The organism is Cyanobacterium sp. HL-69, from assembly GCA_002813895.1.
GTDB lineage: Bacteria > Cyanobacteriota > Cyanobacteriia > Cyanobacteriales > Cyanobacteriaceae > Cyanobacterium.
In genome coordinates, this window is the sequence record CP024912.1 from 2825900 (window position 1) to 2941242 (window position 115343).

Consider the following 115343-nt stretch of genomic DNA (forward strand, 5'->3'; position numbering starts at 1 on the left):
CATGGAATCTTTGCAGAAAAATGCCACTCGCATCCAGATGCGTCCTTTTGCTGATTTGGTGAGGGGTTTTCCTCGCTTTATCCGAGATTTAGGAATACAGTTTGGCAAAAAGGTAAATCTAAAAATTGAGGGGGAAACTACTTTACTCGATCGCACTTTTATTGAGGCTCTCAATGCTCCCCTTACTCACCTGTTACGCAATGCTTTTGACCATGGTATCGAAGATTCTCAAGCTCGTGTTTTAGCAGGAAAACCAGCCCAAGGAACTATCACCCTGAGCGCCTTTAACCGTGGTACAAAAATTATGGTTACTATCCAAGATGATGGGGCTGGAATTCCTTTAGAAAAAATTAGTCAACGACTCCTGAAAATGGGTATTAGTGGGGCAGAAATTGCCAAAATGAAGCCTTCTCAAATTATGGACTATATTTTTGAGCCTGGTTTTAGTACCGCTTCCGAGGTGACGGAGTTGTCGGGAAGGGGTGTGGGCATGGATATAGTGCGATCGAATATTCATGAGTTGCAGGGGGAAATCCATGCCTACAGTACCCCAGGAGAGGGTACCACTTTTACCCTTTCTCTTCCCTTTAATTTATCCATTCTTCAGGTGATGTTGGTGGAAACTCAACAGATGGTGTTTGCGGTGCCTGTCAACAGTGTGAGGGAAATTATTAAATGTCCTGAATCCGTTGAGCAAAAGCGGGTTTCATGGCAAAATCAAATTATTCCTGTGGTTCGTATGGAAGACTTTTTGATTTTTAATCGTCCTTCTAAACCGTTTGAAATGGCGGGTTATCCTGTTATTGAGAAACCTACATTGTTGATTGTGGGGGAAGGAAATAATTGTGGAGCTATTTATCTAGAGCGTTATTGGGGTGAGCAGGAGGTGACTATTCGCCCCATTGAAACCCATCTGCCTTTGCCTCATGGCTTCATTAGCTCTCTGGTTTTAGGGGATGGACGGGTATTGCCTTTAATTGATCCTGCGGTGATGCTTCAAGAAGGCATTGAGCAACAAAATGATTTTGAACCACGCACTCAAATGTTTGGTAATGATTATTATAAAGGCTTTAGGGGCGATCGCCATAATACCCTTCTCATTGTGGATGACTCTATCAATGTCCGTCGCTACCTTGCCTCTACCCTAGAAAAAGCAGGGTATCAAGTAGAACAAGCCAAGGATGGACAAGAAGCGGTAGATAAACTATTGGCAGGAATTTCCGTTCAAGGGGTTATCTGTGACATCGAAATGCCCCGCCTTGATGGATACGGAGTGTTAGAAGAAATTAAAGGCAAATCTCAATTTAACTCTTTGCCTATAATTATGCTTACCTCCCGAAGCAATGAAAAACATAAAAAATTAGCTTTTAATTTGGGGGCTAATGGTTACTTTTCAAAACCCTATAATGAGGAGGAATTACTGAAAACCATCGAGAAATTAGTAAAAGTAAATTATCTCTAGGTTTATGATTAAAAAATATTAAAGAGAATAAAAAGTACATAACAAATGGCTTTTATAAACTTATTAATAAAACTACATATTATTTTAAACATACACAAACAAATTACATCGTATAATAGCTAAATAACTTTTGAAAAATAGTCTAAAATGACTATAACTAAAAACAGCACTTACATAATTTTATTCCTAAGATATTTAAACCTATAAAGATAATCTCTGTCTAATACTTGATAAGAGAGTTTAACCCTTTTATTTAATTTGAGATGTGTATAAAATTATCGCTATTTATTGATTAAGTAGTCGTCTCTCATCCATTGAGTAGATTGAATTTAGTCTAATCCTAATATATTAATTCCATGATATTTCTATGAGGTGAAATATAAAATGAATAGTCAAGCCAAGCAAACAACTTCAAAATTTAATCCCATTAATATTCTTCAATATTTTTATAAAAATCAATTAACAGTTCATTTACAGCTAGTATCAAACTTTGTAACATGGAATCTTTATTACATTGATGGTGCATTACAATATGCTAATCATTCCTTGCAATCATTAGACACATTAGAATATTATTTAAGCCGTTTAGCTCCTCATCTAGTGGGCAAAATTATTCCTTCTCTCAAATCAAAAAGAAATATAAATAAATTAGAGAATATAGAGTTAGTCTATTTCTTATGTCAAAAAGAAGTAATTGACAACCAAGAAAAAAATCTTCTTATCAATGAGTTAACTCAAGATACCCTAGAATCATTCCTCTGGCTACAAGAAGGGGAGTATCGTTGGGAAAAATTGGAAAAAGCAGAAATATTGAAGATAAAAAACATGGTTGGGGATAATGTTGTGCAAATTCCCTCCATGGTTAAGTCTTTGCGTCTTCGTCATCAACTATGGCAAAAAGTTTCCAAACTGGTAAAATCTCCCTATCAAAGACCTTTGTTTGTTAATATTGTTAACGCTCAAAAAACAGTACCCCAAGGGAAGTTGTCTCCGAGGGTGTTGGCACAACTAGCCAAATTGGTCAATACTGATACTACTATCCGAGATATGGCTACTTTTTTGAAACAGGATGAGTTAAAAATCATCAGTTTACTCGCTCCGTATATTCAGCGGGGTGTAATTCGTTTACAAACTGCAAAATATCCTTACAATAATTTGCCCAGTTTACCTTCTATGGAGGAGGAAGTTATGCAAAGTGCTACACCATCTGTGCAACCACAAAGGGCAAATGTGATTGCTAAGTCTGTGAAAGCTGATAGTAATGGTGGATTGTCTTCTGCCGTTGATTCTTTCTCTGAGCAAAACAAGTATAAAATTATTTGTATTGATGATAGTGAAACAATGTTGGCAACTATCAAGGATTATTTGCAGGGAGATTATTTTGAGGTGGTGACGGTGGAAAATCCCATAGAATCTCTTTCTTATCTATTTGAAAGTAAACCTGATTTGATTTTGATGGATTTGTCGATGCCGAAGATCAACGGTAATCGTCTTTCTCAGATTCTTAAGAGTAGTTCTATGTTTAAAAATGTTCCTATTATCATTGTTAGTGGGAATCATAAAATGTTGGATGCTGAAAAAATGGAGAGTATTGGTGCTAAGGATTTCTTACCTAAACCTTTTTCTCAAATGCAGTTATTAAATATTGTTAATAAGCATTTACAACCTAACTATTCTGCGTTAAGCAAATAAATTTTCACATATTTTCATCTTCAATTCTTTAAATATAAATTAGTAAACAATCATGAATGTAACTTATGATATTCCCCTCGTTATTCTTTCCGCTATTATTGCGGTGGGGGCTGGTTATTTCACCATCGAAATGTCTCAGGAAGTAACTTTAAACAAGGGTTTAGAGCGTTGGAGTTGGTTGCTCATTAGTGCTGTAACTATGGGTATGGGTATTTGGGGTATGCACTTTATTGCCATGACGGCTTTTTCTATCGAGCCCAAGATTAGTTATGATTTTTTGATTGTGTTAGTTTCTTTGTTTGCGGCTGTGGTGGGTTGTATTCAGGGTTTATACATTATCACTCAGCCTTTGGTGACAAATAAAACCATTGTGGCGGGGGCTATCACCATGGGGGCGGCCATTGCAGGAATGCACTACATTGGTATGGCTGCCATGAGGGTGGCTGCGGATGTGAGTTATGATCCTACTTTGTTTATTTTATCGGTTGTAATTGCGATCGCAGCTTCTTTTGCGGCCATTAAAATTGTTATTGGATTAAGGACAGGGAAAAAAGATGCTTTGTATAACTTCAAAAAAACCAGTGCGTCTCTAATTATGGGTGTTGCGGTGTTATCGATGCACTATACAGGCATGGCAGCGGCTAAATTCACCACCAATTATAGTTTACTGACCCAACAAGCCACAAACATTCTGGATAGCCAGATGATTGGTTTTTCCGTTGCCCTTGCGGTGTTAGGGATGTTTGCGATCGTTTACACTGTATTAGCTAACTCCCATTGGAATCGTTCTGTTTAAAATACCTTGGGGCGGTACTACCAAAAATATTTGCTAAATATTATAGTATAATATATTCTCTGGACAATTATCGCTAAATGTAAAAAAAATAACAAGCCTCGGATAATTGCGGATTACATATTGATTGATTATATAGAAAAGGTTTAGCTCATTACAATAGCATGACAAAGCAACAAACAAGACAGTTTGACTACGTTAAAATCGGCATCGCCTCCCCCGAAAGAATTAGAGAATGGGGCGAGCGCACCTTACCCAATGGTATTGTAGTCGGTGAAGTAACAACCCCAGAAACCATCAACTATCGTACCCTCAAGCCCGAAATGGACGGCTTATTTTGTGAGAAAATTTTTGGTCCTTCCAAGGATTGGGAATGTCATTGTGGAAAATATAAGAGAGTACGCCATCGTGGCATTGTGTGCGAACGTTGTGGGGTTGAAGTTACAGAGTCTAGGGTGCGCCGTCATCGTATGGGCTACCTCAAACTAGCCGCCCCTGTTACCCACGTATGGTACTTAAAAGGAATTCCTAGTTATCTAAGTATTCTCCTTGATATGCCCCTTCGGGACGTAGAACAAGTAGTATATTTCAACTCCTACGTGGTGCTAAACCCCGGTAATGCCAGTAACTTGAGTAACCGTCAATTGCTCAGTGAAGATCAATGGATGGAAATTGAGGAGCAAATTTATGCCGAGGATTCAGAATTAGAAGATATTGAAGTAGGTATTGGCGCCGAGGCGGTAGAGCGTTTATTACAAGAAATTCAACTAGAAGAAGAAGCAGATAAATTAAGGGAAGATATAAGCAACAGTAAAGGACAAAAAAGAGCGAAATTAATCAAAAGATTACGCTTAATTGATAACTTTATTGCCACAGGTTCAAAACCTGAATGGATGGTTTTAAGTGTAATTCCTGTCATTCCCCCTGATTTGCGCCCCATGGTGCAATTAGATGGTGGTCGTTTTGCTACCTCTGACCTTAACGATTTATACCGTCGTGTAATTAACCGTAATAATCGTTTAAAACGTCTTCAAGAAATTCTTGCCCCTGAAATTATTATCCGTAACGAAAAACGGATGTTACAAGAAGCGGTGGATGCTCTTATTGATAACGGACGTAGAGGGCGTACTGTGGTAGGTGGTAATAATCGTCCCCTCAAATCCCTTTCTGATATTATCGAAGGGAAGCAAGGTCGTTTCCGTCAAAACCTCTTGGGTAAACGGGTGGACTACTCTGGACGTTCGGTAATTGTAGTCGGTCCTAGTTTACAGATTTATCAGTGCGGTTTGCCTAGGGAAATGGCGATCGAACTTTTCCAACCCTTTGTCATTAACCGTCTCATCCGTATCGGTATTGTTAGCAATATCAAGGCGGCTAAGAAAATGATTATCAAAGGTGATCCTAGTATCTGGAAAGTATTAGAGGAAGTTATCACAGGACACCCTGTACTACTAAACCGTGCGCCGACTCTTCACCGTTTGGGTATCCAAGCCTTTGAGCCTGTGTTGGTAGAGGGTAGAGCTATTCAACTCCATCCTCTTGTGTGTCCTCCTTTCAACGCTGACTTTGACGGGGACCAAATGGCGGTACACGTACCCCTGTCCATTGAAGCCCAAGCGGAGGCTCGTTTGTTGATGATGGCTTGTCACAACATTCTTTCTCCTGCTACGGGTAAACCTATTATCGCTCCTTCTCAGGATATGGTATTGGGTTGTTATTACCTAACAGCAGAAAATCCTGCTGCCACTAAGGGCGCTGATAGTTATTATGCTAACCTTGAGGATGCTTTTAAAGCCTATGAGCAAGGTTTAATTGATTTACACGCCTATGTATGGGTGCGTTTTGATGGGGAGGTTGATGGTAGTCGCCCTGATGATACCCCAGAAAAAATTGAAGAACTTACCGATGGTAGTGTTTGGAAGTATTATGGCGATCGCAAAGTGCGCGAAACCGCTGAGGGTGAAAAAATTGCCCAATATGTCCACACCACTCCCGGACGCATTATTTATAACAAAACCATCATTGACGCTTTAGATTTTGAAGCTGTTTAATTAAACTATGGGGAGGCACATTGTCTCCCTTTTTTTATGGCAAAAAAAATTATCATTCTCGGTAATTCTAGTTCAGGAAAATCCTCTCTGGCTCAGAAAATTGCTGAAGTGTATCAAATTCCCTATCTCGATTTAGATACCATCGCTTGGGAGTCTGGATTAACACCCCAAAGACGAAGTTTTGATGATGTCTATGCAGATATTTTTGAGTTCATGGAAAGTAATGCCCATTGGATTATTGAAGGGTGTTATGGGGATTTAATTGCCTCGATGAGTGAATATGCTAATCAATTAATATTTCTCAATCCAGACATAGAAGTATGTTTAGATAATTGCCGTAAACGTCCTTGGGAAAGCCACAAGTATGACAGTTTAGAGGCACAAAATGCTAATTTAGAGATGTTGGTTTCATGGATAAAAAAATATCCTCATGGAGATGATGAGTTTTCTTTGGTTGCCCATGGTCACATTTTTAAGACTTTTGAAGGCAATAAAGTAGAGTATAACCACAACTGGGAAGAAAAAGACGTTTTTTCTTGGCTCAATCCATTAGACTGAAATATAATTAACTATCCATTGTTCACCTATGTTAATTCCCCTTAGAAAAGAAGCTCTTGATGATATGATACCTGCGATCGCCACAGGAACGCAATACGCTTATTACTGGGCAAATCTTTCCACATTACTAAAAAATTTATTTATATCTTTAATAGGAGTATTAATTTTTTTGCTTTTAGGGGCAGTTTTTGGTGAAGGTTTTGAGGGAATATCTTTGATTTTGATTGTGACCGTTGGGCTATACTGGCTATGGGGTCCAGTATATTGGGCTAGTGTGCGTAATGGTAAATATAGACGTTATCAGTACGTTGGCTTTTGGCGTGGTAGGGTATTGGATGTATATGTTAGCGAAGAAGTGGTCAACGAATCCTCAGCTCTCGACAAGCTAGGTAAAGTGATAATTGTTGAGAATTTGCAGAAAAAGATTAACGTAGAAATAGGAGATAAAAGTGGTTTTAGAACTACTATCTCTAGTCCCTTACAAAGAATTCACAAGGTAATTAATCGTGGTCAAGCGGTAGAAGGATTACTATTATCTAATGACCCTGATTTTATGCGTATTAGCAAAGTTACTGATATTTATATTCCCCGTCATAAACTTTGGGTGGGAGAATACCCCTATTTGAGAAGAGATATTTTCTTAGATGTTAGAAAGCAATTAGCTAAAATCTACGGTTAATCATCATTTAAAACTTACGATGATAATCAAGATATGATTTTTGTTGAGTATCAATTACTAAAGCATTGTAAGTAATATCCAGTATTTGATACTGCAAATTTTTATTTTCATATCTTAATTCACCACTGCTCTAATTTCTACTAACAGGGCTATTTTCTACTGGGGAGAAAGCCAAATTTCGGAGGACGCTTACCGCTCTATAATATTGAGGATCAGACGACGTACCAATAAGAGAAGGATCATCCCTTAACTGTGACTGTTGCCGACGGCTAATGTTTTGGATCACATTGGGAGCAATGCCATTTTTACTAATATTTAGTCCGCTAGGGGGATAATAACGAGAAATAGTTACCGCCAATCCAGAGCCGTCAGAAAGAGAATGTACTGACTGTACCGTACCCTTACCGAAGGTATTTGTGCCCACTACCGTAGCCCTTTGATTTTCCTTTAATGCCCCAGCCAAAATCTCACTAGCACTGGCAGAATTACCATCTACCAATACCACAAGGGGAAGATCTGTGAGGGCGGAGTTGTTAGCGTGGAAGCGACGATGCCCCCCCCGACGATCCACTACATCGACAATTTCTCCTTCTGCCATCCACATTCTAGCAATATCTACACTGGCAAATAGGAGTCCTCCGGGGTTGCCTCTCAAGTCCAATACAAAGGCGGAAACATCTTGATCTTGTAAACTGGTAATGGCTTCTTGCATTTGCTCAGTGGCATTAGAGCTAAATTCTTCTAGCCTTATGTAACCTACATTTAATTCCCCTTCTTGTCGGAGGCTGTAATCGAGGGCAGGTATTTGAATTTCTGCACGGGTAATTACCACCTCAAAACTGGATTCTCCTTGACGGGCAATTTGTAAGCGTACATCACTACCATTATCCCCCTGCATGGCTTCTGAGGCCTGTTGTAAGTCCATTAAAGCCGTTGGTTTTCCGTCAATACGTACAATGCGATCGCCCCTTTTCAATCCCATTTCTTCTGCTGGAGAATTGCGAATTGCCTCAACTACATATAAATCTTGAGTTCTTTGATCTACAGCCATACGAATCCCCACCCCAGAAACCCGTCCAGAAGTCTGATTGGTAAGGGCTTCAAACTGATCAGGCACCAAAAAACGAGTATAAGGATCACCCAAATCTTTTAAAGCCCCCTCAATGGCCTGATATGCCTGTCTGGGGTTACTATAATCTCTGCTGAGTAGCTCACTTCTTTTTCTTTGCCAGTCAACCTTATTAAAATCTCCATCCACAAACTCTCGATTGACAATTTGCCATACCTCATCCACAATTGCCTTCGGGCTTTCAACCATTTCAGCCTGAGTAGGAATAGGATAAAACAAAGGTATTAGGGTTCCCGTAGCGAGGGCAAGAAAAACTTTTCTGAGATTATCGGGTGTTAAGGTATTTGACTTTTTCATAAATGTGTGGGGATGAATATTTTTAAACTCTCATCTTTTTTCTCAGTGTATCAAATTTATTTTACGATGTGCTGTTCACCGCCAACCTTCTTAACATCCCAGCACTTTTTTCAATCAATTTAAAATCGAGATTTATGATTAATTGTTGATAATAACCATTACCGTGACCTTTTATTTCAAATACTGATTAGGGCGTTACTCATACATATGATTTCCTCTTTGAGCAGAAAATTAGGCAATGATGATAATATTTTTACATCTCAATGTTGAGCGTAACTAAATTATATTTCATACTACAACCCCTGCAATGCCCTAATTTTAAACCTCCCTTACCTTTAGACCAAAAAAATAACTTTGTGACAACCTATTAAAGATTGCTATATCATCAATATAGTTAAAACCTTTTTGCTATCCAGCTCGTACTTATTTTAACTTGAAATTTTATTCCAGAATTTTATGACATATTTAGAAACCACAGCCAAATTTTATTCAGAAGTCGCCCAAACCCCCGAAGTAGGTTTATGTTGCGTTCAAAGTAGCTCTTTACAATTACCAGGACTAAAAATCCCCCAAAAAATGCAAGAGATGAACTACGGCTGTGGTACAACGGTTCACCCCAACGAACTAGGAAAAAATCCTCGGGTTTTATATGTCGGAGTCGGAGGGGGATTAGAAGCCCTACAATTTGCTTATTTTAGCCGTCAGCAAGGGGGAGTTATCGCCGTTGAACCCGTGGAAGCCATGAGAAACGTGGCAAGAGACAATTTAATACAAGCCACAACCCTTAACGATTGGTTTAAAGAAGAATTTGTCGAAATCAGAGATGGTGATGCCTTTAACTTACCCGTAGCAGATGAATCCGTTGATTTAGTTGCTCAAAATTGCCTATTTAATATTTTTGAACCCGAAGACCTAAACAAAGCCCTTAAGGAAGTTTATCGGGTATTAAAGCCTGGGGGAAAACTCCTAATGAGTGATCCCATTACCACCGAGTCTATCCCCTTACAGTTGAGACAGGATGAGCATTTACGAGCCATGTGTTTATCTGGGGCGCTAACTTATGATGAATATACCCAACAATTAATTGATGCTGGTTTTGGGCAGGTAGAAATTCGTACTCGTCGCCCCTATCGTTTATTGGATACCCATAGTTACAAATTGGAAAAACCTTTATTATTAGAAAGTTTAAATACCGTTTCTTTTAAAGTGCCAATTCCTGAAGATGGGGCTTGTATTTTTACTGGAAAAACAGCAATTTATCATGGTAGTTTAGATTATTTTGATGATAATGCTGGACATATACTAACAAAAGGAGTTCCTGCTTCTATTTGCGATAAAACGGCCAATAATTTAAGTAAATTTTCTGATGTTTTTATAACTGATTCTACTTGGCATTATGACGGCGGAGGCTGTTGCTAAAAATATTGATTTTTTTGATAATTGCTTCTTTAAGGAGCTTAAGTATCGTAACCATAAATAAGTAAACCGGTCAAGGTCATAAAAATATTATCATCCCTAGCTAGTGTCTTAATAGAAAATTAAATTCCTTTGAAGTTTTTATCAATAATTTGAGACTACTATACAATCACATTTGCCTAAAAATTAACAGAGTTTATTAAAGATAACATGAGTTTTAATACGATAACTAAGATTACCCCTTTTGCTGAAAAAATAAAACAACCTTTACTAAAGGATAAAATCACAGTTTTACAAATAAATTTAGGTAAAAAATGTAACCTCGCTTGTAGTCATTGTCATGTAGAAGCTAGTCCTAAACGTACGGAAGAATTAACTCCAGAAATTTGTGAGCAATTACAACAGTTAATTTCTAAATTTCCTCAGATAAAAACCATTGACTTGACTGGGGGAGCCCCTGAATTAAATTATGGTTTTAAGCCTTTAGTAGAAACCGCCAGAAAATATAATAAGGAGATTATTGTTAGGTCAAATTTAACTATTTATTTTGAGCAAGGTTTTGAGGATATTCCCCAATGTTGTGCCGATAATAAGGTTAGGATTGTGGCTTCTTTACCTTGTTATCTCGAAGATAATGTGGATAAGGTTAGGGGGAAAGGGGTTTATGATCAATCCATCAGGGCGATTGGGTGGCTTAATGATTTGGGGTATGGAACAGATGAAGATTTAATTTTGGATTTGGTTTATAATCCTCCTTTACCTACTACTAAAAACTTTTCTTTAACGGCGGAACAATCTAAGTTAGAAACTGCTTATAAAATGTTCTTACAAGAACATTTTGAGATTAAATTTAATAGCTTATTAACTATTACTAATTTACCTATTGGTAGGACTAAATTTTTCTTGAAGAAACAAGGCTTAATTGATGATTATTTATATTTTTTAGAGTCCAACTTTAATCCCATTACAGTTAATAGTTTAATGTGTCGTAATGAATTATCTATTGACTATTTGGGTAATGTTTATGATTGTGACTTTAATCAGATGGAAAATTTACCTGCAAAGATACCTAATGGAGATAATTTGACTGTGACGAAGTTGTTGGCGATGGATAGTTTGGATGTAATAGAAAAGGTACAAACAGCATCTTATTGTTATGGTTGCACGGCGGGGAGTGGTTCTAGTTGTGGTGGTGCTTTGAGTTAACTTATTCTTTATTATTTTTGATAATTTTATTTTAATATATAGAACCCATTTGGTATCTAGTAGAATATTGAGAGGAACAAATTGATAAATGGAATAATGGCTTACTCTAGCAGTCTAAGTGATCAAGAATGGGAAATAATTAAACCTCTATTACCAAAGAAAAAAAAGAACTTGTCCACCAAAGTGGTCTAAAAGACAAATTTGGGATGGTATCTTTTATCAACTCAAAAATCGCTGTAATGGGTCTGATTTACCAAAGGATTTACCTCCTGATTCTACCGTTTATTGGCATTATAAAAACTGGAAAAAAGAAGGTGTCTTTGAAACAGTGATGTGTGAACTTCACAAGCAATTAAGAGAAAAAGTAAAAAAAATCCACTTGGACTCGATTAATTATCATCGATTCTCAAGCAGTGAAAAATACTTGTAATGGGGGGGTAGAGAGTAGAGGATTCTGTGGTTATAAACTCACCAATGGTATAAAAAGACATTTAGCAGTAGACAGTCTTGGCTTTCCCTTTTTCACTTATTGTACAAAGGCAAGTATTTTCGATGATCGAGGATTAATCATGATGTTGAGTGAGAACATAGATTATTTTCGTGCCAAACCCATGAATGTTCATAAAATTACAATCCTCGTGGATTCAGGTTATCATCCTGATTTTATCATGAGGGAATTAGAAAAAGTTTATCCACAAATGGGAAAGAAAATTCGTATGGAAAAATCAGGCAAAATCTCTTCTGAACAAAAAAAATCAGAAGGAAAAAAAGGATTTGTGGTAGTCAAAGCAAGATGGATCATTGAAAGATCTAATGGTTGGATGGAAAGATGTAAAAATTTGGTCAAAAACTTTGAAAGAACCTTATTCAACTCCACCCAAAAAGTTAACTTATGTTTTATTCTATTACTTTTAAAAAGACTCACTGCTTCCTGAGATACCAAATGAGTTCTATAACGGGAAAAAATCGGCACTATACACATCGCCTCCGCTTCAAATTCTTGATACAATTCTCGATGATAGCGGGAAAAATTTGCTTGAGAAATATTATTGATATCCCTCTTTTGTCACTTTCCGAGATAATGAATCTTAAAAGGATAAATTTATCCGCTCAAAAAATAATTCATACAATTATTACTATACTCGAGCAAATTATTAAAACCTATCCAAATGACATCATTTTTCATCATTCTTAACCATGGCAATACTGCTCTAAATATTAATATTGGTTGAACCATGATTCTGTAATTTACTAATGTATTTTTCCAACTATTAAAATTACGCCAGTCTTGATTATTTATTCTTTTTTCTTCCTTGTTCCCCTCTCTGTTTTTCTGATTTATTAATTGTTTAACTGGCTTAGTTTTTACGCTAATCATCCAATAAACACTATTAATTATTTCCCACCATTTTAAAATGTCTTTTCCTTTCGTTAAACGATAATCTGTCCAACCTAGTTCTTGTTTACACTGGCGAAATCCATACTCCACCCATGTACGCTCACCATATAAATTTCCTATAGTTTTTTTTTGTTCATTTCTACTTCCTTTAATATTTGTCATCACAAAACTTGTACTATTTTTTGGCATCGTTTCTGGGTCTGTCGTCAGTTCCCAATAAGTTATTTCTTTTCTTTGACCATGATATTGTCGAGATATATAATCCGTAGTATTTCCTTATCTTGGTGCGCGTTCCCTTGCGTCTTTTGCCGACGCGGGGTCGCACCGCTTTTTACGGTCTCCTGTTTCATCAATAATAATTGTAATAGGAATATTAATAAAAACATTTAAGATTGAGTGCAAACGAGTTTTTTCTAATTCCCATAAATTCCAATCAGCACAAGTGAGAAAATGATGTAAACTTTGAGAAGAAACATTAACGATGCGAGAAATTTCAGGAAGAGATTTTCTTTTAATATCAGAAATTAATCCTAAGTGTAAATATTTAAAATATTCGTAGTTACGCACATCAAAAAACAAGGTAGAGTAGGCAGAACAATAATCATCAATGACCGGCACCGTGTCCATGGGATTTCTAGGTAAATGTTTTCTAATTTGCTGAGCTACATCCATTGCTGTGAGTACCTTTAATTTTTATTATTATTCTACATTTTTATTCCTCTTTTCGGAAAGTGACAAAAAAGGGATAGTTGTTGTTTCTCCCTGACGATAACGCCCTCCATGGTTTTCTTGTAACTAGCTGTCATCCCATGTACGAAGACTATTTTGCTCTACTAAGGATATTAGATTATCTTTTTTACTTTCTGCAATAAATTCCCCTCCCCAATCTTCTTTAAAACCATAGACAGAAACTCGATCGCACTTTAAAATGTTTCTAACTTCATCACAGGTAGTATTACAAATTACCTCAAAATTAAGACTATCTCGCATCTTAGTCATAATGGAATTTACCGCTTTTTGAAACAAGGCATTTTCCCGCAGAGCAATTTCCCGTTGTTTATCAATGGTAATATCCGAAATCACCCCATTCCACACCACATAATCGGATTTTACTACGGAAGGAATACAATGTATTTTGAGATATTTTTGTTTACCCTTGGGGGTAATAATCGAAAAACTATAGTTTAAATCTCGTACATATTGACGGGATAAGTAAATAATTTGCCATAAATCATTCCGTTGTTGAGAGTCTATTAGATTAAATAAATTTTGGGCATTATCCGTAATTGTTTCTGGGCTTAATCCTAATATTTCTTGACTAACATCACTAACAAAGGAAAAGTAATAATTATCGTCTTTATCCATGACAAATTGGAAAATTATATCAGGAGTTTATGCCGTTATTTCCCTTAAAGCCTGATTTTTAATGACTTCGGTAAATCGAGGATTTTTTTGTGTTCAATTTTCTTATCTGTATTCATTTTTTATGATTTACATATAATCTTTTATTTGTATTTCTCCTGTTTTATCCATGGTTAAGGAGTAATTATTATCAAATAAAATTAAGTTTTTAAAAAAGTTGTAACGAAAAATATTCTATCTTACAATGATTAGTAATCTATTTTTGTTGATATATTTTTTGTGGTTTTGTATTTGTCTTAAAATCAATTTTTTTGTTACTTTTGTCAGAGAATTAAACTTTTTTATTATTTATTATGACAATTATAATACCTCTGATTCTTAAAAAATATTTTGTCAAAAAACATTAATTATCATGAAGTTTTATTTATTTTTCTCAGATATAATCTCCATGATATTTCTTTGCACAAATTTCACGGAAGTCTCTCTCGGTGGTAAGATATAGGGTGTACTCTCATGCTGATTTAATGGCGATCGCAAATTCAGTTCCCCCAGAAGTCTTAGAACAAGTTGCAGAATATTTTAATATATTAAGTAATCCCATGCGTTTGCAGATACTAAACCTACTGGGAGAGGAAGAAAAATGTGTTCAAGAATTGGTGGAAATCACTAAAACCAGTCAAGCTAACGTTTCAAAACATTTAAAAATTATGCTTCAAGGGGGTATTATCAATCGTCGCCCCGAAGGCACATCAGCTTATTATTACATCGAAGATTCCCTTATTTTTGAACTGTCCCATCTTGTTTGTAACCACCTTGCCGAGAAAATGGAAAAACAAGCCCTCAAATTCCGTAATATTACCCTAGCTCAACAGAAAAAAAATTAAGAAATTGCCGATTTTCAAGCTTTTTTTGTGGACGGCAGCGGGATTATATGTTATTATTTAGACAATGGGAGCCTTTGAGAAAATAAATATAAACGATTGGATTTCTATTATATAAAACACATTTCTATCATAGCCCAATAAAATATAAAAGTCAATAAAAAAGGCGATTTTTTTAACAAATTGTAATAAAAAAGCAATAATCATTAATCCGAAAAAACTTCGCCATGGGGCATAATAGCATCTGTGAGGATTGCACTATCTAAAATCGCCCCTGTCAAATCAGCACCTCGAAGATTTGCACCCACCAAAATAGCCCCTGTCAAATCGGCATAACTCAAGTCTGCTCCTTGTAAACTGGCATTACTCAAATCTGTAACTAAATTGCTGTGGTTATAATTTCTTTTGCCTAGGTGCGCTCGACATAACTTTGCCCCGTTCAAATTAGCACCATATAAAAGGGCTTGGGATAAAAGACTATAACTTAAATCTGCATTACTCAAATTTGCATTACTTAAATTAGTTCGATAATCAGAAGAAATGCGAAAATCCGCATATATAGCCATAACATTACTCAAATTTGCCCGTTGAAAATCAACGCCGCTAACGATGGCTTTTAAAAAATTTGCCCCTTCTAGGTTACTTTCCATAAAATGGGCATTACTCAAATCAGCATCCCGAAAACGGGCTTCTTTTAAATTACCCTGATTAAAATTTGTCCCCCACAAAATAGCTTCACTCAAATTTGCATGGCTAAAGTTACTCTGGCTAAAGTCTGTTTGCCCTAGTCTTGATTGTCGTAAATCACCATGGGAAAAATTACTTCCTGAAAGGTTAGCCTTAATAATTTCTGCATCGATGAGATTGATGTGGGAAAAATCTCTTTCTCCTTGACTATATTTATTAAAAATTTTTTCTATGGATAAATTCATTAGTTAGTAATGATTACAGTAAAATAGAGGGGGTTTAAAGGTACTGAGGGGATGGCTTAACAATATCAGTATAACTTGAAAAGGTTGTGAAGAAATTTTGAGAGTATTTAGTTTTGAGGTAGTTTAACAGGCAAACGGGAAGATGAGACAGGTTGAGTTAAGACTGGCGAAAATTCCTTATATTGGTTTTATGGCGGTGCATTATTGGTTTGTGATAGTTCATAATACAACTAAGTGCGATCGTTGGGAAGTATGGCAAAATAGGAATAGAGGTGGTGAAAACTGGGGACATTTACATCAAAATTTGATGGGGGCATATAATGGAGTGGGTAATGGTGAGAGTTGTCGAGAATATACGTGGCATGGAAAAACCGCTGAAAAATTAATTAGGGTAATTGAAGAGAGTAAAGATAATTACCCCTATTGTTATGTTTACCGCTATTTTCCAGGCCCTAATAGTAACACTTATGTGGCATGGGTGTTGGATAAAGCTGAGGTTGATTATTCTTTGGGTAGAAAAGGCATCGGCAAAAGATATTGTGAATTACGATGATAGGTAGTTATTTAACCAAACTATTTTTAGATTGCTAGGTAGGGTTGCTTAATGATGCTAAGAAACACTATCAAACATTGTTACTATTGTCCATTCCTAATTCCCCACCTAAACTACAAGTCATTTTTAAATTGAGCAATATCCACAGGTTAATTATTACAACGTTTAGGTTTCTTATGATCAAAAATGATTCATTATATAAGTAGTGATGTTGGAGATGTCGTCGGGATGAATAATTCAGAAAACTTGGGTAAAGAAAAAAGTCTTATCTTAATTGTGGATGATTTGAAAGCAAATTTAAAGTTATTGACTTATATTTTAGAAGCAAAGGGTTATCAAACCAGTTTTGCCATCAGTGGTAGGGATGCCTTGGAAAGATTAACAGTTTTGACTCCTGATTTAATTCTGTTAGATTTAATGATGCCTGATTTGAATGGTTTGGAGGTTTGCCAGAGGGTGAAATCTAATCCTGATTATCGGGATATTCCCATTATATTTTTAACCGCTAGTCAAGAGGAACATCATTTGATTGAGGCTTTTGAGTTGGGGGCAGATGACTATGTGACAAAGCCTTTTCGGAAGCCTGAGTTGTTGCGTCGGGTGAATACCCAGATTACCATTAGAAAACAACAGCAGAAAATTTTGACTCTTCAAAAGCAGTTGGAGGATATGAAGTCGGCGGTTTGTGCCTAATATCAATGGAGTTGTTATTTAGTTTTTGTTCTTGTCTATAATTAAGTGAATTTGATTGGATAAAGAAAAGAATATTTATGGGTTATTTTGATGCTTTGGTTGAGCGTTTTTCCGAGGATAAGGAGTTAGAAAAGGCTTTTGGGAAACATATCCACTGGGGTTATTGGGAAAATCCTTCCTCGGCGGATGGTAGTTTGGAAGATTTTGCGGTGGCTGCAAATAATTTATCTCGGTTGGTGATTGACACTGCGGGGATTAAAGATGGATATAAAATTTTGGATGCTGGATGCGGTTTTGGAGGCACTATCAGTCTTTTGAATGATAGTTTTGATAATTTGCAGTTGCGAGGGGTAAATATTGATGGGGTGCAGGTGAAAAGGGCTTCGGAGATGATTCAGCCGAGGGGAAATAATGACATTGAGTTTATAGAAGCTAATGCTTGTAATTTACCTAATTTTAACTCTTTGTTTGACGTTGCGATCGCCCTTGAGTGTATTTTTGCCTTTCCGAGTCGAGAAAAATTCTTTGGGGGGGTAAAAAGAAACATCAAAAAGGATGGTCAATTAATTGTGGTGGACTTCATTATTAACCCCACTATTATTCAAACTTGGACTTGGTTTGAAAAAAATATCCTAAGTCGTTTAATTACTGATACCTATGGCTCAAAGGCAACCAATGAAGTCGCTTTTATTGATGTAAAAACCTATAGAAAAATTGCCAAAAAAACAGGATTTACCCTAGATAAAGTAATTAATATTAACAAAAACGTACAACCAACTTATCCAGCAATTAACAAAATTATCATTGATAATTTTAATGATCTGTTAACCGCAAAAGGATTAGAAGTTTTTAGTTTATTTAATCTAATTAGCTATCAAATATTAGTTTTTAAACCCACTGAATAGTTAAAAAAAAGGCTTTATAATCATAGTAAAAATATGATAAGTTGTGAACAACTGGTTATTAGTTATCCATGGTCAATTGTTGACACCTAACACCTAAGACCTAACACCTAATTAGTTTCTGGTGAGCCACTTTTGACCATTCAAACGCTGTAAAGTGTATAAAACCAAAAGGTCTAAATTTACTCGGCGCTCGTCAATCATGAATGATTCAAGGGTACTAGGCTGTTTACTATCAATGGTACAAGTAAATGCTTTTTGTCCCTTTATATCCTCATCAATAAAGTAAATAGCAAAGGTGCGATTAGACCATTTTCCTTGTAACTGCCAACAATCAGGATTACTTTCTAAACCCAAAACAGGAATTTTTTCCTTTTTGAGGGCTAACTCAATCTCATCAATACCCTTACTAGCAAAAGCATCCTTGAGAGAGGGAGTGAAATGTTGTTCCATAAACTCAGTAAAAGGTTTATCTTCAATGGCGGGGGGTTTTTCCTTTTTTTTAGCAGGGGGTTTTTTCTCAGCGGTATTTGCTTTTTCTGGAGTAGAATTTGCCTTATTTTCTTCTGTCATGGATTTATGTTAAATAGCTACAGTTAATAATAAGTATAGTATAGGGCGATCGGCACAAAAAATTGGGGTAACACCCCACAGATAATTTTCCCATCGCCAAAATACTAATTAACCGTCACAATCCAAGTACCCACATATAAGCGAATAGGCACTTGCCCCGCTGATAGAGTTTGTCCATGAAAATAAAAAGTACCACCAAAACGGGGATTATAAACATTGGACATGACAATTTCCAGATCTCTAGTTTCCAAAAAAGGCTCTTCTAAGACAATTTCGATAAAACTACTTTCTTTATCCCAAATAACCTCTTGTAAAGGAAGGGCTTGATTATTCAAACGAACTTCAATAGCATCCGTATCAAACTTACCAGTAAAGGATTCGGGGTAGGTGACATATAATCTGGAAACTCCATCGGTTAATCTATCCCCTGGCATTGTCAGACGATACCTTTCCCAATTTCCTGCTCTATTACCAAAATCAAAATTACGTCTTAAGAGATTTTCTCTCTCGATGCCGCTAAACAATACTAAACCCTGTCCTTGAGCCATTACTAGATAAGGTATTCCTAGCAAAAAGGAGGTAGATATTGCTAGGGTGGCCATCAAACGCTTAGTAGTTAATTTAAAAAGTTTCATATATGGTGTAATTATTTAATCTCATTAATTAATAAAAATCATCTTTACTGTAACAAACTATGTCCTATGACGACAGTATGAGGATAAATAGTTCCATTTTTAATGATAAACTTGACCGTCGGGCATAATAGCCCCTTCAAAGTTAACATTAAGGATGTTGGCACTACTCAAATCAGCCCCAATCAAATTGGCATTAGTCATATCGGACGAGCTTAAATTGGTACGGGCAAAAAATACTTCCATTAGGGAGGCGTTGCGTAAAATTGCTCCATAAAGGTTAGAGCGACTAAAATCAGCCCGATTCATCCTTGCAAAAGTCATGTTTGCCTGAACTAAATTAGTACGAATAAATTTGGCTTCTGGCATGGAGGCACTATCCATGTTAACCATGGTTAATTCGGCATCTGTCATATTTGCCCTTTCCATTTTGGCATTGGATAAATTGGCGCCGATAAATTTCGCTCCAATACATTGAGCATCGGTTAAAAAAGCTCCGTTAAGGTTAGCTTCTGTGAGGGTTGCCCCTGTTAAATCTGCGCCCCGTAGGTTGGCATCTCGTAAATTAGCACCGATTAAACTTGCTCCTTTGAGGTTCGCCCCTTTTAAGTCTGAGCCTCTTAAGTCTGCTTTATCTAGATTTGCACCGATAAGATTTACCCCATTACTTCTTTTTTCTTGTCGCAGATTAGCTCCTCGCAAACAAGCCCCTTTGAGGTTGGCGTTATTTAAGTCGGCGTTTCTGAAGTCTGCTTCGATGAGGTTGGCATCGAGGAGGTTGGCAAGGGTTAGTTGACTATCTCTAAAGTCTGCTTTTTGGAGGATGGCGCCATGGAATTCGGCACGGTGAAGGTTTGCTCCTACAAAGTTGGCTTGGTTGAGGTTTGCCCCACTAAAGTTAGTTTCCACTAGGTTGGCATTATGGAAGTTAGCACGGCTGAGATAGCTGAAGGTGAAGTTTGATTTTTGTAGATTGGCGTTTTCGAGGGTGATGCCAATTAAGTCGGCACCTGTTAGATCGATTCCGGCTAAAAGGCAGTTGGAAAAGTTTATTTCCCCTGATGAAAAGCGGTCAATAAATTCGTTTATTTCCATATAAATATTTGAGGGTTTGATTATTGATTTTATCTGATTTGAGGTGGGGTTATTCTTTGATGATGGGTAGTTGGGTAAGGGGTACGGTGAGGGTTACGGTGGAGCCTAGGTCTTCTCCCATGCTATAGAATGATATTTTCCCTCCCATGGTTTCGATGAGTTTTTTGGAGATGGCTAGTCCTAATCCTGTACCTCCGTAGGCTTTTGTCCTGGATCCATCTACTTGGTAAAATTTATCAAATAGGTCGTCTTGCTTTTCGAGGGATACGCCTATGCCTGTATCTTCTACGGTAATTTTAACGAATCCGGGTAGTTTTTGCTCTCGAAATTGGATGGGTTTGGAAATGATTTCGGCGTTGATGGATATGTCTCCTTGGTGGGTAAATTTGAGAGAGTTTCCCACTAGGTTAAACAAAATTTGTAGTAGTCTTTGGTCATCGGAGTAGATGAGGATGGGATCGTAAGTTGGGGGAAGGTTTATGTTGAAGTTGAGGTTTTTTTTGAGGGCTTGGGGTTGAGCAAATTTGGCTACTTCTTGACATATTCTATTTAGAGAGATGGGTTCAAATTTGAATTCAATTTTATTGGCTTCTATTTTGGCAATGTCGAGGATGTCGTTGATGAGGTTGAGCAGGTGAAGGGCTGAGTTGTAGGCTTGGGTAATAAATTCTTTTTCTTCTTCTTTGTCGTCGGCCATGTCGTCGAGGACTAATTGTAAAAATCCTAACATACCATTGAGGGGGGTTCTTAGTTCGTGGCTGGTACTGGCTAAAAATTCACTTTTTAGTCTTGATGCTTCTTTGGCTTCTTTACTGGCTTGTTCTAATTTTTTGTATATGGTGGCATGGGCGATCGCTGTTCCCACTTGTTCTGCTAATTCTTGAATTAATTCTAATTCTCCTTTGTTCCAATGCCTAGGGCGATCGCACTGATGTAATACTAAAATACTATTTAATTCTTTTTGATAAAAGGTACCAACCAGAAGGGTTGATTGACACTGGAAATAATCATAATTGAGGTCATGATAAACACAGGGTTTTTGAGAAGTTAGAGCATCCTGTAAACAACCGTATTGATCAATGGCAAAGGTATAACCGAGCAGAGGAGTAAAGGGAGAAACACAATATTCTGCCTTTGCCACCACACTATCTTTTTGGGTAGAGGGCAAAAGTAACAAACAACGAGAAACTTGGAGAGATTCCCCTATGCTATCAACGGTTTGATTCCATATAGTATCTAAATCAAGGGTACTACGAATATTTCGGGCAATATGGGTCAAAACTCGCTGGAAAGGGTCTGGATTTGGAGGTAAAGAGGAAGGAGAGGTGAGAGGTAGTTGTTCGGACTGTAGATGATGCCCCATCACTAATACCTGCTCTACTTCTTGGTCTGGTTTAATAACAGGACTGATGATTAAATCAAAAGGAAATATATTGCCTTTATAACTCAACACATACTGACAATGTTCGGGGATACGTCTTGTCATTACCCTTCTTATCCTTTCTAAGTAGGGTTCAAGAGGCACAGGAGATAAAAAATCGAGAGAAGAATTATTTTCTAGCTTTTCATAACTGAGCAATGGCTGTCTATCTGGTTGCCAAAGAAAAGAAATATAGTTGCCTTCTCTATCTTGAGTAAATACTAATTCAGCCCCCAATGTCGATAAGTCTTGACAATTATATTCAATTTTCTCCACTCTCATCGTCGGTGATGTCATCAATTTTACATAAAAAATGATTGATTCTCTCTTTAGTAAATAATCGGAGCAAAACTCAGTAACTTATGATTGTTCATAGTTTAGCTTTATTGATTTAGTAGTTAATTCAATCAATGTATATATACTTACATCAGAGAGATTCATTTCATCATATCAGAGAAATCATTTAGATGATTATATTTATTCTTTTGATGCAATTAAGACAACTTAATCATTCCATTCTCCCCTAGGTGGGACGGGTGGATTACGTCTCAGACTACGGGTTAGATCATCATCTTGTCTTCTTTCTCCTTTTAACCACTCTTTGAGAGCAGTTTCTACTATTTTGCTAGGATTATTACTTAAGTGTTTAATTTTTTCTACTAATTCTGAGTCAATATGAAGGGAAAGTTCTATTTTTTCAGAACTACGGGAGCTAGATAATATTTCGTTATTCATGGGTAGTAATATTTTATTAAAAAAGTTTACATATTTATTATATTGTGAACCAATTTTTTCTTTTTGTTTAAATTGGTTAAAAGGTGTTGTCGGATACTTCAGCTTCTAGGGCTAATTTTCCTAGGGTAACTAGCTTGTTTTGTAGATTATTTTACCCTTACTCATCAATCAAGTATAGCATATCCTCTCCATGGACAATGTACGGTTGCAGTCAAAGCAAAGGGTAAGAGAAAACTTTATCATCCACTCCCTATCATTGCATACCTAACCCTTATGAAGATTGGTTTTATTGAAGAGAAGAAAAAAGATAATGACTATAATAGAATTTAGTTTAATGAAATATTTTTTTAATGATGGTTGCGAGTACAAATAATTCTAATATTCCCGTCACAGTGTTAACGGGTTATCTGGGGGCTGGAAAAACTACTTTACTCAATCGTATGCTCACCCATGAGCATGGGAAAAAGGTGGCAGTAATTGTCAATGAATATGGAGAGGTGGGCATCGATAATCAGTTGGTGATTGATGCGGATGAGGAAATTTTTGAGATGAATAATGGTTGCATTTGTTGCACGGTGCGCGGAGATTTAATTCGTATCATCGGTAATTTGATGAAGCGTCGTCACAAGTTTGATCATATTGTCATTGAAACTACGGGTTTGGCGGATCCTGCTCCTGTGATACAAACGTTCTTTGTGGATGAGGATATGCAGGATAAGTTGTTACTGGATGCGGTGGTGACGGTAATTGATGCTAAACATATCCAACAACATTGGGATGCCCATGAGGCGGAGGAGCAAATTGCTTTTGCTGATATAATTTTGCTTAATAAAACTGATCTAGTTTCCCCCGAAGAGTTGGAGCAGTTGGAGGCTAAAATTAAGGGCATGAATAGGATTGCTAAAATTTATCATACCCAAAATAGTGCGATCGCCATGGATAATATTTTAGGGGTGAAGGCTTTTGATTTAAAAAACGCTCTGGAAATTGATCCCGAATTTTTGGGAGAGGAAGCCCACGAACATGATGATTCGGTTTATTCTATTGCCATTGTGGAAGATAAGCCCATTGACACCAACAAGTTGCAAGAGTGGATAGGGGAAGTTTTACGCACCCAAGGGATTGATATATTTCGCATGAAGGGTATTATAAATGGTCAGGGTATGGATGAGCGTTTAGTGTTTCAGGGGGTACATATGATTTTTGATGGTACGATTGATCGCCCTTGGAAGCCAGAGGAAAAACGCCGTAGTCAGTTGGTATTTATTGGGCGTAATCTTGATGAGGAAAAATTAAGAAAGGGTTTTCAAGGCTGTATTGCTTAGGATAGGGAATTATTTTGAATAATAAACAATTAATAATTTATGAATCTTATTGCCACCAAAGATATTAGTTTTGAAAGTGCGATCGCCCTTACCCAAGAATTTATCAATCAACTGCCTACCTTAGATGAAGATAAACAAGAGGAAATAGTTGCCTCCTTAGTGCAATCTGCCAATGGTAGTAGGGGCTTTTTTGTTACTTATCTTACCCACGAAAGTGCGATCGTAGATAACCCCTCCATCGGTATTATTAAAGGTCTAAAATCCGCCCCCGAAACGGTTAGTGAATTATTAGTAAAAAACATTGCTATGTCAACAGCCATGAAGATTACCCATCTGCGTAATAATGATTTAGAAATGGCAGAAAGTTCTCAAAAAGTGACCCAAAGAACAAAAAAAATAGTAGAACTCTGTCAACTTGAACAAGTAAAAAATAAAATTTCCCAAATGCAAAAAACCATCATCGACAACAAAGGAGAATACCGAGAATTTCTTTTACGTTGGGGTTATGATGATGAACAAAAACAAGCTATCCTAGAATCTGTGCAAGGATAAAACCGAACAAAAGGTAATCTCTAACTTTTAAGAGTAACTATCTATTGACGACTTCTAGTAAACTACTGGAAAATATTAGTAAAACAATTTATTTAAACGAAACGAAATTTATGACAACTTATTATTACATTGCGGCTAGTGAAAAATTTTTAACCAGTGACAACGAAAACCTCCATGAAGTTTTAGACGAAAGACACAGATTTTATAAAGAACAAAATAGAGAGATTGACTTCTGGTTTATCAAACAACCTGCTTTCTTAGAAGCCCCTGAATTAGCACAGGTGAAAGCTAAATGTCCTCAACCCTCCGCTGCCGTGGTTTCTTTGGACAAAGAATGGATTACTTTTCTTAAATTACGTTTAGAGTATGTCCTTTCTGGAGAATTTGAAGCGCCTTCCGATTCTATTCCTCAGCCTACCGCTTCTTTGGTAGCTAGTAATTAGTAGAAAGAAGATATAGCAATTCTCATGGTTACGGAGTACAAGTTAATCCCCCTAAATCCCCCGCAAATTCGGGGGACTTGAGAGTAATAAATGTATTTCATAATTATAAAAAACGCTATATTAACTTTTTCTCAACTTTAATTGTCAATTTTTTCGCCCTCTCCTACAGGAGAGGGTTTTTTTTGCTATTCTTAGTCTAAATAGCCCATTAAAAGAAATACATCATCAATTTCGTTGGAGGCCACAGGACGATTACCCATAACGTTATATTGTTCGCTAATTTGTAAAGTCCCTGCGGTAATTGGTCTTGAACCTGATAATACTAGAGTATTTCTAACATTAAGATGGGATTTGGTAATAGGACGTGTAGAGCCGACAGATTGATAAGTGCTTACCACTTCTAGGCTACTGGGTTTTATCGGTCTATTGTAATGGAATAGAGCTGTTGCTTTATTGGCTACTTCTAGGGCCGAAGTTTCTTGATTTTCTTCTTGGTTATGGTCTTGGTTTTCCCAATTATCGCTCATGGCTTATGCTCCTTTTTTAAATTTTTTTTCTACTATGCCTGAGTTGTAGGCTTTAATCTAATGAATTTAGGTCTGAAAATTGGATTTTCAACGAGTACGTTTATTATACTCCGATGGGGATCATTGACAATTGAGGTTAATTTTGCCTAATTTTAGTTTTTGGGAATTTTTTTCATTTTTCTATAATAAATCTTTCATAATCTTTTCATTATTTGCTATAATGGCACAAAAGATAAATTAAAGTAATGTAGATAATGAGTAACCTAAATCCTGTTTCGGTGGAAAATCTCACCATTAGTTATCGTCAAGTGGAAGCTCTACGAAATATCAATTTGACGATCGCTCCAGGCCGGGTGACAGGAATAATAGGGCCTAACGGAGCAGGAAAAAGCACCTTAATAAAGGGGATGTTGGGGTTAATTTCGGCCCAATTTGGTTGGGTGTCATGGGGGGATAAATCCTTGGCACAACAACGGGATAGGGTCGCCTATGTGCCTCAGAGAAGCCAAATTGATTGGACGTATCCTGCCACGGTGTGGGATGTGGTGATGATGGGCAGGGTAAAGAAAACGGGGTGGTTTCGTCCTTTTTCTCGTATTAGTCGGGTTAAGGCTCAAAGTTGTCTTGAGAGAGTGGGCATGGGGAATTTGTGCGATCGCCCCATCGGGCAGTTATCAGGGGGGCAACAACAAAGGGTATTTTTAGCCCGTTCTTTGGCGCAGGAAGCTGATATATTTTTCTTTGATGAGCCTTTTGTAGGAGTTGATCAAAAAACTGAGGCAATTATTTTTGATATTTTCCGTGAGTTGGCTGATGAAAATAAAATCGTGATGGTGGTTAACCATGATTTGGGGGAATCTATTAATAATTTCGACGATTTAGTTTTACTGAATAAAAGTTTAATCGCTTTTGGGGCAAGAGAGCAGGTATTACGAGAAGAAAATCTTTCTTTTGCTTACGGTGGTGGAGTTTCTTTTTATGGACATAAGGCAGCTTAAATAATTGATAATTGGGTGTTGCTTATTTTGGGGATAAAACATCATTAAACTACAGCAAATATATAATCCTAGAACTATTATTATCATTACTATTGCCCATTGCCTATTCCCCATTGCCCATTGCCCATTGCCTATTCCCCATTGCCCATTGCCCATTGCCCATTGCCCATTGCCCATTCCCTAGCTAGTTTAAAATGGATTTTTTAATTGAGCCTTTACAATACGGTTTTATGCAACGCTCGTTAATCGTGGCGGTGGTGGTTGGTATCATTTGTGCCGTGGTGGGTACTTATTTGATGGTGCAACGGTTAGCCCTGTTAGGGGATGCCATTAGTCACTCTGTTTTACCAGGGTTGGCGATCGCCTTTATTTTTGATTGGAATATTTTTACAGGGGCTTTTATCGCAGGATTATTAAGCACAATATTAATAAATGTGATCAGAAATAACTCTCAAATCAAGGAAGATGCAGCCATGGGTATTGTTTTTTCCGCCTTTTTTGCCTTGGGAATTACCCTCATTACCATTGTGCAGAAGGATAATAAAATTGACCTCAATCATTTTCTTTTTGGCAATATTTTAAGTGTTAGTTTCGTGGAAGTTAGGGATACCATTGCGATCGCCCTTTTTATCCTCTTTATAGTAATTATGTTCTATAAAGAACTATTGTTTTATACCTTCGACAAACTGGGAGCAGAATCAGTAGGTTTACCGGTGTATTGGCTTGATTTTAGCCTCATGATACTTATAGGCTTAACCATCGTCGCCAGTTTAAAAGCTGTGGGAGTTATCCTCGTTTTATCTTTGCTTATTACCCCTTCAGCCACCGCTTATTTATTGGTAAAAAGACTCCATGAAGTGATGTTGGTGGGGGTATTTTTTGGCGTAATTTCTAGTATTAGCGGAATGTATATTAGTTTTTATTACAATTTGCCCTCTGGACCTGCCATCGTTTTGGTGGCAACTTTTTTCTTCTTTTTATCTTTTTTATTTAGTCCTTCCCAAGGATTATTTACTAATTATATAAAACTAAAAATAAGTGATAAATAAACAATATAATTACCTAGTTTAAAATGCTTATAAAAATTAATAATAAATGAACAATAATTACTTATTAAGTGTAAATTATAAGCAAATCAAGATCAAAACACCTAACAAAAAAAGTTTTAAAACACCTTAATATTTTGTTATAATTCAGATCCACATACGCCATTATCAAAATACAAATTTTCAATCTATGGTAGCAACCGTACCGAATACTAATAATCAAAGAATGCCTCTAACACCGATTTTTAATCCGGGGGGTGACGACAGAATTGAGAATCGTAGCGTCTGGTTTGGTAACACCACCAACCTAATGCAACTCAACGATGTACGCTATTCTTGGGCCATCGGCTTGTATCAACAGATGCGGGAAAACTTTTGGATTCCCCAAAAACTTGATATTACCCAAGACGTTACCGATTATTGGAATTTAACCCCAGAAGAAAGACGTGCATTTGAAGGTATTTTATCTTATTTAACCTTCCTGGATTCTGTACAAACTTGTAATATTCCTCACCTAAAAAGTTCTATTACAGCCCCAGAAATTAGCCTTTGTATGGCAGAACAAATTTCTCAGGAAGGAATGCATAATCATGCTTATCAATACATGATTGAGACTATTATTCCTAGTGATAAAAGAGATCAAGTTTATGACTTTTGGCGCACTGACCAAGTGCTTTCTGCCCGTTGTGAATTTATCGCTGGTTATTACCAAAAATACATTGATAATCCCACTAAAGAGAATTATTTTATTGCTCTTTTAAGTGATTATTTATTAGAGGGTTTATATTTCTATAACGGTTTTATTTTCTTCTACAATTTAGCCGCTAGAATGTTAATGCCCGGTTCTGCGGATATTTTCAAAATGATCAACCGTGATGAGTTGAGCCATGTTCGATTATACCAAAGACTGATCCCCGAAGCGATGAAAAGTTTTGATTATTCTTTTGATCAAATTTATGAAATGTTTGACACGGCAGTAAAACATGAGTGTCGTTGGACTAATCACATTGTGGGTAATAATATTTTAGGGATTACTGAGTCTAGCACTGAACGTTATACCAAATATCTTGCTAATATTAGGTTAAGGGCGATCGGTTTAGAGCCTCTTTACACCGATGCTAAGTATGCGAAGAGTCCGTATACTCATTTAGAGAAATTTTCTGATACCAAAAAAGAAGGTAGCACCAAAGCAAACTTTTTTGAAGCTAGTGTCACCAGTTATATGATGTCTTCTGGGGTGACAGGCTGGGATGAAATTTAGTTTTTGTCCTCAAAGCTAACAAAAAGATATGAGTGAATTTCCCCTTGATTTTATTGAGTAAGTTGAGGGGAAATTTTTATAGTTTAATTTTGATATATCTTAGTTCAATATTGGTTACGATAAAGGCGGAGCATGAGTATGAATCAATTTAATTAAATTTGTGATGAGTCCCACTGTTTTTAAAGAAGATGGCTATCGCTTCTTTTTCTTTTCCTGTGAGGAAGCTAGAATGCACGTTCATGTTTACTCTGGAGAAGGAAGGAGAGGCTAAATTTTGGCTTGAACCACAAATTGAATTAGCCCGTAATCACAATTTATCTCGAAAACACCTTAAAGCAATAGAAACGATTATTGAGGAACGACAAAATGAACTTAGAAATGCTTGGACAAAACATTTCTCGGGCTGAAGTGACTAATATTTCTTCCCATGGAATATGGATTCTTGCAAACAATGAGGAAATGTTTCTTTCTTACCAAGATTTTCCTTGGTTTGAGGATGTCCCTGTTAAACAAATTTTAAATATACAAGAACCTTTTCCCAATCATTTTTATTGGCCAGATTTAGATGTAGATTTAAGTAAAGATATTATCAAAAATCCTCAAAGATTCCCTCTTCAGGCTAAATGATGAGTGGGCTTTACGTCACAGATTTTTTGAAGGTTACCCTTAATATAATGTTATTGAGACTATTAACACTACATTAATTTTTAAAGAAGATATTAGAATGATTAAGTAACTAATAAATAATTAATTCCCAGAGAATAACTAATAATTGATGCTCATAACCGATGAAACTCTGCTTCAGTATAAAAGATGTAAGCGCAAAGCGTTTCTTAATTTTCATTGTCAAAGGGATGAAAAACCACGGGTAAAGGATTTTGTTAAGAAACTAAAGCAGGAAAGAATTATCCACACAAAGCAGGTTATAGAGCATTATAATTGGAGAGTTTATCATGGGTCATCTTCTGGGGAAGAGTCAACCTTAGATTTGATGAGGAGAGGGGTTGACTGTATCTATGATGGGCAACTGAATTATACCAATGAAGATGGAAGTCTTGTTTTTGAAACTAATCCTACTTTATTGATAAAACAAAATATTGCTTCGGCTTTGGGAGATTGGAGTTATTTATCGGTTAATACTCATTTGGGCAAAAGTCATAAACCAGAGTATAAGTTAATTGCGGCATTTCAGGGGTTTATCTTAGCTCAAAATCAAGGTTTAATGCCTAATTCGGCAGATTTTGTGGTGAGGAATTTTCGCAGATATACCATTAATCTAGGGATTTGGTTACCTAAGGTGCAAGAAGCTATTGAGGATTGTCAGCGGTTGTTTAGGGCGGAGGATGCCCCAGAAGTGTTTATTTCTCGTCAAAAATGCGGTTTGTGCGAGTGGTATGGTGATTGTCATGGCATAGCGGTGCAAGAGAATCATTTATCTTTAATACCGGGGATTACTCCTCGTAAGTATGAGCTTTTGAGGCAGAAGGGGGCGGTGGATTTTGAGGGGTTAGTTAGTTTGTCTTTGCCAGAATTGAATCAGATTTTGAATTATGATGGGGCAGAAGTTCTTTTTAGGCAGGTTCAATCTTTAAGGTTAAATCGTCCTATTATTAAGAGGGATGCGGTTAATTTTATTCCTAGTAGTGATATTGAGCTTTATTTTGACATAGAAGCGGAACCTGATCGACAGGTGGATTATTTGTTGGGTATTTTGTTGGTTGATAATAAAAATAAGACGGAGAAATATTATGGTTTTTTGGCTGAAAATTTAGAGGAAGAAAAGAAGGCTTGGTTAGATTTTTTGGAGTTTGTTAATGGTTATCCTGATAGTTTTATTTATCATTTTTCGGGATATGAGGTAGAAACTATTAAGAGATTGGCAAATGTTTATAAAAGTCCTAATAAGTTGATTCAGCCCTTATTAAAAAGATTGGTTGATGTTCATAAGTTTGTTACTCAAAATTATCTTTTTCCTGTGGAAAGTTATTCTTTAAAGTCTTTGGGTAAATGGTTAGATTTTCAGTGGCGTATTCCCCCTAATCATAATTTTAAAAGTGTGGGTGGCGATCAGTGTGTGGCATGGTATGACAAATGGTTATTAGAGGGCGATCGCACTTATTTAGACTATATATTAATGTATAATGAAGATGATTGTCGGGCAACTTTTGCTGTCAAAAAATATCTTACTTCTTTAAGTTTATTATCTTCGGAAATAGATATTTAATTGGAATATATTTAATCTTTTTTTACTAAGATAAAATAATTAATCATCCTGACGATTATTTTTTAGAAAATATGGAATGTCAATAACTCCCCTTTTATCACTATTTTTATTATTATCTTTTTTAGAGGGCTTTATTTCTGATAATAAATCTATATTCTTTTTTACAAGATTATCCTGATTATCTTTAGATTCTTGGGGGATATTTTTGGGTTGACTCTGTTTTATTTCAGTAGGTTTTGAAGTAGAAACATCGGCTTTGGATGGTTTTTCGTCTTCTATTTTTTTATCCTCTGGTTTTTGAGCAACCTTTTCCTCACCTACTTTTTCTCCGTGATGAGTGGCGGTATCATCATGATTTTGTGGTTTTGTTTCCTGAGTTTCGGGGGTGTCAGATGATTTATTAACTAATTTTTTAACATTATCCAACAGAGGAATATTGACAAAATTAGGCACAGGGGCGATCGCAAAGTTAGACAATTGAGTTATGGTAGGATTATCAGCATTACCTTTGGGATTACGAACCTCGGACCAAGATTTGATGGTAGTTTTTTCAGCACTCGTTACTGGGGGCTTATCCGTAGAAGAAGATTGTAAATACTTATCCAAAGCCGCCTTATACTCTAGGGTTGACCTTTGTTGCCTTTGCAATCTGGCATTCAACTCCTGATTTTCCTTTTCTTTTTCCCTAACTTGATACTGTAATTGATTGTAATTTTCCTGTAAAAACGAACAATCCCTTTCCAGGCGCCCCCTTTGGGTTTGAGAATCCTTTAAATCTTGAGCTAACTTTTCAATTAATAATTGTTGATTTTTGATTTTGCCAGTGTCATCTTCTAGCTTACGATAAAGTTTATTAACAGTCTCTTTATGGGCATCCAAATCTTGATTTTGTTCATTAATAATCACATCTTTAGCCTTAATTTCCTTCTGATAACCAACCAAGGATTTTTCTAAATTAGTCGCCTTTTCCTTCAACTTCTCATACTTTTCCCTTACCTTACAAGCGATGGCATACCAATCCAGATTACGGAGTTTTTCGGGTAAATTTTGAGGAGTATTCATAATAACTAAATGTTAGGTAATAAAGAAGCAAATTAAGAAGGATAAATAATTGTAAATTTTATTTTACCTTAGCAGTGATTAATCCATGAAACTTGACTGACCAAAGAAAAAATGATAAGGTTTACTAATCATAGCCATATTATAAGCAGGAAACAATGAACTTAAACTCGAATATCCCCCATCCTTCTGCCAAAGAAGATGTAAGTGATTATGTTGCTCATTTACAGCTACACATGAGCCTTCAATCTCGTAATCTTCTCCCCAGTATGAATAAAATTAAAGATAACAATCATAATTTTGTCTATGAAAGTCAGGCAACCATTGAGAAATTTACTTCCCGTGAGTTAGGGTAATTTGCTTCTCAATTTTTTTGCCCATAAATATTTACCATACAAAAGGATTTATCCCCTTGTTGGAAATAAAAAAGCCGTCTCTGAATTAGGGGCGGTTTTTTGTAGGGAAAAGAGACTCCGATTACCGTTTCTATAGAATGAACTAGAATAAGAAAATAGATATAAACAAAAGACATCACAATGAGCCTAACCGCAGTTAAACCTAGCCTCACTAAGACACCCACCATCACTACATTATCTAATGGGTTGACCATTATTGCCGAACAAATGCCCGTAGAAGCCGTTAATTTTAATGTATGGTTTAATGTTGGTTCAGCGGTAGAAAGTAATCAAATTAATGGAATGGCTCACTTTTTAGAACATATGATCTTTAAAGGAAGTCAAAGGTTGGTTTGTGGGGAGTTTGAGAGAGTGGTGGAGGCTAGGGGCGCTGTGACAAATGCAGCCACAAGTCATGAATATACCCATTTTTATGTCACTTCTTCTCCCCAAGATTTTGCAGATTTAGCCCCTTTACAGCTAGATTTGGTTTTAAATTGTAGTTTACCTGAGTCGGAGTTTACCAGAGAGAAGTTAGTTGTTTTAGAGGAAATTCGCAGGGCAAACGATAATCCTCGCCGTTTGGCTTTTGAAAAGGCCATGAAGATTTGTTTTCCTAATTTACCTTATTCTCGCCCTATTTTAGGCACAGAAGAAATTATTGAGCCTTTAACAAGGCAACAAATGTATGATTTTCACCGCTGTTGGTATCAACCAGCGTCCATGACGGTTAATGCGGTGGGTAATCTACCTGTGGAGGATTTAACAGGTATTGTGGCGGAAGCTATGGGGGATTTTGCACTGGGGCAACAGACTTTTAAACCTCAGATTATCCCTGAGTCGCCTTTTACCGACATTGTGAGGGAGGAGTATGTAGATTCTGCCCTACAACAATCGAGGATGATTATGATGTGGCGTGTGCCGGGGTTAATGAGTTTTCATGATACCCTTGCTTTGGATGTTTTGGCCATGATTTTGGGGCAGGGTAAGTTATCTCGTTTATTCCGTAGTCTCAGGGAAGATAAAAGGTTAGTGAAGGGTATTGGTGCTAGTAATATGAATCATCAGGTGCAGGGGGTTTTTTATATTGCGAGTCAGTTGGATAAGGATAATTTGGATGAGGTGGAGGGAGAGATTCTTAATAATATCAAGGATATTCAGGATAATGGAGTGTCTGAGGTTGAGTTGAAAAGGGTTTGTAATCTGGTGGCGAATCAGTTTATTTTTCATAGTGAAAAACCGAGCGATCGCGCCAATCTTTACGGTTATTATTATTCTCAGTTAGGTAGTTTAGATCTAGCTTTTAGTTATACTGACAATTTACGCTCTTTGACGGTGGATGACATTCAACAAGCTGCCCAAAAATATCTCGATGTTCATGCCTACGGCATCGTTAGGGCAATGAATGAGTAATGGGAAACAACGGTGATAGGGAGATAGGGTGATTAATCTTTATTATCCATTGCTTAATTGCTCTAAAGACACAAAAACTGCTATCTTAACGAAAGAAAATAATCAAAAAGAAAAAAGGCACGACTAAACAATGATTTACCAACGGGTTTTACTGAAGTTAAGCGGTGAAGCATTAATGGGTAATTTGGGTTATGGAATTGATCCTAAAGTAGTTGCCGATATTGCTGAAGACATTGCGCAGGTTGTAAAAGAAAATGTAGAGGTTGCCATAGTCGTTGGTGGAGGTAATATTTTTAGGGGTGTAAAAGCATCCGCCGCGGGAATGGATAGGGCTACGGCTGACTATGTCGGTATGATTGCCACTGTTATGAATGCTATGACATTACAAGATGCTTTAGAAAGAATGGATGTTCCGACTAGAGTTCAAACTGCGATCGCCATGCAAGAAGTAGCCGAACCTTATATTCGCAGACGTGCCATTCGTCACCTAGAAGTAGGGAGAGTTGTTATATTCGGTGCAGGTTCAGGAAATCCCTTTTTTACCACCGATACCACGGCGGCATTACGGGCAGCAGAAATTGACGCTCAAGTGATTTTTAAAGCCACTAAAGTAGATGGTGTTTATGATAGCGATCCTGTTACTAATCCTGATGCTCGTCTTTATAAAAGTTTAAACTATAACCATGTTTTAACCCAAGATTTGAGGGTAATGGACGGAACTGCGATCGCTCTTTGCAAAGAAAATAATATCCCCATTGTGGTATTCAACCTTGCCGAACGTGGTAATATCATTCGAGCAATAAAAGGTGAACCCATAGGTACAATTATAGGAGGTTCTTATGACGTTAATTGATGATCTAAAAGCTAATATGCAAAAAAGTGTCGAGAGGACACAACAAGACTTTAATACCATTCGCACAGGTAGGGCAAACGCCAGTTTACTCGACAAAATCATGATCGATTACTATGGCGCTGATACTCCCCTAAAAACTTTGGCAGGTATTAGCACCCCCGATTCTACCACTATCTTAATCCAACCTTTTGACCGTGGTAGTATGAGTCAAATTGAAAAAGCCATTTCCCTCTCCGACATTGGTTTAACTCCCAACAACGATGGGCAAGTAATTCGTCTCAATATTCCCCCTCTTACCGCAGAACGCCGCCAAGAATTTGTTAAACTAGCGGGGAAATATGCGGAAGATGGTAAAGTTTCTGTGCGCAATCACCGTCGTGATGCCATTGACAAGGTGAGAAAACAGGAAAAAAATAGTGATATTTCTGAGGATGAATCCCGTGATTTACAGGATGAAATTCAAAAGGTAACGGATTTGTTTACTACCAAAATTGATGAACTTTTAGTCGTTAAAGAGAAGGAATTAACTAGTATTTAAACTAGATTTTACAGAATATGTTCGGTTGGGGCAAGGGGTTGAAACCCCTTGTTAATAAGAGTTTTTTCCCCCAAGGGTATAAAAGTTCGTTATTGAGATAAAAAAGGCTAAGAAAATTTTATGATCAATATTGCTATTTTGGGAGCAGGTCGTTGGGGGAGTCATTTTGTTAAAATTTTTCTTAATCATAGCTATGTTAATTTAAAAGCAGTTTGTGATAGTAGCCAAGAAAGATTGAATTTTTTTCAAGAAAAATATCAAATTCCTCAAACAGTTAAGTTATTAACTAATTGGCAAGAGATAAGTAATATAAAAGAGTTAGATGCAGTTATAATAACCACTCCAGCGACTTCTCATTATAACTTGATTAAGTATTTTCTCGACAAAAACTATCATGCATTAGCAGAAAAACCTCTTACAATTAACTCTAGTAATGCTAAAGAATTAACAGATTTAGCTAATAAGAATAACCTAATTTTATTTGTTGATCATACTTATCTATTTAACCCTTTAATTGAAGAATTAAATCACAAAATTCAAAAGGGAGATATAGGAGATTTAAAATATGGCTATGCTTCTCGCACCCATGCTGATGCTATCCGAGGGGATGTTAATGTTATTTGGGATTTAGCCATTCATGATATTTCCATTTTTAACTATGTTTTGGGGGAAAAACCTTTCCAAGTTAGGGCCGAAGGGCAAAATTTTCTCTCTCATAATTTGATAGATGTGGCATGGTTAAAGTTATTTTATCCTAGTGGTTTTGTGGCGACGATTCATGTTAGTTGGTTAAATGCCGATAAACAAAGAAAATTAACCATTGTGGGAGAAAAGGGTAGTTTAGTTTTTGATGAGATGATGTCTTCTTCTCCTTTAACCCTTCATCGGGCAAATATCCATCAAGATGTGTCGCCTATGATGGTGGATGGTTATGACATAGAGAATATCGATTTTACCCCTTTTAATACTTTACAACTAATGGGCGATCGCTTCCTCTCCGCCATCAAAACCAATCATCAACCGAGAATATCCACGGGAGAATTTGCCACCGAATTAATCCAAATCCTCGAAGCGCTAGATACATCATTAAAAAATAATAGTGCCATGGTTTCCGTTAACTATGGATAAAATAAAAGACGATTAATACTATCCTAAAAAGGATTTTAAAGAAAATGGCAAAAGGTGATCAACTATATGTGTGGCGTAAATTTGCTAACCTTGATGGCGTATATCAACACCATGGCATCGACATAGGAAATGGCAATATTATCCATTATCGTAAACCTAGCGAGGTAGTAGAAAAAACATCCTTTGACACCTTCAGTAAAGGTAATCGGGTTTATATCCGTCAATATCCTCGGGGTTTTTCTTTCATTCCTGATATTGTCATAGAAAGGGCTTTTAGTCGTCTTGGGGAAAAAAAATATAATTTATTGTTTAATAATTGTGAACATTTTGCCACTTGGTGCAAAACAGGAATTAATGAAAGTCAACAAGTACAAGACTTTATTCCTACTATTAATAAGCTAAATACTTTTAATCTTTTTGATCCCCTTAAAACAGCTTTTAAAGATGTTAGTAATAATAATACCGAAAATATTATTGATAGTGCTTTAAATGATATTAGAGTGGCTTGGGATAGAATACAACCTGAATATAAAGAAGCTCTCAAAGAAGTTGATGTATGGCAAAAAGTTGCCTATAAAGCGCTACAAAATAACCGTGAAGATTTGGCAAGGGAGGCTTTGATTAGAAAGAAAACAAATCAAAGTAAAGTTAATGAATTACAAAGGGAACTAGAAAAATTAGCTACCATGACAGAAGGACTAATTCAGAGTAAAAAATAACCAAAAGTTTTAAATGTTAGGGAGTAGGGGTTACAGGGAGATTAACTTTAATGCTTACCTTTCTGCCTCCATTGTTTCCTTTCCTTGTCAAAACCTCTAAATTAAGTTAAACTTGTGTATGATGGCATAAACTTGCCTGACGAGATGTAGCGCAGCTTGGTAGCGCGCCTGCTTTGGGAGCAGGATGCCGCAGGTTCAAATCCTGTCATCTCGATATATGCTCAAAAAAAAGGGGGTATTCCCCCCAAGGTAGATTAAAACTCCAAATACCAAAATTCTTCTTTTAATTCCCTCTCCATGAGATTTTCAACGGCTTCCACGGGGGATACTTTACCTTTTAAGAGTAAATACACCTGATAGGAAATCGGGACGGGGATTTTTTCCTTGTGTGCTAATTTAATCAATACATTGGCGGTGTTAACTCCTTCTGCTGTGCCTTCTAAATTCTCTAAAATGTCTTCTAAAGCCTTCCCTTGAGATAACCCCATGCCCACTTGATAGTTACGAGATAAGGGGCTGTCACAGGTAGCTAGTAAATCTCCTAACCCTGATAAACCGAAAAATGTTTCCACCGATGCACCTAGATGAGTACCTACCCTAATCATTTCTGGTAATGCTCTAGTTAAAAGGGCAGCTTTTGCGTTTGTACCTAAGTTTAACCCATCACACACCCCCGATGCGATCGCCATTACATTTTTCAATGTACCACCCAATTCTGTACCAATAGGGTCATTATTAACATATACCCTAAAAATATCCGAAGCAAACATACTTTGTACCAACTCCGCCCCTTCCGTATCATTACTCGCCAATACCGTAGCTGCAGGTAAACCTTTTTTAATCTCCTTAGAAAGATTAGGCCCTGATAATACTATTACCGCATGGTTAGGAAAAGTTTCCTGCCAAATTTGAGAAGGGGTAAGGGTAGTTTCAAAATCCAAACCCTTAGTGGCAGTGACAATAATAGCCTTCTCTTTTAAACCGATTTCCTTAAGTTGTTGACTAACAGCCACAACCCCCTTCATGGAAATAGCAGAAATAATTACATCCGCATCCTTTACCACTTCTTCTAAAGATTTTTCAGCCCGACGACTCCACACCTCACATTCAAATCCCGCACGGTTAAGCAAAAAACATAAACTTGTACCCCATGCCCCTGCACCAATAATAATTGTTTTAAGATTTTCAGTAGTCATAATAATTTAATCCTGTTATTTTCATAGGATGAATAATTTCATCACAAACTAATTTTAAAGGTAGATGGATAAAATAAATGTTATGGAAGATGACTTTTTATTAGTTACCCCATCAACAACTAAAAATTCAAACAACAATGTCCAATATTTATTTTATAACAATATTCTTAATACTTATTCTTTTTTGTGCATTTATTTTGGCCTTTAAAGTAAATAAAAAAAGAAAATTAATTTATTCATAACCTATTAATCAAGAGTGGATTAGTTTCCTTGAAAATAACGTTTATTTATATAAAAAACTTCCTGAACAATATAAACCACAATTACATAATTATATTAAAATATTTATTGCTGAAAAAGAATTTATAGGCAAAGAAGGCATCGAAGTTACTGAACAAATGAAACTAATGATTACCTCCCAAGCCTGTTTATTATTACTTGATAATAATCCTAACTTTTTACATCCAAACAAAAGTAATTATTTTCCCTATTTAAAGTTTATTTATATTTATCCTGACAGAATAGAAAATAAACTTAATAAAAAAGTCCCCGAAAGTAGTTTACTATTAGGTCAATCATCAGTAGGTCATAAATCAGGAAAAGATGGTAATATTCTTCTTTCTTGGTTAGATGTTAAACTAGAATCACAATCTTATAATAGTGAAAGTAATGTAGTTTTACATGAATTTAGCCATCAATTAGACCAAGAATTTGGCAATGCGACAGGTACTCCAAAACTAAAAAATTTAGAAGCTACTTTAATTTGGCAAAATATCTTTAAAATAGAGTATCAAAAATTATGTTTATCCATCGAAAAACAAGAATATACTCTTATTGATAAATACGGTGCAACTAACCCCGTAGAATTTTTTGCAGTGGCTACGGAAGCCTTTTTTCTTAAAGGAAAATTAATAGCAGTGAATCACCCTTTATTATATGAACAATTGAGGCAATATTATCAAGTAGATCCTGCTTTATGGTAAACTAAATCTTATTTTAATAATTGAGTAATTATGACAGTTAATAAAAAATAAGTAAAAATAAATATTTTTTAAATTGGAAAAATAAGTCAATTACTTGTATTTGTTTAAACAAAAAATATTTTTGGTTATGTATATTTTAAAAATTGATAATTTTCTAAAAAAGATATTAGTTATATTATTTATGACAGCGCACCTTAATTAAATATCAAAACAAAAAACTATTTAACATCAAAAAGTGTTTCATGGGTTAGGGCTAATTTTTCTAACTCTTTTCTTTTTTCTAAGGATAGACTAGGAGGATGATTATAAATGGTCAATAAATCATTAAAAATTTGTTCAGGGTTATCAGGAAAAGACTTTAACTCATATCCCTTTATATCTAATTCTTGCATAAGTTGAGATACTTTAGGATCATAGGATAAAGCAAAACAATTACAACCCTCAGAAGCACCCATAATTAAACTGTGTAGTCTCATGCCGATGAGCATTTTTATTTGTTTAAAAATACCTTTTAATTGTCGAGGATTTTCGATGATGATTACCTGACAATTATCTTTGAGTTGTTCTTCTATTTTTTGACATAATGATAGGTCTTGTTTTATTTGAAAAGGAATTAAAATAACGTTAGCTTTAGTTGCTTTTTGTAGTTGTTTTATGGAATCTATTAATAATTGTAATTTTTGATCAGTTAATGTAGAATGTTGACGAACATTAACAGCAATTAAAGGAGCTTTTAAAAGACTAATGTTAATTTTTTTTTCACTAGATAAAGCCCAAACAGGATCAGGGGCAATAAAATAAGATAAATTCCAGTTATCAAGGATTTTTGCTGAACCTTTATCCCTAACACTAATCCCCTCACAACCCTTTAATACTTGTTTGGTAATCCATTGAGTCAAAGGGAAATTAAGAGGCCCTATCCCTTGGGCATAGGCGATGGTAGTTAAGCCTTTTAGCTGTGCTAATTTCATTAAACTAGCATAAAAAAGAGGGCTTTTAATACTGGTGATATCCTGCATTAAACTACCGCCTCCCCAAATAAAATAATCTTGTTTTCCTAAGCTAATAATTTGTTTGGCAATATCAAGACGAGAATAGCTTTTTATTCCATAATTTTTGGTTGTTAAAGTTGGATTTCCTGATAAAACAATAGGTTCAATATCTTTAGGTAATCTCTCTATTAAAGACAATAATAATGCTTCATCCCCTGCGTTTCCCTGTCCATAATAGCCACAAATTATTGCTTTTTTCATTCTTTTTTATTCATTAATAATTATGGTGCGATCGCCTATAATTGTACCTTGATAAATTAAATCTTCATGTAAATTAGTATTGAGAGTTATTTTAATCTCATTTTCACCCTTTGGCAAATCAGAAATATGATACCAATTGCCATAAATACGGGTAATTTTTTCCCCATTAATATATAAATGTCCATGACCTTGATTTATACTACTCTCTTGGTTTACCTCTTGGGGAGCAAAATCAAAATTTTCAGTGACAATTTTTAAATTCCATCCCTCTTTATTATCTTTTATAGCTTCAATATTAACGGCGGGAACAAAATTATGACTAGAAACATCAATGGCTTGATGATGATGATCCATTTGATTGTTATGATGATTATGCTCTTGATTACTATGGGCAAAAGCATTTTCAAGACTAAAACTAGAGGAAGAAATAAAAACGCAACTAAGAGCTAACAAAGACAAATTTATTCGAGATTTCATAAATAATTATGACATGATAAATGATAACCCTTCTATTATTGAATAAAAGCTAAAAATAAAGCAAGTTTTACCACTGGTCAAAGTTACATTTAAAATAAATTTTATTTCTCACAAAAAAAAGTTACTATGTTTCGTTTTGCCCTACCTTCAGATATTCAAGCCTTAAAAAGTATCTACCAAAAATCAGTAACAGAATTAGCCCCTAGCCTATATACCAAAGAACAAGTAATTGCATGGTCATCATTTCCTGATGATACCGTAAAATTTACACAATTTATCCTTAAGCCTGATACCTATATCTTAGAAAATAATCAAGAAATAGTAGGCTTTTGTGGACTAGAAAAAAATGGACATATTGCTTCCCTTTATATTCATCCTGCCCACACTCGTCAAGGATATGGCACTAATTTATTAAATTATGCCTTAAATCGAGGTATCCAAGAAAATATTAGTCGATTTTATAGTGAAGCTAGTTTTTTTTCTCAACCACTATTTAAGCGTTGCGGCTTCAAAGTATTAGAAATGGAGACGGTTAAATATGGGGTAGTTTCTTTTGAAAGGTATAAAATGGAGAAAAGAATTACGAGGAAAAAAAATGAGCAGTAATCAGGAGATGAAAGCGTTTATTGCTGAATTAAAAAATCAGTTTAAAATCATAGGATTATTTTTAGTAATTTTTTGGGCGGTGGAAATTATTAATCAATCCTTTTTCGCTAATAATCTTAATTATTTGGGCATCATACCAAGGAGTGTGGTGGGTTTGAGAGGAATTATATTTGCCCCTTTTCTCCATGTTGATTTTCCTCACCTACTAGCTAACACAGTGCCTTTTGCCATATTGGGTTGGTTTGTGATGTTACAAAATACAAAAGATTTTTATGTAGTTACTCTCATTGCGAGTTTATTTAGTGGGGTGGGAGTATGGTTATTTGCTCAACCTAACTCCATTACCATGGGTGCTAGTGGGGTGATTTTTGGTTATTTGGGATTTTTATTGGCTAGGGGTTATTTTCAAAAAAATGCTCCTTCTATTGCTCTTTCTCTAACAGTAATATTTTTGTATGGTGGTATGATTTGGGGCATTTTGCCAGCTAATCCTAGTGTGTCATGGTTAGGTCATTTATTTGGCTTTTTAGGTGGAATTTATGCGGCTAAATTTATCTCCTCAAAATAAGAACTATTATGCAGACAAAAACTTTATCTCAAAGGAATTGTTATCTTTAATAAGTAATACTAATTTGATATTTTTTTTAATAATCAATTAACTGTTGGGTATTATATTATGATGGAATAAAGTATTACTAAAGTATCATAAATATTTAAAATATAAAATATTATCAATATTGCTCATTTTCTATGATCTATTTTCTTATTAGACTGAAATTATATTTTAGTCATTTTGTGTAGCATCCCTTAGATAAAATACTTTGAAGTTAAAACAATTTTTAATATTAATTAACATAAAATTCAGTATTTTTAGGGATAGATTCATCTTGGAATTAAGGCAAAATTATAAATAATGGTAAAGAATAATATTGAGATTATTGAATAATAAGGTACATTTTCCGTTGTGATGGATATGTAATAATTATTAGCAATCAATGTGGCTTATCTATTTTTTCAGTGTTGTTCATGAAAGATAATCAATCACCAAATTCAAAAGATATGGAAACAATCATCCTCAATCAACCTATGGGTTTTAGCACCAAATTTCGTGGGATAATGGATTTGTACGGCGATCAAAAAACCGTGACAGATTATCTAAACAATCATCAAGGGTGGTTTGTCCGTTGTGCATCGCCCATGAAAGTAGAGCCTTTTTGTGATAATGGTTACACTCTGACAGTGGGGCGTTATGGGGCTTTTGGTTATGAGGTTGAGCCTCAGATGAGTGTTATTTTAGAGCCTCCCATGGCCGGACACTATACCATGTATTCTGTTACTAATCCTGAGTTGAGTAGCGATGGTTATGAGGTTGATTATTACTCAGTGATGGACATAGAAACTATTTTCCCGAAAGATATTGATATATATCAAAAGTCTAGTGACTTTGACTCCCTCCCCAATGAGATTACTCGCATTAATTGGCAGTTGGATTTACGGGTTAGTGTTAATTTTCCTAAATTTATTTATAAAGTTCCTACAAGTATAATACAAAGTACGGGCGATCGCCTTTTAGGACAGATAGTCAAACAAGTATCACCCAGACTAAGTTTTAAAGTACAAAAAGACTTCCACAGTTGTTTCGATTTACCAATACCTCCTAAAAAATCCCGTACTTGCGAGATAGTCAAACAAAAAAACCAAAATCAATATGCCGCCTAAGACTTAGTGGCACCAGAAGTTAAAAACACCTCCCCATTAGTCAAACGCTTAGCCACATCTAATAATTCATCCTCAATGTAGGGCTTAGTAAAATAAGCCCTAGCCCCTAAATCAGCCGCAATACTACGGTGTTTTTCAGCGCCCCTAGATGTCACCATCGCCACAGGTAATTTAGATAAAACATCATCCTGCTGCATTCTCGCCAACAACTCCAAGCCATTCATACGGGGCATTTCGATGTCACAAAGAACTATCTCACAAGGTAAACCTCCCGAAAGTTTTTCCCAGGCATCCTGTCCATCCCTTGCCACCTCAACCTCATAACCTGCCTTCTTGAAGGACAAAGACAACATCTCCCTCACTACCACAGAATCATCCACAATCAAAACCATAGGAGCAGAATTTGTTTTTCTTTTCGATGCCCCAAAAGTAGATTTATCATCCTCTGGCTGAATATCCGTCATCCTTGCCGTAGAAACCCTTGTGCTACCCTCCAATAAAACTTCCCCATTCATCATTCTTTGGGCAGAATCAATCAACTCTTTATCCACACAAGGCTTAATCAAATATGCACAAGCCCCTAACTCCGCTGCAATCTTCTGATGTTTTTGTGAACCACGGGAAGATAAAATTGCCATGGGAATATGGGATAAATCCTCATCCTCTTGTAAATGCTGTAACAACTCCAAACCATTCATACGGGGCATTTCAATGTCACAGAAAATTAAATTACAAGGCAACCCAGAGCGCAACTTCTGCCATGCCTCTTGTCCATCCCTCGCTTGTTCAACTCGATAACCCTCTTTCGAGAAAGTAATAGATAACATCTCCCTCACCGTAATAGAGTCATCCACAATCAGCACCAAAGGAGTAATATTTACCTGAGATTCAGACATAGCCTGTCTTTCTGCCATGGTGGCACTGGGGAACATTTGAGACTTAACTTGATTACTCAAACTACCCTCGGCAATCTTAATTAACTCAATAACATCCGCCACAGGCATAATGGTGCCATCACTGCGCACCGTAGCCCCAGCAATGCCCTTGGGTTTGGGTAAAGGTCCAGAAATTTGTTTAATTACAATTTCCTCCTCTGGTAAGATTTGGTCAACTTCCACCGCCAAAATATCATTACCACCCCGAAGAATAATAACTGAAACGCTATTTTCATCACTATTTACCGAGTTATACATAAAACTACGGCTCATCTGACGATTATATTGTAAAAGCTGATTGAGAGGACGCAGAGGAATTCTCGTATTATTCCAGTTAATGTAAGAATTACCATGTCTGTCTTGATCTATATCCTGACGGGGTAATGTCTGGGTGTCTTCAATCCCATCAATGGGGAAAGCAATACGAACATTATTATTAAGACAACAAAGAGCTTTACCGATGGTAAGAGTAAGGGGTAAGCGCATAGTAAAAGTGGTACCCCTACCAGGAATAGAATCAATGCTTACAGAGCCGCGAATTTCATTTAACTTATTACGAACAATATCCAAACCAACTCCCCTTCCTGCATGGCTATCCGCTTTTTCCTTCGTGGTAAATCCTGCATTAAAAAGAAAATCATAGATTTCTTGATCTTTAAGACTATTCGCCTCCTCTGGGGTGATGAGATTTTTTTGAATGGCTTTTTGCTTCACTTTATGGGCATCAATACCGCCCCCATCATCAGACACAGAAATAACCGTTTGTGGCCCTTGTAAAAAGGCTCTTACGGTAATGGTACCCATGGCATCTTTGCCGTTAGCCACTCTTTCTTCTGGTTGCTCAATACCGTGAGTTACGGAGTTTTTAGCGATTTGTAATAGGGGATCCCATAAATGTTCGAGAATCATCTTGTCAATTAATACTTCTCTACCCTCTACCTTTAACTGCACCTGTTTATCATAACCTTGGGCAATTTTACGAATGGGCAGGGGAAGGCGATCGGCATTTTGAGCAAAAGGCACCATGCGGGATTTATTAATTTGCTCTTGAAGTTGATCTGTAATATCTCGTATATTTTTCCCTAGTTGATCTGTTTCATCCACTAGAAATTGAATATCAGAGGTTGATTCCCTAATCCTAACCACTAGCTCGATCATTTCTTGGGCTAAAAGGTGAAACTCACTAAAGCGATCTAATTCGAGGTCATCTAGTTCTATTTCAGGCATAAAGGAATTACCATTTCCCTTAGAGCCATTGTTAGGAGTAGGAGTATTATTGGAGTTGTTGTTCTGCTGATTTTGATTATTTCTGGCAATATTTCCTCGCTCTAATTGTTCTCTAACAGTGGATTGATTGCGCTTACGACTACTAATTAAAGAACCTTGTAAAAGACTTTTTTCATACATATCTTGGGTTCTGTCTCCCACTTCGCTCAAGTCTTGGGCATGGGAAAGGAGATTTTCTAAAAACTGTCGTAGTTTTTCCTGGTCTTCTTCTAAGCGATTACGACGAATTACCATCTCCCCAATGAGGTTATTAAGATTATCCAGTTGTTTGACAGGTACTCTCATACTCTGTTCAAAGGTTGGTTGTTTCTGGGCAGTGGGGGCGGGAGTAGAGGTTTTTTTCCATTTTTGAGCCGAGGAGGGTTTTTCTGCTTCGGCAAGGAGGCGATCTAGATCACTTAATTCTTGTTCTAGGTCATTTTCAGGGGAAGATAAATCTAATCCTTCATTAATGACATTTTCTAGTTGTTGCCAGTTAACTTGTGGTGTGGATGTGTGACCTCTATTAATGGTTTTTTCTAATTCTTCAAAGGTTTCGTAATAGTGATGATTTACCGTCGGGAATCCGATGTCTAGGGTTGATAGTTCTTCAGTAAGGAGGAGATTTTCTTGGGTGATGGTTTGTTCTAGCTCTTCAAATTGATCGTAGATGATCAATGTATGGTTAGTAATAATAGTATCAGGGACAAGTTCTTCGGGGGTTGAGGATTTTTCGGAGCTAAATTGGGCTATTTCATCCCGTGCATTTTCAATAATAACTGTGCTGCGAGGATTTGAGGCTTCATGGTGGATGGTTAGACTGTCTGAGCCAAAGTCGATCGCACTTTTGACTTCAAATAAATCTTCGAGACTATCAGAAATATCCTCTTCTGATGATTCTGCGCCAGGACTTTCTTCTTCTAAAAAGTCCCAATCATCTTCGATGACTTCTGATTCTTCTAATAATTCTATATCGTCAAAAAGTTCTTCAATGGGATCTTCATCCTCTTCACCGATATTGGTTGATAGGGAAGCAAAAAAATCATTTCCACTGGTGGCACGTTCATCTACGATGCCTGTATTCGTACTACCGAGAAAATTATTAATAGTTTCTTCATCATCGGTATCAATAAAAACATCGTCATCTTCGTAGTTAATGTCGTTATCTTCAAGAATAGAAGATATTTCATCTTGGTCTAATGATAGGTCGTCTTCTTGGTTGGTTTCTTCATTGCCTGTATTGGTGAAAAGTGTTTCTCGCCAAAGATCTCTTTCTAGGGTATTTTTTATGTCTTGTGGTGTTACTACGGGGGGGATAATTTCTTCTTCTGTATCAAGACTGGTGGCGGCGTAGATAGTTTCTACGTCCATAAATCGGGTACGGGCTGAGGGGGCTAGGGCAAGCAGTTGATCGCTGACGGTGATGGCATTGACATCCCCTTGGAGTAGTTGTTCTGATGCCTGTTTGATTTCTTTGATAATTAATTTGGTGGTGCTATGGTAATCGTGGTGTGGCTTGGCGATCGCCCCTTGGGCGGTTTCCATAATAGCTACCCAGCCAAAAAGATTTTGTTTTTTACCTTCTAGGGAAAGAGCTTCACAATGTTTTTGGATGCCATGTCTATGATCAGGCGAATCCCCCTGTTTTAATAACTTCAACATTGCTCCTAAACGAAACAAGGTTTGTTTGTATAATTCTTGAGCTTGACTAGAGGAACTCATAATAACATCCTGACCAATTTATTACAAAGAAAACCTAACGAAAAATGGGACGCAGAAAAGACAACGAAAATAATCCCATAACACCATTTTAGTATAGCCTAACAAATTGCCCCTGAAAAATTTAAATAGGAACAAAATCTTCTCGGAAAAGTTAATCTTTAAGAGAAAGACTTCGTCTCAAATATCATGGAATGGGTAGTTATTTTTATTTAAAAAACCAATTTGTCTCCTACCATCCCAGTGGGGGCAACCTTAAAAGAGGCAAATGTGACCAAAAATCATATCATTCTACGGTAGTTCACAAACCGCAGCACCGTGCGATCGCACCTATTTCCTCCATTACAGGGGTTAAAAACATCAGAAACAATTGACAATGGACAATGGACAATGGACAATTAAATGGATTTTCGGTGCACAAAATTAACTCTTAGAAAAAATAACTATTTATAATGACTAATCAATATTCTATAACTCTATTACCTGGTGACGGTATTGGCCCTGAAATTATGGATGTTACCGTAAAGGTATTGGAAGCCATAGGAAAGCAATGTGATATTAATTTTAGTTTTGAAACTGCTTTAATTGGTGGGGCGGCCATTGATGCGACTGGAGTACCCTTACCCCCTGAAACCGTGGAAACTTGTCGTAAAAGTGATTCTGTTCTATTGGCAGCCATTGGGGGTTATAAGTGGGATAATCTTGCCCGTGAGTTGCGGCCTGAGACAGGCTTGTTGGGTATTCGAGCGGCTTTAGGATTATTTGCCAATTTACGCCCTGCAACTATTCTTCCTCAATTAATTGATGCTTCTAGCCTAAAAAAAGAAGTGGTGGAAGGGGTTGATATTATGGTGGTTCGGGAGTTGACAGGGGGTATTTATTTTGGTCAACCCAAGGGCATCTTTACCTCAGAAACTGGGGAACAAAGGGGCGTAAATACGATGGCTTATACGGTATCGGAAATTGATCGCATTGCCAAGGTTGCTTTTGAAACTGCCCAAAAACGCCAAAAAAGGCTCTGCTCGGTGGATAAGGCTAATGTGTTGGATGTATCTCAATTATGGCGCGATCGCCTCATAAAAATGTCTGCGGATTATCCTGATGTGGAATTAACCCATATGTACGTGGATAATGCCGCCATGCAGTTGGTGCGCAACCCTAAACAGTTTGATACCATCGTCACGGGCAATCTATTTGGTGATATTCTTTCCGATGCCGCTGCCATGCTGACAGGTAGTATTGGTATGTTACCCTCTGCTAGTTTAGGGGCAAATCGCCCAGGATTATTTGAACCCGTCCACGGCTCAGCCCCTGACATTGCAGGGCAAGATAAAGCGAATCCTCTGGCACAGGTACTAAGTGCGGCGATGATGTTGCGTTATGGTTTGAATGAACCCGAGGCGGCCACCAAGATTGAGGACGCTGTATTAAAGGTATTAGATTTAGGCTACCGCACTGGGGATATTATGTCTGAGGGTGCAAAAACTGTGGGTTGTCAGGAAATGGGCAAGGTTTTATTACAAGTTTTGGAAGATAGTTAATTTTAACGTCCAACCCCTCTGTCTTCGGCATCTCCCCTCAAGAAGGGGAGGAAGGGGATTTTTTTTCAACATTAATCAGTTACTATTACCATTCCCTATTCCCCTCGATAATAGTAAAATATGATGTGCACCACACCCCTATAAGCATCAGTGAATTTACCTCAGTTTAACGATATTTGGCAAGAAACTACCAATTGGCAACCAAGTCCTGATCAGCAATTACTATTTGACGAGTTATATAATAAAATTATTGAGACTAATAAGTATCTTAATTTGACTCGTATTACTACCCCAGAAGATTTTTGGGAAAAAAATCTTTGGGATTCTTTAGCTCCTTTAATGGGTTACGATTTAAATAACAAAAAAATAATTGATATTGGTACAGGAGGCGGTTTTCCTGGTATCCCTGGGGCGATCGCCTTTAACCGTGGTCAATTTACTTTGATGGATTCCACCACAAAAAAAATTAATTTTATTGCTCAATTAGCCCAAGATTTAGATCTAAAAAATATTATGACTTTAGTAGATAGAGCGGAAACTATAGGACAAGACAAAGCCTATAGAAACCAGTTTGATTTTGCTTTAATTAGAGCCGTTGCGGAAACGTCAGTATGTTTAGAATATACTTTACCTTTATTAAAAAAGAATGGTACGGCAATTTTATATCGAGGTAATTGGACTCAAGAGGAAGAAGACAAAAGTAAAAAAATAGCACAATTATTAGGAGGAAATATAGAAAAAATTGTTAATCAAAATACTCCTCTTAATAAGAATATTCGTCATTGTATTTATGTTAAAAAAATAGGTAATACTCCGAAACAATATCCTCGAGAAGTAGGTAAACCAGTTAAACAACCTTTATAAAAAGATATGATACTAAATCCGATTTGTAAGGTTTACTATTATCCACCGTGTAACAAAAGATAATAATTTTTTATCTTTTATAGGCAAAAAAAAGCCCCTCTCCCATAGGAGAAGGGTTGAATGAGGGTTAAAATTAATTACCCTAAAGCATTGGCACCAGATACCACCTCAAGAATTTGTTGAGTAATGGAAGCCTGACGAGCTTTGTTGTAAGAAAGAGTCAAAGATTTCATCAAATCACTAGCGTTTTGACTAGCGTTATTCATTGCTGTCATCCGAGCGGCCAATTCACTGGCTGCGGATTCTTGTAATGCTTTGAGCAACTGATTATTGATGTATAAAGGTAAGAGAGAGTCTAAAATTTGAACAGGATCTTGTTCAAAAATCATATCCTGAGGAAAATCAGTTTTAGGAGAACTAACAGCTTCTCTTTCTACCTGAAATGAACCATCACGGACAATGAGACGGAAAATTTCATCATCCTGAACTTCTAACCCTTGGGGGGTAAGAGGTAATAGGGTTTGAATAACGGGTTTTGAACTGATTAAGGAAACAAACTTAGTATAAATCAATTCTACCCTATCAACGGTATCCGAGAAGAATAGAGAAAGTAATTCATCGGCAATTTTGCCTGATTCCTCAGCAGTAGGAATCTGCTCCAAACCAGTATATTTGGCAGAAATAGGTTCATTACGACGTTGGAAATATTGAATTGCTTTTCTACCAACGATCACAAATGTATATTTTAAACCTTGTTCTTTCAGTTCCGCTGCTCTTTGTTCAGCTTTTTTGATGATACTAGAATTATAACTTCCGCATAGACCCCGATCGCCCGTAATCACTAACAAAGCAACGGTGTTAACATCCCTTTGTTTGAGTAAAGGTAAATCAGTTTCTTCCATGCGTAAACGGCTTTGTAAACCGTATAAAACTTGAGCGAGGGCATCAGCAAAAGGACGAGTAGCAGTTACCTGCTCTTGGGCCCGTCTTACTTTAGCCGCCGCTACTAGACGCATTGCTTCAGTAATTTTTTTAGTATTTTTTACCGAGTCGATGCGATCGCGAATCGCTTTTAAGTTGGACATGGTGTTAATTGATAATGGATAATGGATAATTGATAATTAAAAATTACCAATAAACAATCGACAAAAAATGTACTGCTCAGGGTGCAGTAGGGTGGGCAATGCCCACCGCCATTATTTCAATTAAGCAGAGAAAGCCTGTTTTGCTTCGGTGATAGCTTCTTTTAAGAGAGCTTCGGCTTCATCGGTTAATTTTTTCTCAGAGTTGATAATTTCGACGAATTTGGGCTTGCTATTTTTGATGTACTGTCTGAGGGAGACAACAAATTCGGTCACTTTGTCCACCGCTACATCATCTAACAAACCGTTAATACCGCTATAAACCTGAGCAACTTGTTCCCATACTGCTAAAGGAGAGTTTTCAGACTGTTTTAGTAACTGACGTAAACGTTGACCTTTGGCAAGTTGAGCTTGGGTAGCTGCGTCTAAGTCAGAAGCAAATTGAGAAAATGCTTCTAGTTCAGCAAACTGAGCTAGTTCTAATTTTAATTTACCAGCCACCTGTTTCATAGCTTTGGTTTGAGCCGCAGAACCCACACGGGATACGGAGATACCTGCGTTGATGGCAGGGCGGAAACCTGCGTTAAACAAGTCGGAGGATAAGAAGATTTGACCGTCAGTAATGGAAATTACGTTGGTAGGAATATAAGCGGATACGTCCCCTGCTTGGGTTTCGATGATGGGTAAAGCAGTCATGCTTCCGCCACCTAGTTCATCGTTTAATTTAGCAGCTCTTTCTAATAAACGAGAGTGGAGATAGAATACGTCTCCGGGGTATGCTTCCCGTCCGGGGGGACGACGTAGTAGCAAGGACATTTGACGGTAAGCCTGAGCTTGTTTGGTCAAGTCATCGTAGATGATTAGGGTAGCTTTACCTTTATACATGAAGTATTCGGCGATCGCAGCTCCCGTGTAGGGTGCTAGATACTGTAAGGTGGCAGGATCGTTGGCATTAGCTGCTACCACTACGGTATAGTCTAAAGCACCTTTTTTCTTGAGGGTATCTACCACGTTAGCAACGGTGGAAGCCTTTTGACCTACGGCTACATATACACAGATTACATCTTCTTCTTTTTGGTTGATGATGGTGTCAACGGCGATCGCAGTTTTACCAGTTTGACGGTCACCAATGATAAGTTCACGCTGTCCACGACCTACAGGAATCATCGCATCAATAGCGGTAATCCCAGTTTGCATAGGTTCACATACAGACTTACGATCCACAATCCCGGGGGCTGCAGACTCAATCAAGCGAGTTTCGGTGGTTTCAAGATCGCCTTTACCATCAATAGGACGAGCCAAAGCATCTAAAACCCTACCGACTAAAGCATCACCCACGGGGATTTGAGCAATTTTACCAGTAGCTTTTACATTACTACCTTCTTGGATGTCTAAACCATCACCCATCAATACCACCCCAACGTTATCCTGTTCAAGGTTAAGGGCGATACCCACGGTACCATCTTCAAACTCTACCAACTCACCCGCCATGACTTTATCCAAGCCATATACACGAGCAATACCATCCCCTACCTGTAAAACAGTACCAACATTGGAAACTTGAACCTGTTCATCATAGGATTCAATCTGTTGGCGAATAATATTAGCAATTTCGTCTGGTCTAATGTTGATCATATCTTTTTCTTAGAGCTACTTATATGTAACAAATCAATTGTCAGTTATTAATTTTATTTTGATTATGGCTAGGGCATACTAAAAATATGCTCATAACAATTCTTACCACCAAGATAACTTAGTTAGAACCAAGCATCCCTAATGTGATACGGCGTAATTGTCCTCGTAAACTAGCATCATAAACCTGAGAGCCAACTTTGATAATTACACCACCGATAATGTCAGGATCAATTTTTGTTTCCAACTCCACGGCATTAGCACCAGTGAGAGCCTTAACTTTGACTTCCAACTTTTCTGCTTCACCATCATACAATCTCACAGCGGAGGTGATTTCAGCGAGGACAGTATTGTTCAGTTTGCGCAGAATTTCTAAATATTTGGCTAGAACACCTTCAATGAAGCTAATTCTACCTTTGTCCACTAACAATAATAAAAAATTGAGCAAGAAAGGATTTATCTGCTCACCAGCGATATTTTTAATAACAGATTTTTTTTGCTCTGCCTTAATCATGGGACTAGCAAAGAGGGCTTTCAATTCTGCAGACTCTTTGAGCAATGTTGCTAAAGAGCGCACATCTTCACCGATTTCTTCGGTAACCTTCTTTTCTTTGGCTAGGGACATCAAGGCCTCGGCATAAGGTTCTACTACTTCAGCGGTAATAGCACTTTGCATTTTTAACCTCCTAATTGCTCAACGGCACGACTAATGATTTTTCCTTGAACTTCATCAGTCAGGGTATTTTTCAACTGCTGCTCTGCTTTCTCAAGGGCGAGTACAGCAATGGTTCTTTTTAATTCATTCACTACTTTAGCTCTTTCGGAGTCTAACTCTTGTACTGCAGTAGCTTTCATTCTTTCTATATCTTTTTGTCCTTGAGCCAAAATTTCTTCTCTAACTTTAGCAGCGGTGCCTTGAGCATCAGAGATAATTTTTTTTGCTCTTTCTTGAGCTTCGTTTAAGTTTTTCTGTCCTTCGGCTAGAGCTTTGGCGGCATCAGCAGCTTTTTGTTCTGCTTCTTGAATTTCTTGGGCAATTTTATTACGTCTTTGTTCGAGTAAATTGCCAACAAATTTACCACCATATACTACTAATAAACCAATTACGATAATTAAGTTGATTAGGTTAGAGCCTAGAATGTCTGAACTTAAACCAAATCCGCCCTCTGTTGATTCAGTGGCTAGATAGAATAAAGTAAACATAATTATTTTTTGTTTAAACTAGGCGTGTTTATTTTATGTTTTTTTGAGGGGGAGAGAATGAGACAAATCTCTTCTCCATGCCCTGATTATGGAGCTACTTAAGCAAATTCTGGTCCTAAAACCTTATCCAAGATTTGTTGGGTGAGGGCTTGAACTTCTTGCTCTAAAGCTGTCATGGCTTCTTTTCTTTCCACTTCAATTTGCTCTGATGCCTTCTGACGCTCGGCAATAACTTCTTGCTGAGTTTGTTGGCTTTGTTCAGAGACTATCTTTTGAGCTTCAGTTTGAGCCTCCGCAATAATTTCTTGGGATTGTTTACGGACTTCCTTTAATTCTTGTTCATATTGTTGAACAAGGGCCAAGGATTTTTGTTTTTGCTCTTTGGCACTGTTTAATTGACCTTGAACATATCCTGCTCTTTCGTCAATTGCTTTTCCTAAAGGTTTATAAAATAGGGCATTTAATATTGTTGCTAAGAGTAAAAACTGGACTGCCATGAGGGGCAGGGTAGCGTCAATATCAAATAAACCCCCTTCTGCGGTTTCCGCCGCAAATAAAATCCATTGTGTCATCATCATTTGACTTTGGGGCAGAATTTACTGGTTCTTTTGCTCAATATGCAATTATCCTTAAAAGTATTACTGCAATTGATATTTTTGGGTTCTTAGGTGTTTAGGCATTCGCTCACACTGAGAGATACCTAAAACCTAAAACCTATTTTTTCCTTTACTTTATTTTTTAAATTTAGAGTAATCTAAATTACTTAAGCGAAAGGATTAGCGAATAATAATACTAATGCTACAACTAGACCGTAGATGGTTAGTGCTTCCATGAATGCTAAACTTAGAAGTAAAGTTCCACGGATTTTGCCTTCTGCTTCAGGCTGACGAGCAATACCTTCTACGGCTTGTCCTGCGGCGTTACCTTGACCTAATCCAGGTCCAATAGCTGCTAAACCTACGGCTAAGGCTGCTGCGATTACTGATGCTGCTTCTACGCTCATAATTTTTCCTTTTTTTCTTTAATTAAATTAGTACAACAAGAATTTTTAGTTTTTCGTGTGGGGAATGGATTTTATAAATCTGTTCCCTATGTTAGTTAATCACACAATGGCAATTTATTTAAGCCCAAAATGTATTTAACTATATTTTGGTTTTTTATGCTAGTGAGTTGGAGGTTTATTTTCCTAAACTCTTAGTCATGTTCTTCGCCGTGAACTTCGAGGGCTTCTCCGATGTAGGAACCTGCGAGGGTGGCAAAGATAAGGGCTTGGATGGCGCTGGTAAACAGCCCTAATACCATCAAGGGTAAGGGTACAATGAGGGGTACGAGTAGGACTAATACACCTACTGCCAATTCATCCGCTAGGATGTTCCCGAAAAGACGGAAACTGAGGGATAAAGGACGGGTGAAGTCTTCGATCGCCCTAAAGGGTACCATGATGGGGGAGGGTTGGGCATAGTCAGCGAAATAACCTAAGCCTTTTTTGCTAATCCCCGCATAGAAGTAAGCGAGGGAGGTTAGTAGTGCAAAGGCGACGGTGGTGTTGATGTCCACGGTGGGCGCTGACAATTCCCCTTCGGGTATTTCGATTAATTTCCAAGGAATCAAAGCACCGGACCAGTTAGATACGAAAATGAATAAAAATAGAGTACCGATAAAGGGAACCCATGGACGATATTCTTTTTCGCCAATTTGATCTTTGGTGAGATTGCGTAAAAAATCGAGGACGTATTCCATAAAGTTTTGGAATCCGCTCGGTATTCGTTGAACGTTTCTGGTAGCGGCGATGGAGGCGATTAGTAGAACACCGATGACGAACCAAGATACCATAAATACTTGTCCGTGGACTTTATATTTACCGATTTCCCAGTAAAAGTGTTCTCCTACTTCGATGGCCGCTAGTAGCTGATTATTTAGATTGATTATATTTGTAAGTTCCATTAAGCAAGATTTTCCCTGATTGTAGGAATCTCAGACAATTTACCATAAAATTAACCCTTTACTCTGATTTATTTTTGCCACTGAGTAAACTACTGGGCAAAACGGTAAGCAGAATAGAGGCTTTATAAGTCATGAAACCTAAAAAAATAGGTATCACTTCTAGTTGTTGCCTTTGGGTGGCGATGATCATTAGTCCAGCGAAGAGTGCTAGACGGGTTGAGCCGATGCTTCGTTTGCCGTTGCCTACCTTTTCTACTTCTCTGGCTAACAGGTTGATATAGACTAAGCCCACACAAGTTCCCAAGAGGTAGTTTAGTCCTGTACTCAGGGAGTAGAACACCCACACAAGGGCGAAGCAGGATAACCCGATAATGAGAGTGGCGATGAGAATATTATATTTTAGTCGATAATATTCGGCCATGTAGTCGTCTTTTTTTTCTTCTTCTGGTGGTGTTTCTCTTTGGTTGATGAGAGTTTCCAGATTTTCTGTGTTAGCGGAAGTTTCTGAGGTAGTCACTAGGGGCGATCGCATTTGCTTGTGTGTACCGTAGTTATAGCTGTTTTACAACTAACTAAAACCAATGCTAATTCTATCATGGAAAGTAAACCAATAAACAATTAACAATGCACCATAGACAGTTCAATTCTTATTAATTTATTCTATGTCCTCATGATTTTCAACTTTTCACGGATCCACCACTGCAACCCAATCCAAAAAGCGATTCCATGCCCACCAAATATCATCATCTCCGTTGAGTTGTTGCCCTTTTTTTGAATTTATGTAGCCCACATGACCTCCATACTGGGTCAACATCAAGTCTAAATAGCGATTATTCCTGACCTCCTGTTGTAAATCAGGGATGATGGTGGGGCAAAACATTGGATCATCTTCTGCATACATGATGAGGGTAGGTTTACTTATTTTCGAGAGGATGCGAAAAGGGCTACTGGCATAGTAATAATCCGCAACGGTTTTGTAACCGAGGGTGGGAATGACCAAATATTCATCTACGGTGCGAATGCTATGGATAGAGGACAAAATTTCTAAATCTATCTCTCGGGGATAATATTGATGGAGATTGATGATTAATTCTTTGAGATTTTCAGTGATGGCTTTGTCTAAATATTTTTTGATAGGGTGATTCTCCAGGTAATTTAAAGACTTTTGGGCATCAAGACTAGGACAAATTACCCCGCAACCGCCAATGTCTTCCTCGGTTAAACCTGAATCTTTGATTGTCTTGGACAGGGATGAGCCATAAAATATCGCCCATAGTGCCAGTTGCCCTCCCAGAGAATATCCTGTAAACCAAAATTTACTGGGGAAGTTTTCTTTTTTGGCTTGAGCAGCGATGGATAAAAAGTCTGAGCCTTCAAAAATGCCATCGGAAGGAAGGGCAGGGGATAGGGGTAAACTCTTGCCATGCGCCCTCCAGTCAAAGAGAATGAGGGCGTACCCTTGATAGTAGGCTTTTCGGGCAAAGACTTCTAAATACCATTGGTTTTCTAGGTTTCCTGTAATGCCATAGGTGGCGATGATTGTACCTTTGGCTTTGGGAGGGATTGTTGTTAGGGCATAAAGGGGTGTTTTATCGATGCCGTAGTATATGTTTTCTTGGTATGGTACAGGGGCTAGATTTATATTTTGTTGCCATTTTTGGTTCATTATTTTGGCAATATAAAGGGTTTGAATTAGTCCATTTTTTAAATATAAAGGTGGTTGATAGCCATGATTTTTTTTACTCATTTATAACTATGAAGATATTATCTATTTTGTATCTTGAAATACTTTTGAAATTTTGTTTGTTAACGATGAAAGATTATTAATGATTTCTGATTTTGTGTATAGATATTTATTATTGATTCTATCTATCTATTATAAACTTTTCACTATTTACCTATCTGTTCAAAGTTTTATGAATTGTGTTGTTTGGTGGCTATCTTCATTTGATTTTTGTTAAATCAATTTATTAAAGATTGTTTGTAAGGGCGATCGCTCTTAGACAGAAAATAAACCCAAGAAGAAAAAATAGGGTAGGATAAAATAGTATCTTTCTATCTCTTCGATAATTCCTAAATACTATGATAGATCCTCAAGCCCCCCCCGAATTATACCTAAGAGAAAATACGCAAAAAAATCAAATATTGTCAGATTACCAAAAATTAATTCTTGATAATATTATTGATGGAGTAGTTTTATTTAAAGACCACCGCTACATATACGTCAATCCAGCATATGCAGAAACTTCAGGCTATGCAGAGAATGAGCTACTAGGAAAAAAGTGGCAAGACTTTTACTCCCCCGAAGAAGCAAAAAACATAGAAATAGTAGTAAATTCCCTTTCCACAGAGAATAGATATTGGCGAGGGGAACAACTTTCCTATCACAAAAATGGAAATGAAATTTGGAAACAAGTTTCTCTCTCACTCATCGAAGATGGAATTCTAATCGGAATTTGTCGAGATATTAGCGAAAACAAAAAAAACCAAACCATTCTCAAGGCCCAAGAATCGGCCATGAGAGCTTTATATGCGGTGACAGCTTCATCCCATCTAACCTTTGAAGAAAAATTGGAAGGCATTTTTAACCTTGGCAGAAAATTCTTTAACCTTGAAATGGGCGTATTAACCCAAGGAGAAAAGAAATCTACTAAAATTGTCAAATTTCAGGGGGAAAGAAGAAACGGTGACATAGTGCAATTGCCCCCATATATGAGTCAAGAACAATCATTATGCTTTATCTGCTTACAACATCAAGAGCCTTTAGTAATAGAATCATTAGTTAATTCTTCTTATAAAAATCATCCAGGGCATACCTTTTGGAATATACAAAGCTACATTGGTTCGAGAATAGAAGTATGTGGTAAAACCTATGGCACCCTATGTTTTTTCTCCTTTGATGAACAATCAAACCATAGGATAACCGAAAATTCTCAACAAATATTAAAATTGATGGCCCAATGGATAGGTTATGAAATTGAGCGCCAAGAGTCTCAGAGACTATTAGAAGAAAAATTTCAACAGGAAGTTTTATTAAAAACCATTGTACAGTCCATTCGTCAAACCATTGACTATGAGGAATTATTTCAACGAGCGGCTAAAACTATCGGGGAGGCTCTTAAACTAGATCGTTGTCACCTGTTCACCTACGACCATAGTAAAAATCCTCCCATTACTCCCCTAGGAGAATATCTTAGTGAGGGAATTTCATCAATGGCTGATGCCAACATCAACCCTGAAAATGTTCGTAATATTCACCTAGAAAAGATATTAGAAAAAGATAAAGCCGTTGTCACCAATGATGTTTTTAACGATCCACTCCTAGACGATATGCGATATTTATGTATCGAAGTTAGTCTCAAGTCCATGATGGCAGTGCGTACATCTTATTTAGGACAAGCCAATGGTATTATTTGTTTACACACCTGTAAGGATTACAGATGTTGGAGTAAGTCAGAAATAGAATTAATTGAAAACGTTGCCTCTCAGTTCGGTATTGCGATCGCACAGGCGAAACTATTACAACAAGAAAAAGAACAAAAAGAGCAACTAGAACTAAAAAACAAAGCCCTAGAAGAAGCCCGAAAAGAAGCAGAAACCGCCAACCGAGCCAAAAGTGCTTTCCTTGCCACCATGAGCCATGAAATTCGTACTCCCATGAATGGCATTATGGGCATGGCAGATTTGTTGACATACACTCCCCTCAATCCAGTACAAAAAGATTACGTGAATACCATCAATAAAAGTGGTAGTTTGCTACTAACAATTATTAATGATATTTTAGATTTAGCTAAAATAGAAGCGGATAAAATTGAACTAGAAAATAATCCCTTTAATCTTCATCAGTGCATTGAAGAAGTATTAAAATTAATGAGGGGTAATGCACTTAATAAACAAATTAAACTTAGTTACCCAAAAAATGATTTGATGCCTTCCCATTTTATGGGAGATTCTAATAGAATAAAACAAATAATTCTCAACCTAGTTAGTAATGGTATTAAATTTACCCCCGAAGGAGAAGTCCAAGTAACCACAGAAGCACGTTTGTGTCCTGATGGTTTCCATGTCATTCAAATTGCCATTAAAGACACAGGCATTGGCATCGCCGAAGAACACTGTGAGATGCTTTTTAAGTCCTTTTCCCAAGTAGATGGTACTAATACCCGTAAATATGGTGGCACAGGATTGGGATTAGTAATTAGTCAAAAATTAGCTCATTTAATGGGAGGTAAAATCACCTTTAAAACAGAATTAAATCAAGGCTCTATATTTTATCTTACCATCAAACTCCTTGCCCTATCTTCTGAAGAAATCAGCACATCAAACCTGCTTAATCAAGATAAAAATGAAGAAAAACAAACTATTAAAATATCTTCCCTACCTATCAAAATTTTATTAGTAGAAGATACTCCTGTTAACTATAAAGTAGCTCGTTTAATGTTTCAAAAATTAGGCTATTTAGGAGATAAATTAAACATCGTCTATGATGGTTTACAAGCCCTAGAAGCGGTAAGAGAAAATCCATACGACATAGTCTTCATGGACTTACAAATGCCCAATCTGGACGGCTTAAATGCCACTGCAAAAATAAGGGCGCTGGGGAATCAAATCAAACAACCATGGATAGTTGCCATGACAGCTTCCGCCCTAGCAGAAGATCGAGAAAAATGTTTTAATGTAGGGATGAATGATTTTGTAAGTAAGCCCATTCGCTCTGGTGATGTGCAACAGGCACTACAAAGATTTGCTAATAGTTTAATATTGTAAAACCCCTATGAACATTATTATTTTATCCATGATTGCTGCTCTTATAATTCCCATGTATCAATCATGGCGTGATGAAAATGTGTGGCAAAAAATGTTGGCAGTAGCTAGTATTTCCACCAAAACTGCTCTACTTATTCTCGTAATTGCTGTTTTTAGAGATGATTGGATGATGGGGGTTGTGGGTGTCATAATCTTAACCGTAGGTAATGCGGGTTTGATGTTACTTGCCCATTTACTCAAAAGAATGGGAGAAATTTAACCATCTTTTTTTCCAATGGCTAGTATATTCCAAGTCTGATGATAGTTGTTCTTTTTCCCTACGTTTAATAATATCCATGGCATTATCTGTTAAGCTAGGATCTCGATAAGGAATAGAAGCACGGGTTTGGAGATGCTCTAATTCTTTTAAAGACAAGGATTGTAATGGTATATTATTTTTTGTGGCAAGGGTACCGGGCGATCGCCTTCCTACGGTACAATTTCTACCTATGTTTAAACCTACTAACATCATCCCTTTTCTCACACTGGCAGAACAAGAATAGGTGGCTAAAATACCATCATCAGCTAAACATTGAGATATTCTTTCAAAAAATTCTACTGTCCATAATTGAGGACATTTAGGAGGAGAAAAGGGATCAAAAAAAATGGCATCGGCTTTGAAGTTACTTCTTAGTAATTTTGTGATAGTTTCCCTTGCGTCACCTATTAATAATTCTATATTTAAGTTGCTTTTATTTAGTTTCTGTGTATTCGCAATTATGTTTAAATCTTTTATAATATTTGAGGAATAAGAGGATAAGAGATTATTTTTAATAGCTTGTTTCGGAATATTTAAATCTATTTCTAGGGCAATAACTTCCAAGAAACAATCATAAATATTTTGTGCATAAACTTCTAATAATGAAGCAGTATTATATCCTAAACCATAGCAAAGATCTATAACTTTGAGATATTTTTTTTGTGTTAATTGTTCTTTGATGTTACAACCTTTTATATAAGTTATTTCTGATTCTTGTTTTGCCCCATATTTACTATGAAATGTTTCGTTAAATTCCTTGGAATAAAAAGTTTGTGAACCATCTTCCGTTAATCTTGTTTCTAAGTCTTCCATAAATAATTAAAGTACAATAACAATTATTTTAGTAAGGGATTTATAGCAATTATCATGGTTATGGGGTACAAAATGATCCCCCTAAATCCCCCGCAAATAAGGGGGACTTGAGAATAATAAATGTATCTCATAATTATAAAAACGCTATCTTTTAGGTGTTTTCTATTTAAATTCAATTTTCATAATAGATAAATCATCAGAAAAATAATCACTATTATTATGTGATTTTGCATGACTTAAAATGTCGTCTAAATCTGACTTTTGTTCTAAAATGGTGATAAAATCATCGATGCCCCACATTTGTTGATCTGGCCCTATAATTTCATAAATTCCATCGCTAAAAATATATAAAGTTGATGGAGATTCTATTTCATAACTACTATTGTCATAGTTTACGTTGGGAAACATACCAATAGGCAGTCCAGGGGTTTTTAATTTTAATATTTTTAACTGCTGGGAGTTGTCTCGGTAAATGTATATACCAGGGGGATGTCCTGCACTAGAAAAGGTTAATTTATTACTATTGAGATTATATATCCCATACCAAATAGTTAAATATTTATCATTTTTATTGGTCATTTGAAAGAAATTATTCAGACTGAATAAAACTTGATTAGGTTCTTTATAATTAATTTTTCCTAGATTACCATAACGTAATAAATTAAAGGTAGAAATAGAGGGTAGGGCAGCCCCTAAACCATGACCAGAAACATCTAATAAATAAAAAACTAAACTTTCTTCATCTAAAAAGAAATAGTCAAAAATATCGCCCCCCAGTTGACGAGAGGGAATAAAACGAAAATCAATGTCTATTTTTTCATGGTGCAAACACTCGGGTAATACTACGCTTACGTAGTCGGCTGCTTCTGATAATTCTGTTTCTAGTTGGTGTTTCTGCTTTTCTAAAAGTTTTTTTTGTTTTTCTAAAAGTTGCTTTTGCTTCTGTAAGTCTTGGCTGAGTTGATGTAGTCTTAATCCTGCTCTTACTCTGGCTTTCAACTCTTGTAAGTCGATGGGTTTACAGATAAAGTCATCGGCGCCTGCATCTAATCCTTGTACTCTATCGTCCACGGATATTTTAGAGGTGATGAGTATAAAAAAGGTGGTGGTAAGGGCTGGATTTTGTTTTACTTGCCGACAAACATCTAAACCTCCCATGCGAGGCATTAGCCAATCGGATATGATGAGGGCGGGTTTAATTTTTTCAGCTAATTCTAAGCCTGTTATTCCATCGGAGGCGATGCTGACTTCATAACCGCTTTTTTTTAAAGTTCGGGTGAGGAGAATTTGAATTGTTCGATCATCGTCTATGATGAGAATGTGAGCCATTGTGGGATGTTTTACATAATTTTTGTGTAATCTTGATCTTTAGTGACTGAGTCTAAAAACCAAATTTTCTGGTAGATAATCAATAGGATAACCAATTGTTACTTATTAAGAGTAGCGTATATGCTTGTTGATGGATTATGGTTAATCTTGGTTGATCTAAACATTTTTTTATGAGAAAGTACAAGTTATATTTTTTGTTTGCAGGTATCTTTTTTCTATCTGCTGGTATTATTATTAGTTTTTTGTCAGAAACCGCTTCTGTGCTGGGGTTTGTTTTGGCATTGGTAGGGGGTTTGGCATTGGGAGGAGTTTTAATATTTTCTCTCTACCAAAATCAAGGTTTTTGGGGAATGCGCTCGACGGAGGCTGGTACTAATGCTTTGATTTCTACGGGGGCGGTTATATTAATTTTAGCGGTAATTAACTATCTTGGAATTAATTATTCTTGGAGGGTTGATTTGACTGAAAATCAACTTTTTACGTTGTCTCCTCAGTCTCGAGAGTTGGTGAGTAATTTGGATGAGCCTTTGAAGGTATATGTTTTTGATAGTCCTGCTAATCCTAACGATCGCACTTTATTGGAAGATTATCAAAGTAATAATGGTTTATTTGAGTATGAATTCGTTAATCCACAGGTAAGATTTAGTTTAGCCCAAGAATTTGGGGTACAAAGACAGGGGGATGTATATATTGAGAGGGGGGGGCAACGGCAATTGGTGCAGACGGTTTCCCCTAATAGTCGTCTAACGGAAATTGCTCTGACAAATGCGATCGCCACTATCCAACGTACAGAGCAGCCCATGGTGTATATTTTACAGGGTCATGGAGAACCTACCCTAGAGGAGGGGGAAAATAGTTTTTCTCAGGCAGTGGCAAGTTTAACGGAAAAGAGTTATGTTGTCCAAGGCTTAAACCTTACTAGCACTCCCTTAGTGCCTCCTAATGCTGATGTGTTGATGGTCAGTAGTGGTACAAGGGAACTATTAGAAGGAGAAGTAAGGGCGATCGAAAGATTTGTCAACAATGGTGGTAGTCTATTAGTCATGTATGATGCCCAAAGCCCGTCAAGTTTAAATCGCTTATTTGCCCAATGGGGAATAGTCCTCCATGATGGCTTAATCGTAGATGGCTCAGGCACTGGAGACGTATTTGGTTTAGGGCCTTCCGTCACCTTTGTGGTAGATTATGGAAATCATCCCATTACCCGCAACTTTGACAATGGTATCAGCATTTTCCCCTTTGCCAGAGCAATTTTAACCACAGAAGAAGAAAATATTACCCCTACCCCCCTCCTACTCACCAACCCCCAAACATGGGCAGAAAGTAATTTAACTCAAGATACCATTGAATTTAACCCAGAAGAGGACTTACCCGGCCCCTTAAATGTAGGTGTTGCCCTATTAAGGGAAAATCCTGAAGCCCCATCACAAGGTGACATCCAACCCCCTGATGAAACAATCATCGAAGAAGAAACTCCCGAAGAAGAAAATCAAACCTTCCCCGAAGATTTATCCCAAGGAGATTTACCCCAACCACCTGCCATTAACGAGCCAAATCCCGTGCCGATTCAAGAAAATAACATCCCAGAATTACCTCCAGAAACAAGAATGGTAGTGATGGGAAACTCCACTTTTGCCACCAACGGCTGGTTTTCTCAACAGCTAAATAGTGATGTATGGTTTAACTCCATCGCTTGGCTATCTGGTGCTGATGAATCAGCCCTCTCCATTAGCCCTAAATTACCGAGTAATCGACGGTTAAATATCGAAAGTTTCCATGTTATTTTAACCAGTTGGTTAGCCTTGCTAATTATCCCGGGGCTAGGTTTTGCCACAGCTATCTTGATTTGGTGGAAAAGAAGCCGTTAGGATAAGACTAAGCAATGGTGCTGTTAGGCGACTTATTTGTGTCTAACAGCATTTTCAAATTTTCTTGAATTGCCTGTTGTAATTTATCACAGTAAATTTCTTTGCTTTGGTTATAATTTTGAGGAGTATCGAGAAAAATGATACTATCTACTTCACGCAGGGTAAACATTTGAAAGAGAATCTCACCAATGCTAATTTCTTGGGCAACTATTTCTAGTTTATCAATGTCACTATCTGCAAATTGCACTGCATCCTCTACGGTAGGGAAAGCATAGACTACTTTTTTTTCTATATCCGGGTTATCCTGCTTACCCAACACTGTTAATACTAAATTATTTTCTAGGGTTTGTCTGAGATAGTATTTTTTATGGCTTAATTGTTGGGCATATACCTTTAAAACTGGTACAACGCCATATTGCATGATGGGGGCAGGTACACCATATTTTGGAGCTTGATTAATTAAATTGTCAAATTGCTGGTCTAAATTCATGATTTTGATTGGTTTTTCTTTCCCATTCTTATTATACTGACATCTTTTGATCAATCGGAGAAATACAATATCATTCTTCGAAAGCCATTAAAATCAGCACATTATCAAAAATCAAAGAGCATAATATTAATTATGCCAAAGCAAAATAAATAAACTGCGATATAATTTAAGCTAATTTAAAGATTATTGCAAAATAAGACTATTTTTGACTTGTTATTAAATAAAATTCCTAATTATCCCATTTTACCAAGAGTGGGGATTTTTGTCCTCGCCTTGTCATTTCTCTGGTTTCCCTTTGCCGCCCCAGTCTATCTCACTCTACAAAACCAAGATGCAAATTTAACAACCATAATTACTATGGCAATGTTATTTATTGCTTTTTTAATATTAGTCAAAGTTTGGGGTAAATATGTATATAAAAATAATCATATCTTTCGCTCTTATGGCTTAGTCAACAGCCGTAGAAATTTTTTAAATTTAGTTGTTGGGTTTTCCATCAGTTTTGCCATCACATGGTCATTATTTGGCATACAAGCATTATTTGGCTGGGTTACTTTTAACCCTCCCACAACCAACATAGTGTATTTATTAATAGAGGGCTTTCTTAGTGCTCTTTTTATCAGTTTTGCCGAAGAATTATTTTTTCGAGGCTGGTTATTATCAGAATTAGAAAAAGATTTTTCTGCCCCTAGCACCACCGCCATAAATGGATTTATATTTGCCCTGCTACACTTCATCAAACCCCTAGATGAAGTAATCCGTACCATTATCACTTTTCCTGCATTATTTGTATTGGGTTTCTCCTTGGTGTGGGCAAAACGGAAACATAAAAACCTCTTGGGTATCTGTATTGGTTTCCATGGAGGATTTGTATGGGGTTATTATGTACTTAATGTGGGAGAAATGCTCACTTATACTGATGTTGTACCCCAATGGATTACTGGTATAAATCAAAATCCCATCGCTGGTTTAATGGGGTTAGGATTTTTAACTGTTTTTGCCTTGTTTAATATGCCAAAACAAAAGCGAATGGTTTAGTTTCTTTGGCTTCTTGTGCTTTTGTTTTAATTGTAGAGGAAGTTGACCCTACAGAAAAAGCAAGGGTAATTACAGGAATTATTCAAGGAGTAGGATTTATTGGTGGTGGTTTAATTCTGAAGGGGGGAAATAACGCTAAAGGATTAACTGGGGCTGCGGAAATATGGATTTCATCAGGGGTTGGTTTGGCTTGTGGAGTTGGTTTATGGCGTTTAGCTATCACAATATTGTTATTGTGTTTAATCTTGTTGAAAATTATGAAAATGTCTTTTCGTAAGTTAAATAATCATAACTAGAAGCTATTCAAAAAGTTATTTACTGAGAAAGGTATTGGTATTTGAAATCGAACAACAAATTAAAATCTTTATGATTGACTGATGGAATTATCCTTTGTACCCAAACAGATCTTTTTTCATACTAATTCCGCTATTATCTAGGTAATAGTGTGCATAATTAAATATCCATGGCAACTTGGAAAAAAGGAAAAAAACTACATAATGGGCAGTATGTCATCGAATCCATGTCCTTGCGAGGGGGGCTAGGAATTACCTACAAGGCCATGGATGTGGCTAGGGGAAAAACTGTTGCCCTAAAAGCTACCCAAAGGGTATGGCAAAATGTAGAGCAGGGAATACAATTAGAAAAACAGCTTATAAAACAGGCTATTAAAATAGCTCGTTGTAATCATCCTTCTTTGGTGAGAGTATATCCAGAAGTGTTTCAGGAAGATGACTTGGTTTATATGGTGATGGAATATGTTGAAGGAGACGATTTAGCTTCCTTTATAGACCGTTATGGTAAATTAAGTGAAAATGATGCTCTTAGGTTAATTACGAAAGTTGCGTCTGGGGTTAATTTACTCCATCAAAATAGGGTTTTACATCAGCGCATTAAGCCCCAAAATATTATCCTCGATAAAGTTTCTCAAGAGCCTATTTTTGTAGATTATGGTTTGGCCATTAAGTTATTCGCTTTTGAGGGGGATAAAATTAAGAATGCCATGACGGATGCTTTTGCCCCTCCTGAGTTGAGCTTGGAAAATGCCAAAATTGGTGCTTATACTGACATATACTCCCTTGCCGCTATTTTATATGTGTTGGTGACGGGGCAACTTCCTACCCCTTCCCAGTTTCGTCAGTATAAGGATTTGATTCCACCACAACAATTATCTCCTAATCTGAGCGATCGCACCAATAACGCTATATTAAAGGGTATGAGTGTTAATCCAGAACAACGTCCGAAGTTTATTAGAGACTGGTTTAACTTTTTCGCCCTCGAGAAATTAACAGAAAATAAGCCCCCAGTGCCATCGCCAGAGCAAAAAAAAGAAGATAATAGTGATGATGCCACTACAAGCCCCACCAACTCAGAAATTAGTATTTCTTTATCCCCAGAAGAAGATTTTATCATCGGAGACGATCAAGTAGTTCCCCTGAAGGGTAATAATGCCTTAGTGGAAAATACATTAATCCCCGATAGCCCGAATATAGAGACTTTCGAGTTTGATTCAGTAACTATCCAAGAAAAGAAAAAACTATTTGGATTAGTAGGGGGTATTGATAAACAAGTACTTACTAAGAAAAATAAATTTTTTGTAGAGTATTTGGGAGAAGGGGTAAACTTAGAAATGATTTTTATACCCGCAGGAACTTTCTTGATGGGTTCACCCAACACCGACTCAGAAAAGGAAAAAGACGAAACCCCTTCTTATCGGGTCAATATTTTCCCTTTCTATATGAGTAAATATCCCATCACTCAGACTCAATGGCGTTTTGTAAGTTCTCTTCCTAAAGTACAGCGTTTTTTGAAAGATAGTCCTTCAGGTTTTCGGGGGGACAATCTACCGGTGGAAAAAATTTCGTGGTATGATGCCCAAGAATTTTGTTTACGGTTAAAAGAATATACAAAACGAAGTTATCGTTTACCCACAGAGGCAGAATGGGAATATGCTTGTCGGGGAGGCAGTCATTCTATATTTTCTTTTGGGAATATTATTAATCCTCAGTTTGCTAATTATGACAATCGCAAAAACGTTAAGGCAAACAGTAATAGTGACGATAAATTTGACCGCAAAACAACCCCTGTAGATAGTTTTTCCCCCAATGGCTTCGGTTTGTATGATTGTCATGGTAATGTATGGGAATGGTGTGAAGATCATTACACTCCCAATTATGCCAATAAAGCCAAGGATGGTTCGGCCTTTTATTCTCAACTTAGTACCACTCCTCGGGTGGTAAGGGGTGGCTCATGGTCATTGGCGAGTAATTATTGTCGCAGTGCAAAACGTGGTAGTTATGTGGCGGATTCTACGTATAATTTTATCGGTTTTCGGGTGGCTTGTATCTTAGATGGTTAAGTTATGGTGGGTTGGTTTTTTGTCTTTATTAATGACTTTGCTTTTGTCTGGGCAGGGGTTAACAATTCCTTGGGCAGTTATCGAAAACAGAGGACGTTTGTTGGTGGGTATTACGGAATATAATCATCGTCCCCTTTCTTTTCGGGATAATGAGGATAATTTACAGGGGTTAGAAATTGATATAATACACCGTTTAGCCCAAGAGTTGTTGGGGAATGAGTCGGCGGTGGAGTTTATTCCTTTGGCTAATAACGATCGCCTCAGGGCGGTAATTGATGGTAAAGTGGATTTGGCGATCGCCTCTATAACTGTTACTCGCTCTCGGTTGCGGGTTGTGGACTTTAGCCACAATTATTATCTTTCTGGTACTGCCCTAGTTAGTTTACAAGATTCCTCCATATCTAATAATAATACCATTGCAGTTTTAGAGGGTTCCAGTGCGATCGTTCTTCTCAAGCAAAATTTACCCTCCATACAATTACAAGGAGTAAAATCTTATCAAGAAGGATTATCATTAGTTGCTCAAGGACAAGTAACAGCATTTGCCGGGGATATAACCCTACTCACAGGATGGACACAGGAAAACCCCCAGTATCGTTTATTACCACAAGTATATGGAGCTTATCCCTTGGCGATCGCCCTTCCCAAAGGCTTACAACATCAGGAATTAAGAGATAAAATTAATCAAATAATGGCTAACCTTGCCCGACAAGGATGGTTACAAGAAAGGATTGAGTATTGGGGATTGCGCTAAGGATTTTGTTCAGTTTCATAGAACAAAGTCACGATCTTTTTTAACAATAGTTGCAATTAAATATCAATTAAGCTATACTACTTTATAGTAGTTATTTAAATAAGTTTGCAGTAAATAAAGCAGTCCAAAAGGTTGTTGGCAATTACCACAAACTTGCTTGGCTTTATGGGTGATGGATGAATCACTCATCAAGCTGTAATAGCGAAGGTGAAAATTGTTCTTAATGTGTTAAATTGTTTCCTCAATTTATTTAGGGGCTTCCCTCAGAAAGAAGTCCCTTTTTTTTTCAAAAATTTAAATAATTGCCGTAGTTTTTCTTTTTCCTTTCTCTTTTAGAGGAGGAATTTTTTTTAGGTAAATAAACCCTAATTATCAACATTAAACCTTGAACCTCTTTCCCCTTGAGGAATTATAAAATTGGTATCTTGATCAAAATTTTCAAAAATATTTGAGCTATCGGGAGGAATAAACATCTCCGCCTCCTCCCTCGTAATCCTTCTCACAGGTACAATATAAAAAATTAGCTCAAAATCTCGATTCATCTTAGAGCTAATATAATCCCTTACTAAACTTACCTGTCGGGAAGTGATTTCCTTATCTGTTTGCATCGTTACATTAATCAGAGGAGGACTTTGTGTCCAAATAATTCCTACCTTTACTGCTTCCACATCTTGCCCCACAGTGATAGTTTCATTGGCTAATTGACGGTTAATTTCCTTTTCGATTTCTTGTTGTTGAATTAACTGAAAAAAACTAGCTCCCAAGGGAATAACTAAAAAAGCAGTTGTCACACTAGCCCACCCAAGGGCTTTAGTCGCTTTGGTGTAGCCAGAGAGGATAAAAGCTACCATACAAGCGAGGGTAATGCCCAGTAGGTTTGTGACATAGAGCAAAAAAGCTCCTGTGGCGTAGGCATATAACCCCCCCGCAAGGGAGATTCCCACCACACACAGAGGAGGCATGAGAGCAACGGCGATCGCAGTTCCCGCGAGGGTTTCACTAATTCCAGATCGCACTTTACCAAAGCCACTAATTAATCCAGCACTAATGGCGATACCCAAATCAATGAGAGTGGGCTCAGTTCGAGCCACAATTTCTGAACCCACATCGGGCAAAGCCACCACCACAGCGATAAACCAAGATAACACCAAAGAAATTAAAGTCGCTCCTACCAACGAGAGAATGGACTTATTAAAAAGTCTTAAATCCGCTTCACAAGCAGAAAAAGCCAAACCCCGTAAAGGCAACATCAAAGGGGCAACAATCATCGCCCCAATAATCACCGCAGCACTATTACTCAGTAATCCAAAAGAAGCAATGAGACAAGAAGCAACGGTACATAAAAGATAGTCAACCCCCCAGCGAGAATCGCTAGTCAACTCCTGATGTAATTTAGCGATACGGGTAGCAGAAACATGGGGCAGAATACGATTTACTGAAAACTTGAGCCAACGCCAAATCGTTCTTATTTTTTTACGGTTAAACCATTCCGCTACGAAATTTTGTACTTGTTGCCGAAGGTTAGATTGATTCATCTTTTAGAAAGTATTGCTAAAAAAGATTATAGTTGCAGGGTTGTTTTGGCGGCCATCTGAGTTTTTTTCTTCTCAGACTCCGATAATTGTTGTCCTGTTTGTAAACGGGTAGCACTGGTTTGTAGTACGGTTGCACCACTTTGATCCCCTAATTGAAGGGCAGTTTTAGCTGCGTTTTGTAGCAAGGTAGCGGCACCTTGATTGTCTCCCTGTTCAATTTTTTCTTGAGCTAGGCGAGTTTGGCGATATTTGGCAAGGGTAAGTAAAGATTTTTGTATTTCTTCATCATTTTGGGGTTGATACTGGGCTTGGACTTGAATATTAACGGGTATTTCGTCAGAGGTTAGGGTTTGCCCTTTTATATCGTCATATTGTACCTTAATCTTGGCGATCGCCTGAGAGCCGAGGGATAATTTACCGAGATAGAGATTCGTTAAAATAATGCGTTCATTGGTCATTAAATCCCCTAAACGTACGGTATATTTATTAGTGTAGTCATCCTCCCTTTGAGGATCTAATTCTACGGTTTCTGGGGCTACCTGAGCCATGGGTTTTAACTCCGCCATGCGTACATCTTCCCCTAATTCCATAATCAAGAAAGCATTGGTTAAGCCCACGGATTCCATGCGGGTGAGTAACTTTTGAAACTCCTCTTTTGCCTGTTCAGCAAATTCGATATGGGTTAAAGTACCATTGGCACAATCACTAATGCCCTCCAATATCTTTTGATTCCAATTGTTCCCAAAACCCATGGCATTGAGGGTAATGTTATATTCCGAAGACATTTTGGCAAGTTTCAGACATTTTTCATTACTGCCATGCTCATTTTCCCCATCGGTAAGGAGTAAAATTTGCGACACACGATTTTCTTTACCAAGGTTAATTTGTTGGATACCCAGTTTCATGCCCTCATCAATGGCGGTGCCTCCGTCAGCGCGTAGTTGGTTGATTTGGGTTTTAATGGTTTCTAAGTCAGAAATAGGTTGACTGTTAACAACTACCGTTGCTTCATGGTTGAAACCCACCACCGAAACTCGGTCTTCTTGATTCAATTTCTCGATAAGGGCGATCGCCGCTTGTTTTACGTTTTCTAACGGTTTACCCACCATAGAGCCACTATGATCCAAAATAATACATAGGTTAATAGGTAAACGATTTAGAGACGAATCTTTTACAGCTTGGACACTGATTTCTAACTGTCTTTGGGTGCTGGTGTTTTCCGCAGAAAGATTAGTGTCATTTAGTCTGGCTTTTAGTAAAGGTTTCATAAGTAATTGGGATAATTTTAAAAATTGTCAGTATCATTTTTATTATTACCGAGATTTTTAAATTTGATAGTAAAAGTTAATCTGATTTTAATTAATATTTAATAAACTAATGAAAAAAAGTATAATCATTTTAGACGATTTAGAAGAACAAATAGGTTTTTTTCGAGAATTAATCTCTGAATCAAATCATTCCCTTGTAGATGTGGATAATGAGTCGGACTTGCTGAATTTTGTTCAGCTACAAGCCCCAGATTTAATCTTGATTAGTAGTACCATAAAAGACCTAAATTGTTATTTGATTTGCAAGAAAATTAAACTTTTAGAAAAAGGTAAAAACCTCCCCATAATTATTATCAATCGAGATGGTCGTTATTTTAACGTGGAGCAAAACTTTGATGCAGGGGCAGACGACTATATTAATTATCCTTTTATAGAAAGGGAAGTTATTCATCGTCTCAATCAACAGCTACTTATCAAGGATTTAAAAGATAATTTACGGGAAACAACAAACCAATTACATAAAATTATTCCCCATTATCAACGGTTACAAGAATTGGTAGAAAAACATAATTTAACATTAAATCATCATAGTAATGAAGGAAGATTAAACATAATTCCTAATCGTAAGTATTTTGAAGAAATGTTACAAAAAGAATGGCTAAGAGCTTCTCGCCAAAGGACTTCTTTTTCTGATACAGAGGGAACGAATATATCTATCATTTTGGCAAAAATTAATGATTTTCAATCCTACGAAGAAAACCACGAAAAGGAAATTGTTGATAGTTGTCTGCGGATTATCACCGAGGATGTAAAAGAGACAGCCAAACGGGCGGGAGATGTGATAGCAGAATTTGACAAAGATACTTTTGCGGTGTTATTGCCCAGCACTGATTACGTAGGTGTTCAAAAGGTGGCTCAGGTAATAGGAGAGCATATCATGGCGTTGCAAATTCCCCATCATTTTTCTGCTGTCAGTGAGTTTATTACTTTTAGTTTTGGACTGGCAACGGGTATTCCTACCCAAGCAATCCATTCTAGTAGTTTAGTGGATGTGGCTCAAGATTGTTTACAAAAGGCGATCGCCTCTAGGGAAGCTAATGCCATTGTAATAGACCAATTTTAAAAGCAAAAAAAGCCCTTTTTTAGTGACCGGAGAATAGATCATTAAATCATTACTCAATTTATGACTCTTTTAAACTATTTACATAAGACTAAAAAGTATGATGTAATTTTTTATTTATCAGCGAACAAGGGAGAAAAATCTTTTACTATGGGGTTATTCTCCCTTATTTATCAGTTATTAACCCTTGTTTCCCTGACAAGGTCATTTACTATTTGTTAATATCTTTAGATAAAGATTTGCATTCATAATATTCTTTAAAACTAGACAATAGTAAACTTAAATATGGTTAAAAGTACGTAAACTTTATCAAAAAAATACATGGGTATTTTAAGTATATTCACTGTTATTAATTTGCTGTTTTTTGGGTAAAATAAGGCCATAGGTAAAAATATATTTACGTATTAGTTTTATTCTGCTCAGTAAAGTGTACAAGAAGCCATAAATCAACCATAGACCATCATAAAGGCATCAGTACAGAAGGTTTAACTAATATTCAAAAAATTATCAAAATTAAACTCACTGTTAGTAAAGGGAATGGGTGAATACTATGTTACACAATAATAAAAATTTAAAACAAGATAGCTTCGGAGCAAACTTTAAGTTTAAACTCCTATCCGTGTTGCAAAACGGCTCCCAAAAAGGCTCTATCCTTGCAGTGGGTGTTGGTCTTGGTGCTTTGATGATTGCGGGAACAACCTTGGCGATCGCCACTTCTAGTCAGAACAAAACTAATGTCACCTCCGATGAACAAACCGCTCAGGCTGTAGCTGCTGCAGAAGCAGGAGTTGCAAGAATTCAGAATTTATTCATCCAAGAACCCCGCCTTGCTATGGCACCTAATTCTAAATGGGTAGCTCTTCTTGATGTTTCCAATGAAAATGAACTAGAAGAAGAATTGAACAACTTTCTAGGTGATTCTGAAAAAGAATCTAGCGACCAAAATAGTAATAGTTGCGTAGCTTCAGGTTCTCAAGGTTCTGAAAGTTCATTTACTCCCGAAACGATAAAAAGTAAATTGCAGGGAACGAAAGGAGTGGTCAATCTCTCTTCTGATGGAACGAGTGGTTGGGTTGATATGGAAAACGGTGCTGATTATCGCTTAGTGGAGTATGGAAATAACAGCGACACAGGGACTTTAGTTATTCAGGGTCGAGTAAATGGCTCTAGTGTCTCTGAAATAGCCGTTGATTTTCCTGTGGAATTAGATAAAGATGATGAAACGCTATCTGGTGTAAATGAAAACGTTCCCGCTCTCTGGATAATGGATAATTCAGATAATGATTTCGGGAATAATAATATTAATGGAGCAATAAAAATTTCTGCTCTCAATTGTGATTTTACGGGTAAATTACCAACAGCTGAGAAAAATAGCAAAAATAGTCCTTTATTTGCAGTGGAGAAATCAAGTGAATTAATGCCTCCTACTCCTGAATTACCTGAATCAGGTAATTACACGGACTTGTCCTCTAGTGAAAATAGCTCTAACAAAAAAAATGGTAATAATAAAAAAGAAGCATTACCAAAGTCTTTGGATAGTGGAAATTACTTAGTTTCTTCTATTTCATTAGGAGGAAGTGATACTTTAGAAATTAAAGAAAATTCTGATGTTGTAATTTATCTTCAAGGTGACTTTTCTATGGGTGGCAACAGTTCTATAAATGTTCCAGAAAGCTCTAGTCTCCAAATATACGGAAATGTTGAAGGTAAATATGGTTGTGCGTCTGGTCAAACTTCACCTTGCAACACAGAATCAGTAAAAATCAATGGTGGTGGTACAACCGCAAAGCTTTTTATACACGCTCCAGAAGCAACTGGTGGGGTGAATGGTGGTGGCAATAGCTATCCCAATTTCTCAGGTTCTTTGTGGCTTAAATCATGGAATGGCTCAAGTAGTAATTCAGGTGTTCTTCTTGGAGCTTCTGGAACTTATGGAGATTATATAAGTGGTCAAGATCGTAAGGTTCCTACTCCTCCAGTCATAACCCTAAGAAACATTAATAATTGGACAAGACAAACATTAACTGAAAATTAAGATAGGTTTATTTGTTTTAAACTCAATACTTTTTTGTCGTCCTTCGGGGCGATTTTTGAGTATTATGGTGCTATTTTGAGTGTTGTGGTGCACTGGAGCGTTATAAGTAGAAGTAAAATAGAATTGCTTACCAATATAATTTAAAAGTTACTACCGTAGATGAAAAAATTGTAAAACAAGCCTTATTAGAACACTACAAAGATTTTGAAGATGATGTACAGTATCATACTGCACTTTTGAACAATTTAGATGCTATCCTCACCCGTAATCCCACAGATTATCCACAAAATATTACCATCACTATTCTGAAACCTCAACAATTACTAATGTTGTTTAGGAATTAGGAATGCAGTTTTTTGGTTAAGGTGCGCTGGTTGTTGTAAGGGGCGATTATGAAGAGGTAGAGTGCGCTGATTGGGTATAGGGGGCAGTGCGATGATGAAGTGGTAGTTTAATTAATCCCGTGACTAGAAAGTAGATTATGGGGAGATAAAGTGCAATTCCTTAAGTGTTATGGTGCGATCGCCCTTATAACCTCAAATAGTCTCCCTTCTCCCTTTGTAAGGGGAGATGCCAAAGGCAGAGGGGTAGAGAAATTCAGGGAAATCAAATCTATAAACGATTTATATCATTATTAGAACCAATGACTACCATAGATAAACCCTTTTGTAATACAAACTGAGGAGGAGGATTTATCACAAACTTATCATCATTACCCACCGCCAACACATTTAAACCAAAACGACTACGAATTTTTATCTCCGCTAAGGTTTTACCATCAAACTCCTCGGGAATAGACACCTCCACAATGCTATTATCCGGATCTAACTCAAAACGATCTAAAATACCTGGTTTTGTTAAAGTATAAGCTAATTCGCATCCTGCCTCATGCTCTGGATATACCACCAAATCAGCGCCCACTTTTTTTAACAACTTGCCATGGGTACTAGAAGAAGCCTTGGCAACCACATATTTAACCCCCCCCTCCTTCACATTAAGGGTGGTAATAATACTTTCTTCCAAGTAATTACCGATCGCCACTATCACCGTATCTAGTTCAAAAATACCAGCTTCCCGTAACGCACTTACCTCCGTACAGTCAAGCTGAAGGGCGCTCGAAGTGATTTTATCCGTGAGGGCTTGAGCCACTAACTTCTCATCCACATCCGTACCTAAGACATCGTAACCCATATTATAAAGGGTTTCACACACCGCCCGACCAAACCTCCCCAAACCAATCACCGCAAATTGCCGACTTTCCTTTCGTAGATTAGTCAAAAATTTTAGAGAACTAATATCAAGATTAAAAATACTTTTTTGGCGATCGCTTTTATTACTGGAATTAGGTTGATTTGATGTCATAGTACTACTAACCGATTAAAAGATTCTCCTCTGGATAATGAATACGGGTGGGACGAGGATCTCCCAAAATAGCTGACATAAACAATAATACTCCAACTCGCCCAATATACATTGTTAAAATAATTAGAATTTGTGCGAGTCCTGACAAATCAGCGGTAATTCCCGTAGAAAGTCCCACCGTGGCAAACGCCGACACCACTTCAAAGAAAATATTGATAAAGTTAAAATCAGGATGAATAAAAGAAATGCTAAAAGTGATCACCAACACAGTGATAGTAGAGCCAAAAACTACCGCCATGGCTTTTAGAGTAAGAGATGAAGGAACTTCTCTCTCATAGGCAATTACATCTTGTTTTCCTTGTAAAACCGTTTTGGTACTTTCAAAAAGAATCCGTAGAGTAGTTGTTTTTATTCCTCCCGCTGTACCACTAGGACTACCCCCCACAAACATAAAACCAATGGTCAAAAATAAACTAGCAATGGTCATTGCCCCCAAATCAATGGAGTTAAATCCAGCGGTACGAGTAGTAACCGACTGAAACCACGCCAAAAGAATCTTATCACTAAGAGAAAAATCAATTAATAAATTATTGTATTCAGTGATGAAAAAGAAAATAGTGCCAGAAATCAGTAAAAAAATAGTGGTACTAATAACGATTCTAAAGTTAAGAGAAAATCTATATTCTCTTTTACTTGATACATTTATTATTTCCCTTAACCATAAATAAAATTCAATAATTACCTGATAACCAATACCACCAAAAATAATTAAAAAACAGATAATAGCATTTAAAGGAATAGATGTTTGATATTGAGTCAAGCTATCCTCAAATAGACTAAATCCTGCATTATTCCACGCACTAATACTGTGAAAAATAGCCAACCACAGGCTCTCTCTATTTCCATAGTCTTGCTGAAACACAAAAAATAAAGTTAAACTTCCCAATGTTTCTAAGGCAATAGTAGTAGCAAATACAGAGGTTAAAAGATTTTTGCTACCGTGAAGAAAAGGACGATCAAAAGACTCTTTGATGGCTAATTTTTCTCTAAAATCAAATTTTCTACCTATTAATAAAATTAAAAAAGTAGTCGTCGTCATATAACCCAGTCCACCAATTTGGATTAAACAGAGAATAAATAATTGTCCCCAAAAAGTATAATAACTTCCCGTATCCACCACAATTAAACCCGTTACACATACCGCAGAAGTAGAAGTAAAAAGAGCAGTGGTAAAGTTTCCCCATCCCGGTTCAACGGTGGAAAAAGGTAATAATAATAATATTGTACCAACGGAAATAACGGCTAAAAATCCAAGGCAAATAGTACGAGCAATGGTCATCAGTTTTTAATTCTCATATTAGGGTTACGGGAATATCAATAATCAACTTCGGTTCTATGCCAAAAGTTGAACTGTTTTAATTTACCGTAATTATCCATTATTCATTCTCAATTATCAATTAATTCGTCTTGGTATTTCGTAGCTCAGAAAATCATAAGCAAGAATAGTCTCGGGGAAAATAGCCTGAGCCTCCTTGAGTAAATCATTTAACTGAAGGGTATTGCCCGGGGCATAACGGGGGCTAAAGTGGGTCATGATAAGTTTTTTAACCTGAGCAGCAAGAGCCACTTGGGCTGCCATGGTGGTGGTGGAGTGCATTCTTTCAAAGGCCATTTGTGCGTCTTGGTGGGCAAAAGTGGCTTCATGAATTAGTACGTCAGCATCTTCGCTAAGGGCGATCGCACTTTCACAAAAAACGGTATCGGTACAATAAACAAATTTACGTCCAATTTCCGTCGGCCCACACAATTGAGAACCATTGATAGTGCGTCCATCATCTAGGGTAATGGTTTCACCCTTTTTCAATCTTCCATACACAGGGCCACTGGGAATACCCATTTTTTTGGCTTTTTCCACATCAAATTTACCAGCCTTATCTTTTTCACTGATGCGATAACCAAAAGCCGTTACACGATGTTTTAACATCTCGGTACTAACTATATATTCATCATCCTCATAGATAACACCAGGAGAAACCGTTTTAAAATGGACACCATAGGGGAAATAAGTCTGAGAATACTTCATACAAGCCTTTAAATAAGCATCCAGCCCGGGAGGCCCATAAACTTCCACATTTTCTGCATGGGCGCCCAACCCACAACTAGCCAGTAATCCCATCAAACCAAAAATATGATCTCCGTGCATATGGGTAACGAAGATTTTTTTTAGTTGGGAGGTTTTTAATTCACTGCGCAAAATTTGGTGTTGGGTACCTTCTCCGCAATCAAATAACCAAATTTCTCCCCTCTGGGTTAGTCTAAGTGCCACACTAGATACATTTCTTGCTCGGGTGGGTACTCCTGAACTAGTACCTAAAAAAGTTACTTCCACAACTATCTATATTATTGATACTTTGTAATTAATCCTAGTTTACCACTCCACCATGGACAATTTATTTTACAAAAATAGACAAGAAACGATTAACCACCGATAATAAATTTATTTTCCATCACTATTTACCATGCAGACTAACTCTAAATTTACTAATTCCTTTACCAATCCCACTGGTATTACTTTACTTATTCTATTATCTGTGGGTTTAAGTGCGATCGCCCTTAGCTTTTTAAACATCAATCAAATCAATCCCTTTCTATCTTCTTTTATCATCACTGGGGCTTTAGGTTATGTGATAGTACCTCAACTGCAAAGAATAAAAGCCAGTCAAGTAATCCAAGAAGACGGCCCTTCCACCCACCTCAAAAAAGCGGGAACTCCCACTATGGGAGGAATTTTCTTCATTCCCACCGCCATCATTGTCGGTTTAATTTTTACCAACTTTTCCAGTAATGCCATTGCCGTTGCCCTCGTCACTTTGGCTTATGCCTTTATCGGTTGGGTAGATGATTGGCAAATTTTGCGAAAAAAAACCAACCTTGGTTTAACTGCCAAGCAAAAGTTAGCCTTACAAATTCTATTCGCCGTTATCTTTTGTATTTGGATGGCTCAAACTCAGCCCCCAGAAATTACTAACGTCACTCTTCCTTTTAGTATTATTCTGCCCCTTGGCTTTTTCTTCTGGTTTCTTGCCTCCTTTGTTATCGTTGCCGAAAGTAACGCCACCAACTTAACCGATGGGGTTGACGGTTTAGCAGGGGGAACCAGTGCGATCGCTTTTCTCGGTATCGGTATATTGATAAGTAACACTCATCCAGACTTACTCATTTTTTCCCTCGCCATCAGTGGGGCTTGTCTAGGATTTGTCCTCCACAACCGCAACAAAGCCTCTGTCTTTATGGGTGATACGGGTTCCCTAGCTCTCGGTGCTAGTCTAAGTGCGATCGGTATTTTAAGCCAAAATCTTTGGGCATTATTCATAATCAGTCTGCTTTTCTTCCTCGAATCCATCTCCGTCATCGCCCAAGTAGCTTACTACAAAGCCACCAAAGACGAAAATGGCAAAGGAAAAAGACTACTAAAAATGGCTCCCATCCACCATCACCTCGAACTTAGTGGCTGGACAGAAACCCAAATCGTCGGCATCTTTTATCTAATTAATACCATTCTTATTCTAATCACCATCTATTTATATTAATGGTAGGGGTGAGCAATGCCCACCATGAAAGTGTATGGACAAAGATAAAAAACCTAACATCATCATCTAAAACCCTAAGAAAGTAGGTTGCATAGAAAAGCACAACCCCACATACAAAAAAAGTTTAAGAGCCAGAAAGCCTTATTATGTAGTGATTGAGACAGAAGATTGAAAAAAGATGGTAGAAAAAGTTGCCATTTTAGAAAAGGTTAGTTATATTAGTATATGTGCGATTGAGGGCAACACGCCTTCCTGACACACCACGAACCTCGACAATTCAATAGTTTGAAAGCCATTTTTCAAGTATTACATATATCCTTGTCAAAATAACTTTATTTAAAAAACAAAAGTCTTAAACCTCGGTTTAAGCATTGCCAAGAAAGAGCAAGTAAAACTACTTCAAATCAAAAAGGAGTAAATCGCTTTAAAGTGATGGAAACTTTACAATGGAGAGTTTGATCCTGGCTCAGGATGAACGCTGGCGGTATGCCTAACACATGCAAGTCGAACGGTCACCTTCGGGTGATAGTGGCGGACGGGTGAGTAACACGTGAGAATCTGCCCTTAGGTCGGGGACAACAGTTGGAAACGACTGCTAATACCGGATGAGCTGAAAAGTAAAAGATTTATCGCCTAGGGAAGAGCTCGCGGCTGATTAGCTAGTTGGTGGGGTAAAAGCCTACCAAGGCAACGATCAGTAGCTGGTCTGAGAGGATGAGCAGCCACACTGGGACTGAGACACGGCCCAGACTCCTACGGGAGGCAGCAGTGGGGAATTTTCCGCAATGGGCGAAAGCCTGACGGAGCAATACCGCGTGAGGGAGGAAGGCTCTTGGGTTGTAAACCTCAAAACTTAGGGAAGAAGAAAGTGACGGTACCTAATATAAGCATCGGCTAACTCCGTGCCAGCAGCCGCGGTAATACGGAGGATGCAAGCGTTATCCGGAATCATTGGGCGTAAAGAGTCCGTAGGTGGCACTTCAAGTCCGCATTTAAAGACCGAGGCTCAACCTCGGGCAGGGTGTGGAAACTGAAGAGCTAGAGTACAGGAGGGGTAGAGGGAATTCCTAGTGTAGCGGTGAAATGCGTAGAGATTAGGAAGAACACCAGTGGCGAAGGCGCTCTACTGGACATGTACTGACACTGAGGGACGAAAGCTAGGGTAGCGAAAGGGATTAGATACCCCTGTAGTCTTAGCGGTAAACGATGGATACTAAGTGTAGCGGGTATAAACTCCTGCTGTGCTGAAGCAAACGCGTTAAGTATCCCGCCTGGGGAGTACGCACGCAAGTGTGAAACTCAAAGGAATTGACGGGGACCCGCACAAGCGGTGGAGTATGTGGTTTAATTCGATGCAACGCGAAGAACCTTACCAAGACTTGACATCCGATGAATCTTGATGAAAGTTAAGAGTGCCTTAGGGAACATCGTGACAGGTGGTGCATGGCTGTCGTCAGCTCGTGTCGTGAGATGTTGGGTTAAGTCCCGCAACGAGCGCAACCCTCGTCCTTAGTTGCCAGCATTAAGTTGGGGACTCTAGGGAGACCGCCGGGGAGAACTCGGAGGAAGGTGGGGATGACGTCAAGTCAGCATGCCCCTTACGTCTTGGGCTACACACGTACTACAATGGTTAGGACAAAGGGATGCGAAACCGCAAGGTGAAGCGAAACCCATCAAACCTAGCCCCAGTTCAGATCGTCGGCTGAAACTCGCCGGCGTGAAGGAGGAATCGCTAGTAATCGCAGGTCAGCATACTGCGGTGAATCCGTTCCCGGGTCTTGTACACACCGCCCGTCACACCATGGAAGTTGGTAACATCCGAAGTCGTTACTCCAACCCTTATAGGGGGAGGACGCCGAAGGTGGGACTAGTGACTGGGGTGAAGTCGTAACAAGGTAGCCGTACCGGAAGGTGTGGCTGGATCACCTCCTTATAAGGGAGACCATGTATAGTGGTCAGCAAGGAATGTGATGAAAAATGGTACTTCAAACTAGAGATTGGGTTCATGGGCTATTAGCTCAGGTGGTTAGAGCGCACCCCTGATAAGGGTGAGGTCCCTGGTTCAAGTCCAGGATGGCCCATAGGTGGGGGTATAGCTCAGTTGGTAGAGCGCCTGCTTTGCAAGCAGGATGTCAGCGGTTCGAGTCCGCTTATCTCCAGTGAGAAAACTTAGCACTGTTCGATGGAACAAATGCTGAGGAAAAAGTCTCAGTAAGAACCTTGAAAACTGCATAGAAAAAAAAGTAAGTAGGAAGTCTGTATTAAACAGATAATTAGGTCAAGCAATCAAGGGCTAATGGTGGATACCTAGGCACACGAAGGCGAAGAAGGACGTAGCAACCTGCGAAAAGTCTCGGGGAGTTGGAAGCAAACATTGAGCCGAGAATGTCCGAATGGGGCAACCCTAAAAACACACCTATAAAAAGGTGATGAGCGAACCCGGTGAACTGAAACATCTTAGTAGCCGGAGGAAGAGAAAACAAAAGTGATTCCCTTAGTAGCGGCGAGCGAAGCGGGAGAAGCCTAAACCAGTGTTTACGAATACTGGGGTAGTGGGACATCGATATCAAGAGTGGACGTTAGACGAACTAGCTGAAAACTAGACCAAAGAAGGTGAAAGTCCTGTAGTCGAAAACAGAAGTAATTGTAGGTGAATCCCGAGTAGCACGGTATAAGAGAAATCCCGTGTGAATCAGCCACGACCACGTGGTAAGGCTAAATACAAAGTGTGACCGATAGTGAAAAGTACCGCGAGGGAAAGGTGAAAAGAACCCCGGGAGGGGAGTGAAATAGAACATGAAACCATTAGCTTACAAGCAATGGGAGTCCGATAGAACGGATGACCGTGTGCCTGTTGAAGAATGAGCCGGCGACTTACAGGCAGTGGCAGGTTAAGACGGAAAGTCGAAGCCAAAGAGAAATCGAGTCTGAAAAGGGCGCTAGTCACTGTTTGTAGACCCGAACCCGGGTGATCTAACCATGTCCAGGATGAAACCCCCGTAACAGGTGGTGGAGGTCCGAACCGACCAATGTTGAAAAATTGGCGGATGAGGTGTGGTTAGGGGTGAAATGCCAATCGAACCCGGAGCTAGCTGGTTCTCCCCGAAATGTGTTGAGGCGCAGCGGTGTGGAATGTCATGGGGGGTAAAGCACTGTTTCGTTGCGGGCTGCGAGAGCGGTACCAAGATGAGACAAACTCAGAATACCCATGATTGTAGCACTAGTAAGACGGTGGGGGATAAGCTTCATCGTCGAAAGGGAAACAGCCCAGACCATCAGCTAAGGTCCCCAAGTAAAGACTAAGTGATAAAGGAGGTGGGAGTGCAAAGACAACCAGGAGGTTTGCCTAGAAGCAGCCATCCTTGAAAGAGTGCGTAATAGCTCACTGGTCAAGCGCTCCTGCGCCGAAAATGAACGGGGCTAAGTCTTTCACCGAAGCTATGGACTCATATTGAGTGGTAGGGGAGCGTTCTCTATTGGGAGAAGCATTAGCGGCAAGCAGATGTGGACGATAGAGAAGTGAGAATGTCGGCTTAAGTAGCGAAAATTGAAGTGAGAATCTTCAACCCCGAAAGCATAAGGGTTTCTCCAGAAGGTTCGTCCGTGGAGAGTTAGCCCGGACCTAAGGCGAAGCGAATAGCGTAGTCGATGGCAAGCAGGTAAATATTCCTGCGTGGTTTTACAGGAGCTATTAAAGGGACCCATGAAAGATAAACTCATCCTAAGTGGATTGGAAGCAACTTCGGTTGTGAGAGTGTAAGGATAGTGGCAAGAAAAGCTTTAATAGTGTTGAATGTAGAATCCCGGTACCCGAAACCGACACAGGTATGCAAGTAGAGAATACTAAGGGGAGCGAGTTAACTCTCTCTAAGGAACTCGGCAAAATGACCCGTAACTTCGGGAGAAGGGGTGCCACCGAGAGGTGGTTGCAGTGAAAAGGCCCAGGCGACTGTTTAGCAAAAACATAGGTCTCTGCAAACTCGAAAGAGGAGGTATAGGGGCTGACGCCTGCCCAGTGCCGGAAGGTTAAAGAAGTTGGTCAGTCTTAGGATGAAGCTAGCGACTGAAGCCCCGGTGAACGGCGGCCGTAACTATAACGGTCCTAAGGTAGCGAAATTCCTTGTCGGGTAAGTTCCGACCCGCACGAAAGGCGTAACGATCTGGGCGCTGTCTCGGAGAGAGGCTCGGCGAAATAGGATTGTCTGTGAAGATACGGACTACCTGCACTTGGACAGAAAGACCCTATGAAGCTTTACTATAGCTTGGAATTGTGTTCGGGCCTGCTGTGCGCAGGATAGGTGGGAGACGATGAGATTATCCTTGTGGGGATAATGGAGTCAATGGTGAGATACCACTCTCAGAAGGCTAGAATTCTAACTCTTAAATGAGGACAGTTTCAGGTGGGTAGTTTGACTGGGGCGGTCGCCTCCAAAAAGGTAACGGAGGCGTACAAAGGTTACCTCAGACTGGTTGGAAATCAGTCGAAGAGTGCAAAGGCAGAAGGTAGCTTGACTGCGAGACATACAGGTCGAGCAGGGTGGAAACACGGTCTTAGTGATCCGACGGTGCTGAGTGGAAGGGCCGTCGCTCAACGGATAAAAGTTACTCTAGGGATAACAGGCTGATCTCCCCCAAGAGTTCACATCGACGGGGAGGTTTGGCACCTCGATGTCGGCTCATCGCAACCTGGGGCGGAAGTACGTCCCAAGGGTTGGGCTGTTCGCCCATTAAAGCGGTACGTGAGCTGGGTTCAGAACGTCGTGAGACAGTTCGGTCCATATCCGGTGCAGGCGTGAGAATATTGAGAGGAGCCTTCCTTAGTACGAGAGGACCGGGAAGGACGTACCGCTGGTGTACCAGTTATTGTGCCAACAGTAAACGCTGGGTAGCCATGTACGGAGTGGATAACCGCTGAAAGCATCTAAGTGGGAAGCCCACCTCAAGATGAGTATTCTGGTGTAAGGTCACGGGAAGAACACCCGTTAATAGGCACAAGGTGGAAGTGCAGTAATGTATGGAGCCGAAGTGTACTAACAGACCGTCAGCTTGACCTATTCCAAACTTACTTATAATTATCTATGCAGTCTTGAGGGTTTTTAACCTCATAATCTTGGCAGGTGTATCTAGCGTTGTGGAACCACTACGACTCCATCCCGAACTCGTGGGTGAAACACAGCAGCAGCGACGATACTACGGGGGTAGCCCCTTGGGACAATAGTTCTATGCCTGCCTTAATAATCAAAAAAAAACCGCCCCATCATACGGCGGCTTTTTTTTTGCTTAATTTTAATTGTGAATTAGGATAGGGGAAGAAGAATCGATACGCCATAATTCGTCGAGGCGGTTGGCTGGAATTGTTAAGTAAAGAATGTCATTTTCTTTTAATTTTATTTCTAATAAGTTCCAACTATGAATGTTTTTATTCCCTCTTGTGATGTAGAGAGGAACGAAATCAGCTTGACTGGCAATATGTTTAATTTCTTGACCACAAAAAGGATGATTAGGAGTAATCATGGTGGCTAGGGCTACCCAAAGTAAGTCTTGAGTCATGCCATTTCCGAGGATTCTACCCCCTAGTGCAGCAGCGGCAAAGGAATGGGTTGCAAGTTCGGCGGGGGATAGTACGGTTTCAAATTGAAATACGTCTTGGACTGATTGGGCAAATTGACTTTCCTGTACTCTCAGGGTTACGGGTAAGTTAGGAGCGAGCGCCTTTACCGTGAGAGCTATTTCTACATTTAACATATCATTACTGGTAACTACTAACAGAGCGATCGCCCGGCGCACATTAGCAGTGTTAAGGGTATCAGATAATGTAGCATCTTCAACTATTATCGGTACTCCGAGAGAACGTACAGAGTGAAGAAAACGATTATTCGGATTTGGCTCTATTACTACCACATCTTGCCCTTGACGGTGTAATTCTTGAATAATTTCAATGCCAACATTACCCAAACCACAGACAATATAGTGATTTTTACTGGGTATTTGTGCCACATCCCAAGACTGTTTTAGACGACTGCCCAGGACAAAATCATTAATAAGGGCGTAACAAATACCAATTATTCCAGCACCCACAATCATCATAAAAGCGGTAAATATTTTGATGATGTCAGGGGCATTTTCGGCAACCTCTTCCTTACCTCCAGCCCCTGTAATCATGCCCACACTAAAATAAAGAGCATCCACGGGGGAAATATCCCAGTTGACAAAAACATAGGTAAAAGTGGCAAGAAAAATTAACGATAGTAATATAAGGGTAATAATTATAACAGGACGGGCATATTGCTTATATTTACCGATGTTGAGAAAAACTTTTAAAAATTTGATGAGAAAATTTCTTGATTTATTGTTTATCTTGGCTTTAGTCGCAACGATTAAATGATCTCCTAGTTGTAGAGTTTTACCTTCAATGACGGCAGAAACGAGGTCAATTTCTCCCTGTTTAGGTAAATAGTAGATTAACATCTGCTCTAGGTTATCCCATAGTTGAGATAGTTTTAGCCCTAACCAGGGATGATTTTCGTCTATGACTTCTTCCTGCAATGCCCATGTTTTGTCCAATAATTTTAAATGCCCGATCGCCCTGTTTCCTGTAGCAGCAAAGGCAAAAATAGGCGCAGCGAGGGCAGGGACACTCATGGTAAAGTGATCTGGTAGGGTGTGATCTAACCTTGCCCCAAGGGTACGATTGTAGAGACGATTAATGATTCTAATTTTGGGGTTAAGGGTTCGTGCTTCGGTGAGAATTGCGACATTGAGGGCATCATCATTACTAGCTAAGACAATGGTATGAGCTTCCGTAATCCCTGCATCCATCAACACTTGGGGGGATCTCATATTACCCACAACAATATGATCATTTTCTTGGGTAGTCAAGGGGCGATCGCTTATTCCCACCACATTAGCCCCCTGTTGCTTTAACAGATTATAGATTTTATAACCTGTCCTACCTAAAGCACAAACGATGATAAAAGGTTTCATTTTGAGTTGGATTTAAAATTTGGTCAACAAGTCATTATCAACCTATTTAGTTCTTTTTTCATTATCTCTTATAGTTTGAAACCTAATTGTGATTTACTATACTAGAAAAAATATAGGGTGGGCAATGCCCACAATTTCGATAATTACATTACCATACCACCATCAACGTTGAATACTTGCCCTGTGATATAACTAGAAGCCTTGTCAGCTGCTAAGAAACGAATCATCCCCGCAATTTCTTCTGGCTTACCATAACGGGCGAGGGGAATAAATTTTAAAATTTCATCGGCTTCTAATCCGCTTGTCATATCAGTTTCAATAAATCCAGGGGCAACGGCATTAACAGTGACACCACGACTGGCAAATTCTTTGGCGAGGGTTTTTGTTAAACCGATTACCCCTGCTTTAGCTGCGCTGTAGTTAGCTTGTCCAGGGTTGCCCATTTGCCCTGCCACGGAGGAAATATTAATAATTTTACCGCTTCTTTGTTTAAGCATCATTTTACTAACGGCTTTACAACATAGAAATACCCCTGTGAGGTTGAGGTTGATCACCTGTTGCCAATCTTCGAGTTTCATCCTTAACATGAGGGTGTCACGGGTGATTCCTGCATTATTTACGAGGATGTCGATTTTGCCGAATTGTTTGACCGCTTCTTTGAAAAGATTATCTACTTCTTCTGGGTTAGAAACATCGGCCTTAATGGCGATCGCACTCCCCCCCCCTTCGGTAATTTCGGCTACGACTTTGTCCGCTGCTTCACTATTACTGGCATAGTTTACCACAATGGATGCTCCTTCTTCCCCAAGGGCGATCGCACTGGCTTTTCCTATGCCACGGGAAGCCCCTGTAATAACCGCTACTTGGTCTTTTAATTTCTGTAAATTATCAGGTAATAGTTCCATATATAACCATCTACTATCATTAAACTGCACGGATTAGTTTACCAGAAATTTGAATAGTGAAGTATTGGAGAGACAGGGAAATAAAACAAATTTGATTGTTAATTGTTCACTGTCAATGATTTGTGTTGCCAAGGGTCATTAAAAAAGTGTAAATTGTGAAAATACAATATTAATCCTCCGTCATAATTATCAAACATGAGAATTCGCCGTCAAGAGCCTTCCCCCTCCGTTGCCATTGAGAGTTTATGCTATCAAGTAAAAGTGCCAGAAGGTGAACCTCAAAATATCCTCGAAGAGATTGTATGGTATAAAGAGCAAGAGGTGGAGAAAATGCGTGATCGCCTTTCTCTGTTAGATTTAAGGGTACAGGTTAAAAAACTAACCAATCAACCCAAAGACTTTTTAGGAGCGCTTCATAATAGTCCCCATCAACCAGCCCTCATTGCTGAGGTTAAAAAAGCATCCCCTAGTAAAGGGATTATTCGTGCTGATTTTGAACCTAGTGCGATCGCAACTGCTTATGAAAAAGGAGGTGCCGCTTGTTTATCAGTGCTAACCGACAAAAAATTTTTTCAAGGTAGCTTTGAAAACTTAGCCATAGTTAGAAACACCGTCAATGTGCCCTTATTGTGCAAAGAATTTGTCATTTACCCTTACCAAATTTATCTTGCTCGTTTAAACGGCGCTGATGCCGTCTTACTCATTACCGCCATCCTCAAAGATAGTGACATTAAATATTTCCTCAAAATCATCGAAGGATTAGGTATGACAGCCCTTATCGAAGTGCATACCCTCGAAGAATTAGACCGAGTTTTAGCCATTGACGGAGTAAAATTAATCGGTATTAACAATCGCAACCTCGAAGACTTTACCGTTAGCCTTGACAACACAAAAGAAATTCTTGCTCAAAGGGCAGACATTATCAAGGAAAAAGGAATTACCATCGTTAGTGAATCAGGTTTATACACCAAAGAAGACTTACAATTTGTACAACAGGCAGGGGCAAACGCCGTCTTAATCGGTGAATCTTTGGTAAAACAAGATGATATTACCTCGGCGGTGAAAAATTTTTACTAAATTGGTTTCTAGGTTGAGTCAAACACTACCCATAAAAATCCCCCATGATTATGGGGGGCAGAGTAATCTTGAACTGTAAATAAATTTGTTAAAAAGACAGTAAATAATATCAGAAAAATCTAATTAAATAAATAAAAGATGATTAACATTTGGGAAAATCAGCAGATAATTAATTGGAGTCAAATAATACTTAATAGCTACAAAACACTTGTAAAAAAAGACTTAATAGAAAGAAAAGGAGATGAATTAGCCCAAGCAAAAAACCTTTTTTATGCTCCCATGGTAGTATTTAGCCACAACACATTACCAGATCCAACCTATAATTATGGTAGTGAAAAAGGCTTAATTTTATGGGATATGTCATGGGAACAATTAATAAAAACCCCATCTCGTACTACGACAGAGCCTTTATTAAGGGAAGAAAGAGAAATACTTTTGCAAGAAACAAACACTAAAGGTTACGTGTCAAATTATGAAGGGGTAAGAATTTCTCGCACGGGAATAAAATATCATATTAAAGATATTACTATGTGGAATTTAGTGGATAATTCTAATAATTATTGTGGTCAAGCTGCTACTTTTTCTCGGTGGGAAAAACTCTAGTTTTTCCTATTATTATACTAAATCCCGTTTCAATAATATACTAATTAGGGCGGGGAACAGGGAACGGGGAACGGATAGTAATTGTTTATTGTCAATTGTTACACGGTGAATAATAGTAAACTCTATTAATCGGATTTGGTATTATCGGTATTTTTCGTGGGCGATCGCCCTTTTCCTGACATCTAATTGTGAAGTTTTGTAAAATTACTGTAAGCTGGAAGTAGTATTGCCTAAGAAGATATTGGCAATGGGAAATAAAAAATAGCAATTTTTATGATGTCAGATAAACGATTAGGCTGGTCATTAGATTATAGAGATCCAGAAACGATAAAAAAGGTAATGCCATTTTGGGAATTTTTATATAAATATTATTTTCAAGTAAAAACCGATGGCTGGGAATATATCCCCAATACTCAAGTGTTGTTTGTAGGTTCTCATAATGGGGGGTTGGGCGCCCCTGACATGACCATGATGATGTATGACTGGTTCAAACGTTTTGGGGTAGAAAAGCCAGTATATGGACTGATGCACCCCAGTGCTTGGAAAGTTTATAGTACCGTGATAGATTTAGCGGCACAATGCGGAGCGGTGGTAGCCCATCCAAAAATGGCCATAAGGGCGATCGAGTCTGGGGCTAGTGTTTTGGTGTACCCTGGGGGCGCTGAGGATGTGTTTCGCCCCTACAGTGAGAGGGATAAAATTAAGTTGGTGGGTAGAAAGGCTTTTATTAAATTAGCCCTTAAATATTCTTTGCCCATTGTGCCTTTGGTGTCCAAGGGCGCCCATGAAACTTTGTATGTATTGACGGATTTGTATGAACAGGCGAAGTCTTTTCATGATTTAGGGTGGTTTGATTGGATTTTGGATGTTGATCCTCAAACCTTTCCTATCTATCTTGGTTTGCCTTGGGGCATTGCCTTTGGCCCTTTACCGAATATTCCATTACCTAATCCTATTCGTACGAGGGTATGTCCTCCCATTTATTTTAAACATTATGGAATGGATGCTAGTAAGGATAAAGATTATGTGGATGAATGTTATGACATGGTGGAGAAATCTATGCAGTATCAGTTAGATTTACTCTATGACAACTCCAATGACAAGTATGCCATGCTCTAATGATTTTGATACAGAGGATTTCAATTTCAAGTCAGGGATTTAAACCCCTTGTTAAGGATTTTTTCGTTTCATTTTCTAACCAATAACAGTGCCAACTAAATCCATGTTACGAATCAAAATGCTCTTGTAAATCGTTGACCATAACCACATCCGTAAGGTTATATTGCAGGGGAGTGATGGTAATATAGTTTTGTTTGTTGGCTTGTACGTCCGTGGGGAGTTCGGGGGGTAAGTAAATGTGTTCTGGTTGGTCTAGTTCTTCCACTAATTCCCCTGCTAACCAATAATAGGTTTTTCCGCGGGGGTCTGATCTTTTTTGGAAGTGTTCGATATATCTTCTTAATCCCTGTCTGGTGATTTTAATTCCTGCAATTTCTGATTCGGGGAGGGCGGGAATGTTGACGTTAAGAAGGGTTGAGTCGATGAGGGGTTTTTCTTGTAGTTGTTCTATTAATTTTAGGGCGAAGTTGGCGGCGGGTTGAAATTCTTTGATGGTGAAACTGGTTAGACTAAAAGCAATGCTGGTAATGCCTTCGATGGTGCCTTCCATGGCGGCGGATACGGTACCAGAGTATAGTATATCTGTTCCTAGGTTAGAGCCTTGGTTGATGCCTGAGAGGACGAAATCGGGGCGATCGCCCATAATGGCACTTAATCCGAGTTTAACACTATCGGAAGGAGTTCCAGAACAAGACCAAGCAGTGATACTGGGGTGATACAATCCTTCTATTTGTTCGGCTCTAATGGGGTGATGGAGGGTCAAACCATGACCAGTGGCTGATCTTTCAATGTCGGGGGCTACCACCGTTACATCATGTCCTGCCTTAGCCAAAGTGTCGGCTAGGGTACGAATTCCTTTGGCAAAAATACCGTCGTCGTTACTGATTAAAATACGCATCTAAATAATTGATAATGGATAATGGATAATAAAAGTCTGCTCAATAAATCAGAAATTAGAAGTATCAAGGGTTTAAGGATACTACTAGAAGTATTAAGGAATATATCAAAATTTAACAAAAAAACAGTTAAAAAAGCATAATAACAGATACTATACCAGTCAATTAAAGCAAGAAAACCATTTCCCATTCTCTATTGCCCATCTTCACTACTTCATTTTTTAAACACCGCCTAAGTAATGCTTTATTGTGACAATTTAATTTGTTGCCTAGGGGGAATGTTAGACGAAAATAACTAGATTATGATGTTTACTATCAAGCAAAACATTAAGTTGATAATTTAACCATTAACGAAAATCCTTTGTTATTTGTTTATTTTAGACTCTTTGAGCCTATCTAGTAAAATTACAACATATAAAATTAAAAAATAAAAAGTTATGAGTAATATAGAATCTAGTAAATATTTAAACCTTAAATCTTTAGCTGGGATGTGGGATTTTATTCCTACAGAATTTGGTGATACTTTGGCATTACAAGATCCTCATAGTAAGCCAGAATTGAAGTTAAGTTATCAGGAATTGCATAGCAAAATTAGACAGTTTGCTACGGCTTTACAGGGTTTGGGTATTGAGAAGGGGAATAAAATTTGTTTGTTTGCGGATAATAGCCCCCGTTGGTTAATGGCAGATCAAGGTATTATTATGGCTGGGGCGGTGGATGCGGTGCGCTCTTCGGGGGCAGAAAAAAATGAACTACTCTATATTTTGGATGATAGTGATAGTGTGGCGTTGGTGGTTCAAGATTTAGAGTGTTTACAAAAGTTGCGTCCTGAATTAGATACTTACCCTCTCAAGGTGGTTATTTTACTTTCTGATGAGGTATTTGAGGGGGATTTTCCCTGTCCTGTATATAATTTTTCTGGCTTCATGGATTTGGGAGTAGGGGCAAGTTTTACTTCTGTAGAGGGAGAAATTGATGATTTGGCAACTCTTATTTATACCTCTGGTACTACAGGTAAGCCCAAGGGGGTAATGTTAACCCACCGTAATTTGTTGCATCAGGTACGTAATTTGGAGATTATTATTCAACCAGCTAAGGGCGATCGCATCTTAACCATTTTACCTAGTTGGCACTCCTACGAAAGAGCCGCCGAATATTTCCTATTATCCCGTGGTGCGACCTTAATTTATACCAGTATCCGTTACTTTAAACAGGACTTGAAAGATTACAAACCTAACTATATGGTAGGTGTTCCCCGTCTTTGGGAGTCCATCTATGAAGGAGTACAAAAAAACTTCCGTGATAGTGGCAAACAAAAATTAGTTAACTTTTTCCTCGGAATGTCCCAAGGTTACTTAGACGGTAAACGAGCCCAATCAGGATTAGACTTACAAAACCTCAACCCTAGCGGTATGGATAAATTTGTAGGAACATTAAAAACAATAGTTTACTATCCTTTCCACGTGGTCGGTGATAAATTAGTTTATACCAAAGTAAGAGAAGGTGTCGGTAATAGCATTAAAGCATGGATTAGTGGCGGTGGCTCCTTAGCAAAACACATTGATAACTTTTTCCAAATAGTTAATATTCCCCTCTTAGTGGGCTATGGCTTAACGGAAACTTCCCCTGTAACCAATGCCCGTCGTATGAATCGTAATATTGTCGGTGCTTCTGGGCAACCTCTTCCCGAAACCGAAATTATGATTGTTGATCCTGAAACCAAAACTCCCCTACCCCAAGGACAAAAAGGACTCGTATTTATTCGGGGTACACAGGTAATGCAAGGATATTATAAAAAACCATTAGCCACCGCAAAAGCGATTAATGAAGATGGCTGGTTTGATAGTGGCGATTTGGGTTGGCTTACCTCCGATAATGACTTGGTAATTACAGGCAGAGCAAAGGATACTATTGTGTTGAGTAATGGGGAAAATATAGAACCTCAACCCCTTGAGGATGTGTGTGTGCGCAGTCCTTACATCGATCAAATTATGTTGGTGGGGCAAGATCAAAAATATTTGGGAGCTTTGATTGTACCGAATCTTGATGCCTTGAGTGGGTGGGCAAAAGAAAATAAAGTTTCCCTAAAAATTCCTGATGCTGGAGCGCCCAGAGAGAAGATAGAAAATAGTGATCTTTATTCTAAGGAGGTTATGAGCTTATTTAAACAAGAGTTAAACCGTGAGGTTAAAAATCGCCCTGGGTATCGTCCTGATGACCGTATCGCTGTTTTTGAGTTGATTTTAGAGCCTTTTTCTATGGCTAATGGTATGATGACCCAAACCCTGAAAGTGAAGCGCCCTGTTGTAACGAACCATTATCAGGATATGATAAACGCAATGTTTTAATGGAATTTATCGTTAATATAATTTTATGCAGTTAAATTTAAATACTTCTGGTTTAGTTCTCAAGCGTCCTGTTAATGTGAAGGTAATCGTTACCCCTGCATGGCAGGATGAGGCTCAAAAACAATTACAAAATCAGGTTAATCAGATTGATTCTCAACTCGCTCAACTTGAACAACAGGGGCAAAGGGCGATCGGTGAAATCCAAAAACAAGGTAGTATTCAAGCCGCCCAACAAATTGAAAATATCAATCAACAAGTTAATCAGAAAAAAAACGAACTTCTACAAAACAAAAATCAAATGTTGCAGCAAATGCAACAGGTTCAATTATTAGAACTTGGGCAGGAAGTTGTACAGGCTCAAATGGAGAGCTTTTTTGAGGTAAAAGAAGGAGATAATCTTGTGGAAAAACTCAATGTAGAAGTTGTCCTCAGAGATGGGGTAATAGAGGAAATTAGAGGTAAAGTTTAAATAATTAATCATCTAATTTATCTGGCTTCGCAGGGTGGGCATTGCCCACCAAAATAATTTTCGTAAAAGCTACAATTACCCACGAAAAATACTATTGCTATAATTCAGTTATTGATACAGTAAAACTAAATTCATAAGTGTAATTAATATGACTAGCAATAATTCCCCCAATCCTATCCAACAAGGTTTAAGAATCGCCATTGGTGCTACTGCCTCCGCAGTGGAGACAATCCAAGATAGGGAGCGACTTAACCAAAAAATTACTGAATTAACCAGAGATTTACAAGCTAGATCGGAAATATGGGCGCAAAAAGGAGCTTTGACAGAGGATGAAGCAAAAAAAATGATTGAAGATTTTTTCAATCAAAAAAATAATGTACCTAAGTCTTCTAATACCAAGCCCTCTGGTGGTTCAACTCCTTCTAGCCAAGATTTACGAAGTTTAACGCAGGAAGTAATTAACCTTCGAGAGGAGTTAAATAAGCTCAATAGTAAATCTTCTGAGAATTAATTAAGATTAAAAATCCAAAGCATCCTTATCATGTCTTAAATATATTCAAATTTTAATGGTGGGCATTGCCCACCCTACAAGTAACATATATAGTAAATTTATGATGTAAAGTCAGTTCATTAAGAATAAGATAAATTGGAAAAATTCAAATTTATTGATTTATTTGCAGGAATAGGGGGATTTCATTTAGCTTTTCATTCCTTGGGTGGGGAATGTGTCTTCGCTTCAGAAATTGACACTCATGCTAGAAAAACCTATCAACATAATTTCTATTCCATCAACCCAGAATTATTTGAAAAAGGGATGTTTAATGATGATATTCGCAAAATATCTCCCCAAGAAATTCCTGATTTTGACATACTATGTGCTGGATTTCCTTGCCAACCATTTAGCCAAGCAGGATATAAAAGAGGATTTAATGATAATCATAAATCAGAACGAGGAAATCTTTTTTTCAATATAGTTGATATTTTAGAAATTAAAAGACCAAAAGCATTTTTCTTAGAAAATGTCAGGGGTTTAATTAGTCATGATAAAGGTCAAACATTTAAAATTATTAGAGAAATTTTAGAAGAAGAATTAAACTACAGTTTTTATTATCAAATAGTCAAAGCCTCAGACTACGGGCTGCCACAATTAAGACCTAGAACTTTTATTATTGGCTTTAGAGATGAAGGATTTTTAAAAGGATTTAACTTTCCTCCGACTAAGCCTCTAAAATTTAATATGTCAGATGTTTGGGAAGGTCAATGTTCGCGGGAAATTGGTTTTACTTTAAGAGTTGGTGGACGAGGTTCTAACATTAATGATAGAAGAAATTGGGACTCTTATTTAGTTGACGGTGAAGTAAGGCAATTAATGCCTGAACAGGGGAAAAAAATGCAAGGATTTCCTGATAGTTTTGAGTTTCCTGTTTCCAAAAAAGAGGCTATGAAACAGTTAGGAAATAGTGTCGCAGTCGATGCCATTAGGGAATGTGGGAAAAGTTTATTAAATCATTTAAATATTATTGAATTGCAAAGTTTAGATATGAAAAAAACAAAAAATAAAGGTGAATGGACTGAAATATATTCATTTTTTAAGGTGATTAATGATAAAAAACTTACTTTATCAGATAAAGATTTAAATAACACACAAAACTACTTTTCTGTTTCTAAAGTATCTACTCTTAATTTGGATAAAGATATAATCTTAACTGATACTGATTTAGTTTTTATAGAGAATAAAATTACCAAGCAAAGAAAACAAGTTAATGTAAGAGAACTTATTAATAAGGACATTTTACAAGATTTAAGTCATCAGATTAAACAAAATAAAGGGACATTTGAAATTGATGATATAGTAGCAATACAAAATGAATTAGGAATTTCTATTATTAAAGGGGGTAGAAGTAATCAAAAAAGCGATATTGTTTTAGATATAAGTCAAGACAATTTCTGTAAAACAAATGAAGGATTCGGAATTAAGTCTTATTTAGGTAGTAAACCAACTTTATTGAATGCTTCTGGAAAAACTAATTTTATTTTTAAAGTTGGTAATTTATCTAAGGGAGATTTGGATAACATCAACAGCACTAAAACCTTAAAAGATCGTCTTAATAAAATAATTGAATTTGGAGGAATTTTTTATTTTCATCAAATTGAACAAGAAACGATGTCTTACAATCTTAGAATTATTGATTCAATGATGCCTGAAACTGTAGCACAAATGTTATTGGAGTTTTTTGTTGAGAGAAATAATATCCTCTCTGAAAATTTAGTTTCTGTTTATAATAAAGGATTATTAGATAATATTACTGATGATTTATCCTCTCTGACTATTAAAGTAAAACGATTTTTAGTTAGTGTTTTGTTGGGCTTTTTCGCTGGAACTAAATGGGATGGAAAATATGCTTCAAATGGTACAATAGTAGTTAAAGATGATGGCGAACAATTAGCTTTCCATATAATAGATCTTTCTTCTTTAGAGGACTATTTATTTGAAAATATAGTTTTTGACACTCCTTCAACAACTAGACATCGTTATGGTAAATTAATTTTAGAAAATGATGGTAATTTGTATTTTAAACTTAATTTACAGCTTAGATTTCGTTAATTTTGAAAAAACTTAAGTAAAAAATGTGTATGCTTTCCCAATTCCACTGAGTTGTTTTGGAAAGTGATAGAAATAATTGAGGTGGATTTTTATCCACCTTTTAGTTTAAATTAATCTTAATTTGCTTTTCTATAGATACTAAAAAAGAGCAAAAAATAAGGTTATTTAGGAGAAACATTATCACTTTTTTAGGTGATAACGGTGGGTTTGTCTCTATTGGTATATTTCTTGATGTGGGCGATTTCTTCTGCCACTTGAATTAAGTCACCGAGCGCCTCTTGGGTGTCTAAATTTTGCTTGGTGGTGTCAGGTTCATAACTTTCTAAATAAACCCTTATCGTGGCGCCTTTTGTGCCTGTGCCAGAGAGACGGAAAACAATTCTTGAGCCGTCGGTAAAGCCTATGCGGACTCCTTGTTTTTCTGATACACTACCATCTACAGGGTCAGTATAACTAAAGTCATCGGCATATTTGACGGTATATTTACCATAGGTTTTGCCCACGAGGGTATCGAATTGGTTGCGTAGTTGGTTGACTAATTCATTGGCGCCTTCACTGGCGACTTCTTCGTAGTCGTGACGGGAGTAGAAGTTGCGTCCGTAGGTTTCCCAGTGGGATTTGACGATTTGCTCGACGGATTCTTGTCTAACGGCGATGATGTTTAACCAGAAAAGCACTGCCCAAAGTCCGTCTTTTTCTCTGATATGATTGGAACTTGTACCGAAACTTTCTTCTCCACAAATGGTGGCTTTGTCGGCATCGAGGAGATTACCAAAGAATTTCCATCCTGTGGGGGTTTCGTAGCAGTCAATACCTAATTTTTCGGCAACTCTATCTACGGCTTCGCTGGTGGGCATGGAACGGGCAACCCCTGCTAGTCCTTGTTTGTAGCCTTTTACTAAGTGGGCATTAGCGGTAATAACTGCTAAACTGTCGCTGGGATTGACGAAGAAATGTTTGCCTAAAATCATGTTGCGATCGCCATCACCATCGGAAGCAGCACCAAAATCGGGAGCATTATCCCCAAAAAGAATATCCACTAACCCTTTAGCATAAACCAAGTTCGGATCTGGATGTCCTCCCCCAAAATCCTCGAGGGGAACACCATTTATTACGGTTCCAGTGGATGCACCTAATTTTTGCTCAAAAATTGCTTTTGCATAGGGTCCTGTGACGGCGTGGAGGGAATCCATGCACATTTTGAACTGACCACCAGTAAGCAGTTTTTTGATTAAATCAAAGTCAAATAGAGACTCCATTAATTCAGCGTAAGGCTTGACCGAATCTACCACTTCTACCTCCATATCACCTAGTTTAAATGAACCTTGGTTATTTAGGTTTATATCAGCAGATTCGAGGACAGAATATTCTTTGATGGTTAAGGTGCGCTGGTAAATGGCTTCGGTAACTTTTTCGGGAGCAGGACCACCATTAGTAACATTGTACTTAATTCCAAAGTCACCGTTTTCTCCTCCGGGGTTGTGAGAAGCTGAAAGAATAATACCACCATAGGCATTGTTACCACGGATAAGGCATGAAGCAGCAGGGGTGGATAAAATACCGTCACAACCCACCAAAACACGCCCTACACCATTGGCAGATGCCATTTTGAGGATAGTTTGGATGACCTGACGATTGTAATAACGTCCATCTCCTCCTAATACAAGAATTTTGCCTTTTAATTCAGGAAGACTATCGAAAATTGATTGAACAAAGTTTTCTAAATAGTGGGGTTTTTGAAATACGGTGACGGCTTTGCGCAAGCCTGATGTCCCCGGTTTTTGATCATTAAAGGGAGTTGTAGAGACTTTTATAATACTCATAAATAATCAATTTGATTACTCTATTGTGTTCCCTAAAAATGTTAACAGAAAGCTCCCACTAAAATTTAACTTAAATCTGTGGTTACATCTGAAGCCATTTCCTCCGTGGTTTCTTCACTAGCGGGGGGTACTAAAGCCACCGCTGCGATCGCATCATCCCCATCCAATTTCTGCACCCTTACCCCACTAGCGTTACGGGATTGGAGAGAAACTGCATTAACATCACAACGAATAATAATACCCCTTGTGGTGATAATCATAAACTCATCATCAGCATTGACGATGTGCAAAGCCGCTAATTCTTCCGTAGATTTACGGAAACGAATGGCTCTCAAACCTAAGCCAGCCCTTCTTTGTAGCCTAAACTGAGATACAGGAACTCTTTTGCCATAACCGCTAGTAGTTACCGCCAAGGCCCAGGGAGCATCTTTGGCCGTATCATTGGTTAATTCTTCTTCCGTGTCATTATCAGGCTCATTATCATCCGCCTCCCCAATGGTAGCCACCACCTGAGAAGGAATAATATCCATACTAATTAATTGATCTCCTTTCCGTAGCTTCATGGATTTAACCCCTTTAGCCGTACGACTGAGGGGGCGTAGTTGATCATTATCAGCGTGGAAATGGATGGCCATACCTCGACGAGAGCCAATTAAAATGCTATCTTCTGCGGTAGCTAGACGCACCCAACGCAACTCATCCCCTTCAGCGAGGGAAATGGCAATTAACCCATTACTGCGAATATTAGCAAAGGCAGAGAGGGCCGTTTTTTTGATATAACCATTTTGGGTTAACATGACCAAATATTCATGATCTGTAAACTCACTTACTGCGAGGATAGAGGTGATTTTTTCCTCCGAGGAAATGGGCAACATCTGGATGATGGGCATACCACGGGCGTTACGGGAACTTGAGGGGATTTGATAGGCGCTGAGGGCATATACTACGCCCCTATCGCTAAAGAAAAGAATGGTATCATGTTCGCACCCCGTCAAAAAGTGTTGTACCTCGTCATTTTCCTTCATTTTTGCCCCTGCTTTACCCCTAGTGGCTCGGTTTTGAGCTTCAAAGGTACTGACAAGCATTTTTTTCAAATAGCCTTGTTCGGTTAAAATAATGGCTACTTGCTCATTGGCAATTAAATCAATATCCACTAAATCTCCATCCCCTTGGATGATTTCCGTACGGCGAGGGGTAGCATGGATAGTTTTGATTTCGATTAATTCTTCTTCGATGATGGCATCGATTCTTTCTTTACGCTCGAGAATATCCCGTAAGTCAGTGATTTGAGTTAGTAAGTCTTGATGTTCGGCTTCTATTTTCTCGGCTTCTAGGGCGGTGAGTCTTCTTAGTTGCATTTGTAAGATAGCATCTGCCTGAAACTCAGAGAGGGATAAATCATCGACTAACTGTTGTTTGGCGTTAGCGCTATCGGCAGCACTGCGGATGAGACGAATTACAGCATCTAAGTTACCGAGCGCAATTAATAACCCCTGTAAAATATGGTCTCTTTCTTCAGCTTTACGGAGACGATATTGGGTACGGCGGGTAATGGCTTCTACCCGAAAATCGAGGAAGACTTCGAGGAATTTTCTGAGGGTTAAAAGTTGAGGTTCGTTACCTACCAATGCCAACATATTACAACCGAAGTTGCTTTGGATGGTGGTTTGTTTGTAGAGGTTGTTTAATACTACCCTAGCGTAGGCATCCCTTTTTAATTCTATGACAATGCGCATCCCGTTGCGATCGCTCTCATCCCTAATGTCAGAGATACCATCAATTTTTTTATCATTAACCAAATCAGCAATTTTTTCAATTAAAGAGGCTTTGTTGGTTTGATAGGGCAACTCCGTAACGATAATAGCTTCCCTATCCTGTCTGCCCCTTTGGGAAATAGTTTCAATACCAGCTACTCCCCGCATGGTTACCGAACCTCTGCCCGTGGTGTAGGCTTCTTTTATGCCTTGTCTGCCTAAAATTTGTGCCCCTGTGGGAAAATCAGGGCCGGGGATATACTGCATTAATTCAATGTCAGTAATTTCGGGATTATGAATCATGGCAATGGTACCATCAATCAACTCGCCGAGGTTGTGAGGAGGAATATTTGTGGCCATCCCCACCGCAATCCCTGTGGTACCATTTAACAACAGTTGAGGTACCCTAGCAGGTAAAACCACAGGCTCTTGTTGAGAGCCATCAAAGTTATCAATAAAATCAACGGTTTCGGCTTCAATATCTCTTAAAAGTCCATTGGTAGCCAAAGACTGTAAACGGCACTCTGTATAACGCATGGCCGCTGGTGGATCATTATCCACACTACCAAAGTTCCCGTGACCATTGATTAAAGGATTTCGCATAGAAAAATCCTGAGCCATCCTCACAAGGGCATCATATACCGCTGAATCACCGTGGGGGTGGTATTTACCCAAGACTTCCCCCACAACCCTTGCACACTTACGAAAAGGTCTTTCTGGGGTCAATCCTAGCTCATACATGGCGTATAAAATACGACGGTGAACTGGTTTTAAACCATCTCTTGCATCGGGCAAAGCCCTACCTACAATAACGCTCATGGCGTACTCTAGGTAAGAGTTTGACATTTCACTGGTTAGATTGGTTGGTACAATGCGTTCTTGGATGGAGGTCATATATATTTTGAGTCACGAAATTAATGCTATTTTAGCATAGATTAGCCCCTCAAAAATCAAGTGAGGGAATGGGGAATAGGCAATGGGGAATGGTGATAAAAAAAAGCGAGGCTGACGGCTAAATCAACCCCACTGATGATGAAAAATTTTTGCGAGAAAAAAATTTTCTTAGCTTATTTGTTGATGGCAATATCGTTTATTACCTGATTAGGTGCGATCGCACTTTCTAATACAGAACTACTAATCACAGAATTATTAGCTACGGTAACTACAGGATTAGAGAGAATACCAATCAAAGAAGTGGCAACCACCAATAAAACAAGAGATACTTGCATGGCGCGCATCCCTGGAAGATTCCAGCGCACGGGGGGGTATCTTTTGACCACTTCAGACATTTCTTGAGGTTCTTTTACTACCATCATTTTCACCACTCGAATGTAATAGTAGATAGAAATTACACTGGTGACGAGCGCCGTTAAAACTAAGCCATAAAGCCCAGCTTGCCATCCTGCCCAGAAAATGTAAATTTTACCGAAAAATCCAGCCAAGGGGGGAATACCGCCAAGGGAGAGTAGGCAGAGACTTAAACCAAGGGTGAGGAGGGGATCTTTTTGATACAATCCTGCATAATCACTAATTTTATCAGTGCCTGTTCTGAGGGCAAAGAGAATTACACAGGTAAACGCTCCAAGGTTCATGAATAGGTAGATAAAGAGGTAAAATATCATACTAGAATACCCTGCCTGAGAGTCGGCGACTAAACCAATCATCACAAACCCTGCTTGACCGATGGAGGAGTATGCTAACATTCTCTTCATGCTAGTTTGGGCAAGGGCTACCACGTTTCCTAGTACCATACTAAGGATGGCTAGGGCGGTAAAGATAAATTGCCATTGTTCGCCCATGGGATTAAAGGCGGTGGCGAGTAAGCGAATGGCTAGGGCAAATCCTGCGGCTTTTGAACCTACGGAAAGGAAAGCAACCACGGGGGTAGGAGAACCTTCGTAAACGTCTGGAGTCCATTGGTGGAATGGTACAGCGGAAATTTTGAAGGCGATACCTGCGATGACAAAAACGAGGGCAATGGCTAAACCTAAAGATTCTAAACCAGTGCCTGGTTGGATGGTAGAGGCGATCGCATTTATATCGGTTAAACCGCCAGAAAGTCCATATAACAAGGATAAACCATAAAGAAAAATAGCAGAACTAGCCGCCCCAATCAAAAGGTATTTTAAGGCAGCTTCATTGGAACGAGGATCTCTTTTCATGTATCCTGTCATCAGGTATGAAGAAATACTGAGCATTTCTAAGGATACAAAAATCATCACCAATTCCGATGCCCCACAGAGAAACATTCCCCCAAGGGTAGCGGTGAGCAAAATACAAATAAATTCTGCTAGGGCAGTGCCTGTATTTTCAATATAAGTAATGCTCATGGAGATGGTAATGGCTGCTGACAGTGCCACAATGATGCGGAATACTATACTGAGGTTGTCACCCACAAAAGAGCCTAAAAAGGATTGGGGGTTGGGATTATCCCAGCCCAACACTAGGGCTACCACAGACGCCAGTAAACCTCCAATGGCAAAGTAGGGCAACCATGAGGCGGCTTTACGTCCGAATATTAAATCTCCTATTAATACTAATAATAATGTAATGATTACAATTCCTTCTGGTAGAATTGCGATCGCATTTAATTGACTAGCGATTTGACTAGAAAAATCCATAATTAGTTGATTTTAAAACTATCAATAGTCAATCTTACCTGAAAAGTTCCTACAATGGACAATTAAGAATTGATAATGGATAATTGTTTTTATGGCATTGCTTAATCATGGATGATAAGTTAATTTCATAGAAAAGTCTAAATATTTTTATGGATAAAAAACCCAATTTAATAGTTATCTGTAACGGTAGATCTTGTAAAAAATATGGAAGTAATTACCTTTTAGAAGCTATTCAAAAAAAAGAGCAAAATGCCATAAAAGTGACTACTAAATATTGTTTCGGTCACTGTGGTAATGGTATTACAGTTTTAATATTACCAGAAGAAAAAATTTATCCTAACATAAAAGATGAAAAAGAACTTTTAAATATACTCAACTCTAAATAATTATCATGGCTAAAACAATTTTAATCACAGGAGTAAGCAAAGGATTAGGAAAAGCATTAACAGAAAAATTTATCCCTTTAGGTCATACCATTATAGGGTGCGCTCGTTCCTATAACACCATCAAAGAATTACAACATAAATATCCAGAACATTATTTTTCTTCCCTGAATGTAGCTAATTATCAAGAAGTAAAAAAATGGCTTAAATCCTTACCTCAAACCCCCGACTTAGTTATTAATAACGCTGCCATTATTAATCAACCAGCGCCCCTATGGGAAATACCTACCGAAGATTTTGATCAACTAATTGACATTAATATCAAAGGCACAGCCAACATAATTCGGGGAATGGTACCCCTGATGATGGACAAAAAAGAGGGTATCATCGTTAATCTTAGCTCAGGTTGGGGACGTTCCACCTCCCCCGAAGTTGCTCCCTATTGTGCCTCTAAATGGGCCATTGAAGGATTAACCAAAGCCCTTGCCCAAGAGTTGCCCAGCAATCTTGCCACCGTTGCCCTGAATCCTGGGGTTATTAATACCGAAATGTTAAATATTTGTTTTGGTGAACAAGCAAAATTATATGATTCTATTGATGATTGGGTGAAAAAAGCAGTCCCATTTTTATTAAATTTATCTCTGAGGAATAATGGGGATTCTTTAACGGTTAATTAGGTATCTCAGGAAGCAGTGAGTCTTTTTAAAAGTAATCGAATAAAACATAAGTTAACTTTTTGGGTGGAGTTGAATAAGGTTCTTTCAAAGTTTTTGACCAAATTTTTACATCTTTCCATCCAAGCATTAGATCTTTCAATGATCCATCTTGCTTTGACTACCACAAATCCTTTTTTTCCTTCTGATTTTTTTTGTAATGTTTTTTTTAGTGTTTCTTCTTTTTATGAGACAAATGGACGTCAGTGCAATGGACGATGAGAACTTTAGAGACGTTGGAGAATATGTAAATTTTATAGTGGAAAACAACTTGATCAAAGAAGGGTTGTTGTTAAGAAGTGGAAAAATAGACTTCGTTGAGGACCTCAAAAAAGTTGGTTGCCCAAAATCAATTATAAATTTGAGGAAGCAAAAAGACAAAAAGATTGAAGGAGTAAATCAATACGATTTTCCAAAAGCAGATGAGGTTGATGTCTACGAATGGCAAAACAAAAAAACTAGGCTTTGGACTGGTAAAATCTTGAAGACAATAAATCAAAAGTCCTTTAAATTGCCGCTCTTGATTCATTGTGCGTTTGGAAAAGATCGAACAGGTGTCATAATAGCCTCTATTTTATCAATTTTAAAAGTTCCCGAAAGTGTCATTTTAGAAGAATATAAGTTGAGCGAGGGGAAACTTAAAGAGAAAGAAATGGAAGAACTTGTGTATCAACTTCATGACTACGAATGGAGTGAATTAGACGTTGACCCAAGTGATTTTGAACAGATGTTTCTTGAATCTCCTCCCCCGATTAGAACCTCACTGTTGGGGTAAAGCTAGGGCGAGACAATTTGTAAACCTTAGATAGCCTTCTTTTGTCACTTTCCGAAATAACTAATCGGAAAAAATGAATTTATCCACTGAGAAAATGAATCATACAATTATTGCTGTGGTTCAGTAAATGATTAAACCCTATCCATAATAAATCGCTCTCCATTATTCTTAACCAAGGTAACATTGTGCAAAAGATGAGCATTGGTTTAACCATAATTCGATAGTTAATCAATGTATTTTTCCAACTACTAAAATCACGCCAATCTTCTGTGATGAAGATTTTCTTATCTTGAGTCTCTACTATTTTTTTTTGATTAATTAAGTCTGTAATAGGTTTAGTTTTTAAGCTAATCATCCAGTAAACACTATTAATAATTTCCCACCATTTTTCTATATCTTCTCCCTTGGTTAAACGATAATCTGTCCAGCCTAATTCTTGTTTACACTGCCGAAATCCATACTCTACCCATGTACGTTGACCATATAAATTTCCCATGGTTTTTTTCTGTTGAGTTCTCGTTTTTTGGATGTTAGTCATTACAAAACTAGTGCTGTTTTCTGGCATAGTTTCTGTGTTAGTAGTAATTTGCCAATAAGTTATTTCTCTTCTGAGACCATAAATAATTTCTCTAATGTATCTATCTTCTTTTTTACCATCACTAAAGGGAAAGTAATATTTCTATAAAGACCATAAACATTTACTGATACTATACCTTGATCTATTTTCCCTAAGCTTCCCAAATATTGTCGAGAAGTATAATCTGTGTTATTTCCTTATCTTGGTGCTCGTTCCCTTGCGTCTTTCGCCGACGCGGGGTCGCACCGCTTTTTACGATCTCCTGTTTCATCAATGATTACTGTAACCGGTGTATCAATCAGTATACTTAAAATATATTTTAAACGTACTTTTTCCAAGTCTGATGAATTCCAATTAGATTTTGTCAAAAAATGATGTAAACCTTGAGAGGAAACATTAACAATTTTACTTATTTCTGGCAAAGATTTTCTTTTGAGTGTTGAAATTAATCCTAAGTGTAAATATTTAAAATATTCATAATTACGCACATCGGAAAATAAAGAACGATAAAACGAACAATAGTTATCAATCAGAGGAACTGTTTCTGTGGGATTTCGAGGTAAGTGTTGCCTGATTTGTTCAGCTATATCCATTGCCATAATTGCGTTTCATTTTTACTATCTTTTTATTTTGCCACTTTCCATTTTTTCTTACTATTAATTAATTTCATAACTCCTTATAATCAAAAGATTACATATACTACAATTTACTTTTCTTAATTTTGAGTCATCTTTTATTTTAAAGTAACAAATAATCGGGCGATCGCATATAGAGAAAGACTTTTAGAGTTTAGCAATTTCAAAGATTATCGGAGACTGACAAAAGAGGGATAAGAGCAAAAAGTCTTTGTTTAAGCGAATCGGATGACCATTTTGATTGCTTTTCATCAAAACAGTTATCGTAATTTCAAACATTTTTATCTCAATCATGTTCAGCAATATTGGAGATCAGCTTTTCCCAAACTTCCCAGTTATAACCGATTTATTGAATGGATACCATCAACCCTAATGCCTCTTTGTGTATATCTCAAACATTGTTTTGGTCGTTGTACAGGTATTAGTTTTATTGATTCAACCAAAATTCAAGTTTGTCATAATCGACGCATTTCAAGGCATAAAGTTTTTCAAGATTTAGCCGCGCGAGGAAAAACCTCCGTGGATTGGTTTTATGGTTTTAAACTTCATTTAGTTGTCAATGAATTGGGGGAAATTCTCAATATGAGTTTAACCCCGGGTAATGTAGATAACCGAAAACCCGTTACTGAACTCCTAGAAACACTTTGGGGTAAAGTATTTGGAGATCGAGGTTATGTCTCGGCTAAACTAGCCACAGAGTTACTTGAAGAATATGGCATTGAATTTTTTGCTAAACCTAAGCGTAATATGAAAAACAAACTCATGAAACTCCATGACAAGTTACTTTCTCGTAAGAGGTCTATTGTGGAAAATGTTTATGATCAACTCAAAAATATTTCACAAATAGAACATTCTCGTCATCGCTCACCTGTCAATTTTTGTGCCAACCTTCTTTGTGGATTAATTGCATACTGTCATAAACCCAAGAAACCTACGCTTCATTTAGACTGGCTTTTACCTCAATCTGCTTAACCCGAACTCAGGTTAAAAAAATAAGGACGTAACATATAAAATACTACGTCCTCATAATGGCAAATGTTAACTATCCATTGTTACTATGGTTTGGTGTTAACGCTTACTTCACCATTAACGATAGTTTGACAGGCTAGGCGATAGTTATCAGGTTTTTTCTTTAGTTTTCTATTCTCAAATTCAGTTTTTGGAGATAGATTTTCCATACCCTCGACAATTTCAACAACACAAGTACCACATTGCCCATAACCACCGCAGTTAATTAATTTTCCTCTGAAGCGATAAATATCGACTCCATTTTGCATTGCTTTTTCCCTTAAGTTTGCACCATCAGCGGCGACAACGTCTTTGTTTTCTTTGAGAAACCTAATCGTAGGCATTTTTCTATTTTCTCCTTATTTTTTTGTTTGTTAAGTTTCTTATATCAATATTAAGAAATTATAAATAACTTTGACCATAAAACCAGAATTATACCAAATAAAGGTTTATTCTCATAGGGGATTGGCTCAAAAACTGTCACAAATTTAGGGGTAAATGTTTGATTTTAAAAAGAAGTTAAGTCTGGGCTAATTTCCTCAAGAGTTTTAAGTTTGGTAAATCTAAGGGTTTAAGATGGGTAATTGTAAATGATATTTAAGGTCAATTTGAATTGATTCAAAATATTAATATAATTTTTACTACTCATGTAGAATCACTATACAAGATGGAAACTAACACTATTAAACCAGAAAATAATCTTACTACCCGTTTTATTAATACTTTGTTGGACATTAAACCTTTGGCTAATTTTGCTAAGAGTCGGGCAAGAAAGATGATTATTAGTCGGGCTGAAAGTATTGGGGTTGATTGGTATGACAATATTAATACTTTCCAGAATCGGAACTGGAGTGAGGATATTGGGGCGGTGGAAAATAAGGGTATCAATTATCCTGAGTATTATTTAAAGTGCTTTCATGCTTATGATAAGGGTAATCTGGAATGGAAAGCGGCATGGGAGTTGGAGTCAGCTGCTTATAGTGTTCATTCTACCATTTTTTCTAAGGAACCAAGGATTGAGGGCGATCGCACTTTAAGAAATAATTATCATAGGGTATTAAAGAAGGAGATTACTGAGAATCCCAAGGATATTTTAGATATGGGTTGTGGGGTGGGTTTAAGTACCTTTGCCCTGCAGGAAAATTACCCCAATGCCCAGATTACAGGGTTAGATTTATCCCCTTATTTTTTGGCCGTAGCAAAACATCAAGCCCAACAAAAAAATTATGATATTCAATGGCATCATAATCAGGCAGAAAAAACTGATTTACCGTCAGAATCTTTTGACTTAGTTTCTTCTTTTTTAATGTTCCATGAATTACCCCAATTAGCAGCTAGAAACATTTTAAAAGAAGCCCATCGTCTAATCAAAAAAGGTGGCTATCTTGGTATTATGGACATGAATCCCCAGTCAGAAGCCTATCAAAAAATGCCCCGTTATGTGCTAACTTTACTCAAAAGTACTGAGCCTTACTTAGATCAATATTTTAGTTTAGATATAGAAAAAGAATTAGTTAATAATGGATTTGAAAATCCTAAAATTGTTACTATTAGTAAAAGACACCGTGCGATCGTAGCCAAGAAAAAATAACAAAAAAGCAGGTCAAAAGACCTGCCTAGTTTGATTAAAATTTGGATTATATTTTCCTTTTAAACAAGAGAAATGATGTTATTAAAATTAAACAAAAACAACCAAAAAAATACCTTATTTTTAATAATTAAATAATAGTATTATCAGCGATGGAAGCATTTTTAATAACAACCACAATTCCGTTACGGATTAAAAATCCTTCATCTTCTCTGTTTGCTTCCTCAACTCGATCTTTATTGATGATTTGTACATTTTGACCAATACGAGCATTTTTATCAACGATCGCACGGCGTACAATAGAATTAGCACCGATACCAATAGGCACCCCACCATCCTTCAACTTATTCTGTCTAACGGTGTAGGGTTCGTATAAATCAGCCCCCATAATCAAAGTATCCTCCACCACACAATTAGTTTCAATGCGAGTTCTCACCCCTAAAACACAGTGATTAATGCGACACTCTTTGATAATACAACCCTCACCGATAATGGATTGAGTTACCTGAGAATCAAGCAACTTGGTAGGAGGTAAATAACGAGAGCGAGTATAGATAGGCGCTTTCTCATCATAGAAACTAAAAGAAGGCTGAGGCTGATTCGTCAAAGATAAATTAGCATCGTAGAAAGCCTCAATAGTTCCAATATCTTCCCAATAACCCTTAAATAAATAGGCTTGGATATTGTGATCCTTCGCCGCATAGGGGATAATTTCCTTACCAAAATCAGTTTGATCAGGATTTTCTGTTAATAACTTGCGTAGTACCTCCTTCTTAAACACATAGATACCCATAGAAGCAATATAAGGTTGTTCTTGGGCTTGTTCAGGGTTTAACCCCAAAATACTGGTATCTACCGCCATTTGCTTGAGGGCATCACCCTTGGGCTTTTCGCTAAAGTCAGTGATTCTACCAGAATCATCAATTTTCATTAAACCGAAAGCCTCGGCTCTTTTTTCATCGATAGGCACTACAGAAATGGTAATATCAGCATTAGTTTTGCGGTGATGCTCCACAAATTTGCTGTAATCCATGCGATATAGATGATCTCCAGAAAGGATGATATATTCATCAATATCCCACTCATCAAAAAGCCAGATATATTGACGCACCGCGTCTGCTGTACCTTGGAACCAGTCGGGATTCTCCTTGGTTTGCTGGGCTGCCAATACCTCCACAAAACCATCACTAAACCCAGAAAAATTGTAAGCTCTACTAATGTGACGATTCAAAGAAGCAGAGTTAAATTGAGTTAATACATAAATTTTTAAAATTTCTGAGTTAATACAGTTACTGATAGGAATATCAATTAGGCGATATTTTCCCGCTAAAGGTACTGCTGGTTTGGCTCTTAATTTAGTCAGGGGATACAGTCTAGTACCTGCACCGCCTCCTAAGATAATACCAAGTACTTTATTCACGCTTTTTGACCTCTAAATAATCACTTTTATAAGAAAGTTTAGGCTTTATTGGCAAAATTAACAATCTTTTCTTCTTTAATGGGCTATGGGTGAGGGGATGGGAAGATAAACATTCATCATTAATTATCCATTCCCCCTACCTTTCTGATTTATGGGAGCGCACCCTAATTGTTTTCTATTTTTTGTAAGATATTTGCTACTAATTCATGATCGGTTAACTGAGAATCATCTAAAGTGGGTGAGATGTAATAATCACAAAAATCAAAGACCTGAGTTTGAGTATTAGCTCCTCCATAACCAATTACTTTGATTCCTGCTCTCGTAGCTGCTAAGATTGATTGGAAAGAGTCTTCCAGTGCGATCGCCTCATGGGCTTTTATATTAAGATTACCTAAAGCCTGTTGATAACCTTGGGGCGAAGGTTTGCTTTCGGTGAGATTTTCTTGGGTAATAATAGTTTTAAAACTTGATTCTAAACCAGTAATTTGCAAAAGAGTATCCACATTAGTTTTAGAAGTACTGGTAACTAGACCTAATGATAAATCATGAGCTTGGGCATAATCGATGATATTTTTGGTAAAAGGTCTTATGGAAGGTTTTTTCTCTTGAATTAATTTACAAGCAATGGTTGTTTTTAATTTATGGATTTGCTCAATTTTTTCGGGAGTCAACTTTCTATTAGTGGCATCAGAAAGCATTTCCAATCTTTTTTTTCCGCCATTAATCTCCAACAATGCACGATAAGTTGACAAATCCCAGTGCCAGTCAATCCCTAATTGAGACATAGCCTGATTATAGGCTTCTCGTTGTAATTCTGAAGTCTCTACAAAAGTACCAATGGAGCCAACTAAAATTGCTTTGTACATTTTTTAAATGCGGATTGTTAAGATTAAAATAAGGATATTAGCACAATTTCTAGTAAAGAATTCAAAAACAAGAAAATGGGCAAAAGAACACCACAGGATGGATTACCACATTGGGAAGAAGCTCAACATCTCGATGATATTGTCATGGATAAGCGCGAAGCCAAACGGGCAAACAAGGCGAAGGCAAAAAGACGCAATCGTCGCTATGAAAATCGCCTCTTGAGGGGTACCATAGACATTTTAGATTTGCATGATGAAGATGAGCAATAAAAAAGAAATATTAATCATTGAAATAGTCTTCTTCTTCGAGGGTTTGATGATTATATAATTCCTCTAGTTTTTGATGGCTAAGACGACGGGATACCCGACGATATTTTTTTGTGTTTAATTTTGGTTCGTTGCAAACTTCCCCAGAGTCTTTGACCATTTTTTTTACGCTAGATTCTGCATCACGGGTATGAGCGATTTTTTCTTCTTGGGCAAGGATTTCTTCTAAAAAGCGCAGATAATATTCATATCTTTCCCATTCTCCTGTTACCACGCATTCTGGCTCTTCTTGATGCAAACAGTCGTTAAATTTACATTGTCCTTGGCTTAGTTTTTGTCGGGCTTCGGGGAAGTAGTTAATCAGATTTTGGGAGGTGCAGTCGAAGTCAGGTTGGTTAAATCCAGGGCTGTCGGCAATGTATCCTCCTTGGGGCATTTCAAATAATTCTACATGGCGGGTGGTATGTTTTCCTTTTTGTAGTTTGCCTGATACTTCGCCAATGCGAATAGTGAGTTGGGGAATGAGTAAGGAGGTAAGGCTGGATTTTCCTACTCCACTAGGTCCTGAGAAGATGGTTATTTTATCTTTTAATGCTGTTTTTATGGTTTCGATTCCTTGTTGTTTTTCTACGCTAAAAAAGTAGGGATCATATCCCCATAATTTTAATTTTTCTTGCCATTGTTCTCTTTGTTTTTGACTAATTAAATCAGCTTTATTTAGTCCTAATAATAGTTTTAAATTAGTGGATTCTGCTTTGACTAAAAAACGGCTTAGTTGGAGGGGATCTAAGGTTGGCTCTTCGAGGGCAAATACTAATAATATTTGGTCTGCATTGGCGATGGGAGGACGTTCTAGCTCTGTTTTGCGAGGGGTTACAGAGGCGATCGCCCCTCGTTCAAATTCTGTTGATTTTACATAAATGCGATCGCCCACTAGTACCCTCTGACCCATTTTTTTGAGGCGAGTAGGACGAGTACAAAGGAGGGTTTCTCCCTCATCCAGACGTACCTGATAAAAGTTCGCCTGTACAGCCATCACAGTACCTATTTTAGTGTCAGATTTAGTCATAATATTAACTAAGATTTGACCAGTAAAGTAAAATAATCATCCGATGGAGTAATGGATTCAATGTGATAACCCTCCATCTTCAGACTATTCGGCACTTGTTCAATGGGTTCACCACCATCTAACCAAATTTCTAACAATTCTCCAGAGGGCATTTTTTCTAATTGTAACTTACTACGGATAAAATTTAGGGGACAAGGTGTTCCTCTTAAATCTAATTTATTATTAGTCATTTATTTATATTTAATATGTTTAAAAATTAGCTTTTTTAAAACCAAAACTAATTAAAAAAAAATGAGAATTTATTTTACTTTTTGAAAAAGTTTACCATGGATGATGATTATTCTATAACCATTAATCATCAAAAATAACTTACACAGGAGTATCACTCCAATCATCCTCACTCCAGTCAATCTCTTGGGGGTTACAAGATATTTCGCCATCATCCTGACTTTCTATCCATTCATTCCAATCATCAACACTATCCTCGTCAGGGGCCCGAGTAGCTTCCTCCGCACTGGAATTGGTTTGACTATCTTCCAATAAATCTCCCCAATCAGCTTCCTCCTCATCACCACCTTCCGCAGAATCAGTTTCCCCCAAAACATCAAAGTCCGTTTGCTCAAAAAGTGCCTCTGATTCCTCATCATCCGTGGTCACATAATTATGATTAAGGACTTCTTCGCCTACTGTTTCATTTTCTTCATAGTCTTGAATGACAACATCATCAACCCAACTTTCCTCGCTGGTATCCGCCCCAAAACTGCCATCAAAATCATCGTAACTAGACTCGGCAACTTCATCAGGGGATATAATCTGGGTAAACTCATCTTCTTCTATGTCATCTGGTGCATCAAAGCCATCAAATTCTTCTTCCGAAATAGACTGGTTATCCGCTGCAAAATCTTCAAATTCTGCTTCCGAAATAAATTGGTTATCTTTCTCATTATCCGTAGAAAAATCCTCAAAATTTTCGGGAATATCACTAATATACTCTTGGCTTAAATCTTCTTCCTCAAGGGAACTATTGGTGCTGAATTGTAATGGTTCAAGGTTAAGATTTCCCCCTGCCATAATATCAAAAGCCTTGAGCAGAGTTTCTCTATTTTGTTCCCAAGTTTGATAAATTTCGGCAGTTTTTTGTTGGTGAAAATTAACTATATTTTCATGGCTATAGTCCAAAAGTTCTGAATCTATATTTGTTGCTGAGCCTTTAACTAAGTCAATCTCTTTGGCGATCGCATAGGTATTATTTTTAGTTTTTAGAGATGTTTTTAAGGTAATTTTTAAACTATTACTAAGGGCTATTAAGAGAGCTTGTTTGTAGTCTTTTTGATTTAGAGCTTCACTAATTTGTTGAGAGCTATCCATAGTTGCAACTATTATTAAATATTATGAATTTTCTTGAATTAGGGTAAACATATTTTGTAAACTTTGAATATTTTGTAATATTCTTTGGTGGGCATTTTCTACCTCTTGAAAATGGATTTTTTGGATTTTGTCGCTATTATTTTGATTTTCAAAAGAGTCTCCTAATTCATTCTCAATTTCGTTTTCGAGGAGATTAACGGTACTACGAAAATGTATATCCTGAGTCGGTTGTTGTTGAGGGGATGAACTGGTAACAATTTCAATTTTTAATGCTTCTGACATGGCGATCGCCATTGCTTGATCAATGTTACCGTCTCTAATTTTTGCTTTAATTTCTTGTATTTTACTCATATCAAAAAGAGACTCTCTTTTAAAATTTCTTCAAATAGCTTAACCCATAAACTGACAAAATTTTACCAAAAATCTGTCACCCGATAATTTAATTCTGCCAACATTTGCCGTAACAAAGGTAAACTCAAACCAATCACATTACTATGACAACCAACAATTTTATCAATCAAAAATCCACCCCTCCCCTCAAGGGCAAAACTACCAGCGCACTTTAACGGCTCTCCTGTTGCCACATAAGCCCGAATGGTATCATCATCCACATTAGCAAAATAAACCTCCGTCATGCCGCATCTAACCACATTTTTACCATGATTAAGATCTAGTAAAGCATGACCAGTGTACAACTTCCCCACATTACCCCGCATACTACGCCAACGATTAATGGCTTCTTGCTCATTTTCAGGTTTACCATAAATTTCTCCATTCACCGCCAACACAGAATCACAACCCAAAATTAACCCATTATTATGGTTTTGAGCCACCGTAGAAGCCTTATTTTCTGCCAAGGTATTGACAAGATTATGGGGGTTGAGTAAATCTATCAGCGATTCATCATAATTACTTACCTCCACTTGGGGATTAATGCCAATCATCTTAAGTAATTTGAAACGGGCGGGGGAAGCCGAAGCAAGAATAAATTTAGTCATTAATTATTTTCAAAAATATAAAATATATATTACTTGATACCTGTATGGACGTAGCACACTACGTCCTCTACTATCTACTTACCTAACACCTAAATTAATAAGAAGCGAGGGAAAAAGAATTAGCTACTATTCTGAACAACTCCGAGACACTATCCCAACGAGATTCTGTGGTAGAAATATTAAAAGTAAACAATTTACCATTGTTTGTCACCACACTAGCAAGGTTATGACGATATTGATCTTCTCCTAATTTTACTTGATACTCTAGGATGTAATAATCTTTGCCATCTACCTCTCTTTTTTCCGCAGAAATTAGCTCGGCATTTCTTCCCGAATCAGGGCTTTGGTTAACCATCTTCATAAAGCGATAACCAACATCGGTGGGAGTACCTAAATCTGATAATTCTTTGCTTTCTCCTACTTTGCTGATAATTACGCTGAGGTTTTCGGTGCGCTCGATGAAGTCTCGATAAACCACATCAACTCCT

At 37.7% G+C, this 115343-nt stretch carries 104 protein-coding genes, 3 tRNA genes, 3 rRNA genes and 4 pseudogenes (2 of these 114 running past the window's edge); 66 read left to right on the forward strand and 48 right to left on the reverse strand.

The genetic code is table 11. The features are described 5' to 3' along the window. The 6 genes from AA637_RS13140 to AA637_RS13165 all read left to right on the forward strand — a co-directional run. Positions 1-1462, forward strand: partial view of a response regulator gene (locus AA637_RS13140; RefSeq protein ID WP_446683135.1) — the final stretch only. Its footprint begins 1616 nt before the window's first position; the window shows 1462 of its 3078 coding nt (coding positions 1617-3078); its start codon lies beyond the left edge, outside the window; it ends in the stop codon at positions 1460-1462. 384 nt (positions 1463-1846) lie between these two features. Beyond that, positions 1847-3154, forward strand: coding sequence for a response regulator (locus AA637_RS13145; protein WP_446683136.1), 1308 nt, complete (start codon positions 1847-1849; stop codon positions 3152-3154). A gap of 52 nt (positions 3155-3206) precedes the next feature. Then, positions 3207-3950, forward strand: coding sequence for an MHYT domain-containing protein (locus tag AA637_RS13150; RefSeq protein WP_446683137.1), 744 nt, complete (start codon positions 3207-3209; stop codon positions 3948-3950). Positions 3951-4111: 161 nt separating this feature from the next. Further along, a complete protein-coding gene (locus tag AA637_RS13155; protein ID WP_446683138.1) occupies positions 4112-5998 on the forward strand; it encodes a DNA-directed RNA polymerase subunit gamma in 1887 nt (628 codons plus the stop codon). 36 nt (positions 5999-6034) lie between these two features. Next, entirely contained in the window at positions 6035-6556 is a 522-nt protein-coding gene (locus AA637_RS13160) for a phosphotransferase-like protein (RefSeq protein ID WP_446683139.1), read from the forward strand. Positions 6557-6584: 28 nt separating this feature from the next. Further along, a complete protein-coding gene (locus AA637_RS13165; protein WP_446683140.1) occupies positions 6585-7235 on the forward strand; it encodes a phosphate ABC transporter permease in 651 nt (216 codons plus the stop codon). 130 nt (positions 7236-7365) lie between these two features. On the opposite strand, the gene ctpB is transcribed toward AA637_RS13165, so the two are convergent. Beyond that, the gene (gene ctpB / locus AA637_RS13170; RefSeq protein ID WP_446683141.1) at positions 7366-8661 is read right to left on the reverse strand and encodes a carboxyl-terminal processing protease CtpB; all 1296 of its coding nucleotides are present in this window, start codon (positions 8659-8661) and stop codon (positions 7366-7368) included. A 456-nt stretch (positions 8662-9117) separates the two neighbouring features. Here ctpB and arsM point away from each other — a divergent pair, with 456 nt between their 5' ends. The 4 genes and pseudogenes from arsM to AA637_RS13190 all read left to right on the forward strand — a co-directional run bounded on the left by arsM (position 9118) and on the right by AA637_RS13190 (position 12218). Next, positions 9118-10080, forward strand: coding sequence for an arsenosugar biosynthesis arsenite methyltransferase ArsM (gene arsM, locus AA637_RS13175; protein WP_446683142.1), 963 nt, complete (start codon positions 9118-9120; stop codon positions 10078-10080). 207 nt (positions 10081-10287) lie between these two features. Next, complete coding sequence (gene arsS / locus AA637_RS13180) at positions 10288-11283, forward strand: arsenosugar biosynthesis radical SAM (seleno)protein ArsS (protein WP_446683143.1); 996 nt, start codon at positions 10288-10290, stop codon at positions 11281-11283. A gap of 172 nt (positions 11284-11455) precedes the next feature. Continuing rightward, positions 11456-11713: pseudogene (locus tag AA637_RS13185) on the forward strand (transposase); the annotation flags it as partial. Further along, a complete protein-coding gene (locus AA637_RS13190; protein ID WP_446683144.1) occupies positions 11697-12218 on the forward strand; it encodes a transposase in 522 nt (173 codons plus the stop codon). The pseudogene AA637_RS13185 and the gene AA637_RS13190, both read left to right, overlap by 17 nt. 167 nt (positions 12219-12385) lie before the next feature. On the opposite strand, the pseudogene AA637_RS13195 reads toward AA637_RS13190, so the two are convergent. Continuing rightward, positions 12386-13354: pseudogene (locus AA637_RS13195) on the reverse strand (transposase). 123 nt (positions 13355-13477) lie between these two features. Then, positions 13478-14047, reverse strand: coding sequence for a hypothetical protein (locus AA637_RS13200; protein WP_446683145.1), 570 nt, complete (start codon positions 14045-14047; stop codon positions 13478-13480). A 500-nt stretch (positions 14048-14547) separates the two neighbouring features. On the opposite strand from AA637_RS13200, the gene AA637_RS13205 reads away from it, so the two are divergent. Next, entirely contained in the window at positions 14548-14928 is a 381-nt protein-coding gene (locus AA637_RS13205) for an ArsR/SmtB family transcription factor (protein ID WP_446683146.1), read from the forward strand. 203 nt (positions 14929-15131) lie between these two features. Here the strand turns inward: AA637_RS13205 and hetL are convergent, their stop codons facing one another. Further along, positions 15132-15857, reverse strand: a complete 726-nt coding sequence (gene hetL / locus AA637_RS13210; RefSeq protein ID WP_446683147.1) for a heterocyst differentiation pentapeptide repeat protein HetL — start codon at positions 15855-15857, stop codon at positions 15132-15134. Positions 15858-15999: 142 nt separating this feature from the next. Between hetL and AA637_RS13215 the strand changes: the two genes are divergently transcribed. The 3 genes from AA637_RS13215 to AA637_RS13225 all read left to right on the forward strand — a co-directional run bounded on the left by AA637_RS13215 (position 16000) and on the right by AA637_RS13225 (position 18008). Continuing rightward, positions 16000-16410 (forward strand): DUF3750 domain-containing protein, encoded by a 411-nt coding sequence (locus AA637_RS13215; protein WP_446683148.1) that lies wholly within the window; start codon positions 16000-16002, stop codon positions 16408-16410. A 186-nt stretch (positions 16411-16596) separates the two neighbouring features. Then, positions 16597-17103, forward strand: a complete 507-nt coding sequence (locus AA637_RS13220) for a response regulator (RefSeq protein ID WP_242411878.1) — start codon at positions 16597-16599, stop codon at positions 17101-17103. Positions 17104-17180: 77 nt separating this feature from the next. Further along, complete coding sequence (locus AA637_RS13225) at positions 17181-18008, forward strand: SAM-dependent methyltransferase (protein ID WP_446683149.1); 828 nt, start codon at positions 17181-17183, stop codon at positions 18006-18008. A gap of 111 nt (positions 18009-18119) precedes the next feature. Here the strand turns inward: AA637_RS13225 and AA637_RS13230 are convergent, their stop codons facing one another. The 5 genes from AA637_RS13230 to AA637_RS13250 all read right to left on the reverse strand — a co-directional run bounded on the left by AA637_RS13230 (position 18120) and on the right by AA637_RS13250 (position 22460). Further along, a complete protein-coding gene (locus AA637_RS13230; protein WP_446683150.1) occupies positions 18120-18578 on the reverse strand; it encodes a DUF2996 domain-containing protein in 459 nt (152 codons plus the stop codon). Positions 18579-18682: 104 nt separating this feature from the next. Further along, the gene (locus AA637_RS13235; RefSeq protein ID WP_446683151.1) at positions 18683-19213 is read right to left on the reverse strand and encodes a DUF2808 domain-containing protein; all 531 of its coding nucleotides are present in this window, start codon (positions 19211-19213) and stop codon (positions 18683-18685) included. Between the two features lie 99 nt (positions 19214-19312). Further along, the gene (locus tag AA637_RS13240) at positions 19313-20305 is read right to left on the reverse strand and encodes a pentapeptide repeat-containing protein (RefSeq protein WP_446683152.1); all 993 of its coding nucleotides are present in this window, start codon (positions 20303-20305) and stop codon (positions 19313-19315) included. A gap of 49 nt (positions 20306-20354) precedes the next feature. After that, a complete protein-coding gene (locus AA637_RS13245; RefSeq protein WP_446683153.1) occupies positions 20355-22022 on the reverse strand; it encodes a GAF domain-containing sensor histidine kinase in 1668 nt (555 codons plus the stop codon). Between the two features lie 207 nt (positions 22023-22229). Next, on the reverse strand, positions 22230-22460 hold the full coding sequence (locus AA637_RS13250) for a type II toxin-antitoxin system CcdA family antitoxin (RefSeq protein WP_446683154.1): 231 nt from the start codon (positions 22458-22460) through the stop codon (positions 22230-22232). Positions 22461-22813: 353 nt separating this feature from the next. On the opposite strand from AA637_RS13250, the gene AA637_RS13255 reads away from it, so the two are divergent. The 3 genes from AA637_RS13255 to AA637_RS13265 all read left to right on the forward strand — a co-directional run bounded on the left by AA637_RS13255 (position 22814) and on the right by AA637_RS13265 (position 24780). Further along, positions 22814-23785: a CobW family GTP-binding protein gene (locus tag AA637_RS13255; protein WP_446684597.1), complete on the forward strand. Its 972-nt coding sequence runs from the start codon at positions 22814-22816 to the stop codon at positions 23783-23785. A 39-nt stretch (positions 23786-23824) separates the two neighbouring features. Continuing rightward, on the forward strand, positions 23825-24337 hold the full coding sequence (locus AA637_RS13260) for a hypothetical protein (RefSeq protein WP_446683155.1): 513 nt from the start codon (positions 23825-23827) through the stop codon (positions 24335-24337). Between the two features lie 110 nt (positions 24338-24447). Further along, positions 24448-24780, forward strand: a complete 333-nt coding sequence (locus AA637_RS13265; RefSeq protein WP_446683156.1) for an MgPME-cyclase complex family protein — start codon at positions 24448-24450, stop codon at positions 24778-24780. A 191-nt stretch (positions 24781-24971) separates the two neighbouring features. Here AA637_RS13265 and AA637_RS13270 read toward each other — a convergent pair whose 3' ends face one another. Continuing rightward, positions 24972-25307: a hypothetical protein gene (locus AA637_RS13270; protein WP_069789546.1), complete on the reverse strand. Its 336-nt coding sequence runs from the start codon at positions 25305-25307 to the stop codon at positions 24972-24974. Between the two features lie 254 nt (positions 25308-25561). On the opposite strand from AA637_RS13270, the gene AA637_RS13275 reads away from it, so the two are divergent. From AA637_RS13275 to AA637_RS13305, 7 genes are all read left to right on the forward strand, one after another. Next, positions 25562-26305 carry a metal ABC transporter ATP-binding protein gene (locus AA637_RS13275; protein WP_446683157.1) on the forward strand — a complete coding sequence of 248 codons (744 nt, stop codon included), beginning with the start codon at positions 25562-25564 and terminating at the stop codon, positions 26303-26305. Between the two features lie 11 nt (positions 26306-26316). Then, positions 26317-26493: a hypothetical protein gene (locus tag AA637_RS13280; RefSeq protein ID WP_446683158.1), complete on the forward strand. Its 177-nt coding sequence runs from the start codon at positions 26317-26319 to the stop codon at positions 26491-26493. Between the two features lie 6 nt (positions 26494-26499). Continuing rightward, positions 26500-27354: a metal ABC transporter permease gene (locus AA637_RS13285; RefSeq protein WP_446683159.1), complete on the forward strand. Its 855-nt coding sequence runs from the start codon at positions 26500-26502 to the stop codon at positions 27352-27354. Between the two features lie 223 nt (positions 27355-27577). Beyond that, positions 27578-28612, forward strand: coding sequence for a ribonucleotide-diphosphate reductase subunit beta (locus tag AA637_RS13290; RefSeq protein WP_446684598.1), 1035 nt, complete (start codon positions 27578-27580; stop codon positions 28610-28612). A 239-nt stretch (positions 28613-28851) separates the two neighbouring features. Then, entirely contained in the window at positions 28852-29019 is a 168-nt protein-coding gene (locus AA637_RS13295; RefSeq protein WP_446684599.1) for a DUF4160 domain-containing protein, read from the forward strand. Next, positions 28979-29239, forward strand: a complete 261-nt coding sequence (locus AA637_RS13300) for a DUF2442 domain-containing protein (protein WP_069789551.1) — start codon at positions 28979-28981, stop codon at positions 29237-29239. The genes AA637_RS13295 and AA637_RS13300 overlap by 41 nt, the downstream gene beginning before the upstream one ends. 148 nt (positions 29240-29387) lie before the next feature. After that, positions 29388-30836, forward strand: coding sequence for a TM0106 family RecB-like putative nuclease (locus tag AA637_RS13305; protein ID WP_446683160.1), 1449 nt, complete (start codon positions 29388-29390; stop codon positions 30834-30836). Between the two features lie 39 nt (positions 30837-30875). Here AA637_RS13305 and AA637_RS13310 read toward each other — a convergent pair whose 3' ends face one another. Next, the gene (locus tag AA637_RS13310) at positions 30876-31898 is read right to left on the reverse strand and encodes a hypothetical protein (protein ID WP_446683161.1); all 1023 of its coding nucleotides are present in this window, start codon (positions 31896-31898) and stop codon (positions 30876-30878) included. A 155-nt stretch (positions 31899-32053) separates the two neighbouring features. Between AA637_RS13310 and AA637_RS13315 the strand changes: the two genes are divergently transcribed. The 7 genes from AA637_RS13315 (at position 32054) to AA637_RS13345 (ending at position 37155) form a co-directional block, all read left to right on the forward strand. Next, positions 32054-32251, forward strand: a complete 198-nt coding sequence (locus AA637_RS13315; RefSeq protein WP_069789554.1) for a hypothetical protein — start codon at positions 32054-32056, stop codon at positions 32249-32251. A gap of 180 nt (positions 32252-32431) precedes the next feature. Further along, positions 32432-33703 carry a M16 family metallopeptidase gene (locus tag AA637_RS13320; protein ID WP_446683162.1) on the forward strand — a complete coding sequence of 424 codons (1272 nt, stop codon included), beginning with the start codon at positions 32432-32434 and terminating at the stop codon, positions 33701-33703. 130 nt (positions 33704-33833) lie between these two features. Further along, on the forward strand, positions 33834-34556 hold the full coding sequence (gene pyrH, locus AA637_RS13325; RefSeq protein ID WP_069789556.1) for a UMP kinase: 723 nt from the start codon (positions 33834-33836) through the stop codon (positions 34554-34556). After that, positions 34543-35094 carry a ribosome recycling factor gene (frr, locus tag AA637_RS13330; RefSeq protein ID WP_446683163.1) on the forward strand — a complete coding sequence of 184 codons (552 nt, stop codon included), beginning with the start codon at positions 34543-34545 and terminating at the stop codon, positions 35092-35094. Before pyrH ends, frr begins: the two co-directional genes overlap by 14 nt. A gap of 120 nt (positions 35095-35214) precedes the next feature. Further along, a complete protein-coding gene (locus AA637_RS13335) occupies positions 35215-36222 on the forward strand; it encodes a Gfo/Idh/MocA family protein (protein ID WP_446683164.1) in 1008 nt (335 codons plus the stop codon). A 44-nt stretch (positions 36223-36266) separates the two neighbouring features. After that, complete coding sequence (locus tag AA637_RS13340) at positions 36267-36941, forward strand: lecithin retinol acyltransferase family protein (RefSeq protein ID WP_446683165.1); 675 nt, start codon at positions 36267-36269, stop codon at positions 36939-36941. Positions 36942-37081: 140 nt separating this feature from the next. Further along, positions 37082-37155 (forward strand) — tRNA-Pro (locus AA637_RS13345). Positions 37156-37195: 40 nt separating this feature from the next. Here the strand turns inward: AA637_RS13345 and AA637_RS13350 are convergent. Next, positions 37196-38137: an NAD(P)H-dependent glycerol-3-phosphate dehydrogenase gene (locus tag AA637_RS13350; protein ID WP_446683166.1), complete on the reverse strand. Its 942-nt coding sequence runs from the start codon at positions 38135-38137 to the stop codon at positions 37196-37198. Between the two features lie 245 nt (positions 38138-38382). Between AA637_RS13350 and AA637_RS13355 the strand changes: the two genes are divergently transcribed. Next, positions 38383-39120, forward strand: coding sequence for a M90 family metallopeptidase (locus tag AA637_RS13355; protein WP_446684600.1), 738 nt, complete (start codon positions 38383-38385; stop codon positions 39118-39120). Positions 39121-39338: 218 nt separating this feature from the next. Here AA637_RS13355 and csaB read toward each other — a convergent pair whose 3' ends face one another. Together csaB and AA637_RS13365 are read right to left on the reverse strand one after the other, a co-directional pair. Beyond that, entirely contained in the window at positions 39339-40373 is a 1035-nt protein-coding gene (csaB, locus tag AA637_RS13360) for a polysaccharide pyruvyl transferase CsaB (protein WP_446683167.1), read from the reverse strand. A gap of 6 nt (positions 40374-40379) precedes the next feature. Continuing rightward, positions 40380-40850 (reverse strand): hypothetical protein, encoded by a 471-nt coding sequence (locus AA637_RS13365; RefSeq protein WP_446683168.1) that lies wholly within the window; start codon positions 40848-40850, stop codon positions 40380-40382. A gap of 126 nt (positions 40851-40976) precedes the next feature. Between AA637_RS13365 and AA637_RS13370 the strand changes: the two genes are divergently transcribed. From AA637_RS13370 to AA637_RS13380, 3 genes are all read left to right on the forward strand, one after another. Then, positions 40977-41456, forward strand: a complete 480-nt coding sequence (locus AA637_RS13370) for a GNAT family N-acetyltransferase (protein ID WP_446683169.1) — start codon at positions 40977-40979, stop codon at positions 41454-41456. Continuing rightward, a complete protein-coding gene (locus AA637_RS13375; protein ID WP_446683170.1) occupies positions 41446-42024 on the forward strand; it encodes a rhomboid family intramembrane serine protease in 579 nt (192 codons plus the stop codon). The genes AA637_RS13370 and AA637_RS13375 overlap by 11 nt, the downstream gene beginning before the upstream one ends. 491 nt (positions 42025-42515) lie before the next feature. After that, on the forward strand, positions 42516-43175 hold the full coding sequence (locus AA637_RS13380; protein ID WP_446683171.1) for a DUF1997 domain-containing protein: 660 nt from the start codon (positions 42516-42518) through the stop codon (positions 43173-43175). Here the strand turns inward: AA637_RS13380 and AA637_RS13385 are convergent. After that, entirely contained in the window at positions 43172-46054 is a 2883-nt protein-coding gene (locus AA637_RS13385) for a hybrid sensor histidine kinase/response regulator (protein ID WP_446684601.1), read from the reverse strand. The genes AA637_RS13380 and AA637_RS13385 overlap by 4 nt on opposite strands. A gap of 1235 nt (positions 46055-47289) precedes the next feature. On the opposite strand from AA637_RS13385, the gene AA637_RS13390 reads away from it, so the two are divergent. From AA637_RS13390 to rsmG, 3 genes are all read left to right on the forward strand, one after another. Beyond that, positions 47290-47469, forward strand: a complete 180-nt coding sequence (locus AA637_RS13390; protein WP_446683172.1) for a hypothetical protein — start codon at positions 47290-47292, stop codon at positions 47467-47469. A 78-nt stretch (positions 47470-47547) separates the two neighbouring features. Then, on the forward strand, positions 47548-48636 hold the full coding sequence (leuB, locus tag AA637_RS13395; protein ID WP_446683173.1) for a 3-isopropylmalate dehydrogenase: 1089 nt from the start codon (positions 47548-47550) through the stop codon (positions 48634-48636). Positions 48637-48786: 150 nt separating this feature from the next. Beyond that, on the forward strand, positions 48787-49500 hold the full coding sequence (gene rsmG, locus AA637_RS13400) for a 16S rRNA (guanine(527)-N(7))-methyltransferase RsmG (protein ID WP_446683174.1): 714 nt from the start codon (positions 48787-48789) through the stop codon (positions 49498-49500). A 137-nt stretch (positions 49501-49637) separates the two neighbouring features. Here the strand turns inward: rsmG and AA637_RS13405 are convergent, their stop codons facing one another. The 9 genes from AA637_RS13405 to AA637_RS13445 form a co-directional block, all read right to left on the reverse strand. Beyond that, positions 49638-50585: a F0F1 ATP synthase subunit gamma gene (locus AA637_RS13405; protein WP_446683175.1), complete on the reverse strand. Its 948-nt coding sequence runs from the start codon at positions 50583-50585 to the stop codon at positions 49638-49640. 120 nt (positions 50586-50705) lie between these two features. Beyond that, positions 50706-52217 carry a F0F1 ATP synthase subunit alpha gene (gene atpA / locus AA637_RS13410; protein WP_069789571.1) on the reverse strand — a complete coding sequence of 504 codons (1512 nt, stop codon included), beginning with the start codon at positions 52215-52217 and terminating at the stop codon, positions 50706-50708. A 118-nt stretch (positions 52218-52335) separates the two neighbouring features. Beyond that, positions 52336-52890 carry an ATP synthase F1 subunit delta gene (gene atpH, locus AA637_RS13415; RefSeq protein ID WP_069789572.1) on the reverse strand — a complete coding sequence of 185 codons (555 nt, stop codon included), beginning with the start codon at positions 52888-52890 and terminating at the stop codon, positions 52336-52338. Positions 52891-52892: 2 nt separating this feature from the next. Further along, a complete protein-coding gene (locus AA637_RS13420) occupies positions 52893-53417 on the reverse strand; it encodes a F0F1 ATP synthase subunit B (protein WP_069789573.1) in 525 nt (174 codons plus the stop codon). A 98-nt stretch (positions 53418-53515) separates the two neighbouring features. Next, positions 53516-53989: a F0F1 ATP synthase subunit B' gene (locus AA637_RS13425; RefSeq protein WP_069789590.1), complete on the reverse strand. Its 474-nt coding sequence runs from the start codon at positions 53987-53989 to the stop codon at positions 53516-53518. Positions 53990-54180: 191 nt separating this feature from the next. Further along, on the reverse strand, positions 54181-54420 hold the full coding sequence (gene atpE, locus AA637_RS13430) for an ATP synthase F0 subunit C (protein ID WP_069789574.1): 240 nt from the start codon (positions 54418-54420) through the stop codon (positions 54181-54183). 191 nt (positions 54421-54611) lie between these two features. Next, entirely contained in the window at positions 54612-55361 is a 750-nt protein-coding gene (gene atpB, locus AA637_RS13435; RefSeq protein ID WP_069789575.1) for a F0F1 ATP synthase subunit A, read from the reverse strand. A gap of 58 nt (positions 55362-55419) precedes the next feature. Next, positions 55420-55893 carry an ATP synthase subunit I gene (locus tag AA637_RS13440; protein WP_446683176.1) on the reverse strand — a complete coding sequence of 158 codons (474 nt, stop codon included), beginning with the start codon at positions 55891-55893 and terminating at the stop codon, positions 55420-55422. Positions 55894-56046: 153 nt separating this feature from the next. Then, complete coding sequence (locus tag AA637_RS13445) at positions 56047-57108, reverse strand: YheT family hydrolase (protein ID WP_446683177.1); 1062 nt, start codon at positions 57106-57108, stop codon at positions 56047-56049. A 335-nt stretch (positions 57109-57443) separates the two neighbouring features. Between AA637_RS13445 and AA637_RS13450 the strand changes: the two genes are divergently transcribed. Together AA637_RS13450 and AA637_RS13455 are read left to right on the forward strand one after the other, a co-directional pair. Continuing rightward, a complete protein-coding gene (locus AA637_RS13450; protein ID WP_446683178.1) occupies positions 57444-60128 on the forward strand; it encodes an ATP-binding protein in 2685 nt (894 codons plus the stop codon). 7 nt (positions 60129-60135) lie between these two features. Continuing rightward, entirely contained in the window at positions 60136-60387 is a 252-nt protein-coding gene (locus AA637_RS13455) for a hypothetical protein (protein ID WP_015221391.1), read from the forward strand. Here the strand turns inward: AA637_RS13455 and AA637_RS13460 are convergent. Next, positions 60361-61239 (reverse strand): tRNA (5-methylaminomethyl-2-thiouridine)(34)-methyltransferase MnmD, encoded by an 879-nt coding sequence (locus AA637_RS13460; protein ID WP_446683179.1) that lies wholly within the window; start codon positions 61237-61239, stop codon positions 60361-60363. The genes AA637_RS13455 and AA637_RS13460 overlap by 27 nt on opposite strands. A 162-nt stretch (positions 61240-61401) precedes the next feature. Further along, positions 61402-62568, reverse strand: a complete 1167-nt coding sequence (locus AA637_RS13465) for a PP2C family protein-serine/threonine phosphatase (RefSeq protein WP_446683180.1) — start codon at positions 62566-62568, stop codon at positions 61402-61404. A gap of 170 nt (positions 62569-62738) precedes the next feature. Between AA637_RS13465 and AA637_RS13470 the strand changes: the two genes are divergently transcribed. Continuing rightward, on the forward strand, positions 62739-64436 hold the full coding sequence (locus AA637_RS13470; RefSeq protein WP_446683181.1) for a GldG family protein: 1698 nt from the start codon (positions 62739-62741) through the stop codon (positions 64434-64436). A 7-nt stretch (positions 64437-64443) separates the two neighbouring features. On the opposite strand, the gene AA637_RS13475 is transcribed toward AA637_RS13470, so the two are convergent. Then, positions 64444-64926: a hypothetical protein gene (locus tag AA637_RS13475; RefSeq protein ID WP_446683182.1), complete on the reverse strand. Its 483-nt coding sequence runs from the start codon at positions 64924-64926 to the stop codon at positions 64444-64446. A 186-nt stretch (positions 64927-65112) separates the two neighbouring features. On the opposite strand from AA637_RS13475, the gene AA637_RS13480 reads away from it, so the two are divergent. From AA637_RS13480 to AA637_RS13495, 4 genes are all read left to right on the forward strand, one after another. Continuing rightward, positions 65113-65964, forward strand: coding sequence for a CPBP family intramembrane glutamic endopeptidase (locus tag AA637_RS13480; RefSeq protein ID WP_446683183.1), 852 nt, complete (start codon positions 65113-65115; stop codon positions 65962-65964). A gap of 5 nt (positions 65965-65969) precedes the next feature. Further along, the gene (locus AA637_RS13485; protein WP_446683184.1) at positions 65970-66260 is read left to right on the forward strand and encodes an MgtC/SapB family protein; all 291 of its coding nucleotides are present in this window, start codon (positions 65970-65972) and stop codon (positions 66258-66260) included. 167 nt (positions 66261-66427) lie between these two features. Beyond that, positions 66428-68320, forward strand: coding sequence for a bifunctional serine/threonine-protein kinase/formylglycine-generating enzyme family protein (locus AA637_RS13490; protein ID WP_446683185.1), 1893 nt, complete (start codon positions 66428-66430; stop codon positions 68318-68320). Continuing rightward, complete coding sequence (locus AA637_RS13495) at positions 68313-69074, forward strand: transporter substrate-binding domain-containing protein (RefSeq protein WP_446683186.1); 762 nt, start codon at positions 68313-68315, stop codon at positions 69072-69074. The genes AA637_RS13490 and AA637_RS13495 overlap by 8 nt, the downstream gene beginning before the upstream one ends. A 365-nt stretch (positions 69075-69439) precedes the next feature. On the opposite strand, the gene AA637_RS13500 is transcribed toward AA637_RS13495, so the two are convergent. Both AA637_RS13500 and AA637_RS13505 read right to left on the reverse strand, forming a co-directional pair. After that, positions 69440-70609 carry a DUF389 domain-containing protein gene (locus tag AA637_RS13500; RefSeq protein WP_446683187.1) on the reverse strand — a complete coding sequence of 390 codons (1170 nt, stop codon included), beginning with the start codon at positions 70607-70609 and terminating at the stop codon, positions 69440-69442. Between the two features lie 26 nt (positions 70610-70635). Next, complete coding sequence (locus tag AA637_RS13505; RefSeq protein ID WP_446683188.1) at positions 70636-71877, reverse strand: vWA domain-containing protein; 1242 nt, start codon at positions 71875-71877, stop codon at positions 70636-70638. Between the two features lie 109 nt (positions 71878-71986). Here AA637_RS13505 and AA637_RS13510 point away from each other — a divergent pair, with 109 nt between their 5' ends. Both AA637_RS13510 and AA637_RS13515 read left to right on the forward strand, forming a co-directional pair. Further along, a complete protein-coding gene (locus AA637_RS13510; protein WP_446683189.1) occupies positions 71987-73000 on the forward strand; it encodes a diguanylate cyclase domain-containing protein in 1014 nt (337 codons plus the stop codon). Between the two features lie 547 nt (positions 73001-73547). Beyond that, a complete protein-coding gene (locus AA637_RS13515) occupies positions 73548-75032 on the forward strand; it encodes a DUF7305 domain-containing protein (protein ID WP_446683190.1) in 1485 nt (494 codons plus the stop codon). Between the two features lie 612 nt (positions 75033-75644). Here the strand turns inward: AA637_RS13515 and AA637_RS13520 are convergent. The 3 genes from AA637_RS13520 to AA637_RS13530 all read right to left on the reverse strand — a co-directional run bounded on the left by AA637_RS13520 (position 75645) and on the right by AA637_RS13530 (position 78783). After that, on the reverse strand, positions 75645-76328 hold the full coding sequence (locus tag AA637_RS13520; protein ID WP_446684602.1) for a potassium channel family protein: 684 nt from the start codon (positions 76326-76328) through the stop codon (positions 75645-75647). Between the two features lie 73 nt (positions 76329-76401). Then, complete coding sequence (locus tag AA637_RS13525; protein WP_446683191.1) at positions 76402-77733, reverse strand: TrkH family potassium uptake protein; 1332 nt, start codon at positions 77731-77733, stop codon at positions 76402-76404. A gap of 114 nt (positions 77734-77847) precedes the next feature. After that, on the reverse strand, positions 77848-78783 hold the full coding sequence (locus tag AA637_RS13530) for a ribonuclease Z (protein WP_446683192.1): 936 nt from the start codon (positions 78781-78783) through the stop codon (positions 77848-77850). Between the two features lie 130 nt (positions 78784-78913). Between AA637_RS13530 and mraY the strand changes: the two genes are divergently transcribed. From mraY to rrf, 6 genes are all read left to right on the forward strand, one after another. Next, positions 78914-79984, forward strand: a complete 1071-nt coding sequence (gene mraY, locus AA637_RS13535; protein WP_446683193.1) for a phospho-N-acetylmuramoyl-pentapeptide-transferase — start codon at positions 78914-78916, stop codon at positions 79982-79984. Positions 79985-80427: 443 nt separating this feature from the next. Continuing rightward, positions 80428-81917: ribosomal RNA gene (locus AA637_RS13540) — 16S ribosomal RNA — on the forward strand. Positions 81918-81991: 74 nt separating this feature from the next. Then, positions 81992-82065 (forward strand) — tRNA-Ile (locus AA637_RS13545). A 5-nt stretch (positions 82066-82070) separates the two neighbouring features. Further along, positions 82071-82143 (forward strand) — tRNA-Ala (locus tag AA637_RS13550). A 117-nt stretch (positions 82144-82260) separates the two neighbouring features. After that, a 23S ribosomal RNA gene (locus tag AA637_RS13555) occupies positions 82261-85038 on the forward strand. Between the two features lie 59 nt (positions 85039-85097). Beyond that, positions 85098-85215, forward strand: a 5S ribosomal RNA gene (gene rrf, locus AA637_RS13560). The 16S, 23S and 5S rRNA genes sit together here with 2 tRNA genes alongside, the layout of an rRNA operon. 55 nt (positions 85216-85270) lie before the next feature. On the opposite strand, the gene AA637_RS13565 is transcribed toward rrf, so the two are convergent. Beyond that, on the reverse strand, positions 85271-86968 hold the full coding sequence (locus AA637_RS13565) for a potassium channel family protein (RefSeq protein ID WP_446683194.1): 1698 nt from the start codon (positions 86966-86968) through the stop codon (positions 85271-85273). A 143-nt stretch (positions 86969-87111) separates the two neighbouring features. Next, positions 87112-87873, reverse strand: a complete 762-nt coding sequence (gene fabG, locus AA637_RS13570; protein ID WP_446683195.1) for a 3-oxoacyl-[acyl-carrier-protein] reductase — start codon at positions 87871-87873, stop codon at positions 87112-87114. Between the two features lie 195 nt (positions 87874-88068). Here fabG and trpC point away from each other — a divergent pair, with 195 nt between their 5' ends. The 3 genes from trpC (at position 88069) to AA637_RS13585 (ending at position 90672) form a co-directional block, all read left to right on the forward strand. Beyond that, positions 88069-88950: an indole-3-glycerol phosphate synthase TrpC gene (gene trpC, locus AA637_RS13575; protein WP_446683196.1), complete on the forward strand. Its 882-nt coding sequence runs from the start codon at positions 88069-88071 to the stop codon at positions 88948-88950. A 138-nt stretch (positions 88951-89088) separates the two neighbouring features. Next, positions 89089-89553 carry an MEKHLA domain-containing protein gene (locus AA637_RS13580; RefSeq protein WP_446683197.1) on the forward strand — a complete coding sequence of 155 codons (465 nt, stop codon included), beginning with the start codon at positions 89089-89091 and terminating at the stop codon, positions 89551-89553. 276 nt (positions 89554-89829) lie between these two features. After that, complete coding sequence (locus AA637_RS13585; protein ID WP_069791330.1) at positions 89830-90672, forward strand: glycerol acyltransferase; 843 nt, start codon at positions 89830-89832, stop codon at positions 90670-90672. 106 nt (positions 90673-90778) lie between these two features. Here the strand turns inward: AA637_RS13585 and surE are convergent, their stop codons facing one another. After that, positions 90779-91570 carry a 5'/3'-nucleotidase SurE gene (gene surE / locus AA637_RS13590; RefSeq protein WP_446683198.1) on the reverse strand — a complete coding sequence of 264 codons (792 nt, stop codon included), beginning with the start codon at positions 91568-91570 and terminating at the stop codon, positions 90779-90781. Positions 91571-92005: 435 nt separating this feature from the next. On the opposite strand from surE, the gene AA637_RS13595 reads away from it, so the two are divergent. The 4 genes from AA637_RS13595 to AA637_RS13610 all read left to right on the forward strand — a co-directional run bounded on the left by AA637_RS13595 (position 92006) and on the right by AA637_RS13610 (position 96990). Further along, the gene (locus AA637_RS13595) at positions 92006-93916 is read left to right on the forward strand and encodes a long-chain fatty acid--CoA ligase (protein WP_446683199.1); all 1911 of its coding nucleotides are present in this window, start codon (positions 92006-92008) and stop codon (positions 93914-93916) included. A 25-nt stretch (positions 93917-93941) separates the two neighbouring features. Then, positions 93942-94385: a YlqD family protein gene (locus tag AA637_RS13600; RefSeq protein WP_069791326.1), complete on the forward strand. Its 444-nt coding sequence runs from the start codon at positions 93942-93944 to the stop codon at positions 94383-94385. A 148-nt stretch (positions 94386-94533) separates the two neighbouring features. After that, positions 94534-94896, forward strand: a complete 363-nt coding sequence (locus AA637_RS13605) for a hypothetical protein (protein ID WP_446683200.1) — start codon at positions 94534-94536, stop codon at positions 94894-94896. A 135-nt stretch (positions 94897-95031) separates the two neighbouring features. Then, positions 95032-96990, forward strand: a complete 1959-nt coding sequence (locus AA637_RS13610) for an HpaII family restriction endonuclease (protein ID WP_446683201.1) — start codon at positions 95032-95034, stop codon at positions 96988-96990. Positions 96991-97178: 188 nt separating this feature from the next. On the opposite strand, the gene AA637_RS13615 is transcribed toward AA637_RS13610, so the two are convergent. The 3 genes from AA637_RS13615 to AA637_RS13625 form a co-directional block, all read right to left on the reverse strand. Continuing rightward, positions 97179-98813, reverse strand: a complete 1635-nt coding sequence (locus tag AA637_RS13615; RefSeq protein ID WP_446683202.1) for an alpha-D-glucose phosphate-specific phosphoglucomutase — start codon at positions 98811-98813, stop codon at positions 97179-97181. 65 nt (positions 98814-98878) lie between these two features. Next, positions 98879-101461 carry a DNA topoisomerase (ATP-hydrolyzing) subunit A gene (gyrA, locus tag AA637_RS13620; RefSeq protein ID WP_446683203.1) on the reverse strand — a complete coding sequence of 861 codons (2583 nt, stop codon included), beginning with the start codon at positions 101459-101461 and terminating at the stop codon, positions 98879-98881. Positions 101462-101634: 173 nt separating this feature from the next. Further along, the gene (locus AA637_RS13625; RefSeq protein WP_446683204.1) at positions 101635-103188 is read right to left on the reverse strand and encodes an NAD(P)H-quinone oxidoreductase subunit N; all 1554 of its coding nucleotides are present in this window, start codon (positions 103186-103188) and stop codon (positions 101635-101637) included. A gap of 149 nt (positions 103189-103337) precedes the next feature. On the opposite strand from AA637_RS13625, the gene AA637_RS13630 reads away from it, so the two are divergent. The 3 genes from AA637_RS13630 to AA637_RS13640 all read left to right on the forward strand — a co-directional run bounded on the left by AA637_RS13630 (position 103338) and on the right by AA637_RS13640 (position 105059). Then, entirely contained in the window at positions 103338-103574 is a 237-nt protein-coding gene (locus AA637_RS13630; protein WP_446683205.1) for a (2Fe-2S) ferredoxin domain-containing protein, read from the forward strand. Between the two features lie 5 nt (positions 103575-103579). After that, entirely contained in the window at positions 103580-104248 is a 669-nt protein-coding gene (locus tag AA637_RS13635) for an SDR family oxidoreductase (protein WP_446683206.1), read from the forward strand. Positions 104249-104480: 232 nt separating this feature from the next. Then, positions 104481-105059 carry a tyrosine-protein phosphatase gene (locus AA637_RS13640; RefSeq protein ID WP_446683207.1) on the forward strand — a complete coding sequence of 193 codons (579 nt, stop codon included), beginning with the start codon at positions 104481-104483 and terminating at the stop codon, positions 105057-105059. A gap of 79 nt (positions 105060-105138) precedes the next feature. On the opposite strand, the pseudogene AA637_RS13645 reads toward AA637_RS13640, so the two are convergent. Next, positions 105139-106229: pseudogene (locus tag AA637_RS13645) on the reverse strand (transposase). 209 nt (positions 106230-106438) lie between these two features. Here AA637_RS13645 and AA637_RS13650 point away from each other — a divergent pair. Then, positions 106439-107243 (forward strand): annotated as a pseudogene (locus AA637_RS13650) (IS982 family transposase); the annotation flags it as partial. 83 nt (positions 107244-107326) lie between these two features. Here AA637_RS13650 and AA637_RS13655 read toward each other — a convergent pair. Continuing rightward, the gene (locus AA637_RS13655) at positions 107327-107623 is read right to left on the reverse strand and encodes a 2Fe-2S iron-sulfur cluster-binding protein (RefSeq protein WP_446683208.1); all 297 of its coding nucleotides are present in this window, start codon (positions 107621-107623) and stop codon (positions 107327-107329) included. Positions 107624-107946: 323 nt separating this feature from the next. Here AA637_RS13655 and AA637_RS13660 point away from each other — a divergent pair, with 323 nt between their 5' ends. Continuing rightward, positions 107947-108870: a class I SAM-dependent methyltransferase gene (locus AA637_RS13660; protein ID WP_446683209.1), complete on the forward strand. Its 924-nt coding sequence runs from the start codon at positions 107947-107949 to the stop codon at positions 108868-108870. Positions 108871-108997: 127 nt separating this feature from the next. On the opposite strand, the gene AA637_RS13665 is transcribed toward AA637_RS13660, so the two are convergent. Beyond that, on the reverse strand, positions 108998-110287 hold the full coding sequence (locus tag AA637_RS13665; RefSeq protein ID WP_446683210.1) for a glucose-1-phosphate adenylyltransferase: 1290 nt from the start codon (positions 110285-110287) through the stop codon (positions 108998-109000). 164 nt (positions 110288-110451) lie between these two features. Continuing rightward, the gene (locus tag AA637_RS13670) at positions 110452-111153 is read right to left on the reverse strand and encodes an HAD family hydrolase (RefSeq protein ID WP_446683211.1); all 702 of its coding nucleotides are present in this window, start codon (positions 111151-111153) and stop codon (positions 110452-110454) included. A gap of 75 nt (positions 111154-111228) precedes the next feature. Between AA637_RS13670 and AA637_RS13675 the strand changes: the two genes are divergently transcribed. After that, positions 111229-111423 (forward strand): hypothetical protein, encoded by a 195-nt coding sequence (locus AA637_RS13675; protein ID WP_446683212.1) that lies wholly within the window; start codon positions 111229-111231, stop codon positions 111421-111423. A gap of 10 nt (positions 111424-111433) precedes the next feature. On the opposite strand, the gene rsgA is transcribed toward AA637_RS13675, so the two are convergent. From rsgA to psbP, 6 genes are all read right to left on the reverse strand, one after another. After that, on the reverse strand, positions 111434-112489 hold the full coding sequence (gene rsgA / locus AA637_RS13680; protein ID WP_446683213.1) for a small ribosomal subunit biogenesis GTPase RsgA: 1056 nt from the start codon (positions 112487-112489) through the stop codon (positions 111434-111436). An 8-nt stretch (positions 112490-112497) separates the two neighbouring features. Next, on the reverse strand, positions 112498-112719 hold the full coding sequence (locus tag AA637_RS13685) for a sulfurtransferase TusA family protein (RefSeq protein WP_069792111.1): 222 nt from the start codon (positions 112717-112719) through the stop codon (positions 112498-112500). Between the two features lie 139 nt (positions 112720-112858). Then, complete coding sequence (locus AA637_RS13690) at positions 112859-113857, reverse strand: hypothetical protein (protein WP_446683214.1); 999 nt, start codon at positions 113855-113857, stop codon at positions 112859-112861. Positions 113858-113878: 21 nt separating this feature from the next. Further along, complete coding sequence (locus tag AA637_RS13695; protein WP_446683215.1) at positions 113879-114208, reverse strand: hypothetical protein; 330 nt, start codon at positions 114206-114208, stop codon at positions 113879-113881. A gap of 62 nt (positions 114209-114270) precedes the next feature. After that, on the reverse strand, positions 114271-114855 hold the full coding sequence (locus AA637_RS13700; protein WP_446683216.1) for a Maf family protein: 585 nt from the start codon (positions 114853-114855) through the stop codon (positions 114271-114273). A 94-nt stretch (positions 114856-114949) separates the two neighbouring features. Next, positions 114950-115343, reverse strand: the 3' portion of a protein-coding gene (gene psbP / locus AA637_RS13705) for a photosystem II reaction center PsbP (protein WP_446683217.1). 164 nt of this gene lie beyond the right edge of the window; only the last 394 of its 558 coding nucleotides appear in the window; its start codon lies beyond the right edge, outside the window; it ends in the stop codon at positions 114950-114952.

Coding starts and splice junctions, on each gene's coding strand:
- AA637_RS13145 (WP_446683136.1), top strand. CDS start 1,847: ATGAATAGTCAAGCCAAGCAAACAACTTCAAAATTTAATCCCATTAAT.
- AA637_RS13150 (WP_446683137.1), top strand. CDS start 3,207: ATGAATGTAACTTATGATATTCCCCTCGTTATTCTTTCCGCTATTATT.
- AA637_RS13155 (WP_446683138.1), top strand. CDS start 4,112: ATGACAAAGCAACAAACAAGACAGTTTGACTACGTTAAAATCGGCATC.
- AA637_RS13160 (WP_446683139.1), top strand. CDS start 6,035: ATGGCAAAAAAAATTATCATTCTCGGTAATTCTAGTTCAGGAAAATCC.
- AA637_RS13165 (WP_446683140.1), top strand. CDS start 6,585: ATGTTAATTCCCCTTAGAAAAGAAGCTCTTGATGATATGATACCTGCG.
- ctpB (WP_446683141.1), bottom strand. CDS start 8,661: ATGAAAAAGTCAAATACCTTAACACCCGATAATCTCAGAAAAGTTTTT.
- arsM (WP_446683142.1), top strand. CDS start 9,118: ATGACATATTTAGAAACCACAGCCAAATTTTATTCAGAAGTCGCCCAA.
- arsS (WP_446683143.1), top strand. CDS start 10,288: ATGAGTTTTAATACGATAACTAAGATTACCCCTTTTGCTGAAAAAATA.
- AA637_RS13200 (WP_446683145.1), bottom strand. CDS start 14,047: ATGGATAAAGACGATAATTATTACTTTTCCTTTGTTAGTGATGTTAGT.
- hetL (WP_446683147.1), bottom strand. CDS start 15,857: ATGAATTTATCCATAGAAAAAATTTTTAATAAATATAGTCAAGGAGAA.
- AA637_RS13215 (WP_446683148.1), top strand. CDS start 16,000: ATGAGACAGGTTGAGTTAAGACTGGCGAAAATTCCTTATATTGGTTTT.
- AA637_RS13220 (WP_242411878.1), top strand. CDS start 16,597: ATGATTCATTATATAAGTAGTGATGTTGGAGATGTCGTCGGGATGAAT.
- AA637_RS13225 (WP_446683149.1), top strand. CDS start 17,181: ATGGGTTATTTTGATGCTTTGGTTGAGCGTTTTTCCGAGGATAAGGAG.
- AA637_RS13230 (WP_446683150.1), bottom strand. CDS start 18,578: ATGACAGAAGAAAATAAGGCAAATTCTACTCCAGAAAAAGCAAATACC.
- AA637_RS13235 (WP_446683151.1), bottom strand. CDS start 19,213: ATGAAACTTTTTAAATTAACTACTAAGCGTTTGATGGCCACCCTAGCA.
- AA637_RS13240 (WP_446683152.1), bottom strand. CDS start 20,305: ATGGAAATAAACGAATTTATTGACCGCTTTTCATCAGGGGAAATAAAC.
- AA637_RS13245 (WP_446683153.1), bottom strand. CDS start 22,022: ATGACATCACCGACGATGAGAGTGGAGAAAATTGAATATAATTGTCAA.
- AA637_RS13250 (WP_446683154.1), bottom strand. CDS start 22,460: ATGAATAACGAAATATTATCTAGCTCCCGTAGTTCTGAAAAAATAGAA.
- AA637_RS13255 (WP_446684597.1), top strand. CDS start 22,814: ATGGTTGCGAGTACAAATAATTCTAATATTCCCGTCACAGTGTTAACG.
- AA637_RS13260 (WP_446683155.1), top strand. CDS start 23,825: ATGAATCTTATTGCCACCAAAGATATTAGTTTTGAAAGTGCGATCGCC.
- AA637_RS13265 (WP_446683156.1), top strand. CDS start 24,448: ATGACAACTTATTATTACATTGCGGCTAGTGAAAAATTTTTAACCAGT.
- AA637_RS13270 (WP_069789546.1), bottom strand. CDS start 25,307: ATGAGCGATAATTGGGAAAACCAAGACCATAACCAAGAAGAAAATCAA.
- AA637_RS13275 (WP_446683157.1), top strand. CDS start 25,562: ATGAGTAACCTAAATCCTGTTTCGGTGGAAAATCTCACCATTAGTTAT.
- AA637_RS13285 (WP_446683159.1), top strand. CDS start 26,500: ATGGATTTTTTAATTGAGCCTTTACAATACGGTTTTATGCAACGCTCG.
- AA637_RS13290 (WP_446684598.1), top strand. CDS start 27,578: ATGCCTCTAACACCGATTTTTAATCCGGGGGGTGACGACAGAATTGAG.
- AA637_RS13295 (WP_446684599.1), top strand. CDS start 28,852: ATGTTTACTCTGGAGAAGGAAGGAGAGGCTAAATTTTGGCTTGAACCA.
- AA637_RS13300 (WP_069789551.1), top strand. CDS start 28,979: ATGAACTTAGAAATGCTTGGACAAAACATTTCTCGGGCTGAAGTGACT.
- AA637_RS13305 (WP_446683160.1), top strand. CDS start 29,388: ATGCTCATAACCGATGAAACTCTGCTTCAGTATAAAAGATGTAAGCGC.
- AA637_RS13310 (WP_446683161.1), bottom strand. CDS start 31,898: ATGAATACTCCTCAAAATTTACCCGAAAAACTCCGTAATCTGGATTGG.
- AA637_RS13315 (WP_069789554.1), top strand. CDS start 32,054: ATGAACTTAAACTCGAATATCCCCCATCCTTCTGCCAAAGAAGATGTA.
- AA637_RS13320 (WP_446683162.1), top strand. CDS start 32,432: ATGAGCCTAACCGCAGTTAAACCTAGCCTCACTAAGACACCCACCATC.
- pyrH (WP_069789556.1), top strand. CDS start 33,834: ATGATTTACCAACGGGTTTTACTGAAGTTAAGCGGTGAAGCATTAATG.
- frr (WP_446683163.1), top strand. CDS start 34,543: ATGACGTTAATTGATGATCTAAAAGCTAATATGCAAAAAAGTGTCGAG.
- AA637_RS13335 (WP_446683164.1), top strand. CDS start 35,215: ATGATCAATATTGCTATTTTGGGAGCAGGTCGTTGGGGGAGTCATTTT.
- AA637_RS13340 (WP_446683165.1), top strand. CDS start 36,267: ATGGCAAAAGGTGATCAACTATATGTGTGGCGTAAATTTGCTAACCTT.
- AA637_RS13350 (WP_446683166.1), bottom strand. CDS start 38,137: ATGACTACTGAAAATCTTAAAACAATTATTATTGGTGCAGGGGCATGG.
- csaB (WP_446683167.1), bottom strand. CDS start 40,373: ATGAAAAAAGCAATAATTTGTGGCTATTATGGACAGGGAAACGCAGGG.
- AA637_RS13365 (WP_446683168.1), bottom strand. CDS start 40,850: ATGAAATCTCGAATAAATTTGTCTTTGTTAGCTCTTAGTTGCGTTTTT.
- AA637_RS13370 (WP_446683169.1), top strand. CDS start 40,977: ATGTTTCGTTTTGCCCTACCTTCAGATATTCAAGCCTTAAAAAGTATC.
- AA637_RS13375 (WP_446683170.1), top strand. CDS start 41,446: ATGAGCAGTAATCAGGAGATGAAAGCGTTTATTGCTGAATTAAAAAAT.
- AA637_RS13380 (WP_446683171.1), top strand. CDS start 42,516: ATGGAAACAATCATCCTCAATCAACCTATGGGTTTTAGCACCAAATTT.
- AA637_RS13390 (WP_446683172.1), top strand. CDS start 47,290: ATGGGTAGTTATTTTTATTTAAAAAACCAATTTGTCTCCTACCATCCC.
- leuB (WP_446683173.1), top strand. CDS start 47,548: ATGACTAATCAATATTCTATAACTCTATTACCTGGTGACGGTATTGGC.
- AA637_RS13405 (WP_446683175.1), bottom strand. CDS start 50,585: ATGTCCAACTTAAAAGCGATTCGCGATCGCATCGACTCGGTAAAAAAT.
- atpA (WP_069789571.1), bottom strand. CDS start 52,217: ATGATCAACATTAGACCAGACGAAATTGCTAATATTATTCGCCAACAG.
- atpH (WP_069789572.1), bottom strand. CDS start 52,890: ATGCAAAGTGCTATTACCGCTGAAGTAGTAGAACCTTATGCCGAGGCC.
- AA637_RS13420 (WP_069789573.1), bottom strand. CDS start 53,417: ATGTTTACTTTATTCTATCTAGCCACTGAATCAACAGAGGGCGGATTT.
- AA637_RS13425 (WP_069789590.1), bottom strand. CDS start 53,989: ATGACACAATGGATTTTATTTGCGGCGGAAACCGCAGAAGGGGGTTTA.
- atpE (WP_069789574.1), bottom strand. CDS start 54,420: ATGAGCGTAGAAGCAGCATCAGTAATCGCAGCAGCCTTAGCCGTAGGT.
- atpB (WP_069789575.1), bottom strand. CDS start 55,361: ATGGAACTTACAAATATAATCAATCTAAATAATCAGCTACTAGCGGCC.
- AA637_RS13440 (WP_446683176.1), bottom strand. CDS start 55,893: ATGCGATCGCCCCTAGTGACTACCTCAGAAACTTCCGCTAACACAGAA.
- AA637_RS13445 (WP_446683177.1), bottom strand. CDS start 57,108: ATGAGTAAAAAAAATCATGGCTATCAACCACCTTTATATTTAAAAAAT.
- AA637_RS13450 (WP_446683178.1), top strand. CDS start 57,444: ATGATAGATCCTCAAGCCCCCCCCGAATTATACCTAAGAGAAAATACG.
- AA637_RS13455 (WP_015221391.1), top strand. CDS start 60,136: ATGAACATTATTATTTTATCCATGATTGCTGCTCTTATAATTCCCATG.
- AA637_RS13460 (WP_446683179.1), bottom strand. CDS start 61,239: ATGGAAGACTTAGAAACAAGATTAACGGAAGATGGTTCACAAACTTTT.
- AA637_RS13465 (WP_446683180.1), bottom strand. CDS start 62,568: ATGGCTCACATTCTCATCATAGACGATGATCGAACAATTCAAATTCTC.
- AA637_RS13470 (WP_446683181.1), top strand. CDS start 62,739: ATGAGAAAGTACAAGTTATATTTTTTGTTTGCAGGTATCTTTTTTCTA.
- AA637_RS13475 (WP_446683182.1), bottom strand. CDS start 64,926: ATGAATTTAGACCAGCAATTTGACAATTTAATTAATCAAGCTCCAAAA.
- AA637_RS13490 (WP_446683185.1), top strand. CDS start 66,428: ATGGCAACTTGGAAAAAAGGAAAAAAACTACATAATGGGCAGTATGTC.
- AA637_RS13495 (WP_446683186.1), top strand. CDS start 68,313: ATGGTTAAGTTATGGTGGGTTGGTTTTTTGTCTTTATTAATGACTTTG.
- AA637_RS13500 (WP_446683187.1), bottom strand. CDS start 70,609: ATGAATCAATCTAACCTTCGGCAACAAGTACAAAATTTCGTAGCGGAA.
- AA637_RS13505 (WP_446683188.1), bottom strand. CDS start 71,877: ATGAAACCTTTACTAAAAGCCAGACTAAATGACACTAATCTTTCTGCG.
- AA637_RS13510 (WP_446683189.1), top strand. CDS start 71,987: ATGAAAAAAAGTATAATCATTTTAGACGATTTAGAAGAACAAATAGGT.
- AA637_RS13515 (WP_446683190.1), top strand. CDS start 73,548: ATGTTACACAATAATAAAAATTTAAAACAAGATAGCTTCGGAGCAAAC.
- AA637_RS13525 (WP_446683191.1), bottom strand. CDS start 77,733: ATGACCATTGCTCGTACTATTTGCCTTGGATTTTTAGCCGTTATTTCC.
- mraY (WP_446683193.1), top strand. CDS start 78,914: ATGCAGACTAACTCTAAATTTACTAATTCCTTTACCAATCCCACTGGT.
- AA637_RS13565 (WP_446683194.1), bottom strand. CDS start 86,968: ATGAAACCTTTTATCATCGTTTGTGCTTTAGGTAGGACAGGTTATAAA.
- fabG (WP_446683195.1), bottom strand. CDS start 87,873: ATGGAACTATTACCTGATAATTTACAGAAATTAAAAGACCAAGTAGCG.
- trpC (WP_446683196.1), top strand. CDS start 88,069: ATGAGAATTCGCCGTCAAGAGCCTTCCCCCTCCGTTGCCATTGAGAGT.
- AA637_RS13580 (WP_446683197.1), top strand. CDS start 89,089: ATGATTAACATTTGGGAAAATCAGCAGATAATTAATTGGAGTCAAATA.
- AA637_RS13585 (WP_069791330.1), top strand. CDS start 89,830: ATGTCAGATAAACGATTAGGCTGGTCATTAGATTATAGAGATCCAGAA.
- surE (WP_446683198.1), bottom strand. CDS start 91,570: ATGCGTATTTTAATCAGTAACGACGACGGTATTTTTGCCAAAGGAATT.
- AA637_RS13595 (WP_446683199.1), top strand. CDS start 92,006: ATGAGTAATATAGAATCTAGTAAATATTTAAACCTTAAATCTTTAGCT.
- AA637_RS13600 (WP_069791326.1), top strand. CDS start 93,942: ATGCAGTTAAATTTAAATACTTCTGGTTTAGTTCTCAAGCGTCCTGTT.
- AA637_RS13605 (WP_446683200.1), top strand. CDS start 94,534: ATGACTAGCAATAATTCCCCCAATCCTATCCAACAAGGTTTAAGAATC.
- AA637_RS13615 (WP_446683202.1), bottom strand. CDS start 98,813: ATGAGTATTATAAAAGTCTCTACAACTCCCTTTAATGATCAAAAACCG.
- gyrA (WP_446683203.1), bottom strand. CDS start 101,461: ATGACCTCCATCCAAGAACGCATTGTACCAACCAATCTAACCAGTGAA.
- AA637_RS13625 (WP_446683204.1), bottom strand. CDS start 103,188: ATGGATTTTTCTAGTCAAATCGCTAGTCAATTAAATGCGATCGCAATT.
- AA637_RS13630 (WP_446683205.1), top strand. CDS start 103,338: ATGGATAAAAAACCCAATTTAATAGTTATCTGTAACGGTAGATCTTGT.
- AA637_RS13635 (WP_446683206.1), top strand. CDS start 103,580: ATGGCTAAAACAATTTTAATCACAGGAGTAAGCAAAGGATTAGGAAAA.
- AA637_RS13640 (WP_446683207.1), top strand. CDS start 104,481: ATGGACGTCAGTGCAATGGACGATGAGAACTTTAGAGACGTTGGAGAA.
- AA637_RS13655 (WP_446683208.1), bottom strand. CDS start 107,623: ATGCCTACGATTAGGTTTCTCAAAGAAAACAAAGACGTTGTCGCCGCT.
- AA637_RS13660 (WP_446683209.1), top strand. CDS start 107,947: ATGGAAACTAACACTATTAAACCAGAAAATAATCTTACTACCCGTTTT.
- AA637_RS13670 (WP_446683211.1), bottom strand. CDS start 111,153: ATGTACAAAGCAATTTTAGTTGGCTCCATTGGTACTTTTGTAGAGACT.
- AA637_RS13675 (WP_446683212.1), top strand. CDS start 111,229: ATGGGCAAAAGAACACCACAGGATGGATTACCACATTGGGAAGAAGCT.
- rsgA (WP_446683213.1), bottom strand. CDS start 112,489: ATGACTAAATCTGACACTAAAATAGGTACTGTGATGGCTGTACAGGCG.
- AA637_RS13685 (WP_069792111.1), bottom strand. CDS start 112,719: ATGACTAATAATAAATTAGATTTAAGAGGAACACCTTGTCCCCTAAAT.
- AA637_RS13690 (WP_446683214.1), bottom strand. CDS start 113,857: ATGGATAGCTCTCAACAAATTAGTGAAGCTCTAAATCAAAAAGACTAC.
- AA637_RS13695 (WP_446683215.1), bottom strand. CDS start 114,208: ATGAGTAAAATACAAGAAATTAAAGCAAAAATTAGAGACGGTAACATT.
- AA637_RS13700 (WP_446683216.1), bottom strand. CDS start 114,855: ATGACTAAATTTATTCTTGCTTCGGCTTCCCCCGCCCGTTTCAAATTA.